Raw genomic sequence first — 112,433 nt, forward strand, 5'->3', positions numbered from 1 at the left:
AAGGTGAAGCTGACCGGGCTCGAGCAGTATCAATCCTACGCCTTCGGCTGGCTGCTGTCGCACTATCTGAACTTCAACGAAGAGCGCCGGGGGCAGCTTCCCGCCTATCTGGCGGCGCTCAACAAGGGCGAGGACAGCCTGACCGCAGCGAAACGGATCTTCGGCAACCTCGACACGCTGCAGGCCGAGCTGCGCAAATACAAGGGCCGCAACCAGTTCCCGGTGATGGTCTCGCCGCCGAACGCGGTTCCCGAGCCCGCGGTGGCGCTGCGCCAGCTGCCCCCGGCCGAGGAAGCGCTGATGCGCGAATATATCCGTTCGCAGCGCGGCGTCGACCGCAAGGAGGCAAAGGATGTCGCGCGCGACCTGTCCGGCAAGGGCGCGGCCTATCCCGACAATCTGAAAGCGCAGCTGATCGTCGCCGAGGCGCATCTGGACGCGAGGAATTTCGACGAGGCCGAAGCCGCGGCAAAGCGCGCGCTGGCGCTGGCGCCCGACAGCTCCTTCGCCAATTTCCTGATGGGTTCGATCTTCCTGGCGCGTGCCGACGAAAACAAGGACAAGGCGCTGTATGCCCAGGCACGCCCGTGGCTGGTCAAGGCGCATAAGCTCGACCAGAAGGACCCGCGGCCGATGATCGGCTATTACATGTCCTATCGCGAGGCGGGCGAGCCGATTCCCGAGGACGCGCTGGTCATCCTCGAAAGCGCGTGGGACTATGCCAAATATGACGCGCTCTATCGGCTGATCCTGGCGCGCCAGCTGCTCGACGAGAACAAGGGCGACCTCGCGCGATCGGTGCTGTCGCCGATCGCCTTCGCCGCGCACGGCACCGAAAAGGAAAACAAGATTCGCGCGACCGTCGACCTGATCGACGAGAGCAAGATCGACGAAGCCCGCGCCAAGCTGGCCGAAATCTTCAAGGAAGCCGAGGACCGGCAGAAAGGCAGGAAAGGCTAGGATCGCCGCCGTCCCGGCTTTCCTTCGTCACGGCGAGCGAAGCGAAACCGTGACGAGGCGACGCCTATGGAGCATCGTCTCCGGACGACATGAGCTTGCGGATTCCGAGCGTGACGGCGACGACCGCGAAACCGAGAACGGCAAGCAGGACCGACATCAGCAATCCCACCGCGTTCGAATGGCCGATGAGCGCCTCGTCCTCGATATCAGCCGTCCAGAAATGGCAGAAGCTAGCGGCGCTCAGCAGCCCGATGAGAAGCATCGACCATCCGGCGCCCGCGACGCCGTAACGGGCAACGAAAACCGGCGCGGCGAGGACCATTGCGAATCCCAGCACGCCCGACCAACTCAACAGCCAGTCCAGCACGGCCACCATCCCCTCCCCCACGATGTGTCCCGCCCTGAAGACGAGATTCGGCGCCTGTCCGTTCAACCTGCCAGCAGGTCCCGCGTTTCCTTTTCGTCCAGCGGATCCTGATCTTCGGGACGGACATCGCAAAATCCTACGACGCGCTCGACGCGCAAACCGTGGTCGATCGTCAGGACGAGACTCGCCCGCCAACTCAGGCCGTCTTCCAGCATCTTCAATATCGGCGTCACCTCTTCCATGACGATTGCTCTGGATGCATCGGCAATCCGTTCGGTGTCGCGAAAATAGGCGCCCCGCCTTTCGCTCTCCGGCCGTGGGACCTCTATCATCCCCGAAAACAACCCCATGCCATCTTCTTCAATGACATGTTTTCCGGACGTAACGGCGGCCTCGCCGGGCGCCCGCCAATAACCGCGCCCGCCCTCGCGCCTGAACTTGAGCGTGTGACGGTCGAACCGCTCGTTCACCATTTCGCATTGGTAATGGACGATGGGCTGGGTGAGGTTTTCCGGATCCGGAATCCACGGCGGCACCGGACTCATCAGCAGAAAATACAGCATGCCCCTCCCCTTTGTCCGCCGGATGTCCGCGCGCGCATCGCAGTCAACATGAGCGGGGGGCCAGCGCCAGTGCGCGCTCATGCGATATTTGGAGGCCCGAGCCGGAATCGAACCGGCGTATACGGATTTGCAGTCCGCTGCGTCACCACTCCGCCATCGGGCCTCAGGCGCTCAAAATGCGTGGAGAAGCGCCCCTAGCGATTTCGTCGCGCACTGGCAATCCGCTTGTTGCGCAATTTTCGGTAGCACGCCGCCGCTTCGGCCGCGACGAGGCTTGGCGCAGGGCGTCCGGACGGCTATGCGCGGCGGCAGCCGGACTTCGTTGCTGTATTATCATTGCAATACAGCGCGGCATGGGCTAGAAGCTCCCGGCGGAAACGAACGAAACAGCAGAATCGGAAACCGGCTGATGGCAACCAAATACAGCGAATTGAGCGCGGCGGCGATGCGGGCGGCGATGGTCGACAGCCAGCTTCGCACCAGCGATGTCATCGATCCCGCCATCGTCGCAGCGATGGGGGCCGTCCCGCGCGAGGCGCATGTGCCCGCGCAGTTGGCGAGCGTCGCCTATATCGACCGTGCGATCGCGCTCGGCGGCGACCGGATGCTTAACCCGCCGCTCGTCACCGGACGGATGCTCGTCGCCGCCGATATCCAGCCGGGGCAGAAGGTGCTGCTGATCGGCGGCGCGACCGGCTATGTGGCGCGGCTGCTCGCCATGCTGGGCGCCAAGGTTCATGCGGTCGAGGAATCGCCAGAGCTGATCGCGGTCGCCCGCGCCGCCGCGGCCGACACCGACATCCGCTGGATCGAGGGGCCCCTCACCGCCGGCGCGCCCGACGCCGCGCCCTTCGATCGCATCATCATCGACGGCGCGATCGAGCAGTTGCCCGACACGCTGGTCGGCCAGCTCGCACGGCGCGGCCGTCTGGTCGCAGCACGGCGCGACGGCACGGTTACGCGGCTGGTGCAGGGCATCAAGACCGACGGCACGCTGGCGCTGCGCCCATTTGCCGACATGGACGTCGCGCCGCTGCCGGGATTCGCGGCGCCCCGGGGCTTCCGCTTCTGATTCTCCCCTTCCCTCTGGTTCAGGCTGGCAACAGGATGCACGACTCCGACATGAAACCCGTTCGCCGGGGATATTGGCTTGCCGGCATCGCCGCCGGGGCGTTCCTGCTGACCGCGACGCCGGCCGCCGCCGAGACGCTGCAGGGCGCGCTCGCCAAGGCCTATGAGAACAACCCGACGCTGACCGCCGCGCGCGCCGGACAGCGGGCGAACGACGAGAATGTCCCGATCCAGCGGAGCCAGGGCCTGCCGTCGCTTGGCGCGCAGGGCGATTATAGCGAAAATCTGGTGAAGCCCGGCAACAGCTTTTCCTCACCGACGCGGCTGATCGACGCCGGCGGCCGGCTTTCTGTCCCCATCTATCAGGGCGGCGCGGTGCGCAACGCGGTGCGCGCCGCACAATATCGCGTCGAGGCCGGGCAGGCGGACCTGCGCGCGACCGAGGCGAGCGTCTTCGCGCAGGTCGTCGGCGCCTATATGGACGTGATCCGCGACACCGCGATCGTCCAGCTCAATCAAAAGAATGTGTCGGTGCTCCGCACCAATTTGCAGGCGACCAGCGACCGGTTCGAGATCGGCGACCTGACGCGCACCGACGTCGCCCAGTCGCAGGCGCGACTCGCGCTCGCCGAGGGCGACCTGCGCAGCGCCGAGGCGAATCTGATCGCCAGCCGCGAAACCTATATCCGCCTCGTCGGCGAGGCGCCGGTCGACCTCCAGCCGCCGCCGCCGCTGCCCGGCCTGCCCGCCAGCGCCGAGGACGCGGTCACGATCGCGCTGCGGGACAATCCCGACATCGACGCGGCGGACCAGCTCGTCCACGCCGCGCGCGCCGACATCGGCGTCGCGCGCGCCTCGCGCATGCCCAAGCTCGACGGCACCGTCAGCGGCAATTACACCAATTTCCTCGGCTCGGCGTCGAGCGGCGTTCCCGGCGTCGGCGTGTCGCAGAGCCAGACCAGCGCCGCCGCCGGCGTCACGCTGACGCTGCCGCTGTTCCAGGGCGGGCGGCCGTCGGCGCAGGTCCGTCAGGCGCAGGCGCGCACGAGCCAGGCGATCGAGACCTATGTCGCGACCGAGCGCGACGTGATCGCGCAGACGCGCGGCGCCTATGCCGCATGGCAGGCGAACGAGCGCGTCATCGCCGCGACCGAGCAGGCGGTCGGTGCCAACGCGCTGTCGCTGGAAGGGGTTCGCGCCGAGAACAGCGTCGGCACCCGCTCGATCCTCGACATATTGAATGCCGAGCAGGAATATCTGAACGCGCAGGTCCAGCTCGTCTCGGCGCGGCGCAACAGCTATGTCGCGGCCTTCTCGGTCCTCGCGGCGATGGGCAAGGCCGAGGCGCGCGACCTGGGGATCGAGGGCGGCCCGCTCTACGATCCGGCGGTCAATTACGAGCGCGTGCGCGGCCAGATCTGGGATTGGGCCGACGATCCCGCGCCGCAGCAGCAGGCGACCGATACGCGCGCGGTGCCCGCCGCCGATGCCGGCGTCCCGGCCGACGCCAGCAACCTGCCGCACCAATAGGGCGTTCCAGCAGGGCGAAAACGGCCGACGACCCCGAAAACGCGGCAAAACGCAAATCCGGGGCGCCGGGCGTGAAATCCGCAATCTGGGGCTTGGCAAGCCCCGCCCCGGACCTTTATGATCGTGGTTAACGCCCGCCGCGCGGGTTCACCGAAGGGGGCAAGGATGGGCGATCTGTCGCGAGAGCCGTCGATGGAAGATATCTTGTCGTCGATCCGGCGCGTCATCGCCCGTGACGAGGCGCCGGGCACGGCGCGCGCCACGCGCACCCCGGCCGACGACATCCTCGACCTGCAGGAGGAAGAAGCAGCGGTGGACGCGCCTCAGGATGCCGCGACAGCGGCGCCGGGCGGCGAGGAACTCGTGTCGGCCGCCAGCGCCGATGCCGCGCGCCAGTCGCTCGACGCGCTGACCGCCGCCGTCGCGCCCGGCACGGCCACATCGCCCGCACCGCCGACCGGCGGCCGCACGATGGAAGAGGTGGTGATCGACACGCTCCGCCCGATGCTGAAGGACTGGCTCGACGCCAACTTGCCGGCGATCGTCGAGACGATGGTCGCAAAGGAGATCAGCCGGATCACCGGCCACCGGCTCTAGGCGGTCTTCTCCGAACGCTGGGAAAGCGAAGGCGGACGCGACCTCGTCCGCCCGCTCTCAGGAGCGCTTAGCTGCGATATACCGCTCCACTTGATCTTCCAGCAGGTCAAGCGGCAATGCGCCTTCGCCCAGCACCGCCTCGTGAAATTCGCGGATATCGAAGCGGGGACCGAGTTCGCGTTCAGCGCGCGCGCGCAGTTCGGCGATCTTGAGCTGGCCGACCATGTAGCTCGTCGCCTGTCCCGGCCAGTTGAAATAGCGGTCGACCTCGCGCGCGATGTCGGTATCCGACACCGAACTGTTCGACCGGAAATATTCGATGGCCTGCTCGCGGGTCCAGCGCTTGGAATGGATGCCGGTATCGAGCACCAGCCGGATCGCGCGCCATACCTGCAGCGACAGCATCCCGAAGCGGTCATAGGGGTCCTTGTACAGCCCCATCTCGTTCGCCAGCCGCTCCGAATAGAGTCCCCAGCCTTCCATATAGGCGCCATAGCCGCCGAACCGGCGGAATTTGGGCAGTCCCGCCAGTTCCTGCTGGCGCGCGATCTGGAAATGATGCCCCGGCGCGCCTTCGTGCGCGGCGATGGCGGCAACCTGCACCTTCTGCGTCTGGTTCATGTCGATCAGGTTGACGTAATAGATGCCGGGACGCGAACCGTCGGCGGACGGCGAATTGTAGAAAGCGGTCGACGCGGTCGCCTCGCGCCACTTCTCCACCGCGCGCACCTCCAGCGCCGCCTTGGGCAGGACGGAGAAATAGCGCGGTGCCGCCGCCATCGCCGCGGCGATCACCCCGCGCGCATCGTGCAGATACGCTTCGCGGCCGGCCTCGCTGTTCGGATATTTGAACTGGGGGTCGGTGCGGATGTGGTCGAAGAACTGCTCGAGCGTGCCGTCGAAGCCGACTTCGCGCTTGATCGCCTCCATCTCCTGCCGGATCGCCGCCACCTGCGCGAGGCCCAGCCCGTGAATCTGGTCGGCGGTGAGGTCGGTGGTCGTCGAACGCTTCAGTCGGTCGGCGTAATAGGCCTCGCCATCGGGCAGGCTCCACACACCGAAATTGCCCTTCGATTGCGGCTCGATCTCGTCGAGCGCCGCGATCAGCGCGTCGTAGCCGCGTTGGAACGGCCCAGTCAGCGCGGCGCCGGCTTCCTGCAACAGCTTGTCCTTCGCCGCGGCCGGCGCGTCGAGCGCGGTCACCTTCTTGCGGAAATCCGCCATCAGCGTCGAATCGGCGCCGCCATCGAAGGGCGCGCCGGTGATGACCTTGCGCGCATCGGCGCGCGCGGGCGCGAAATTGACCTTGTTCGGCACGATTCCCGCCGCGGCCTGCTCGCGCATCGACGCCGCGACCTCGCGCATCACGCGCTCTGTATCGCGCAGGCGGGCGATATAGGCTTCGGCGTCCGCGACGCTGTCGATCTTGTGGTTGTTGATGAGCAGCACGGGAATCTGGCCCGCCGGGCTGCCATTCGTCGTGACCGGGAACCGCAGTTTGCGGAACCGGGCCGATTCGCGGCCGCGTTCGACCTCATATTCGAACAGCCGGTAGCTGACCCGGGCGCGCTCGCCGAGTTGTTCAGGCCGGAAGCGGGCGTGCAGGTCCTGAAGCTGTCGCTCGGCCAGTGCCTGTTCGCGCACCGCGGCGGCATCGGTATAATCGTCGAGCCGCTCATAGTCGGTCTTGAACCCCAGCCGCGTCTGCTCCTCGGGACTCAGCTTCACCCGCTCGTCATAGGCGCGGTCGAGAAATTCAAGCAGCGCTTCGTCCTGGGTGCCCGCCGGCGCCACCTGCGCCAGCGCGGGGGCGATCGCGGGGCCGAACGGCAGCGCGGGGAACAGCAACAGAGCAAGGGCCAGACGCATCATATTCTCCTGATCGAATGGTATCGCTTGTAACCGCGCTTCGGCCCGGCGCAATTGCCGCTCGTCGAATTTGGCGGCAGTTCCGTCGCGTGCGCTGGCTTCGTCGTTTATCATGATGGTGTAAGCGTGTAGGTCGTTCCTTCACTCTTCAACCTGACGGGAGCCGATATTGAGCGCGAGCATGGACGACCCCGGCCTGAGTTCCAGGCCGCTTCGGATCGGTGAGGTCGCGCCCGATTTTCAGGCGCGCACGACGATGGGCGAATTGCGCCTGTCCGACTATCGCGGCCGCTGGGTGCTGCTGTTCTCGCATCCGGGCGACTTCACGCCGGTGTGCACCAGCGAATTCGTCGCCCTCTCGCGCGCCGTCGATCGGTTCGATGCACTGAACTGCGCGCTCGTCGCGATATCGGTCGACAGCCTTTATGCGCATCTGGGCTGGATCCGTGCGATCCGCGACCATTTCGGCGTGACGGTCGGCTTTCCGATCGTCGAGGATCCGTCGATGGTGATCGGCCGCGCCTATGGGATGATCGCGGCGGACGCGATCGACGCGGCGACGCTGCGCGCGACTTTCTTCATCGACCCGGACGGCGTCGTCCGCGCCCGCATCTGCTATCCCGCCACCGTCGGACGGTCGGTCGAGGAACTGCTGCGCGTCGTCGCCGCGCTGCAACGGGTCGACCGCGACAATGTCGTGACGCCCGAAGGCTGGCGCCCGGGCGACGACGTGCTGCTGCCGCCCTGCCAGGACCAGGCGTCGGCGCTCAATGCGGCGGAAGGGCCCTGCTGGTTCCACCAGACGCGGGCCGACAGCGATGGAAAGGCAAGCCGGTGACGCGCTTCACGGAGACCGAACTCGGTACGATCGCGACGCTCCTGAAGGCGCTTGCGCATGACGTGCGGCTCAAGCTGGTGCACACGCTGCTCGAAAGAGGCGAAACGTCGGTGGGCGAACTGGAAGCCCTGACCGGCATCGGCCAGCCGGGCCTGTCGCAGCAGCTTGCGATTCTGCGAAAGGCGGAGCTGGTGCGGACGCGCCGCGACGCGAAGCTCGTTTTCTACAGCCTCGTCCCCGAAACGCTGCAAGGCACGGCAAAATTGCTCCGCGCCCTGTCAACCTCTCCGCACGAAGCGCCCGGGCCGGAGCAGGCGGGCGCACGATCGCGCGTGCGGAGTTCGGCAGCCAGCTTCGCCAAGATGGTTTGAGGTTTGTGGGGATTCGGATAGCGGCGGATCTTCTCGTCACCCTGAACCTGTTTGGCAATGATCCCCTTCCGACAGGTGAGCGTTCCCCGGCGAAAGCCGGGGTCCAGCTACGTGCGCCTGCCTCGCATGGACCCCGGCTTTCGCCGGGGATCACCAGCGTCCCTGTCTCAGGGGTATAAACGCCAACCTGTTTCAGAGCCTGCCCCGGACCCGATCCGGGGGTCCATGGCCTGCCCTCGACTGAAAGGCGGCGCAAAAGGGAAGGTCCGGCCATGGATGCTGAAACAAGTTCAGCATGACGAACGGATGAGGCGGCTCGCCGAAGCCCGAATCCCCAAAGGACGCAGAATCACCATGCACATGTGGGGCTTTTGTGGCTTTAAGCGACAACGACGGGACCGAAGCCTGCTCCAACGGCCTCAGTCGGGCGGCCCGAAGCGGTCGCACAGCATGTCGATCAGCTTGCGGACGCTGTCATCGGCGAGGCTGTAGTAGATGGTCGTGCCGCCGCGGCGGGTCTTGACCAGCCCGCCCTCGCGCAGCCGTCCCAGATGCTGCGACATGCTGGCCTGCGATTGTCCGCACAGCTCGACCAGCTGTCCGACCGCATATTCCCCCTCCATCAGCCGGCACAGGATCAGCAGACGCTGTTCGTGGGCGAGCAGCTTCAGCACGCTCGCGGCATGCGCGGCGTGCTGGGCGAGTTGGGCCAGGGGCGTGTCGAGCGGCATCATCTGGTCGCGGGCTTCCCGTCGTCTCGAAGAAGGATGTAGATCGCGGGAATAACCAGCACTGTCAGCAACGTCGAGGAGGCAAGGCCGAACAGCAGCGAAATCGCGAGACCCTGAAAGATCGGGTCGGTCAGGATCACCGCCGCGCCGATCATCGCCGCGAGCGCGGTGAGCAGGATCGGCTTGAACCGGATCGCCCCCGCTTCGAGCAGGACGTCGCGCAAGCCTTTGTCGGGCGTCGCGGCGTGGCGGATGAAATCGACCAGCAGGATCGAATTGCGCACGATGATGCCGGCCAGCGCGATGAAGCCGATCATCGACGTCGCCGTGAACGGCGCGCGGAACAGCATGTGGCCGATGACGATGCCGACCAGCGTCAGCGGCACCGGGGTCAGGATGACGAGCGGCAGGCGGAAGCTGCGGAACTGCGCGACGACGAGGATATAGATGCCCAGCAAGGCCACCATGAAGGCGCCGCCCATGTCGCGGAACGTGACCCAGGTGATCTCCCACTCGCCGTCCCACAGCAGCGCCGGGGCGCTTTCGTCGGCGGGCTGGCCGTTGAGGCGGATGGCGGGCTTCGTCAGCCCCTTCGCGGCCCAGTCATGGGCCTCCACCGCCCGATCGACCGCCAGCATGCCATAGATCGGCGCTTCATAGGTCCCCGCCAGTTCCGCCATCACCATGTCGGCATAGCGGCCGTCGCGCCGGAAGATGGCGGGGCTTCCCGCCTCGGCCCGCGCTTCGACCACGGCGCCCAGGTCGATGAGCTGGCCCCCCGGGGCCTGCGCGACGGGGGTGCTCGACAGCGCCTGCGTCCAGCTCCGGTCCTTCTGTTCGAGCGCGATAGTGATCGGAAGCGGCGTGCGCCCGTCGCCGCGCGGGGCATAGCCCACCGTCTGGCTGCCCATCAGCATGGCGATGCTATCGGTGACCTGCCGCTGCGACAGCCCGTAATAATCGACGCGGTCGCGCTGGATGTCGAGGCGGAGCCGGGGCCGCGGCGCGCCGAAGCTGTTGTCGACGTCGACGATGAAGGGGATGGATCGAAAGATCGCCTCCAGTTCGGTCGCCGTCTTTCGGCGCGTGGCGGCGTCCGGGCCGTAAACTTCGGCAAGCAGAGTCGCGAGCACGGGCGGCCCCGGCGGCGTTTCCACCACCTTGATCGAGGCGCTGTCCGGCAGCTTCAGCGCCTTCAACCGCTGACGCAGGTCCAGCGCGATTTCATGGCTCGACCGGCTGCGGTCGCCCTTTGGAAGCAGCGTCACCATCACGTCGCCCTGTTCGGGCTGCGCGCGCAGGAAATAATGGCGGACGAGGCCGTTGAAGTTGAACGGCGCCGATGTGCCCGCGTAAAGCTCCATCGCCATCGCCTCGGGCAGCGTGCGCGCGATCCCCGCGACGTCCTCCAGAACCCGGCCGGTGTTTTCGAGCGCCGTCCCCTCGGGCATGTCGACCACGACCTGAACCTCCGACTTGTTGTCGAAGGGGAGCAGTTTCACCGTAACCGCCTTGAAATAGAACATCGAGCAGGCGACGAGCGTCGCGACGCCGACCGCGATCAGGAAATTGCGCGCCGACCGCCGCGTGTCGATCACGCGATGCGCGACGCGGGCGTAAAGCTGCCCCAGCCTGCCGCCGCTTTCGTCATGGCCGTGGACCAGCGCCTTGCGGGCGAAGCGGATCATCAACCACGGCGCGATGACGACGGCGACGAAAAAGGAGAAGATCATCGCCGCCGAGGCGTTGACCGGGATCGGCGCCATATAGGGGCCCATCAGGCCGGAAACGAACAGCATGGGAAGCAGCGCCGCAACGACCGTCAGCGTCGCGACCACCGTCGGGTTGCCGACCTCCGCCACCGCCTCGATCGCTGCCTGGGCGCGGCTGCGACCATCATCCATCGCCCAGTGGCGCGCGATATTCTCGATCATCACGATCGCGTCGTCGACGAGGATGCCGATCGAGAAGATCAGCGCGAACAGGCTGACGCGGTTGATCGTATAGCCCATCAGGTTCGACGCGAACATGGTGAGCAGGATCGTCGTCGGAATGACCACGGCCGTCACCGCCGCCTCGCGCCAGCCGATGGCGAAGCCGATCAGCGCGACGATCGAAACGGTCGCCAGCGCCAGATGGAACAGCAGTTCGTTCGCCTTTTCGTTCGCCGTCTCGCCATAGTTGCGGGTGACGGCGACCTCGACGCCGTCGGGGATCAGCTTGCCTTTCAGGCCTTCGACGCGTTCGAGGATGGCGTCGGAGACGACAACGGCGTTGGCCCCCGCCCGCTTGGCGAAAGCGATGCTGACAGCGGGCGCGCTGTCCCACTTGCCGTCCCCGGTTCCATCGTCCGACTTCGCCCAGCGCCACGCCCGCGCCTGATCCTCACGCGGCCCCTGTGTGACGCTCGCGACGTCGCGAAGATAGACAGGAGCGCCGCCGGCGGACCGCACCGTCAGCAGCCCCACCTCTTGCGCCGACGCCAGCGTGCGGCCCGCAGTCACGCCGACCGCCTTGCCGTCCTCGCGGACGGTGCCGAGCGGAACGCTGCGGTTGGCCTGCGACGCCGCCTCGACCACGCTACCCAGCGGCACGCCATATTGGCGCAGCTTCGCGGGGTCGGGGGCGATGCGGATTTCCTCCGGACGGCCGCCGACGAGGAAGGTCAGCCCGACGTCGTCGACCTTGGCGACCTCGGTGCGCAGCTTCGCCGCCAGTTCGTAAAGGCTGCCGTCGTTCCATTGCCCCGCGGCGCCCGGCCTCGGCGACAGCGTCAGGACGACCGCGGGCACGTCGTTGATGCCGCGCACCGTCACCTTGGGATCGGGAACGCCGACGGGTTTCCGATCCCAATTGGCGCGCAGCTTCTCCTCGATGCGGATCGCGGCATCCTCGGGGTTCGACCCGACGAGGAAGCGCGCCGTCACCATCACTCCGTCGTCCTGCGCCTGCGTATAGACATGCTCGACACCGTCGACGCTCTTGACGATCGTCTCGAGCGGAATGCCGACCAGTTCGGTCGCATCGGCGGCGGAGAAGCCGGGGGCCATCACCTGGATGTCGATACGCTGATCTGCGGTTCCTCCTCGCGCGGGATGGAGAAGAGGGCGAGCAGGCCGACGGCGATCGCAGCGAGAAGGAACAGCGGCGTCAAAGGCGACGCGATCGTCGCCCTTGTCAGGCGGCCCGAGATGCCGAGGTTCATGGGCGCACGGCCTTGACGGGCTTTCCGGGAGCGAACAGCGTGTCGCCCGCCGCCACGCCGCTCAATATCTCGACCCGATCCGGATCGGTGGTGGGGGCGATCTGGACCGGGACCATGCTCAGCCGCTTGCCGCCGGTAACGAGCTGGACCTGATCCATGCCATAGCGCGTGGTGACGAAAGCACGCGGCACCACCAGCGCCCGACGCGTCCCGACCTCGACCGAGGCGCTCACGCGGCGGCCGATGAACCGGGTGTCGAGGCCGGGCAGCGTCGCATCGACGCGGACCCGCCCGCCGGTGATCGCGGGATAGACCTGCGTCACGCTGCCCTCGCGCGGCCCGGAAGGCGCGCCCGCATCGTTCGACCCCATATCGCCGACGATCACCCGAGCGCCGGGACGAACCTGCCCGGCGGCCGATTCGGGCAACATCAGGCGCAGCACCGGGGGGCCCGCGGTGACGGTCGCGATCGACATGCCCGGCGCGACGACCGAGCCCGCCGGAATATCGGCGCGAAGCACGCGACCGCTCGCGGGTGCGAGCACCGCGCCCTGCCCCGCGACGCTGGCGCTCGCGCCCTGCTGCGCGCGCGCCGCCGCGACCTGCGCATCGGCGGCGCGCGCCGCCGCCACCGCCTGATCGAGCCGCGCCTTTGCATAAACTCCGTGCCCGTAAAGGTCGCGGATGCGGGCAATATCGGCATTGGCGCGCGCGGCCTCGGCCTGGGCGGCGGCGACCTGCGCGCCATAAGCACTCGTTTCGTAACCGAGCCGCGAATCGACGATCATACCGATGCGCTGGCCCTTTTCGACCGTGTCGCCTTCGCGGACGGATAGGGTGACGAGCGTGCCGGCTATGCGCGCCAACGCCTCGGCCTGATCGCGCGTAGCAATCTCCGCGCCCACCGCCTTCATGTCGGCGATCTGGGCGTCCGCAAGGCGTAGGGTGGTACCGGCGGGAAGCGCCGCGGCCGCCGCGCCGCGCTCCGGTTCGCCGCCGCAGGCCGATAGCGCCAGAACGGCGCCCGCCAACCAATAGCCCTTGCCCATCCCGCTATATCCCTTCTCGCGGCGACATTCAGCCGCCGACCACCGGAAACCCGGCATTCCTCCACGCGGCGATGCCGCCTGCGAGATGCGTATCGATCGCGCTGCGCGCCCGCGCGCATTGATCGAGCGCCTGCCCGGAGCGCCGCCCGCCCGCGCATTGCAGCACGACCGTCCGCCCTTCGGGATCAGGGATATTACGAGGTGAAAAGCTCGACAGCGGCATGTTTACTGCGCCCGCGATATGGCCGGTCGCGAACTCGCCCGCCTCGCGCACGTCGATCAGGAGCGCCCGGCCGGCCTCCAGCATCGCGCGCAGCTCGGCGGGTCCGACCTCGCGGTGAGCGTCGCGCTTTCGCAACCCGAACATGGATTTTCCCCCTTTTGACTTGATAGTTGCATATAATATGTAAATCTTATATAGTCAACATATGGGACGGAGGGATTGCAGATGGACAAGCCGCTGATCGTGATATTGGGCGCCGGACTTGGCGGCACGCTCGCCGCATACGAGATCAGGGCGGCAGTCGGAAATCGCGCCGACGTGATGACGGTGTCCGACACGGATACATATAGTTTCGTGCCTTCCAACCCCTGGGTCGCGGTGCGCTGGCGCGAACCGGAGGCAATCCAGATCCATCTCCCGCCCGTGTTCGAAAGGAAGAAGATCGGCTTTTCCGCGGTGGGTGCCCGGCGGCTTCATGCCGAAGAGAAGCGACTCGAACTCAAGGACGGAACATCGGTCAATTACGACTATCTTGTAATCGCAACGGGTCCCGATCTCGCCTTCGACGAAATCGAGGGGCTGGGGCCGCAGGGCCATACCGTCTCGATCTGCCAGACCGCCCATGCCGCCGACGCGGCCGATGCGTTCGACGCCTTTGTCGCAAACCCCGGGCCGATCGTCGTCGGCGCGGTCCAGGGGGCTTCCTGCTACGGCCCGGCCTACGAATTCGCGCTGATCCTCGATACCGAACTCCGCCGCCGCAAGATTCGCGACAAGGTGCCGATGACCTTCGTCACCGCCGAACCCTATATCGGGCACCTCGGCCTCGACGGCGTGGGCGACACCAAGTCGCTGCTCGAAAGCGAACTGCGCGAGCGCCACATCAAATGGATCACCAATGCGCGCGTGACCGGGGTCGAGCCCGATGTCATGCATGTCGAAGAAGTGGGTGAGGACGGCGCGGTCAGGAAAACGCACGACCTGCCCTTTGGCTATTCGATGCTGCTCCCTGCCTTCCGTGGCGTCCCCGCCATCCGCGACATCGCGGGGCTGACCAATCCGCGCGGCTTCGTCATCGTCGACAGTTGCCAGCGCAACCCCGCCTTTCCCGAAATCTTCGCGCTCGGCGTCTGCGTCGCCATTCCGCCGACGGGTCCGACCCCGGTGCCGGTCGGCGTTCCCAAGACCGGCTTCATGATCGAATCGATGGTGACGGCGATCGCCGCCAACATCGCGGCAATCCTCGACGGCAAGGAACCGGCGGCCGAGGCGACGTGGAACGCCGTGTGCCTCGCCGACTTCGGCGACGGCGGCGTCGCCTTCGTCGCCCAGCCGCAGATTCCGCCGCGCAACGTCAACTGGTCGGCAAGCGGCAAATGGGTCCATCTCGCCAAGATCGGCTTCGAAAAATATTTCCTGCGCAAGATCCGCCGGGGCGAGAGCGAACCCTTCTACGAGAAGCTGGCGCTTCACGTCATGGGTATCCGCAAGTTGCGTTTCTGACTGTCCGCAAAAGAAGGAGTGCAAAGATGACCCTCGACCGTGCCGTGATGGCGTTCGCCGGATGCGTCGTGCTGATCGGCGTCGCCCTGTCGCTCACCGTGCATCCGTGGTGGATCGCGCTGACGGCCTTCGCCGGCCTCAACATGCTCCAGGCGAGCCTTACCGGCTTCTGCCCTGCCGCCCGGCTGTTCAAGGCGTTCGGCGTGCGTCCGGGGGCCGCCTTCCGGTGATGTCCGTGCGGTCGATCGCCCTCCCCACGCTGGCCGGCCTGCTCGCGAGCGTCGCCATGCCTGCGCAGGCGACGACGCTGCAAGAAGCGATCGCGGCCGCCATGACCCACGCGCCCGAGATCGAGGCTGCGCGCGCCGATGCCGACGCCGCCGACGCGCGCATTGCCGAGGCCAAGGGTCACGGCCTGCCCAGCGCGGTGCTGAGCGGGACGATCGGCCAGGGGCGGCTCGACCCACAGGGCTATTTCGGCCTTCCGGCGGCGACCGTCACTCCGCGCGCCGCGCAGCTCGTCATCGAGCAGCCGCTGTTCACGGGCGGCCGGGTCGGCGCGGGGATCGCGCAGGCGAAGGCGGGCAGCGAGGCCGCGCGCGCCGGCGAGGCGATGACCCGCAGCCGGATCGTCGTCGATACGGTCCGCGCCTATGGCGACGTACTGACGGCGCGGCACATGATCGCGCTCTACGAACAGATGGTCGGGCAGATGGAGGAAATCCAGCGTCACGCCCGGCTTCGTTTCGCTGCCGGCGAAAGCCCCAACACCGACGTCGCCCAGGCCGCCGCGCGCCTCGCCGAGGCGCAGGCGGCGCTCGAACGCGCGCGCGGCCTTGCCGTCTCGGCGGACGCGCGCTTCGCCAACCTGACCGGTCTTGCGCCGCAGAACCTGCGGCCGCTTCCGGCGAATCCGGCGATGCCCGCGTCGCTCGACGAGACCCTCGACAGTGCGCGCGCGAACAACCCCGCCCTTATTCAGGCCGAGGCGGCGCTGGAGGCCGCGCGCGCGGCGGCGCGGGGTGCACGCGCCGAACGCTTGCCCACGGTCGGAGCCTTCGCCGAAGGATCGACGCTGCGCGACCAGTTCTTCCCCGACTACCGCGCCGACGGCGCCACGGTCGGCGTGCGCGCGCGCTGGCAATTGTTCGCCGGCGGGCGCGTCGCGGCGAAGATCGCCGAATCGGACGGCGCCGTCCGGGCGGCCGACGCCCGGGTCCGCGCGGCGCGGTCCGCCGTCGACGAACAGACGATCGGCGCGTTTCAGGATGTTCGGACCGCCGAACTGGTCGAAGCCGCCGCCGCCCGGCAGCGGCTCGCCGCCGACCAGGCGCGCGAAAGCGTCCGCCACGAGGTTCGGGTGGGCATGAAACCCCAGCTCGACTGGCTCGACGCCGAGCGCGAGGCAACCGCGGCGGCGGTTGGCGAGGCCGTGGCACAGGCCGACCGTATCGTCGCCGCCTACCGCCTCCTCGCGCTGATCGGACGCTGAGACGGGTCCGGGTCGATATTCCCGACCGCAATTGACGGATATCAATTCCTAAAGCGCGCGAAGGTGCAAGAGCGCCGCCATGATACAGAACCGATCCGCATCCTCATCCCTGATCTGGCGCCATGGACTGGCGATGGTCCTGATCGGATCGGTCACGCCATGGTCGAGCGCCGCGGCACAGGGCACGTCCGCGCCATCGGCGCCCGCGGTATCGCCCGCCTCGCCCGACCCGATCACCCCCTATCTGCACGCCCGCTATCGCCTCGAAACGGTCGATCAGGCGGACATCGCCCAGTCGGCCACAGCATCCACGCTGCGGCTGCGCGCCGGGCTGCGCACCGCGGTCTGGAACGGGCTGAGCGCGTTGGTCGAGGGCGAGGCGGTCGTGCGACTCGGCCCCAGGGATTATAACGACACGGTCAACGGCCGCACCGCCTATCCGGCCGTGCCCGACCCGACCGACGTCCTGCTCAACCAGGCCTATGTGCGCTGGCAGCCGGCGCGGGAACTCGACGTCGTCGCCGGACGGCAGACCGTCAATCTCGACAACCAGCGCTGGGTCGGCAGCGTCGACTGGCGCCAGAACGACCAGACGCTCGACGCGGTGCGGGTCGGGATCGCACCCGCGGCGGGCGCGCGGATCGACTATGTGCACAGCTGGCGGGTCAACCGCGTGTTCGGGCCCGATTCGCCGCAGGGAATCTGGCGCGATTCGAACATCCACCTGTTGCGCGGCTCGGCGACGGTGCCGACCGCCGGCACGTTGACCGCCTATGGCTATTGGCTCGACCTGCCCGCCGCGCCCGCCCTGTCGTCACGCACGCTGGGCGTCCGCTTCGCGGGCGATCATGCCATGGACGGCGGCGTCAAGCTGTATATGGCCGGCGAATATGCGCATCAGCGAAGCCATGGCGCCAATCCGCGCCGCATCGGCCACGACTATTGGCTGATCGAGCCGGGCCTCGGGGTCGGGCCGGTCGTCGCGCGCGTCGGCTATGAACGGCTGGAGGGCGACGGCACGACGGCGCTTCAGACCCCGCTCGCCACGCTGCATGCGTTCAACGGCTGGACCGACCGCTTCCTGACGACGCCCGCCGACGGTCTGCGCGACCTGTATGGCGATCTGCAATGGCGTCTGGGTCCGGTGTTCACCGATGCGCCGGCGACGCTGCGTTTGCAGTGGCACGATTTCAACGCGACGCACGGCGGCCGAAACTACGGTCGCGAAGCCGGGGCGTGGCTGACCGTGCCGGTGACGCGGCGGATCACGACCTCTTTCAAGCTGTCGCATTACGATGCGCAGCGATTCGCCAGCGACACCACCAAGGCGTGGCTGTCGATCGAGGCGCGTTATTAGAGACAGGCCCAGCCGGCACGATATTCCCCTTCCCCTTCAGGGGAGCGGGCGGGGTGGGGTCCTTCGGCCTATTGCGATCCCACCCCAATTCCTTCGCACCTTGCGCGACCCGATAGTCACTGGTCGTCGATGACCATGTCGGGCCGCGCAAGGGCGGTGAGCTTCGCGCGATCGACGATCCGCACCGTCGGTCCGTTGATCAGCGCCCCATGATCGGCCAGCGCGCCGCAGGCGCGCGACAGATTTTCCGGCGCCATGCCGAGCAGCGAGGCAATCACGCGCTTTTCGGCCGGCAGGGTGAATTGGGCCGCACCGCCCTGCGCCTTGCTTTCCAGCAACAGGAAATTGGCGAGGCGTTCGAGCGTCTGCCGGACCTTCATGTCGGTGAGGGCGCGAATCACGGTGCGATAGCGCAATGCGATTTCGGTCAGCGCGCTCTGCGCGAATGCGCTGTCGCGGACGATGGCGTCGCGCAGCAGCGAGGACGGGATCATCAATATGCGCGACGCCGACAACGTCCGCGCGGACATCAGATAGCGCTGATCGGTATAGGCCGCGGCCAGGATGAAGCTCGAAACCGGCCGCACCAGCTGAACCGTGACCTCGCGTCCCGCGCTCGCGGTATAGAGTTCCACCAGCCCGTCGACGAGGATATGCAGGAAATCGGCGCGCGCGCCAACCTCGAACAGACGAAGGGCGGGCGGAAACACCTGAAGGAAGGCGGCGGCAAAGACCGAATCGCGTAATTCGGGCTGCATCGCCGCAAACATCGGCAGGGTCGCGATTTCAGGGATTTCTTCGCTGCGCATCACCCTCGGCTACGTAGATGATTGCGCAATGTCAATCATTCGATTGACTATTATCACCCTATTTTCAGCTTTCGACGAAGTCTGGATTGCGCCGCATCAGGCGGGGGCGATTTTACCGCTGATGCCGACGAAGTTTGACGCAGGTCAACGGCGCTTTTCGGCCCCGTCGGCATGGGTACGGCCACCATATGCCCGAAGGGGAAAATAAAGTGGCATCGACAGCACAGGTGCAACCGACCCGAAGCCAGCAGAACGGCGCGCTGACGCTCAGCACCGTCGCCTTCACTGTGTGTTTCGCGGTGTGGACGATCTTCGCGATCGTCGGCATCGAGATCAAGAGGGAGCTCGGCCTCAGCGAGACCCAGTTCGGCCTGCTCATCGGCACGCCGATCCTGACCGGGTCGCTGGTGCGCGTCTTTCTGGGCGTGTGGACCGACCAGTTCGGCGGCCGGATCGTCTTTCCGCTGACCATGCTGGCATCGGCGGGGGCGACCTTCCTGTTGTCGCACGCCGCAACCTATCCGCTGATGCTGCTCGCCGCGCTGGGGATGGGTGTCGCGGGCGGCGGCTTCTCGGTCGGCGTCGCCTATGTGTCCAAATGGTATCCGCCCGAAAAACAGGGGTCGGCGCTCGGTATCTTCGGAATGGGGAACGTCGGGGCGGCAGTCACCAAATTCTTCGCGCCCTGGGTGATGGTCGCGCTCGGCTGGCAGGCTGTGGCGCAGTTCTGGGCGGCGGGGCTCGCCGCGGTCGCGGTGCTGTTCTTCCTGTTCGCGAAGGACGACCCGGCGCTCGCGGCCCGGCGACGCAGCGGCACTCCGCCGCGTTCGTTCCGGGAACAGCTCGCCCCGCTCAAGAATGAGCAGATCTGGCGCTTCTCGCTCTATTACTTCTTCGTCTTCGGCGCGTTCGTCGCGCTGGCGCTGTGGCTGCCCGAATATCTGATGGGAGTCTACGGCGTCGACGTGAAGGTCGCCGGCATGCTGGCGGCCGCCTTCTCGCTGTCCGCTTCGGTCTTCCGGGCCTATGGCGGCATGCTGTCCGATCGCTTCGGCGCCCGGCGCGTCATGTACATGACCTTCGGCATGTCGCTGGTGCTGCTGTTCATGCTCTCCTATCCGGCGACCGACTATACGGTTCACGGCATCCACGGCGACATCCGCTTCTCGACTTCGATGGGGCTCGTCCCCTTCGTGGTCGTGATCTTCATCCTCGGCTTCTTCATGTCGCTCGGCAAGGCGGCGGTCTACAAGCATATCCCCGTCTATTATCCCGACCATGTCGGCTCGGTCGGCGGTCTCGTCGGCATGATCGGCGGGCTGGGCGGGTTCGTGCTGCCGATCGTCTTCGGCGCCGTCAGCGACCTGACCGGCATCTGGACGAGCTGCTTCGTCGTGCTGTTCCTGCTGGTGGCGGTCGCCTTCATCTGGATGCACACGGCGGTCCGCCAGATGGAGCGCGAAGCCGCCGAAGCGACCACCCTGCCGCCTTTCCCCGAACTGGCGAAGGTCCATGCCGAGCGCGTCAAGGCGCAGCAGGCCGTTCACGCCGCGACCGGCTCGCCGCGTGTGCTCAAGGAGTGGCAGCCCGAAGACCCCGCCTTCTGGAAGGAGGTCGGCCAGAAAGTGGCGCACCGCAACCTATGGCTTTCCGTGCCCGCGCTGCTGCTGGCGTTCGCGGTGTGGATGGTCTGGTCGGTGGTCGTGGCAAAGCTGCCGCTGATCGGTTTCAACTACACCACCGACCAGCTCTTCTGGCTCGCGGCGCTTCCCGGCCTGTCGGGCGCGACCTTCCGCATCTTCTACAGCTTCATGGTGCCGATCTTCGGCGGCCGGCTGTGGACGACGCTGAGCACGGCATCGCTGCTGATCCCCGCGTTCGGGATCGGCTATGCGGTGCAGAATCCCGCGACGCCCTATTTCATCTTCCTGGTGCTGGCGCTGCTGTGCGGGTTCGGCGGGGGCAATTTCGCTTCTTCGATGGCGAATATCGGTTTCTTCTTTCCCAAGGCGCAGAAGGGCAGCGCGCTGGCCGTCAACGCGGGCCTCGGCAATCTGGGCGTGTCGGTGATGCAGTTCGGCGTCCCGCTCGTCATTACCGCGGGGGTGTTCGGCGCGCTCGGCGGCACGCCGCAGATCGCCACCGACGGCAGCCAGCTCTGGCTCCAGAACGCGGGCTTCATCTGGGTGCCCTTCATCATCGCCTCGACGATCCTCACCTGGCTGGGGATGAACGACATCGCCGACGCGAAGGCGAGCTTCGCCGAGCAGGCGGTGATCTTCCAGCGCAAGCACAACTGGCTGATGAGCTGGCTCTATACCGGCACGTTCGGGTCGTTCATCGGCTTTTCCGCAGGCCTTCCCCTGCTCGCCAAGCATCAGTTCCCCGATATCGACGTCCTGAAGTTCGTCTTCCTCGGCCCACTCGTCGGTGCGATCAGTCGTGCGGCGACCGGCTGGATTTCCGACCGCTGGGGCGGCGCACGGGTCACCTTGTGGGTGTTCCTGCTGATGATGGCCGGCGTCGTCGGCGTGATCTATGCGCTCGAAGCCGAAAGCTGGTGGGGTTTCCTCGGCATGTTCGTGTTCATGTTCGCTGTCACCGGGGTGGGCAACGCCTCCACCTTCCAGATGATCCCCAACATCATGCGGCTGGAGGTGCCGCGCCTGATGCCGCATCTGTCCGCAGCCGACCAACTGCGGCAGGCGGAGAAGGAATCGGCGGCGATCGTCGGCTTTACCTCCGCCATCGCGGCCTATGGCGCCTTCTTCATCCCCAAGAGCTTCGGCTCCTCCATTTCGGCGACGGGGTCGCCGCTGGCGGCGCTGATCGGCTTCCTCGCCTTCTATGCGAGTTGCGCCGCGCTGACCTGGTTCGTCTACACGCGGCGCGGCGGACTGCTGTATGATATCGAGCGGGGACGCGTTCCCGCCCCCGTCGCCCCATCCACCCTCACCCAGGGAGTTTCCGCATGAGCCAGCTGCTCGACCGCCTGACCTTCTTCCGCAAGACGAAGCAAAGCTTTGCCGACGGGCACGGCGTCACCACCAATCAGAGCCGCGACTGGGAGGACGGCTATCGCAAGCGCTGGCAGCACGACAAGATCGTGCGCTCGACGCACGGCGTGAACTGCACCGGCTCCTGTTCGTGGAAGATCTACGTCAAGGGCGGGATCATCACCTGGGAAACGCAGCAGACCGACTATCCGCGCACGCGGCCCGACCTGCCCAACCACGAACCGCGCGGCTGCCCGCGCGGGGCAAGTTACAGCTGGTACATCTATTCGGCGCAGCGCCTGAAATATCCGATGGTGCGCTCGCGCCTGCTCAAGCTGTGGCGCACGGCGCGCGCGATCCGCACGCCGGTCGCCGCCTGGGCGTCGATCGTCGAGGATCCGGCGAAGCGCAAGAGCTACACCGCGATCCGCGGCCATGGCGGCTTCGTCCGGTCGACCTGGGACGAGGTGAACGAGATCATCGCCGCCGCCAACGCCTATACGGTCAAGGCCCACGGTCCCGACCGCGTCGTCGGCTTTTCGCCGATCCCGGCGATGTCGATGGTCTCCTATGCCGCGGGCGCGCGCTATCTGTCGCTGCTCGGCGGCACCTGCCTCAGCTTCTACGACTGGTACTGCGACCTGCCGCCGTCCAGCCCACAGACCTGGGGCGAGCAGACTGACGTCCCCGAAAGCGCCGACTGGTACAACGCCGGTTTCCTGATGATGTGGGGCTCCAACGTGCCGCAGACACGCACGCCCGACGCCCATTTCATGACCGAGGCGCGCTACCGCGGCACCAAGGTCGCCGTCGTCTCCCCCGATTATGCCGAGGCGACCAAGTTCGCCGACCTCTGGCTCAATCCCAAGCAGGGCACCGACGCCGCGCTGGCGATGGCGATGGGGCATGTCATCCTGCGCGAATTCCACCTCGACCGGCAGGCCGAATATTTCGAGGACTACTGCCGCAAATATTCGGACATGCCGATGCTGGTCCGGCTTGTGCCCGGCAAGGGCGGGCTGGTCCCCGAACGGCTGGTGCGCGCATCCGATTTCGCCGATGCGCTCGGCGAGGCCAACAACCCAGAATGGAAGACGGTGGCGATCGACGCCAACACCGGCCGACCGGTGGCACCGCTCGGCTCGGCGGGCTTCCGCTGGGGTGAGCAGGGCAAGTGGAACCTCGAGGAAAAGGACGGACGGGGCGCGGACACGAACCTGCGCATGACCGCGATCCTCGATAGCGATCACGACGATGTCGTCGATGTCGCCTTTCCCTATTTCGGCAACCGCGAGCATGACCATTTCAAGGGCACCGAGCATTCAGACGTGCTGCCCCGCCGCGTGCCGGTGCGCGAAATGGCGCTGAAGGACGGCAAGGCCTATGTCGCCACGGTGTTCGACCTGTTTTGCGCGAATTATGGCCTCGACCGGGGGCTGGGCGGCGGGAATGTCGCGCGCGATTATGCGGAAAACATGCCCTACACGCCCGCGTGGGCGGAGCGGATCACCGGTGTGCCCGCCGACCAGATCATCACCATCGCGCGCGAATTCGCGCACAATGCGGAGATCACCAGGGGCAAGTCGATGGTGATCCTGGGGGCCGGCCTGAACCACTGGTACCACATGGACATGAACTATCGCGGCATCATCAACATGCTGGTGATGTGCGGGTGCGTCGGCCAGTCCGGCGGCGGCTGGTCGCACTATGTCGGGCAGGAGAAGCTGCGGCCGCAGACGGGCTGGACCGCGCTCGCCTTCGCGCTCGACTGGAACCGGCCGCCGCGCCACATGAACGGCACCAGCTTCTTCTATGCCCACACCGACCAGTGGCGTTACGAGACGCTGGACGTCGGGGAGATATTGTCCCCCACCGCGCCGGAGGGCGACTGGGACGCGAGCCTGATCGACTACAACGTCCGCGCCGAGCGCATGGGCTGGCTCCCGTCCGCGCCGCAGCTCAAGACCAATTCGCTGGACGTGGGCAAGGCGGTCAGGGCGTCGGGCAAGGAGGCGAAGGATTATGTCGCCGCGGCGCTGAAATCGGGCGAGCTGGAACTGTCCTGCCTCGACCCCGACAATCCGGCCAACTGGCCGCGCAACATGTTCGTCTGGCGCTCGAACCTGCTCGGCTCGTCGGGCAAGGGGCACGAATATTTCCTGAAGCATCTGCTTGGCACCGCGCACGGCGTCCAGGGCAAGGACCTGGGCGAGGCCGGCCGGCAGAAGCCCAAGGAAGTCGTGTGGCGCGACGAGGCGCCGCAGGGCAAGCTGGACCTGCTGGTCACGCTGGATTTCCGCATGTCGACGACCTGCGTCTATTCGGACATCGTGCTGCCGACCGCGAGCTGGTATGAAAAGGACGACCTCAACACGTCCGACATGCACCCGTTCATCCATCCGCTGTCCGCCGCGGTCGACCCGGTGTGGGAATCGCGCAGCGACTGGGAAATCTACAAGGGCATCGCCAAGCGATTCTCCGAGGTCGCGCCGGAGGTGCTGGGGGTCGAGCACGACGTGGTGCTGACCCCCATCCAGCACGACAGCCCCAACGAGATCGCGCAGCCCTTCGACGTCGCTGACTGGGGCAAGGGCGAAATCGAGCCCATCCCCGGCAAGACGATGGCGACCGTCGCGCTGGTCGAGCGCGACTATCCCAATCTCCACAAGCGCTTCACGTCGCTCGGCCCGCTGATGGAGAAGCTGGGCAACGGCGGCAAGGGCATCGGCTGGAACACCGACCACGAGGTCGAGAATCTGCGGGCGCTGAACGGCGCGGTGCTCGACGAAGGCGTGTCGAAGGGCCTGCCGCGGATCGACACCGCGATCGACGCGGCCGAGGTGATCCTGATGCTCGCGCCCGAAACCAACGGCGAGGTCGCGGTGAAGGCCTGGGGCGCGCTGTCGCAGAACACCGGGCGCGACCACACCCATCTGGCGCTGCCCAAGGAAGAGGAGAAGATCCGGTTCCGCGACATCCAGGCGCAACCGCGCAAGATCATCTCCTCCCCCACCTGGTCGGGGCTGGAGAGCGAGCATGTCTGCTACAACGCCGGCTATACCAACGTCCACGAACTGATCCCGTGGCGGACGCTGACCGGGCGGCAGCAGCTGTATCAGGATCACAAGTGGATGCGCGCCTTCGGCGAAGGCTTCTGCGTCTATCGCCCGCCCATCGACACCAAGGCGGTGAAGCCGATGATCGACGAGGCGAAGGATGCGCCGCACGTCATCCTCAACTTCATCACCCCGCACCAGAAATGGGGCATCCATTCGACCTACACCGACAATCTGCTGATGCTGACGCTGTCGCGCGGCGGGCCGATCGTGTGGATGAGCGAGGTCGACGCCGCCAAGGCGGGGCTGGTCGACAACGACTGGGTGGAGGTTTTCAACAGCAACGGGGCGCTCGTCGCGCGCGTCGTCGTCTCGCAGCGCATGAAGGAGGGCACGCTGTTCATGTATCACGCGCAGGAGAAGATCGTGAACGTCCCCGGATCGCCGCTGACCGGACAGCGCGGCGGCATCCATAATTCAGTGACGCGCGCGGTCCTGAAGCCCACGCACATGATCGGCGGCTATGCCCATCTGGCCTATGGCTTCAACTATTATGGAACGGTCGGGTCCAACCGCGACGAATATGTGATCGTCCGCAAATTGCAGAAGGTCGACTGGCTCGAAGGGGCCCTCGCCGAAGGGGAGACGGTAGCATGAAGATTCGCGCCCAGATCGGCAAGGTGCTCAACCTCGACAAGTGCATCGGCTGCCACACCTGTTCGGTGACGTGCAAGAATGTGTGGACCAGCCGCGAAGGCATGGAATATGCTTGGTTCAACAACGTCGAGACCAAGCCCGGCATCGGCTATCCCAAGGACTGGGAGAATCAGAAGCGCTGGAACGGCGGTTGGGTCCGCACCGCGGGCGGTTCGATCCGCCCGCGCATGGGCGGCAAATGGCGGTTGCTGGCCAAGATTTTCGCCAACCCGGACCTGCCCGAGATCGACGATTATTACGAGCCCTTCACCTTCGACTATGCCCACCTCCAGCAGGCGGGCGAAAGCAAGGCCTTCCCCACCGCGCGGCCGCGCAGCCTGATTTCGGGCGAACGGATGGAAAAGGTGAAATGGGGCCCAAACTGGGAAGAGATACTGGGCGGCGAATTCGCGAAGCGGTCGGAGGATTACAACTTCGAGGGCGTCCAGAAGGAAATCTACGGCCAGTTCGAGAACACCTTCATGATGTATCTGCCGCGATTGTGCGAGCACTGCCTCAACCCGACGTGCGTCGCGGCCTGCCCGTCGGGCGCGATCTACAAGCGCGAGGAGGACGGTATCGTCCTGATCGACCAGGAGGCATGCCGCGGCTGGCGCATGTGCGTGTCGGGCTGTCCCTACAAGAAAATCTATTACAACTGGAAAACCGGCAAGTCGGAGAAGTGCATCTTCTGCTATCCGCGCATCGAGGCGGGGCAGCCGACGGTCTGTTCCGAAACCTGCGTCGGGCGCATCCGCTATCTGGGCGTGATGCTCTATGACGCCGACCGCATCGAAGAAGCGGCGAGCGTCGAGGACGTCGAGGACCTCTATCAGGCGCAGCTCGACATCTTCCTCGATCCCCACGATCCGGCGGTGATCGAACAGGCGCGCAAGGACGGCGTCCCCGAAGCGTGGCTGGAGGCGGCGCGCCATTCGCCCGTCTACAAGATGGCGATGGAATGGAAGGTCGCCTTCCCGCTCCATCCCGAATATCGCACGCTGCCGATGGTCTGGTACGTGCCGCCGCTGTCGCCGATCAACTCGGCGGCGACCGCGGGGCAGATTTCGGTCAACAACGGCATGCCCGACGTCCGGTCGCTGCGCATCCCGCTCAAATATCTCGCCAACCTGCTGACCGCAGGCGACGAGGAGCCGATCGCGCGCTGCCTCGAACGGATGCTCGCCATGCGCGGCTACATGCGCGCGAAGACCGTCGAGGGCGTGCGGAACGAGGGCATCGCCTCGGCCGTCGGCCTGACCGGCGCGCAGATCGAGGAGATGTACAAGGTGATGGCGCTGGCGGACTATGAGGACCGCTTCGTCATCCCGACGGGCCACCGCGAGGATGCCGAGGACATGTTCGACGAGCGCGGATCGTGCGGCTTTTCGTTCGGCAACGGCTGTTCGAGCGGGACCAGCGAGACGAACCTGTTCGGCGCCCCGGCGCGCAAGAAGCTGCAAACGCCGACGGAGGTGTTCTGATGCGCGCGCTGCACCTCTTGTCGCTGCTGCTGCAATATCCGACGCCCGAACTGCAGGCCGTCTGCGGCGAGATTCGCGAGCGGCTGGCGGCCGACGCGGACCTGCCGCCGGACACCGTTCGCCGGCTTCACCCGCTGCTGACCCGGCTGGCCGCGAGCGACATCTATGCCGCGCAGGAAGCCTATGTCGAGCTGTTCGACCGCGGCCGGGCGCACAGCCTGCACCTGTTCGAGCATGTCCACGGCGAAAGCCGCGACCGCGGCCAGGCGATGGTCGACCTGCGCGAACGCTATCTGGGCGCGGGGCTGGAGCCGACGGGGAACGAGCTGCCCGACTATCTGCCGCTCTTCCTCGATTATTGCTCGACGCTGCCGCCCGAGGCGGCGCGCGAGGCGCTGGCCGAACCGGGCGTGGTGCTGGTCGCGCTGGCGGCGCGGCTGGCCGAGCGCGAGTCGGACTATGCGCCGCTGCTCGCGCTGCTCTGCGACATCGCCGGCGTCGAGCAGGACGAGGACGCGCAGAAGGCGCTGTCGCCCGTCGACGACCCCGCCGACCTGGAGGCGCTCGACCGGCAATGGGCCGAAGAGGAAATCCGCTTCACCGCCGACGCCGCGCCCGACCCCAATGCCCCCTGCCCGCAGGTGGGCGGCATGCTGGACCGCATGCTTTCGCCCGCCCCGACGCCAGCAAGGAATTGAGCCATGGAAGCCTTTCTCAACAATCTGTTTTACGGCATCTATCCCTATATCGCGCTGGCGGTGCTGGCGATCGGCTCGATCATCCGGTTCGACCGCGAGCCCTATAGCTGGCGGTCGGGGTCGAGCCAGCTGCTGCGGCGCAGGCAGCTGATGTGGGGATCGGTGCTGTTCCATATCGGGGTGCTGTTCATCTTCTTCGGCCATCTGGTCGGCCTGCTCACGCCGATCGTGCTGTTCGATGCGCTCGGTATCAGCCACGGCGCGAAGCAGTTGCTGGCGATCGTCGCCGGCGGTGTCGCAGGGGTGATGGCGATCGTCGGCGCGACGATGCTGATCCACCGCCGCTTCTTCGATCCGCGCGTGCGCAAGGCATCGAATTTCAGCGACAATATGGTCATCCTGCTGCTGTGGATCCAGCTGGCGCTCGGCCTCGCCACCATCCCGCTGTCGGCGGGGCACCTCGACGGCAGCGAGATGGTCAAGTTCATGAACTGGGCGCAGGGCATCTTCACCTTCCGCGCGGGCGCCGCCGACTACATCGCCGACGTGCACCCGATCTTCAAGGCGCACCTGTTCCTGGGGCTGACGATCCTGCTGATCTTCCCCTTCACCCGCCTCGTCCACATGCTCTCGGCCCCCGTGCGCTATCTGTGGCGCGGCGGCTATCAGATCGTCCGGTCGCGGCGGAGCATGAGCCATGGCTGACACACTAGAACGCGCCGCGGTGCGGGTCGGCGGGGTGGAAATCCCGGCCGCCGCGATCGCCGCCGAAGCGCAGAACCACCCGGCGCAGGACGCCGACAGCGCGTGGACGGCGGCCGCCGAAGCGCTCGTCATCCGCCAGCTGCTGCTCGACGAGGCCGACCGCCAGGGCATCGTGGCCGACGAGCGCACCGACGCCGACGGCCGCACGCTGGCCGAGGAGGACGCCCGCATCGACGCGCTGCTGGCCGGCGCGGTGCGCGTCCCCCAAGCGACCAGCGTGGAGGCGCGCCGCTATTACGACCGCCACCGCGACCGCTTCGCCAGCGAGACGCTGATCGAGGCGGAGCATATCCTGCTGTCGGCGGACCCCGCCGATTCCTTCGCCTATGGGCTGGCGGTCGGCGACGCCCGGATGCTGATCCGCAAGATCGAGGCCGATCCCGCCTGCTTCGCCGCGTTGGCGCGCGAGCATTCCGCCTGCCCGTCGAAGGCGCAGGGCGGCAACCTCGGCCAGATCGGGCGCGGCCAGACGGTGCCCGCGTTCGAGCAGGCGCTGTTCGGCCTTGGCGAAGGCGAGTTGTGCCGCGAGCCCGTGCGCTCCCCCTATGGCGTGCATGTGGTGCGGGCCGGGCGGCGGATCGACGGGCAGCAGCTTCCCTTCGATGCGGTCGAGGCGACGATCCGCGACTATCTGGAGGAAGCGAGCACGCGCCGCGCCATGGCGCAATATCTGTCCATCATCGCCAGCGAAACGACGGTCGAGGGCGTCGCGCTGCCGATGGCCGACGGGCCGCTGGTGCAGTGACGATCGAGCGCATCCGCGACCGGCTGACCACGGCGCCGGACGGCGACCGCGGCCTGACCGACGCCATCGGGCGACGGTTCGAATATCTGCGCCTGTCGCTGACCGACGTCTGCAACTTTCGCTGCACCTATTGCCTGCCCGACGGCTATCGCAAGCGGCACGGGCGCCCGGCCGACCTGTCGGTGGCGGAGATGCGGCGCGCGGTCGGCGCCTTCGCCCGGCTCGGGCTGTGGAAGGTGCGGCTGACCGGCGGCGAGCCGACGCTGCGCCCCGATTTCGAGGATGCGGCGCGCGCGATCGCGGCGGTGCCCGGCATCCGCCGGATCGCGATGACCACCAACGGCTATCGGCTCGCGGACCGCGCCGCCGCGTGGCGCGACGCGGGGGTGAGCGCGATCAACATCAGCGTCGACTCGCTCGATCCGGCCCGCTTCGCCGCGATCACCGGGCACGACCGGCTGGCCGAGGTGCTGCGCGGCATCGAGGCCGCGCGCGCGGCGGGGTTCGACAGCATCAAGATCAACGCGGTGCTGATGCGCGGGGTCAACGACGACGAACTGGCGGCGATGACCGACTTCATCGCCGAGCGCGACCTGTCGCTGCGCTTCATCGAGGTGATGCGCACCAACGACAACACCGCTTTCTTCAAGGCGCGCCACCTCGCCGGCCAGACGGTGATCGACCGGCTGGAGCAGGCCGGCTGGCGGCGGCTGCCGCGCGCGGCGGGCGCCGGGCCGGCGGTCGAATATGCGCACCCCGCCTCGCGCGGCCGGATCGGCATCATCGCGCCCTATGCCCGGGACTTCTGCGCCAGCTGCAACCGCCTGCGCATTGCGTCCGACGGCAAGCTGCATCTGTGCCTGTTCGGCGACGGGGGGCTCGACCTGCGGCCGCTTTTGCAGCAGGATGCCGACGCGGAGGCGCTGATCGAACGCATCCGCGCGCTCACCGCCACCAAGGCGCCGGCGCACCGGCTGCACCAGAACAACAGCGGCGCGACGCCGCACCTCGCATCCATCGGGGGCTGACATGACGGACGGAAAGGAAGCCCGGTTGCAGATTGAACTGTGCGGACGGCTGGCCGACCCCTGCGGGCGGGTCGTCGAGATCGCCGTTCCCGATGCGGGCCTGTCGGTGACGGCGATGCTCGCCGCGCTTGAGCAAACGCATCCCGCGCTGCGGCAGCCGCTGGCGCGCGGCCGCATCCGCGCCTGCATCAACGAGGTCGTGGCGCCGCGCGACGCATGGGTCGCGCCCGGCGACCTCGTGGCGCTCTTCCCGCCGGTGTCGGGCGGATGACCGGCGAGGTCGAACTGACGCCGGACGCGATCGACCCGGCGGCGCGGCTGGCGGCATTCACGGCCTCGCTCTCCGGCGAGGGCGCGGTCGTCAGCTTTACCGGCCACGCGCGCGCCGCGGCAAAGGACGGCGCGCCGCTCGCCTCGCTGGTGCTGGAAAGCTATCGCGGCGTGACGCTCGCCTCGATGCGGGCGATCGCGGCCGACGCGCGGGCGCGCTTTCGCATCACCCGCAGCCTCGTCGTGCACCGGGCGGGGCGCATCCTGCCCGGCGAGGCGATCGTCTTCGTCGCCACCGCCGCCGCGCACCGCCGCGCCGCCTTCGAGGCCGCGGACTATCTGATGGACCGGCTGAAGACCGAAGCGGTGTTCTGGAAGCGCGAGGAGGCGCCCGAGGGAAGCCGCTGGATCGAACCCACCGACGCCGACCGTTCGGCCGTCGCGCGCTGGGAAGCCGCAACATGGGAATGACGCATGCCCGGAATTGACGACAGCCTGACCTTCCACCCGCTGCATATCGCGGTGCTGACCGTGTCGGATACGCGCACGATGGAGACCGACACCTCCGGCGCGCTGCTCGCCGGGCGGCTGACGGCGGCCGGCCACAAGCTCGCCGCGCGCGCCATCGTCACCGACGAGGTGCAGGCGATCCGCGACCGGATGGCGGCGTGGATCGCCGACCCCGGCATCGACATCATCGTCAGCACCGGCGGCACCGGCTTCACGCCGCGCGACGTGACGCCCGAGGCGGTGATGCCGCTGCTGCGCCGGGTGATGGACGGGTTCAGCGTCGTCTTCCACCAGGCGAGCATGACAACCATCGGCGTATCGACGCTGCAATCGCGCGCCTTCGCGGGCCAGGCGGACGATACCTTCATCTTCTGCGTGCCCGGTTCGACCGGCGCCTGCCGCGATGCGTGGGACCTCGTGCTCGCCGCCGAGTTCGACAGCCGCCACCGTCCCTGTTCGATCGCCGGACAGGTGCCGCGCCTCGCCGGACTGTGCGCATGAACGACCTGTCGCACATCGATGCCGCCGGGCGCGCGCGCATGGTCGACGTCGGCGACAAGCCGGTGACGACGCGCCGGGCCGAGAGCCGGGGCGAACTCCTCTGCGCGCCGGCGACGCTCGACAAGGTGCGCGCCGGCGAAACGCCCAAGGGCAGCGTCATCGCCACCGCCGAACTGGCCGGGGTCATGGCCGCCAAGCGCACCGCCGAGCTGATCCCGCTGTGCCATCCGCTCGCGCTGTCGCAGGTGCTGGTGGAGATTGCCATCGACGACAGCCTGCCCGGCTTCAGCATCCGGGCGGAGGTGCGCACCAGCGGGCAGACCGGGGTGGAGATGGAAGCGCTGACCGCCGTTTCGGTCGCCGCGCTGACCCTGTTCGACATGCTGAAGGCGGTCGACAAGACGATGACGATCGAGGCGATCCGGGTGACGGCGAAGGATGGCGGGCGATCGGGCGCGATGCGCAAGCCATGACGGGTTTCGACGACGCGGTGGCGCGCATCGCGCGCGAGGTCCGGCCGCTCGCCGCCGAGCGGGTCGATCTGGCCGAAGCGGCGGGTCGCACGCTGGCCAAGCCGCTGCACGCGCGCGCCGCCGCGCCGCGCCGGGCGGTCGCCGCGATGGACGGCTATGCGATCGTCGACGCGGGCATGCAGCCGGGGGCGCCGCTGCGCGTGATCGGCGAATCGCGTGCCGGGGCGGGGTTCGCGGGGCGCGTCGCGCCGGGCGAGGCGGTGCGCATCTTCACCGGCGCGCCGATGCCCGACGGCGCCGACCGCTGCATCATGCAGGAATATGCCGGGCGCGAAGGCGACAGCGTCATCTTCGCCGAAGGATACGGCCCCGGCTGGCACGTGCGCGCGGCGGGAAGCGATTTCGCGGCGGGGGTGCTGCTGCTCGACGCCGGCACGGAACTGACGCCGCGCGCGATGATCGCCGCCGCCGCGGCCGACACCGCGCAGGTGGCGGTGATCCGGCAGCCGCGCGTCGCGATCGTCGGCACCGGCGACGAACTGGCGCCGCCGGGCAGCGCGCTGGAGCGCGAGGATGCGATTCCCGAAAGCGTGACCTTCGGCGTCATGGCGATGGCGCAGGCACAGGGCGCGCTGGTCGTGAGCCGCGCGACGGGCGTCGACGACCTGCCGACGCTCGAGGCGCTGGCCGACCGCGCGCTCGATCAGGCCGACGTGGTGATCGTCACGGGCGGCGCATCGGTGGGCGAACGCGATTTCGCCAAACCGATGTTCGCGCCGCACGGGCTGGACCTGTTGTTCGCCAAGGTCGCGATCAAGCCCGGCAAGCCCGTGTGGCTGGGCCGGGCGCGCGGCCGATGGGTGCTGGGCCTGCCGGGCAATCCGACGTCGGCGATGGTCACGGCGCGGCTGTTCCTGGTGCCGCTGCTCGCGCAGTTGCAGGCGCGCGGCGTCGAGCGGGCGCTACGCTGGCGGACGCTTCCGCTCGCCGCCCCGCTCCCCGCGACGGGCTCGCGCGAAACCTTCGCGCGCGCGCGATGGGACGAGGCGGGCCTGACGCCGCTCGGCAATCAGGACAGCGGCGCGCAGGCGGCGCTCGCCGTCGCCGACTGCCTGATCCGCTGCCCGCCGGACCAGGCGGCGCTGGAGCCCGGCGCACCGGTCAGCGCGCTGGCGTTCTGATCCGCGCTTCGGCCGCCGCCAGTGCCGCCGCATCGTTGATGTTCGCGAAGGGATCGGGCCCGGCGGCGTCCCACGCCACTTCGGCCATCCCGACCTCTCCGGCAAAGCGCCGCAACGACTGGCCGCCGCGCGCGACATAGGCGTCGAGCGCGCCGCTGTCGGGTCGCCACAGCGCGGCGGTGGGATGCAGGCGCCCGCGGCTGACGGGAAGCGCGGCGCCGTCGCCGTCCAGCGCCGACGACAGGCGTTCAACCAGATCGTCGGGCAGGAAGGGCATGTCGCAGCCGATCATCAGCACGGCGGGGCGGCGCTGCGCGCGCGCATGATCGAACGCGCTCGCCAGCGCGCTGATCGGCCCGATATCGCGGTGACCGTCGAACAGGAGCGGACAGCCGGTGCCCCAATCGCCGTCGCCGGGCCGCACCGCCAGCGCGACCGCATCGCCGTGGCGGCGCGCCCACGCCACCGCATGGTCGATCAGCCGCAGCCCGCCGAGCATCCGCGCAGGCTTGCCGCCGCCGATGCGCGCGCCATCCCCGCCCGCCGCGATCACGATGGCGGGACGCTCAAAGGCCAAGGGACGGGACGGCGGCAAGAGGCATGGGAGCGGCGATCACCCTGCGATCCTTCCACGCCCGGTCGGAGCGGTCAACGGCGCGTGGGCCACGGTGGTGGGTTCAGTGGAATCCGTCGTCATTCCCCCATCCGTCACGCTGAACTTGTTTCAGCATCCACGGTCCGCCTTTTCGGTTTACGCGGTGCTTGTCGCGGGGTCAGATCAGGGATTCCGTCAGGCAAGTAAGGAGCTGTTCCCCGGCGAAAGCCGGGGTCCAGATGGCATAGTGCTGCGCCGCGTGGACCCCGGCTTTCGCCGGGGAACGGTTGCCTGTCGAAAAGGGATAATTGCCAAACAGGTTCAGCATGACGAGGGATAGCGGTGGCCCGCGCAAACCCGCTTCGCCGCCCGCCATATGCGAGCCGCTTGATCCATGTCACTCCGGGTGTCGCGCGGCGTGATAGGCGTGCCGCATGTTGATCGCGCCCACCCTTCCCCCGCGCCGGCGGTTCGAGCCGCTTCGGTCGCCTCCGCCCTCGCCGATACGGGTGATGATCCAGCCGATCCTGAACCGGATCGTCCGCGACGTCACGCGCACGCTTCCCGAACTGTTCGAGCGGCTCGGCCCGCATCGGCACAGCCGATTCCTGATCGACGCCCGCGACCTGCCCTTCGTGCTGCTGCTGCGGCCGGACCCCGACCGGCCGGAACTGGTCGCCTGGCCGCGCCGCGCCGAGCCGCCGCACGACACGCGCATATCGGGCCGCCTCCGCGACCTGTTGGGTCTGATCGACGCCCAGCGCGACGGCGACGCGCTCTTCTTCTCGCGCGACCTCGACATCGGCGGCGATCTGGAGGCGGTGGTGTGCCTGCGCAACGCGATCGACGATGTCGAGGGGTCGATCGCGGACCGGGTGGCCGACGCGCTGGGACCGGCCAGCCGGATCGCCTGGGCGTTGCTGCGCCGGCGCCACGCCCGGCCGAACCGCGGGGGCGGCCGATGACCGGCAGCCCGGAGCTCATCTGTCCGGCGGGAACCCCCGCGACGCTGCGCGCGGCGGTCGATGCCGGGGCGGACGCCGTCTATTGCGGCTTCCAGAATGCGACCAACGCGCGCAACTTCTCCGGCCTCAACTTCACGCCCGATGAGATGCAGGCGGCGGTCGGCTATGCCCATGCCAGGGGCGCGAAAGTGCTGCTCGCGCTCAACACCTTTCCCCCGGCGGGCCGGTTCGACCTGTGGAAGCAGGCGGCCGACGACGGGGCGGCGATGGGCATCGACGCCTTCATCGTCGCCGACATCGGGGTGGCGGCCTATCTGGCCGATCATCATCCCGGCTGCCGATTGCACCTGTCTGTGCAGGCGGCCGCCTCCAGCCCCGAGGCGATCCGTTATTATTGCGAGCGGTTCGGCGTCCGGCGCGTCGTGCTGCCCCGCATCCTGACGGTGCCCGAAATCCGCCAGCTCAAGTCCGAGATTCCGTGCGAGATAGAGACGTTCGTGTTCGGCAATCACGGCCTGATGGTCGAGGGCCGGTGCAGCCTCACCAACTATGCCGTCGGCCGCTCGACCAACATGGACGGGGTGTGTTCCCCGGCTTCGGAAGTCCACTATCAGCGGGCGGAGAACGGCGCCCTCACCGCGCAGCTGGGCTGTCACGTCATCGACCGCTTCGAGGCCGGGCAGCAGGCGGGTTATCCGACGATCTGCAAGGGGCGGTATCGCGCGCCGGTGCGCGACGATCCCTATTACGCCTTCGAGGAGCCCGTCAGCCTGAATCTGATGGACATGCTGCCCAGCCTGATCGGCGCGGGCGTCGATGCCTTCAAGATCGAGGGGCGGCAGCGGTCGCGCGCCTATGTCGGCGCGGTGGTCGGCGCCTTTCGCGCCGCGATCGACGCGGTGATGGCCGGGCAGACGCCGCCATCCGCCGACCTGATCGCGCTGACCGAGGGGCAGAAGCAGACCCACGGCGCCTTTGCGACCAAGAAATGGCGGTGACGGCGATGTCCACGGCGAAACTGACCCTCGGCCCGATCCTGTTCCACTGGGATGCGGACCGGAAGCGCGATTTCTATGCCCGGATCGCGGACGAGGCCCCGATCGACACCGTCTATCTGGGCGAGGTCGTCTGTTCGAAGCGCAGCCCCTTTTTCGACCGCCACTATCCCGAGGTGATCGAGCGGCTCGAACGCGCGGGCAAGCAGGTCGTGCTGTCGACGCTGGCGGAGGTGGTGCTGCCGCGCGAACGCCGGGCGATCACCGAATTGTGCGCGCAGACCGATTATCCGGTCGAGGTCAACAACGCCGCCGGCCTGTCCGCGGCGAGTGGTCGGCCGCACCGCATCGGGCCGATGATGAACGTCTACAACGAACGCTCGATGGCGTATCTCGCGCGCGCCGGGGCGGCGCATTTCACCCTGCCCGCGGAACTGCCGCGCGGCGCGGCCGAGGGGCTGGCGCGGACCGCCGCCGACCTCGGCGCAGCGACCGAGGTGCAGGTGTTCGGGCGCGCGTCGCTGGCGGTTTCGGCCCGCTGCTACCACGCGCGCGCGCACCGGCGCACCAAGGACGATTGCCAGTTCGTCTGCGGCGAAGACCCCGACGGCATGCCGCTGCGCACCCTCGACGGCCAGGCCATGCTGGCGATCAACGGCATCCAGACCCTGTCGCACAGCTATGTCAACCTGATCGCCGAGCTGGACGAGATGCGGGCGATGGGCATCGACCATTACCGCCTGATGCCGCACGGCGTCGACATGGTGGCGGTGGCGACGATCTTCGCCGACCGCGCCGCCGGGCGCACCGATGCCGCGCAGGCGGCCGAGCGGATCGAGGCCCTCGATATCGGGGCGCCCTTTTCCAACGGATTCTGGCACGGAATCGCCGGGCATCGCTATTGGCCGGCCCGGCTGCACGCCGCCTCGACCTGACGAAAAGGCGGCGACGGGAAAGAGCGAAAACGACCGGCGCGGAGCGTCCGGGCGGCCGCGCATCCTGCACTTGATTCATATCAATCGGACAGCGATTTGCGATTGCGAAAGCCGGCCCGTTGGGCGAGCGGCAGGGAGAAACATGCCGCGGGAAAGCCGATCATGACGAAGCGCGCGATGCTGTCGAAGGACCACCCCTGCCGCAGTTGCGACGTCAGCGCCGAGGCCCTGTGCCGCGCGCTGGATGTCGAGACGCTGGCCGATTTCCGCAACCAGGGGGGCCGGCTGCACCTGACCGCCGGGCAGACGCTGTTCCACCAGGGCGACCCCGCCGACTGCGTGTTCAGCCTGACCAGCGGCGTCGTCAAGCTTTACGCGATCCTGTCGGACGGACGCAGGCAGATCGTCGCCTTTCTGTTCCCCGGCGATTTCGTCGGCTTCGAGACGCAGCAAAGCCACGGCTTCGCGGCCGAGGCGATCGGCGACACGACCCTGTGCCGCGTCCTGAAGCGGCGGTTCGAATGGTTCGTCGATCACTATCCGGCGCTGGCCGAGGCGCGCTATCGGCGCGCGACCGCCGAACTGGCCATCGCGCAGGAAAGGATGGTGACGCTCGGCCGCCAGACCGCGGCGGAACGGCTGGCGGGCTTTCTGTCGGATATTCAGCGCCGCGCCGGATTCCGCGGCCGCGACGGGGCGAATCTGGTTCCGCTGCCGATGAGCCGGGGCGACATCGCCGACTATCTGGGGCTGACCAAGGAAACGGTGAGCCGCGAACTCACTAACCTGCGCAAGGCGCGGGTCATCCGCTCGCATTCGCTGACGCTGATCGAGATTCTCGACCCACGCGGGATCGGCGCGCTGGCCTGCGGCATCGCCGCCTGACCCCGACCGCAGGCCCCGCGTGACGCTCCGCGCGGGGCGTCAGGCCCGGCCGGTCAGCCGCATCGCGAATAGCCGCACTCGAGGCATTTGTCGCAGCCTTCGGTGCGCTGCACCGCCGCCGCGCTGCATTGCGGACAGATCGCGGGAACCGCGACCCGCGCCTTGGCCGGGGCGCCGTCGACCGGGTCGGGGCGCGGCCCCTCACGGCCGCTCAGCGCCTCCAGATGCCGCTCGAACAGGTCGCCGATCGCCGCGAGGAGGGACGGAACGTAACGGCCCCCCATCCACGCTCCGCCCCGCGGATCGAACACCGCCTTCAGTTCCTCTGCGACGAAGGCGATGTCGCCGCCGCGGCGCAGCACCGCGGATATCATCCGGGTGAGCCCCAGCGTCCATGCATAATGCTCCATATTCTTGGAATTGATGAAGATTTCGAACGGGCGCCGCGTCCCGCCGCTGTCGATGTCGTTGATCGTGACATAGACGGCATGGGCGCTGTCGGGCCATTTGATCTTGTAGGTCGTGCCATGGAGCGATTCGGGGCGCGGCTGCAATTCGGCCTCGGCCGCGGGCGCGGCGGGCGCCGCCGGGGCGACGCTCAGCACCGATCCGGTCGTGTCGTTCGGGCGATAGGTCGTCAGCCCCTTGCAGCCGAGCAGATAACCCTCCGAATAGATGTCGACGAAGGCCTCGAAATCGATGTCCTCGGGGCAGTTGACGGTCTTGGAGATCGAGCTGTCGATGAAGGGCTGCGCCGCCGCCTGCATCGCCAGATGGTCCGACGGGTCGAGCGACTGCGCGCTGACGAACAGCGCGTCGGGCGGCGCCTCGTCGCCCTTCACCTGCTTCCACACGCGATAGCCGTGATCCTCCACCGCCTCCTCGCGCGTCGAACCGTCGGCCTGGCGGACCTTGCGGCTGTAGCTGTAGGCGAAGACCGGCTCGATGCCCGACGAGACGTTGCCCGCGAGCAGCGACGTGGTGCCGGTCGGCGCGATCGAGGTGAGGCAGCCGTTGCGCAGGCCGTTTTCCGCGACCAGCGCGCGGGTCGCCTCGTCGAGCGAGCGCAGGTTCGGCCGGTCGAGGATCGCCGGATCGTAGAGCGGCAACCGTCCCTTTTCCGCCGCCAGATGCGCGCTCGCGCGATAGGCGGCCTGCTTGATGGTGCCCAGCCATCGCTGCGTCAGCGCGATCGCATCGGCCGAGCCATAAACGGTGTTGCAGAACAGCAGCGCGTCGGCGAGCCCGGTGACACCGAGGCCGATGCGGCGCTTCGCCTTCGCCTCGGCCTCCTGCTGCGGCAGCGGATAGCGCGAGATGTCGATCACATTGTCGAGGAAGCGGACCGCGGTCGCGGTCAGCGCCGACAGTTCCTCCTCGTCGAGCACCGCATGCGCCGAAAAGGGCTGCGGGACCAGCCGGGCGAGGTTGATCGAGCCGAGCAGGCAGGCGCCATAGGCCGGCAGCATCTGTTCGCCGCACGGATTGCTCGCCAGGATATCCTCGCAATAGGCGAGATTGTTCTGCTGGTTCACCCGGTCGATGAAGATGACTCCCGGTTCGGCGACGTCGTAGGTCGCCTGCATCAGCCGCCGCCACAGGTCGCGCGCGCCGACCGTGCGATGCACCGCGCCGCCGAAGGCGAGCGGCCATTCGCCGTCGCAGGCGAGCGCCTTCATGAAGGCGTCGCTGACCAGCACCGACAGGTTGAAATTGCGGAAGCGCGCCGGGTCGCGCTTGGCGTCGATGAACGCCTCTATGTCGGGATGGTCGATGCGCAGGCACCCCATCATCGCGCCGCGCCGCTGGCCCGCGGCCATGATGGTGCCGCACATCGCGTTCCAGCTGTCCATGAAGCTGAGCGGACCCGAAGCCTGTGCGCCGACGCCGCGAACCGCCGCGCCGGCGGGGCGGATGGACGAGAAGTCCATGCCGACCCCCCCGCCCTGCTGCATCGTCACCGCCGCCTCGCGCAGATGCGCGAAGATACCGTCGAGATCGTCGGGAATCGCCCCCATCACGAAACAGTTGAACAGCGTCACGTTGCGCGCCGTCCCCGCCCCCGCCAGGATACGGCCGGCGGGAATGAAACGGAAATCGGTCAGCGCCTCCAGAAACTCCCGCTCGCAGCGCGCCTGTTCGGCCGGCGCCTCGTTCGCGGCGATGGCGCGGGCAACGCGCGTCCATGTCGCCTGCACGCTGTCGTCGCCGCCGCCCTCGGTCGGTTGGAAGCGATATTTCTTGGTCCAGATTTGCTCTGCCAGTGATGTGTCGAACATGCCGCATTGGCCCCTTGGCTGTTGGAAGCGAAGAGTAGGATGTTTCGCTCCGGCCGAAATTGATCCAGCGCACTTCCGGCATAAAAAGCGCCGCTCGCGCCGCCGGCGCACCGTTTCTTATTGCGAATCGTTCGCAAATATTATATCGGGAACGGACACCCCAGCAAAGGAAGGCAAGGCCATGGCTGCGCTTCATCCGGTTACCCCGATCGCCGACCTGTCCGATTCCGAAACGACGCTCGTCCCGGCGGCGCTGCGATGCTGGCGCGCGGCGCGCGACGCCGGCGCGCCGGTTCAGCAACGCCTGCACAAATTGCTGGCGCCGGTGCGCGGCGCGATGCTCGCCCCGGCATTCGACAGCCTGCTGATGCTGTACGAACTGGCGCTCGGCAGGCGTCTCGTCGCGGGCCAGTCGGCGGCCTTGTCCGCGGACGAGCGAATGCTGCTCGGCCTGCTCGACGGGGCAGGCGATCGCGGCGCGCGGTTCGCCGATACGGGGGCCGTGGCCGCGATGCTCGACAGTGCGGTGCGCTCGACCCGCGTGCTGCTGGCACGGGCGCGCCGGGGTATCGGCGGAGCCGCCCTTCCCTGCTGATCCCGGCCTGCGCACGGCGACGCCGGGGCCGACACCCGGCACATGGCAACGCCGATTGCGATGGGCGCCATTTCGGGCCTATCATGCGGTATGTCCGGAAAACCTCCCTTCAAGATCAAGATCCAGTTCCTGTGCGGCGACGAAATCGCGATGGGTCCCGGCAAGGCCGACCTGCTCGACGCCATTCAGGACCATGGTTCGATTTCGGCGGCCGGCCGCGCGCTGGGCATGAGCTATCGGCGCACCTGGCTGCTGGTCGACGTCATGAATCGCTGCTGGAACGAGCGGCTGGTCCAGACGGTGGCGGGAGGGAGCCATAACCGAGGCGCCCGGCTGACCGATACCGGACAGCAGGTGCTTGCCGCCTATCGGGCCATACAGGCGTCGGCACGCGCCAGCATCGCAGGGCCGTCGTGCGATCGCCTGGCCGGGATGATACGATCCGAGCCGCTTCCCGCGGCATATCAGACCGAGACCTCATAATCGCTTGCCGCAAGCCGTATCGGGCCGCGCAAGCCGCGGATCGGTGCGGAACCGTTCGTCGGTCAGGCCATGCAGGAAAGCGACGAGCGCCGCGATGTCCTGATCGGCCAGGGAGACCGGATGGCGGCGGATGGCGTCCTCCAGGCTGATCGCCGTGCCGTCGTGCCACCACGGGCCGGTGATCGCGACGTTGCGCAGCGATGGCGTGCGAAAGCGCCCGCGATCCTCCTCCAGCCCCGTTTGCTCGACCAGCCCCGCGTCGGACGGGGCCGGATCGCCAAGCCGATGATAGGCGGCGTCGGTCAGGTGCGGACCCGCGTGGCACGAACTGCACCCGCTGGTCCGAAACAGGCGTTCGCCTTCGCGCTGCGGCCCGGTCAGCGCGGCGGCGTCGCCGCGGCGGAAGCGGTCGTAAGGCGCATCGGACGAAATCATCGTCCGCTGGAACGCGGCCAGCGCGGCGACGATGTTCGGAAGGGTGATTCGGGCATCGGGGAAGGCTCTGGCGAACGACCGACGATAGCAGGCATCCGCCTTCAACCGCCGGGCAAGCTCCGCCTCTTGTCCCTTCATCCCCATCTCGACGGGATTTTCGCCGAGCAGCGGGGTCAGCGCCTGGATTTCGAGGCTGGTCGCGCCGGGGTCGGCATAGGTCAGCCGCGGCAGCCAGGCGACATTGGCGAGGCCCGGCGCGTTGCGCTTGCCCGCATGGTCGCCGACGCCCGACCGCGTCGCGACGCTGTCCGCGAAGCCGTGCCGCTGCTCGTGACAGCTCGAACAGGCCAGCGTCCCGTCGCTCGACAAGTCCGCGTCATAAAAGAGCCGTCGGCCGAGTTCGACCTTGGCGGCGCTCATCGCATTGTCCGCGGGCACCGGTGGGGGATCGAACCCGGTGTCCTGCGGCCATTGCCAGCCAGGCGCGACGGCCGCGACGAGCAGCAGCGCCGCCGCGGCCCACAGCCGTCTCACGGTTGCGGCGTGACCAGCAGGGTCAGGCTGTCCGAACCGTTCGCCGCGACCTGAAGCGTATAGGTGCCGGGGGTCAGGCGATAGTCGACCATCTTGCGGACCCCCGAACAGGCCGGGCCGTGGCCGTGCGCGACCGACCGCATCGCCTTGCCGTCCAGGACCACATCAACCCACGCCGCCGACCCGAGCGCGACGCGCCAGACGCCTTCGCGGGCGACCGTGAAGCGGAACAGCCCGCCATAGCTGACCGTTCCCCCCGGCTTTTCAGGGCGGACCGGATAGGCGACCTTCGGCGTCGGCAGCAGCGTCGCGCGGACCGCGGCCCCCGGCTTCAGCGCAGCCTTTGCCGCGGTCTTCGCATTCCCCGCCGCCTTCATCGCGTCGGGCGTCCGCCAATCGGCGAGCGACGCGGGCAGCGCCGCCGGCGGCTTTCCGGCACAGGCCGGATCGGCGCCGGCCGGAGCCTGCGCCAGCGCGCTGCCGGCGGCCAGCGGGAGAGCCATTGGGAGAACAAGGGAAAATAAAAGCAGAGAAGGGCGCATCACATCTTTCCTCCGTGCGATATCACTATATATGGCCGTATATAGTGATTCGGCGAGAAAAAAAGGGGTAAATCATGCGGACCATACTCTCCCTCCTGCTGTCGGCAGGCTGCCTCGCGACCTCGCAGGCGCAGGCGCAGGACCAGAGCGCGCCGGACACCGGCGACGATCGCTTCGCCCTCGGGCAGATCGTCGTCACCGCGCCGCGCAGCGAAGGGATCGGCATCGACGGCGAAAGCCTGTCGCGCGAGGCGATCTACAAGTTCAACCGCACCGCGCTCGACGACGCGATCAACCTGATGCCCGGCGTCGTCGCGGGCAACAGCGGCGGCACGCGCAACGAACGGCTGGTGTTCGTCCGCGGTTTCGACCGGTTCCAGGTGCCGCTCTCGATCGACGGCATCCGCGTATATCTGCCCGCCGACAACCGGCTCGACTATGGCCGCTTCCTGACCACCGACATCTCGGAGGTGCAGGTGGCAAAGGGCTATGCGTCGGTGCTCGACGGGCCGGGCGCAATGGGCGGCGCGATCAACCTCGTCACGCGGCGCCCGACCAAGGCGCTCGACATCGACGTGCGCGGCATGGTCACGTTCGACAACGACGCCGATTATGCCGGCTATTCGGCGTCGGCGCTGATCGGGACGCGGCACGAGCGCTGGTATGCGCAGGCCAGCTATGCGCGCAGCTTCACCGACCATTGGGATCTGCCGGACAGCTTCACGCCGATCGTCCCGACGCTCGAGGACGGCGGCGAGCGCGATTTTTCGCGGACCCGCGACTGGCGCGCCAATGTGAAGCTGGGCTTCACGCCGAACGAAAGCGACGAATATGCGATCAGCTACACGCGGCAGGACGGATCGAAGAACGCGCCGCTGCACGTCAGCGACCTCGTCAACACGCCGCGTTTCTGGACCTGGCCGAAGTGGGAAATCGAATCCATCTATTTCCTGTCGACCACCGCGCTCGGCGACCGCGCGACGCTCAAGACGCGCGCCTATTACAACCGCTTCGATTCGATGCTGCGCTCGTTCAACGACCGGACCCAATCCACGCAGAGCCGCCCCTTCGCGTTCGACAGCCCCTATTTCGACAAGGCCTGGGGCGGGTCGGCGCAGCTCGATTTCCGGATGAGCGACGCCGACACGCTGCGGCTCGCCTTCCATTACCGTCACGACAAGCATGTCGAGGCGCAAACGAGCTTCTCGACGGCGGGCGTGCCGTCGACCGAACCGCGGCAGACGCAGACCGAAAACACCTTCTCCATCGCGCTCGAAAACGAGCTTGCCCTGACGACGGCGCTCCGCTTCACGGTCGGAGGCAGCTTCGACTGGCGCGACCTCAAGCGCGCCGAGGAGTTCGGTTCGCCGCTCGGAACCTCGGGCACCCCGGCGGTCCTCTATCAATATCCGCGCCGCGACGCCGACGCCTGGAACCTGCAGGGCCGGTTCGACTGGGACGCGGGCGACGCGTTGACGCTGCACGCCAGCCTGTCGTCGCGTGCGCGCTTCCCGACGATCTTCGAGCGCTTCAGCCAGCGGTTCAACACCGCCATCCCCAACCCCGAACTGAAGGCCGAACGCGCGACCAACGCCGAAATCGGCGGAAGCTGGACGGCCGGCGGCGTACGGGTCGACGGCGCGCTCTTCTACAGCTGGGTCGACGAAGCGATCTTCAGCGTCCTGACGCCGGGCTATCCCTGCACCGCGTCGACCACGCCGCCCGCGACACCGATTCCCGGCTGCGTGCTCACCAACCTCAGCCAGAGCCGGAACGTCGGCAGCGGCGAATATTACGGCGCCGAAGCGTCGCTGTCGGCGACGCTCGCGCCCGGCCTCGACCTCGGGGCCAATTACACGGTCATCAAGCGCGACCTGTCCTATGCCGCCAATCCGGGGTTCCGGCCGACTGGGGTGCCGACGCACAAGGGCCTGATCTATGCCGACTGGGCACCGCTGGCTGGCCTGCACGTCCAGCCGAGCGTCGAGATCGCATCGAACCGCTGGACGCTGTTCACCGCAACGCCCGCATCGCAGCCGGCGCGCTATTACCGCACGGGTTCCTATGTGAACACGGCGCTGCGCATCGACTATGCCGTTACCGAGAAGATCGAGATCGGCGTCGGCGCGCGCAACCTGTTCGACGAGGAATACAGCCTGACCGACGGCTTTCCCGAGCCGGGGCGTTCGCTCTATCTGACGCTGCGCGCCCGCTATTGATCGGGGTTTCTCTCGCGCTCCTGTTTATCGGGCGCGATGAAGAAGAGGGCGCCGAAGGGGCGGTCTGGCGTGACGTCGGCGGCGGACCATTCGAATGTCGTCGCGGCGGTCTTTCTGGCCGCCGCGGGACAGAAGGCGACCATGTTGGCGGCGGCGCCCTTGTCGACCACCAGGCGATAGTGGGCGGTCCGGCCGTGCCGTCCGGCCGGTGCGACCCAGCCGTGGGCGATCGTAAAGAGGTCGTAGGCCGGATGGCGGAAATAGGCCCGGCGCAGCGCGTCGTCGATGCAATAGGTCCGCGTCGCCGGGCCGCCGGGGGCTATCTCGGGAAATTCGGCGGAATTGATGTCGCTCCAGTAATCGGCGACCGGGACATAGCGGATCTCGACCCGCGTATCCCCCGGCTCGAAGCGCTGATCCCATTCGAAATCCGCCTGATAGCTCCAGTCCGCGGTGTCGAGCACGAGCAGGCCGTCGGCGTCGAGCATTGCCTGGGTGCGGGCCGGAAGGCGGCGCCACGGCGCTTCTTCGTCCAAATGGTAGAGCAGGGGCACGGCGGCATCGAGCAATTGCCGCGTCACGTCCCTGCCCCGATGCAGCGCACGCCCGCGGCCGGAGAGCGCCAGCGGCGCGCCGTTCACGCGCACCGACAGGTCCAGATAGTTGAGCGGACGCCGGTCGGCGGCAAGCCCGGCGACCTCGCCCTGCCCGTCGAGCCCGATGGCGTCGGGGCTGGCATCGACCGGCATGGCGGGCAGGACGAAGCGGAAATGGACGGTCCGGCGCGTCGATGCATGAAAGACATAGACAAGCCGGATCGAATCGAGCGCGACATGCATCTCCTGCCGTTCGACACGCATGTCGGCCGGCAGGTCGAAGGCGGGCCCTTCGGCGGCATAGCCGGCACCGCGTCCGCCATCCTCCGCCCCGGCCGGCGCAGCGACCGCCGCCAGCGCGATCGCACCGCCGACCGCTATCCATCGGGCATGGGGCATTCGCTTTCCTCCGCATCGATCGGCGCCACGGGCTCATCGTAGCGCCTTCGCGATCCGCCGTCGCGGACGGGGCGGAACCCGATGCGGACGCACCGGCACGGCCGCTCCCCCCCTGAGGCGGAGGCCGCGAGTGCCGTAAAATCCCATGCCGGTTCCGCATGGTCCATGACAGCCGACGATCCCGCGCCCATGGTCGGCCAACGCGAGGACAGAGTTTAGCGGGGGAATCGAGATGCATGGCAAGCCGCACCGAACGACGACGTGGTACAGCGCGGCGCTGGGAATCACGGCCTGCGCGGGCCTGACCCTCTCCGGCTGCGGCGGCGCGCCCGCCGTCCAGCTGCCCGCCGACCGGACGGAAAGCGCCTCGCTCTGCTATGGCGCCACCATGGCGCTGGCGCAGGAAAAGGTCGGCAAGGGGTCCGTCCCGCTCGACACCGCGAGCCAGGCGCTGCATTTCGCGCTGCTCGCCGGGACGGACGGCGACCTCGACGACCCGGCCAAGGTCGTCGCCAGGATCGAGCGCATCGGCACGCGCGACAAGGGATTGCAGGACAGGTTCGTCGCCGACAAGAATGCCGCAAGCTACACCGGCCCCTGCGCCACGGCGTTCCCGGAAACGCAGGCGAACGCGTTCAAGGGCCTGCCGCCCGATACCCGCGACACGCGCATCCAATGCTATGTGCTGTCGACCGTGGTGCTTCAAATCTTCGCGCAAAGCGACATCGCGCCCGATCCCCGCACCGCGACCTGGGTCAAGCTCAACGGCCAGCTCGAGCAATTGTCGAACAGCGAAGTCTATCCGGCGGAGGAGGACGACCATATCGGCGAGATTGCGATGCGCGCGCTGGCCAAAGCGGTGCGGCTGGGGCCGCCGGTCGCCGTGATGACCGCATGCGGCGACCGCTATCTGAAGGATTGAGACGCGCGAACGGGGCGCGGCCATGACCTATACGACCGTCTATGACATTGCGAGCGACAGCGTCGGCTTGCAGTTCCCGCTGATCGGGCTGGCATTCATCATTGCCGGCGCGGTGATGAAATGGGGTTTCGGCAAAGCGGGCTGGACAAGCTATCCGCTTATGGCGATCGGCGTCTTCACAGTCCTCGCGTCGGGCGCGGTGCCGTGGTGGGACCAGCGCCGCGTCACGCAGGCGGTGGCGAATGGAGAGGCCCGGCAGGTCGAAGGGCCGATCCATGATTGGCGCCTGGAACGCGTGAGCAGGAAGCGCAAGAGTTCGGACGCCCATGCTTACAGCCATTACGAATATTTTTCCGTCGGCCCCGTCGCGTTCCGCATCAATTGGGGTGCGTTGGAAGCGGGCTTCGCCAATCGCGGCAGCACCGAGGAGAAACCGGCGGTCCGGCTGACGAACGGGATGGCCGCGCGCATCCGGTATGTGCCGATCGACGGCCCCGACAAGCCGCCGCGCATCGTCCGTATCGACCTGGGCACCAGCAGCCCCGCCGATGCCGTGCGGCAAGGCGAAGGCGGCGTCGCCTTCCGCATCGTGCAGGGGCGCATCGCCGACGAAGCGAACATCCTGTCCGCCGACAGCAAGGCGCGGCTCGATGCCGTATTGACGGCCTTCGACCAGCGAAGCGGACATCCGCTGGTCATCGTCACCACGCCCTCGCTCGGCGGGATCGACATTGCCCGCTTTGCCGCGACGGTCGCCGACCGCCGCGGCATCGCGGACAGCGGCATCCTGTTGCTCGTCGCGCCGAACGAACGGCAGGCGCGGATCATGGTCGGGCGCGAGCTGTCGGACCGCCTGCCCGACGCCGCCGCGCAGCAGATCATGGACGGCGTGATCCTGCCCCGTTTCCGGCGCGGCGACATCCCCGGCGGAATCGAGGCAGGCGCGGTTGCCATCACCGGCCGGGTGACGGGCGGCGAGACGCGATGAGCCGGCTGTCGAGCCCGCCGGTGATCGTCGCCGCGCTGCTGCTGCTACTCGCGGGCGCGGGCGCGCTGGGCTGGCTGTGGCTGCGCGACGGCCTGATGACGCCCACCGCGATCGTCATCCTGTTCCTGCCGGTCGCGCTGCTGATCGGCGGCGTGACCGCGTGGGGGACCGACCGTTCGCAGATCGGCATCACGGCCTGGGCGCTCACCATGTTCGGGGCGCTCGTCCCCGCTGTTTACGTGATGCAAAGCGGCCCCGACAACTGGTTCGCGCAATGGCGGTTCATGGTGGCCTTCGGCGTCGCCTATTTCGCGATCATGGCCGTTTTCATGCTGTGGCTCGCCGCCTGGACGGCGTGGGTGCCGCCCGCGCCCGGCGCCATGCCGCTGCCCGAGCAGCGCCTGAAGCGGCGGATCGAATCGCTGGCGAATGCCGGGCTGAACCTTCACGTCGAGCGCCCGGCGGACCGGCCCGAACAATTGCTGGTGACGCGCGACTTTCGCGGCGGCAAGCGGACGATCGGGGTGCGGCTGACCTTCGTTTCCGCCGGTCATTGCGTGCGGGCGCGCGAGGTGTCGCTGGTCCGCGGCGACAAGCCGATGAACGCCGGCGAGGCGCGGATGAGCAGCAGCCTGCGCCCGCGCGACGGCACGCACCCCGACGCCGACATCATCTACGACGCCAGCCTGACGCTGACCCCGCCGAACGAAGCGATCCGGCGCCAGATTGCCCCGCGCATCGCCGACGATCGCGTCGAGATCGTGGGCGACAGCGAAGCCGCGGCGAACCCCGCCAATTTGGCGCATGTGCTGACCGAGGTGGTCCACCAGTCGGGGTGGGGATGGCAGGGCGTGTTCTTCGACTGGCAGCGGGGCTGCCGTTAGGGCGTCGGGCCGTAAATCCGCCTATCGTTCCGTTCGTGTCGAGCGAAGTCGAGACACCCATCAGCGTGGCGCAAGGCCGACAAGTGTCTCGACTTCGCTCGACACGAACGGGAAATGGATGGCATTCAACCCGCGCCGCGCAGATCCGACGGGGTCATGCCGAAGCGGCGGCGGAAGGTGCGGTTGAAGTAGGACAGGTCGCCGAAACCGCAGGCATAGGCGACCGCCGCGATCGTCCGTGGCGCCTGCCCCGGATGCAGCAGCAGGCGATGGGCGCGGTCGAGCCGTTCGCCCAGCACATGCGCCGAAAAGCTGCTTCCCTCATCCTGGAACAGGCGGCGGACATAGCGCGGGCTGATCCCGGCGCGCGTGGCCACACCTACGATGTCGAGACGCGGATCGCACGAGCGCACCGCGATGTCGGCCTTGATCGCCCGCAGTCGTGCGGCCTTGACGCCGGGCCGTTCCGGCGCGCCATCTTCGGCTGCCGTGGCGGCGACCGCGCCGATGAGGTCGCGGATATGCCCGGCCGTGAGCGCCGCCGCCACGCCCGACGCCGCGTCGGCGCGCAGGCGCAGCATGTCGACATAGGCGTGGAGCAGCCCCAGCAGATCGCTTTGCCGCGGGACGACCCGCATCGCCAGATCGTCCGCCCCCGACAGAAGCGCGCGCAGGTCGTCCTGCGCCACCGCGATGTTGGTGAAACGGCATCGCTTCCGACACTGGATGGTACTGACCTCTCCGCCGCGCACGAAGATCGAGTCGCCGACCGCCAGCACATGCTCGCGCCCGCGCTGGCGCAGTTCCAGCGGCGCATCGGCGGTGATCAGATAGAGCATCTCGACCGGATCGGCGGCAATCAGGCGGTGCGTCCGCGAGACCTGCACCGGCGATGCGGAAACCGAGGCATAGGCGGCTCCCGGCAGCGCGCACAATGTCCCTTCGGCGTGAAACGGCACGTTCCGGGCCGGTTCTATGTCGAGCCGGACCATCGCCTGCCCGAATAGCTCGCGCCACATCGGCAGCCGCTCGCGCTCCGGCACCGAGGCGGTGGACAGTATCTGGGAAAAACCGGCCGCGTCCATGTCCCCCTCCCGTCCGGCGCACCGTATCGCCGAAGTGCCGTCTGGTCCACCTCGCGTTCCTTCTGGTCCGAGACAGGCTTTCGCTGTCCATGGCATCACGGTGGGACAGGGAGACTCCGATGCACGAACATCCATTGCCCGATCCGACGCCCGCCGCCCCCTCGCGGGCGCCCGGACGCTGATGCGGGAACGGGTGCGTCGACAGCGACCCGTCGGCGTATCTGCTGGCCGGACAGGGGGACACTGCCGATCGGCTTCCCTCCACCCCGGTTCGGCCGCTCCCGTCGGGCCTGTCCGTGCCTTGTGCGGCACGGGCAGGCCCCTGATCCGAACAGGCTGGAGACAGATGCCATGACCCGCAAAGGGCGAACAAAGGCCGGATTTCCCAGATCGCCGACGCGGCGGTATCGGCGTATCCTGCTCGCCTCCGTGCTGGCTCTCGCGGCCACGCCCGCCGCGGCGCAGGACGGGCGGCCGCGCTGGTATGGCGTCGATCATGGCGCCCAGCAGGCGCGGCTCGTCTTTGGCGTGCCCGACGGCGGCATGACGTTGCTGAACTTCATCTGCGACAAGGGCGTTCCGGAGGTGTCGGCCTACATCACCCACCCGCCGGTGCGCCTCGCGGCCGGGACGAGCGTGCCGGTCCGCCTGAGCGACGGCAGCGCGACGCTGACCTTTCCCGCCACGGTTCAGCCGCCGGAGGCGGACGGCCTGCTGCGCCTGCGGGGGCAGGTGCCGCTCGACGCATCGTTCGAAGCGATACTGGCGGCGGACGACCGGATGTCGGTCAGCGTCGCCGGATCGTCGGCGCGCTATCCGCTGGACGGCGTCGCGGCGGCGGCGCGGCCGCTGATCGCACTGTGCGGCACCGCCGCGCGGGCGGCACCCGCCGCCGACCTGAAGGTCGCGGTCACGAACAGGAGCCGGCGCCGCCTCGAACAACTCGCGCTGCGCGCACCCGACGGCATCGAAAGCGATTCGGACGCCTTCGGCTATGACGGGCTGGCCCCGGGGCGCACGCGGACCTTCACCATCCCCGGCGGCGCGGGCGTCTGCACCTATGAAATCTCCGTCCTGTTCGAGGAAAAGGAAGAGGATTGCTGCAGCGACCCCATGCCCATCGCCCAGCAGAATCTGTGCGACGACCCGCGAATCATCGTCCATGACTGAGCGCGAGGCATCGTCATTGCGAGGAGCCGAAGGCGACGAAGCAATCTCCAGCTATCGTTCTGCCTCACCGATAGCTGGAGATTGCTTCGCTCCGCTCGCAATGACGTGGGAAAGCGGCCCCAAGCCTTTCCTCCGCCTCGGCGGCCTGTTTCTTTGCGCGCTGGCGCTGGGCGGCGTGGCCCCCTCGACCGCACAGCCGGCGCCGTCCGCCACCGTTCCAGCGAGCTTCGATTGCGGCAAGGCGACGCGCGCGGTCGATCGCTTCATCTGCGCCAACGCCGCGCTGCGCTGGCAGGACCTGGCGCTGTCGCGCAGCTATCGCGCCGTGCTGGCGAAACTGGCCGGCCCGGCGCGCGCGGCGCTGGTGGCGGAGCAGCGCGACTGGGTGGGCGAGCGCGACCGCCGCTGCGCCGCCGACCGCAGCTTCGCCGAGTTGAACGATGCCGCGTCGTGGGTCCACGACCAGGCCTATGACTGCATGACGGTCGTTTATCTCGGCCGCCGCCAGGAACTGGGCGACCGCGCCGCCGCGCCGATCGCGACGCGCGTGATCGGCGAGATCGACCTTGCTCCCCTCGCCCGCGCGCGGCCCGAACTGGCCGAGAACGGGCGCGTGCCGATCGCGGGGATGCGGCTGTCGCCCGACGGCAGCCATGTCGCGATCCTGCTGCCCAGTCAGGAACTCGACGGCCCCGACCAGTTGTGGCTCTATCGCGTGGCCGACCGCAAGCTGGTGCCCGTGACGCCGCCTCCCGACACGCGCGCGAAACATCCCGCCGACGCCGTGGCCCTGCTCACCGGCTTCGCCTGGCGCGGCGGGACGCTGTTCGCCATCGCCTCGCTGTGGGGTGACGGCAGCGACGGCCTCGACGGCCCACAGGCTTATTACGCCGCGACGGTCGCGGGCGGCCGACGCCTGCGCGACAAGCCGGCCGAAGCGGACAATCTGTGGGAATCGGTGACGGGCGGCCTCGTGTACCGCGAGGACGAATTTTCCGACGACCTCGACGCCGTGGACTCGCTGCGCGGCAATGCCGGCTGGCTGGTCTGGACGGCGGATCGCGGTCACGGCACCGTCGACCTCCATATCCGCACGCGCAAGCCGCCTGGCGCGCCTTATCTCGTCGCGTGGGGCGGTTGGGAACTGGCGTCCTTCCTGTTCGACGATGCACGCTCGCGCCTGATCTATCCCGCCGATATCGGGATCGCGCGGTTCGACATGGCGACGCGCACCGAGCGCCGCATCACGGGCACCTGGCGCGGCGACCTGCCCTATGCCGTGTCCGCCGATCAGGGCACGCTGCTGTGGGCAACGCGCAACGCCTGCGGCGACGAACATGAGGCCGACCCGAACGCGCCCGAACGCTTCTGCCTCGCCGCGATGACGGGCGGGGCTATATGAGCGATTCGGCCATATTCACCATCGGTATGTTCCTGCTGGGACCGGCGATCATCGTGATATTTTCGCTGTCGGCGAAGCTCGCGCTCCGGCGCCGCCCCGGTCCGGCGGCGAAGCTGGGGTGCGCCCTGCTGGTGCTGCTGGGCGTGGCGGCTTTTTGCGGGATCATGGTGGCGAGCGCGGGCGGCGCGATCCACCCGCCGCTGGTCGAGCGCGCCGCGCCCTATGCCTGCGACGGAACGGTCGAGCGGCTTTCGCAAAACTATTCCTACAAGCCGGGGCAGCAGGGCGTATCGCACACCATCTATTGCATCGCGCCCGACGGCACCCGGCGCGACATCACGCTACGCGCGATTGGCGCAGCCAGCATCTATTACGGCCTTTATGCCTTTGGCGGCCTGATCCTGCTCGGACTGCTGCTCGCGCTGTTCAGACCCCGCCGGACCGACAGCGAGATTGCCGACGCCAACGCCTTGGCGAGCGCCCTGCGCGACAAGATGGCCGAGCGACTGCGCACCGACGCCGATATCATGCGCCGCCCCGCCGCACCGTCCGACGCGGGCGGGGGCAGCGTCGAGGACCGGTTGCGGCACCTGCAATCGCTGCGCGACGGCGGCCTGATCAGCGAAGAGGAGTATCAAGCCAAGCGCGCCGAGATATTGGGGGGCCTGTGATACGCCGCCGGGTCCTCCTGTGTCTTGCGGTCCTGCTCCCGGCCGCCGTCGCGGGCTGCGCGAGCCGCGAGCGGGAGGCGCGCGAGACCTTCGCCGAACGCTTCACCTGCCCGATCGAACGGGTGACGGCGACGAAAGTCGATGGCGCACGCCGCAGCGAGGTGCACCAGCGTGCGACCCCCATTCCGGATCCGCCCGCCGAAATCCGCGCCGACCCCGCGCGGCTCGCCCAGTGGACCGAAAGCCACCGGGTCTCGCCCGGCTTCGACTGGTATTATGAGGGGTATCGCGCCGCCGGATGCGGGCACAGGGCCGAATATCTCTGCACCTGTCCCATCGAGGCCCCGATCGCGAAACAGGCCGCCTGCACGTGCGAGGCGCCGTCCGTCCCGCTGTTGCCGGATGGAATGCAAGGAGAGCGGGAATGATGCGCGCGCTGATCGGACCGGGGATCGTCGCCGCGATCTTCGGCCTGATCTTCCTGCTCGCCGGGCTGGAGGATTTTCGCAAGACGCATCGCTCGCGCCTGTTCCGGCCGCTCGACATCCTCCCCGCCGCGGCGGGCTGGGGCTTCCTCGCCATGATGTTCGCGGTCGCGGGCGGCGCCGTCTATCCGCCGATCGTGTCGACGGTCGCCGAACCCATCGTCTGCCCGGGCGGCCTCGACACGCTGTCGCGCGAATACAGCTACAAGCCGGGGCAGCAGGGCGTCACGCGCAACCTGCTGTGCGCGGGAGCGGATGGCGAGCCGCGCGACGTCACCATCCCCGCGATCGCCGTGGCGACATTGATCTATACCGCCGCCGGACTGCTGTTTTCGGCGTTGCGGTCGATGCTGCGCCGGCGCCGCCGCATATCCGGTGCCGATCCTGAAAGGCGAGACCATGATGTCGTTGAAAATTAATCCGCTCCCCGGCGTTCTGGCCGGCATCCTGCTCGCCTCGTCCGTTCCGGCGTCGGCGGAGGAGGAGCCTGTTGCATCCGCGGCCGTGCAGCAGGAATTCGACGCCTTTATCGCCCGATTCCGCGCCGCGCTCGCGGCCGACGATGCGACCGCGGTCGCGGGAATGACGCAGTTCCCGTTCATGCCCTATCTCGATGAGGGCGGCAGCAGCGACGCCGCCGCGTTTCGCGCCGAAAGCTATCCGCGCTTCCTGGCCGCGAAGGCGCGCCGATGCCTTGCGCGCCGGAACGCCATTCACGATCGCGAGCCCGATGGCGGCGAGACCTTCGTGATCTTCTGCGGCGATCTGGGATATTATTTCCACATGACGCAGGACGGATTCCGGTTCACCGAGGTCGGACCGAACGATTGAGGCGAGCGCGCGCCCTCGTCCGGTTCAATCGACCGCCGCGCTTCGGGGCGCGAGCAGGGCCGCAAGGAACCGCCGGTCGGACCAGTCGCTCTTGCGGCCGGCGAGCAGCGCGGCGACGTCGAGGCGGGCCTGGCGGACGATGGTCAATCCCAGCGAGGGGATGACGTACAGCCGCTGGTCGCCGGCACCCGCGGCAACGACGAGGTCGGCGGGAAGCCCGGCGGCGGGATCGGTGATGTCGGTCGAGCGGGTGACCGGGTCGTCGGACGGCGTCGCGCGCGGGAGCCACCAGGTGAGGCCATAGGCCGGATTGGCCTCGCTCCCCTCGAACAGCTCGGCAAAAGCCGCCGCGTCGACGAGCGGCTTGCCGTCGACCTTGCCGCCCATGCGGACGAACTCGCCGATTTTCGCCCACTCGGCGGCGGCAAGGACGAGGCCCTGCGGCATCAGCGGATGTCCGTCGGGCCCGTTTCTCCACTCGCCGACCGTCACGCCGAGCGGCGCCAGCAGCCGCCGCTCGACATAGCGCCGCGGATCGGCGTCGCGCCCCGCGGCCGCCAGCTTGCGCCGCATCACCTCGCCAAAGATCTGCAACGGCGCCGGGCCATATTGGAAGCGGGTGCCGGGCGCCGCGGTCAGCGCGACCCGCAGCGAATCGGCATAGCCCTGCGGGCGGCCGATCGCCGACGGCTGGCCGCTGGTCATGGCGAGCAGCTGGCGCAGCGTGATCGCCGCCTTGCCGGGATCGTCCCGCCATTCGGCGATCGTGTCGGACGCCCGTTCGTCGAGCGCGAGCAGCCCATCTTGCACCGCCGCCGCCGCCATCAGGCCGACGAGGCTCTTGGTGCCGGACCAGAGTTCGTGGGGCCGGGCGGTGTCCTGCGACGCGCAGACGACCTCGCCATGCCGCAGGACGAGGACGGCGAGCCCCTTGTGCCCATCCGAATAGGCGATCGCCGCGGCGCAGCCGGGCCGCGCGTCTTCGGCCGCAGGCACGGGAGCGGCGGGCGCGCTTCCGGCCGCCACGGGAGTCGCCGTCGCGGCGACGGTCAGAAGAAGAAGACGCCCGATCATGGCCTGCCCTTTCCACATGCGCTGGGTTGTGTTCGCGTTTATTATCGATAATAAGTGCGACTGCAATCGAAGATTGTCCTGTCGGGCGCGCAAGCTAGGATGGGGCGTTCAACAGAAACGATCAGGGATCATGGCCGTCACGACGAGCGACGAGGACAATGCACCGACGCAGGACCGCGTCATCGCGCGGCTGCTGATCGACGACATCGTCGCGTGGCGCATTCCGCCGGGCTCATGGCTCCGCGAGCGCGAGATCGCGGCCCGCTTCGGGGTCAGCCATGCCCCCGTCCGCGAGGCGTTCCGCCATGTCGCGAGCATCGGCCTGATCAAGGTCGTGCCCTGGCGCGGCGCGTTCGCGATCGACGTCGACGATCATGGCGCGGACGAGATTTACGAGTTGTGGAAGGCGCTGTTCGGCGTCGTCTGCCGTCTCGCCTGCACGGCGATGAGCGACCGCGACGGGCGCGAGCTCATGCACCGGCTCGTCGAATATAAGGACGTGACCGAGCGGACGACGAACTCGGCCGAGCATCTGCGGGTGTCGAACCGGATCGGCCGTTTCATCGCCAAGCGCTCCAACGCGCCGCTGGCGCTCGAACTGCTCGACCGACTGGCGCTGCTCGCCCGGTGGCAGCACAATGTCTACACCGACGAGTTCGTCGCGGCGCATGGCGAGGGAGAGGTCGGCCGGCGCTCGGCGGTGCTCTACGAACAGCTCTGCCGCCATATCGTCGCCCGCGAGCCCGACGATGCCGACCGGGTGGCGCGCGACCTGATCGCGACGTCGCAGCAGAATTTCGCCGAGGCGCTCGCGGAATACAAGGCGCGGCGCGGCAAGCCGAAAACGGGCCGCCGCCGGGCGCGATCGTGAAGCGCGACGGGACCGACCGCCGCACGCTGCTGAAGGCGGGGTTCGCGGCGCCGATCGCATGGCAGGCGCCGCCCGCCATGGCGGCTTCGCCCGATGGCGCGCTGTTCGACCCCGACACCTTGTTCGCGGACGTTCGGATCTATGCCGAAGCGGGCAACAAGCAGTCGGGCGGCGCGGGCGATCGCTGGACCGCGGACTGGACCGCGAACCGGCTTGGCGCGGCGGGCTTCGCGGTCGAGCGGCAGGCGTTCGAGGTGCCGTGGTTCGAGGCATCGCTCTGCACGCTGACGATCGGCGACCTTGCGATTCCGTCGACCGCGCAGCCGCTCGCGGTCCCCACGCCGCCGGACGGCCTGTCCGCGCCGTTGCGGCTGGCTGAGACGGCGGGGCGCCTCGACGGCGCGATCGCGCTCGTCCGGCTGCCGCACCGTCGCTGGTCCAGCCTCCTCGAACCGGCGGCCCGGGCGCCGATCGCCGACGCGATCGCGCGCGGAGCCGCCGCCGTCATCCTCGTCACGACCGGCCCGACGGGCGAGGCGCTGCTGCTCAATGCACCCGCCGACAAGCCGCTCGCGGACAGGCCGATCGTCCTGCTGGCGCCGAAGCGCGCGGCACCCGCGATCGAGGCCGCGCGGCACGGGGGCCAGGCGACGCTGCGGTTGACCGGGCACGGCGGCCGCCGGATCGCCGAGAATATCGTCGGACGGCGCCGGGTATCGGCGGGGCGCTGGATCATCGTGTCGACGCCGCGATCGGGCTGGACCGACTGCGCCGGCGAGCGCGGGCCGGGGATCGCGATCTGGCTCGCACTCGCCCGGTGGGCGCCGCGCGCCTTCCCGCGGCACAATCTGCTCTTCGTCTGCAACAGCGGCCATGAATATGAGAATCTGGGGGCCGCGCACCTGGTCGAGGCGATCGCGCCGCCACCGGGCGAGAGCGATTTCTGGCTGCATCTGGGCGCCAACGCCGCGACGCGCGACTGGCAGGAAATCCCGGGCCGCCTGCTGCCGCTGCCGAGTGCGGACAGCCATCGCTTCCTGATGACGTCGCCCGATCTGGTCGAACCCGCGCGGCGGATCTTCAAGGGGCAGCCGGGGATCGAAATGGCCTATCCCTCCGGCGAGGGCGCGGCGGGGGAACTGGCCGAGGTCGTCCGGGCGGGCTACCCCCGCCACGCCGGAATCTTCGGCGCCCACCGCCACCACCATGCCGCGACCGACGATTTGTCGACCGTCGCGGCCGAACCGCTTGCCGCTACGGCGCGCGGCTTTCGCGATCTTCTGACCGCAGCCATTCCCGCCGACCGCTGACCGCCGCCGCCGGCATCGCGATGTTTCCGGCTTGACTCGCGCTTGCCGATTGCACAAAATTATCGATAATAATTGCACAACGCCTTTGGGAGGGATTCATGAAACGCAAGACGCATCTTCTTTTCTGCGCGACCGCGGCCTGGACCGCGATGGCCGGCCCATCCTTCGCGCAGGACGTCGCGCCCCCGGCCGACGCGGCGTCCGAGGCGGGCGACGACGGCGCCATCGTCGTCACCGCGCGGCGCCGCGAAGAACGATTGTCGGACGTTCCGACCGCGGCTTCGGTGATCGACGCCGCCGCGCTGACCGATCGCGGCGGCGCGCAGACGAGCGGCGAACTGCTCGCCGATCAGCCGAGCATCCGCTTCAACAACCTCAGTTCGTCGGTGACCTCGGAAATATCGATCCGCGCCTCCTCGACCGCGCGCGCGACCAACGGCGACCCCAGCGTCGGCCTCTATCGCAACGGGTCCTATATTGGCGGCGGCGCCGTCGGCGGGCGCAATTTCAGCCGCCTCGACATGCTCGACATCGGCCGGGTCGAGGTGCTGCGCGGCACGCAGGGGGCGCTCTATGGCCGCAACGCCGTCGGCGGCGCGATCAACATCATCTCGGCCGAGCCCGGATTCGACCTCTCCGGCTGGGCGAGTGCCCGCTACGGCTTCGAGACCAACAGCTTCCAGATGCAGGGCGCGGTCAACGTCCCGCTCGGCGAGGGCGCAGCGGTGCGCATCAGCGGCGACCTGGTCCAGCAGGACAAGGGCTTCTTCTACAACCCCGACAATGATGTCTATTTCGACCGGCAGAAGGGGCACGGCCTGCGCGGCCAGCTTCGCCTCGCGCGCGGCCCCGTCGACATCGTCCTGCTCGCCGAAACGCAGCGGCTGACGACCCCCGCGATCCATTATCAGATCTTCATTCCGGCCGGCACGCCGGGCTTTCCCGGCGGCTATATCCAGGATCGCTTCCGCTATCCCTGGAGCACCGCGCCGCGCGCCAGCCAGGACGTCGACGGGCTGCAGGCGATCGTGCGCGTCGACCTTGGCGGCGCCCGGCTCAACGCGACGACCTTCTTCCGCAAGCGGCACAGCGAATATGATCTCGACAACGACGGCGTCAGCGCCGCGGAACTGGCGCGCGCCCGCGCTGCCGGGCAGGTCGGGCCGGCGACGCCGATCGATCCGGGCAGCGCCTCCTATGTCGTCGACACGACCGACATGCTGTCGCAGGATCTGCACGTCACCGGCGGCAGCGATCGCCTGACCTGGCTGTTCGGTGTCGAGGCGATGCTGCTCGACAGCGACTTCTCGGTGACGACGACCCGCACGCCGACGCTCGCCAATCCGTCGCCCGGCAACGTCGCACCCGCGCGGCTCCATTTCGAAAGCTATGCCGCCTATGGCTCGCTCGGCCTCGATCTCACCGACAGGCTCAACCTGACCGGCGAGCTGCGCTATACCCGCGACAGCCGCAGCATCAGTGCCCGGCTCTACGATCTGGGAACCGGGCTTCCGACCGGCGGACCGACCCGCGTCATCGACGACAGCATCGAAGCCGACAACCTCTCCTACAATGCGACGCTGTCCTACAAGCTCGCGCCCCGCATCCTCGCCTATGCCAAGGTCGGGAGCAGCTATCGCGCCGGCGGGTTCAACACCCGCCTGTCCGACCCGCGCGCGCCGAGCCCGGTCGAAGTGCTGTTCGGCAACGAGAACAGCACGAGCTATGAGGTCGGGATCAAGGGCCAGCCCGCCCGCCGCGGCTATTTCGCGATCGCGGGCTATTACACCGATCTTCGCGACCTGATCGCGCAGGTCGACGACGGCTGCGCCCTGACCAATCCGACCTGCCCGGTGGCCGCGGTCAGCTATCTGACCAATGCCGGCAATGCGAAGAGCTGGGGCATCGAGGCCGAATACAGCCAGGGATTCGACATCGGCGCGGGAAGCGGGCGCCTCGCGCTCAGCGGGTCGCGTCAGGGCGGCGAGGTCAAGAGCGGACGCTACGCGGGTCTCGACCTGGCGCAGGTGCCCGACTGGCTGGCGTCGGCGAACCTCAATCTGCGCTACCCGGTCGCGCGCGACGTGACCCTCACCGGCAACATCCTGGTGAGCGCGCAGTGGGGCGGCAAACAGGAACTGACGCCGACCTCGGTCGACCTCGACGACTATCGGCTCGTCAACCTGCGCTTCGGCGTCGAATTCGGCGGGTTCGGCATCGCCGCCTTCGCCAACAACGTCTTCGACAAGGTCTATTATGTCGCGCAGGCGCCGACGATCAACCGCTACAGCCAGCCGCGCGTCGTCGGTCTCGAAGCCCGGTACAGCTTCTGAAAAGCGGGCCGATGCCGGCCTGCACGGGCAGGCGCGGCATCGGCCCAAGGTTTCCCCAGTGGTGGGGCGGAGAAGACCGGGACGCGATCGGTGGCGGCTATTCGAGCAACGGGAGCAATTCGTCGGTCAGATAGCCGAAGCGGCGCATCTGCTGATGATGGGCGGTCACGACCGCGCGAACCTGACGCGGGGTCAGCCTGTCCCGCCACTGATCCGCCCGCCCCTCGCGAAAGAAGCGTTCGGCGCTGTCGGGCTTTTCGCTGAACCCCGCCTCATCCTCCTGCTGCTTCAGCGCGGCGAAGGACGACCGCTCCATGGCGGTGGCGAGTTGTTCGGGCGAGGGCGAAAGCAGCAGGTGGCGGGCGAGCGCCCCGAACGCCGCAGCCGGATCGGCCAGCATGTCCTCGTAGCGCATGACATGGATCGCACGATGCGGCGCGCGCGTCCAGCTTTCGACATGCTGGCTCCACGACCCGTAGATCTCATAGACACTCTTGTCCGAAACGCCGGTTTCCTTGTTGCGCAGCGCCATCTCCCCGATCGCATAGTCGATGTCGCTGCCCAGGTGATGCGCATAGGATATGGCGACGTCGAGCGGGTTGCGCACGATATAGATAGCGCCCGACGTCACCGCGAAGTTGATCGCGGGCACGCCGCGGTCGGACACCAGCGCATGATGGGTCTTGACCATCGCCAGCCCCTCGGTGCGTTCGGCGATCTCGGCCTGAACCGCCGGGCGGATGCGCGCGATCTCGGCGCGGTCGGCTTCGGTGACCGGCTTGCCCAGATGGCGCTCGTAGGGTTTGGCCGCGATGTCCCACAGCGTATATTCGGTCATCCGGTTGATGCTCTGCGGCGCGCCCGCGTCGTCGTCCTGCATGATCTTCAGCAGGTTGTTGAGGAACGCCCGCGTCCAGGTGTTGCCCGACTTGGGGTAGGAGGCGATCCACAGGATGCCGCTGGGCGCCGCCGCCGTCCCGGGCGCCTCCTCGCGGTCGCGGCGCTCGCCCCGCTCAATCGAGGCGGGCATGACGGAACCAGCCGACGCGGACCTGTTCGCCGCGCGGCGTATAGCCGATCAGCGTCAGGTCGATGCCATAGATCGGCCAGATCGGCTCGCGCTGCTTCTCGCGCAACTCCCCCGATTGCAGGATCGCGACCATGCCCAGCAGATTTTCCTGCACATGGTCGGCCGCCCAGGCTTCGAGCACCGTGCGGGTGTGCCCGATGATCCGCGCCGCGACATCCTTGCGCCGCGCGGCGGGCGACACGGCGCACCGCAGATGGGCGAACCGCCCCTTGAGCGGCGGAAAATCACCCAGCCGCGCCGTCGAGACCCCCGCCAGCCGCCCACCGAGATAGGCGACGACGCACAGTTCGGCGGCGCGTTCCTCCGCGACATCGTCGGGCATGCCGATCTCGCGCCAGAAGCTCTTGGCGTCGGCGACGCAACGGGGATCGTCGCGCCGCCATGCCCGGACTATTTCCAACGGTTCCATATCGGCCACCTTATGTCCCGGTCGACGTGCACGACAAGGGAAAGGATTGGCGGCACAGCACGATCAGAAACCGATGCCGAACTTCACATAGGCGCCCCGGATCGTCCGGTCGAAGGATTGCGCCTTGTCGATCCCGCCGTCGATGGCGTCGAAGAAGCGTTCCCAGCGATAGCCCGCGGCGACCTTCACCCCGCCGACGCGATAGGACAGGCCCATGCTGGCGCCGAGGTTCGGCACGGTGACCCGGCGCGACCGGCTGCGGTCGATCGTTTCGTCGTAGAGCAAATCCTCCAGTTGCGGCGGATATACGATGTTCGGTTCAAAGTGATAATAGGTGGCGTCGCGTTCCTCGCGGCTGGCCATGGCCTGCTTCCCGAACAGCAGGCCGCCGTTGATCCGCCAGTCGAGGGCGAGACTGCCGTCCTGTTCGTTGCCCACCAGCCGCTTCGACGCTTCCCATGACAGCGAGGGGCCAAAGCCTTCGAATTTGCGCGTCGAGGCGAGCGAGGCATTGTACAGTTCGTGATGGGTCGTCGGATATTTGATTTCCGAATAAGCGGCGCGATAGCGGTCGGGGATGCCGACCATGTCGATGTCGGTGGCGGATCGGAACTGGGCGTAGGTCATACCCAGGCCAATAACCGACGTGCCGCCCTCTCCCATCAGGCCCAGGCCGACATCCTTGCCCACCATGAAATCGACGATGCTGTGATCTTCATATTGCCCGACCTCGATGGTGCCGAAATTCTCGCCGCCGCTGAAATAGCGCGGAGGGTCAGTGGGCAGGATGCCTTCAACATAACCTCCCTTCGCCTGTTCGGAACTGATGCCTTTATGTTGCGCGTCGAACCTCCTGCCGCGATACGCTCCCCAGACGCGCCAGCCGTCGGGCATGTTGAAGGTGATCCTGGCATCGCGGACATGGCTGATACCCAGGCCCGCCCGCTGCGTCGCCGTCGCGGTATCGGCAAAGGGCAAGCTGTCGAGATAGTCGTCGAAAAAATCCTGCTTATACAGTGCGTTTTTGGCCGTCATGCTGTTCGCACCCATGCCGAATTCAAGTTCGACCGGATAGGGCTCGCCCGGCTTCCGGCGGCGCCAGCCGCTTCCCCAAGGCAGCGAGCCTTCGCCGAAGCTCTTGGATACTCGCAAGCCGTAAAGGCGCGGCTCGGTCAGGAAGACGTTGGTGGTCAGGCCCGAATCGTCACTGTTCAGGAACGATCCGGTCAGCGCCGTCTTGTTGAACACATTCTTGACGTAAGCCATGATCCGCCAGCTATCGGCGATGTCGAGGATCGCCGCGACATTGACCGTCGAATAGCCGCGCAGACGGTCATAGGGATTGCTGTTGAACACCCGCGCCCAGCTTTTCGACTGATAGTGATAGTCGCCATGCAGCGTCAGGGCCCAGTCGGTGGCGAGCGGGATCGTGTAATCCGCCGTCACCGTCGCCGTATAATGGGGTGCGTTAGGCAGTTCGTTGCCACTTAGATCCTTGGAAAACCCCTTGCCGCCGTTGGGCGCGGACGCGGGATCGAAACCAATATAGCCGACATATGCCGGATCGACCGGCACCGGGCCATTGCTGCCCTTCTTCACGGTCGGATTGGCGACATAGGGAAGACCCGTCATCGGGTCGACTCCGCCATAATAAGCGTCGATGCACATGCCGTTAAAGCTGCCCCCCTGACCTTGCGGCAGGTTGATCTTGCCTCCTGCGGCAACGACATAGGTCGGCAGGATGCAGTTGGACGGAATGGTCGGGAACGGACGAACGACCACCCAGTCGGGATTGCCGGCGGTCCGATCCATCAGGTCGACGGCGCTCGATCCATTGGCGAGTCGGGTGTTTTGATACCCGCCTTTGAAACCCAATCGCAGACGGTCGGTCGGCCGCAAGTCCGCCTCGATCTCCAGACCCCATATTTTCGAATCGAAATTGGAATTCACGGCCGCCCGGTTGACGATCTCCGACGTCTGGTAATCCTTATAATCGTAATAGAATGCTCCCAGATTCAGTGTCAGCGCCCCGTTGAACAACGTATTCTTGGTGCCTATTTCAAAGGCGTTGACATATTCTGCCTTGAAGGTTTCGGGCGCGCCCTGAAGTTCCGCGATGATCGACGGGTCGAACTGGCCGTATGTGGCAAGAGCTATCGGCGGCGGATTGGCGCCGCCTGCCTTGTAGCCGCGCGCGAAGGACGCATAGAGCAAGGTGTGATCTGTGAAGCCCGTTTCCGGCTGCCAGTCGATCGCGATACGCCCCGTCGGTTCGCTCCATTTCTGGGAAACGACCTTCGCCGTCGGATATTCGCCAGTCGCGAAACCTGCGAGCAGCCAGCTTGGAATCTGAGGCGCATCCTTTTTATCGACCGTAAAGCGCAGGCCGCCGGTCAATTTCAGATTGTCCGTAATATTGTAATAGGCCTCACCGAATGCGGCATAGGAATGCAACGTGTAAGGATTGCGGCTGAGGAAATAATTTCGGCCTTCACCATTCAGGCTGCCGATCGGATTGGGATCGATATAGATACAGTTGGTGATAGTATATTGCCCCCCCGGATCGGGCGGGGCCCCGGTGGGACTTTGACACTCGCTGTTGTCCGAGACGCCCGGGATATAGACGTTGCCCTCGGCATATTGGTCCCATTGCAGGGCAGCGAACATGCTGAGGCTGTTGACGAAGACATAATAGCGATCTTCGGTCTTGTAGCGCAGATAGTTGGCGCCGAGGCTGAAATTGAACGGTCCGTCGAAATCCGACGACAGGCGAAGCTCCTGGCTGAACTGCTTGGACTCAGCGGTCGACAGATCGCCCAGCAGCAGCCGATCCGAGCAGCCGAGTTGCGGATCGCAGAACACGCCGTTCGCATCGAGCACGCCGGGACGCTTTGGCCTGACAATTCTTGCCGTGGGATCAAATGCCCCGGATTTGGTGGTGAAACGGTTATAATCCTGCGTCGAGAACAGCGAATCGGTGCTGTAGGCAGTTTCCGAACTCAGGGTCAGCGTATCGCTGAGGTCCACATTGAGTTGCAGCTCGAAGATATCGGTTTTCGCCCGATATTCGGGCTCGATCGACGATTCGATGACACGCAGATCCCGCGACTGGAATGCACTGGCATAGGGATCGACGTCCTTGAATACCGGATTTCCGAGATTGCCGGTGGGTCCATAAAATGGCAGCGCGAAACCGTTCGGCGTCTGGAACGCCTCGTCCGAATAGAGCGACACCGGCAGGCAGCCCTGGCTGAGATAGGTGCGGGCCCCGAAATAACCGCCCAAATCCTGGTTGACTGAAACGCCGCCAACTTCGCTCAGCCCCGGATCCTTCTTGCACAATTGCTTGCCGCTGCGCAGCCGGTCGTCATGTTCCTGAAAATGCTCATAGACGAAATCGGCGCGCAGCCACGACGTCGGCTCGAGGCGCAGCGAGGCACGCAGCGACCACAGGTCACGCCCGTCAATCTGCTTCCCCGTCATCTGGTTCGTCGTGTAGCCGTCGCGCTTGGTCAGCGCGCCCGCGAGGCGGAAGGCGACCTTGTCGTCGACCAGCGGGACGTTGATCATCCCCTCGACCCGGCGGTTCTTGTAATTGCCGACATCGACCGACGCGAAGGCGTCGGGGTGATATTCCGGCTTGGCGGAGATCAGGTTGACGACACCCGCCGTGGCGTTGCGGCCATAGAGCGTGCCCTGCGGGCCGCGCAAAATCTCGATCCGCTCGACGTCATAGAATTCCTGCTCGAAGAAGCGGTTGCGGACGAACGGCGTGTTGTTGAACGCGATCGCCACCGCCGGATCGGTCGTCGCCGACACCGCCTGCGTGCCGATGCCGCGAATCTGGATCGTGTAGCCGGTGAAATTGGTCTTGCTGAAGGTGATGTTCGGCGCCTGGCTGATCAGGTCGGGGCCGCCCGCGACCTGCCGCGTCGTCAGATCCTCCTGGCTGAGCGCCGTCATCGCGATCGGCACCTCCTGGATCGATTCCTGGCGCTTTTGCGCCGTGACCACGATGATGTCGTCGCGATAGGTGCCGGCGTCGGTCTCCGACGTTTCGGCGGGCGCCGCCTTCGGGACGACCGAATAGGTCTGCGGCCCCGTGCGCTGCGCGACCAGCCCGGTCCCGTCCAGCAGGACGGCCAGCGCGCGGTCGGCGGTCATGTCGCCCCGCACCGCGTTGGTCTTCTTGTTCTGCGTATAGCGCCGGGCGGCGACGATCTGGATATCCGCCTGCCGGCCCAGCTCCGCGATCCCCGTTGCCGCCGCCTGCGCCGGAACGTCGAAAGTCTTGCTCTGCGCCTGCGCCGGGCTCGCCGTCGCGACGCAGACGATCGCGGTCGAAGCCATCAGCGCGGCGCGGCCGATTCCAATCCCCATCATGTCCCTCCCTTGTCGGGCGCTTCCCTGCGCCCCTGCCCCACAAGAGACCCCGGCCCGGATTTTCCTTTTCCGGCGCGCCGATTCTTCAAAGACCGGGCCGGCCGATGCGGATCTGCGCGGGATCGGACAGGTCGACGGGCACCCCCAGGCTGACCTCGACCGCCTGCGCGAACCCTTCGGGATCGTCGGTGCGGAACACGCCGTCGAACCGCTCCGCCGCGACGACGGGATCGGCGACGACCAGCTGGCGGCGGTTGTAACGGTTGAACTCGGCCACCGCGCTGTCGAGCCGGTCGCCGGCGAGATCGACCTTGCCGTTGCGCCATGCAAGCGCACGGTCGATCGCGGACGGTGCGGCCGGGGCCTGTTCGATCGCGGCATCGTCCGCGACGAAACCGCGCGACCCGGCCTTCAATCGGACGCGATGGCCCTCCGCGCCCTCGGCCCAGACCTCGACCACGCCTTCGGTGACGAGCACGTCGGCGCCGCCCGCGCGGCGGCGCACCGAAAAGGCCGTGCCGACCGCGCGGATGCGCGCGCGGCCCGCCGCGACGACGAAGGGGCGCCGCTTGTCGCGCGCGACCTGGAACCAGGCTTCGCCCCGCTCGATCCGCACGTTGCGCGCCGCGTCATCGAGACTGACGTCGATGGCGCTGGCGGTGTTGATCGCGGCGATCGATCCGTCGGCCAGCGGCACGCGCCGGATTTCGCCCACCGCGGTCGCATAGCTGGTGCCGCCGAACAGCAGCACGCCCCCGCCGACCGCCGCGGCGACCGCCGCGCCGCCGCCCGCCAGCACGCGCCGCCGGCTCCATCCCGCCCGGACGCCCGCATCCTCGCGCACCGCCGATTGCGCCGGGAACGGCCGGTCGAGCGTCATCCAGGCGGCCTGAGCGCGCAGCAACGCGCCGGCATGCCTGGGATCGCGCGCCAGCCAGCGTTCGAGGTCCCGCTCCTGCGCATCGGACCAGTCGTCGCCGTCCATCCGCGCGACATAGCGCGCGGCATCGGCATCGATGTCGCTGGCTCGCCGCCCGGTCATCGCGGCCGCTCCCCGCCCTCGAAAGCGGCGAGGCGCGCCGCGCTCAGCGCTTCGCCGTCGCGCCACGCGCGCTGGACCGCCCGCACGCCCTGATAAATCTCATTCTCGACGATGCTTTCGCTGATGCCGAGCGCGGCCGCGATCTCGCGCTGCGACCAGCCTTCCAGCTTGCGCATCCGGACGATCCGGCGGCGGCGTTCGGGCAAGGCGTCGATCAGCGCCAGCAGGCGCCGATAGTCGATCCGGCTTCCCGCCTCGCGCTCGGGCGACGGGCGCATGTCGTCCTGAAAGGCGTCGATCTCGGCGATCGCCTCGATCGGCACGACCCGGGCGCGCCGCAGACGGCGGACGAGAAGATTGCGGGCGATCGAGAAGAAATAGGCATCGGGGCGATCGATATGATCGACGCTCTCCAAGGCCGCCAGCCGCGAATAGGATTCCTGGATCAATTCGTCGATATCCTCCTGGGACGCGCGCGTGCGGGCCAGCCACGCGCGCACGGCCGCTTCGTGGGGAATGACGTGCTCGGTCACCCACGCGGCCATGCGGCGTCGCCGCTCGAACTTCACGCCCTTGGTCGTGGGCTTTTCTCCCTCTCCCCGGGATTCTATCGTCTTGAGACCATAAGAGCCACGAGCGCGAATTTTCCTTTCGCGACCGGCGAAAATTGTCGGCGCGGACCTTCACGAAGGTGCGACGGCCACAGCAGCAAGGGCCGTGACGATCGCATACCACAGCGCGCAGCACGGCGCCGCATCGGGCGCCGGTTCGATTCTGATCTGTCGGAAAACTGGAGCGGGCGAAGGGATTCGAACCCTCGACCCCAACCTTGGCAAGGTTGTGCTCTACCCCTGAGCTACGCCCGCTCTGGCGGCTGGCGACCGGGTGGTGCCAGCGGGTGAGGCGCGCGATTAGCATCGGCTCGGAGAGTCGGCAAGCCCTGTTTGCGCTTTTTCGCGCAAGGGTTGGCAAGCCGCCTTCAATTCCCACATAAGCGGATCGACACAGTCCGGCCCGGCGCTGCAACAGCCGCGCCGGGCCCGGCAGAACGACACAAGCAGGAGCAATCATCCGTGGCCACGCTCGGTCTCAATGCGCAGGACAAGGAAGCCGTCGAAGCCTTCCGCCGCGACGTCGTCGATCCCTCGATGAGCAAGCTCGTCATCCTCGATTTCTGGGCCGAATGGTGCGGGCCGTGCAAGCAGCTCGCCCCCGTGCTCGAAAAGGTCGCCGCCGACTATGCCGACAAGGGCGTCGTGCTGGCGAAGGTCGACGTCGACGCGAACCGCTTCATCGCCAGCCAGTTCCAGGTCCAGTCGATCCCCACCGTCTATGCGATCTTCCAGGGCCAGCCGGTCGCCAACCTGACCAATGCGCGCAGCGAGAGCCAGCTCAAGGCGATGCTCGACCAGCTCCTCGCGCAGCTTCCGATCGAAAGCGAGGCGGGCGCCCGCGCGGTCGAGATCGCGCCGCTGCTCGAAATGGGCGAAGCCGTGCTTGCCGAAGGCGACGGCCAGCGCGCCGTCGGCATCTTCGGCCAGATCGTCGAGATCGCGCCCGACAACGCCGCCGCGCACGGCGGGCTGATCCGCGCCATGCTGCTCGCGGGCGACCGCGAGGGCGCGCAGGGCGTGCTCGACGCGCTGCCCGCCGAAATCGCCGGCGATCCCGCGATCGCGCAGGCGCGCAGCGCGCTGGCGCTCGCCGCCGATGCGCCCGACACGGGCGAACTCGGGGCGCGCGAAGCCGCGGTCGCCGCCGACCCCGCCGACCATCAGGCGCGCTTCGACCTCGCAGTGGCGCAGATCGGCGCCGGACAGCGCGACGCGGCCGCCGACAATCTGCTCCACATCATCGCCGCCGACCGCGAATGGAACGACGGCGCGGCGCGCGCGAAGCTGCTGTCGCTGTTCGAGGCGGTCGGGCTCGAAGACGCCTGGGTCGCGGCGCAGCGCCGCCGCCTGTCGCTGATCCTCTTCGGTTAGGCCGGGCATGGACGAAACCGCGCCCCTCACCATCCAGCGGATCGCGATCTTTCCGCTGCCCGGTGCGGTGCTGTTCCCGGGGCTGCACCTGCCGCTCCACATCTTCGAGCCGCGCTACAAGGCGATGGTGCAGGAGGTGCTGGCGCGCGACCGGCAGATCGGGATGATCCAGCCGCGCCAGATCCCGGGCGAGGAGGATCGCGAACCCCCCGCGCTCTACGACATCGGCTGCGTCGGCCGCATCGTCGATGTCGAAGCGCTCGACGAGGGGCGCTTCAACCTCGTCCTCGAGGGCGTCGCGCGCTTTCGCATCCGCCGCGAGCTCGACGTCACCACCCCCTTTCGCCAGGTCGAGGCCGAGATCGAAGCCGAAGGCGAGGAGGAGGCGGTGCTGTCCAGCGTCGAACGCGCCAGCCTCGAGCGTGAGGCGAAGCGCTTCGCGCAGCGCCAGGGCTATGTCGTCGACTGGGATTCGGTCAGCCAGCTCGACGATGCGACGCTGGTCAACGGCATCGCGCAGGTCGCCCCCTTCGACGCCGCGGCGAAGCAGGCGCTGCTCGAGGTGACGCCGGTCGGCGCGCGCGCCGAACTGGTCATCCAGTTCATGCAATTCTTCGGCCGCTTCGACAGCGACGACGGCCGCGCGACGCTGCAATAAAGTGTTTTCAAGTCAGGCGGAACCGCCTGACGACTCGGAAAACGCAAAAAAAACAATCTGGAGTGACGGTTTTGATTGAATCAAAACCGGCACTCTAGCGGCTCAGCCCGCCGCCGCGTGGCGCGCGATGTCGGCGAGCGCGCGGCGCACGATGTGGCGGTCGCTTTCGCAAAGCCGCGGCCCCGCCTCGACAGGCAGGAGATGACGGCGGACGAGCGCCTCCTCGGCGGCGAGGCGGGCGTCGGTCCGGTGCGAGCCCCGCGCACCGGGCGCCAGCCGCCGCCGCGCGGACCACGCCGCGACGAGGCGGTCGGCGGCGGCATTGGCGAGGCGGTCGGCTGCCGCCCGTTCGGTCGCCGCTTCGGCCTGCGGGTCGGCGAGCCAGCCGTCGGCCCCCTCCCCCGCCAGTGCATCGAGCGAGAGCGGGACGCCCGCTCGTGCCGACCCGCCGCGCTGGCCTCCGCGCAGTCGCTGGCGCAGCGCCTGCAACTCGGCGCGGATCGGCCACGCCATATAGGTGGCGAAGCGCGCGCGCCGCGGATCGTAGCGCCCGATGGCGCAGTGCAGCGCGATCGCGCACGCCTGTTCGGCATCCTCGGCGACGTCGGAAAGGCCATGGGCGCGGATGAAATAGCGGATGCGCGGCGCCGCAAGCGTCATCAACCGGGCAAAGGCGCGGTCGACCCCGGCGCGGGTCTGCGGTCCGGGCGCGGCCTCCCCCTCGGTGCGCGCCGCGATCAGCGCCTCCGCCGCCCGTTCGATCGCCTCGCTCTTCGCCGACATGCGCCCCTCCCGGTAACGACTGCGTTACGGCGGGATAGGACATCATGCTGAATCACGGCCTGCCGCGCGGCTAGGGGACAATACGTAGAACCGGGTGACCCGGTCATGTCGAGCGAAGTCATCCTGTCCGGCTTCCGCCCGGACTAGGGTCAGGACCCTAGATCTCCGCCCCCGCGAGCAGGCGCGGCAGGTCGCCCGCCTCGCCGCGCGCCTCGTCCATGAAGAAGCGCTTGAGCAGCGGCATGCGCTGCACCGCGCCCAGCCCCGCGCGGCGGACGAGCGAGGCGGGGCGGCCGGGGATACCGAACAGACGGGTCAGCCCGTCGGTCGCGAGGCTGACCATCAGATTGTCGAGACCGCGCCAGCGCTGGTAGCGCGCGAGCAGCGCCGCATCGCCGAGGTCGAGCCCGATCCGCGCACCCTCGACCAGCACCTCGGTCAGCGCCGCAACGTCGCGCAGCCCCAGGTTGAGCCCCTGTCCCGCGATCGGGTGGATGCCGTGCGCGGCGTCGCCGACCAGCGCGATGCGGTCGGCGACGATCCGCGCGCTGTGGTGGAAGCCGAGCGGATAGGTCATGCGCGGCGCGACCAGTTCCATGTCGCCGAGGATGCCGCCGGCGCGCTTGCCCAGCTCGGCGAGGAAGCCGCGATCACCCAGTTTCGCGAAGGCGGGGCCGTCCTTTTCGGACACGGTCCACACGAAGGCCGAGCGATGGCGGCCCTGCTCGTCGTCGACGAGCGGCAGAAGCGCGAACGGACCCGAGGGAAAGAATATCTCGTGCGCGACCCGGTCGTGCGGTTTCGAGTGCGCGACCGCGCCGATCATCGCGTGATGATGATAGGACCAATTGGCGATGGTGAAGCCCGCCGCGTCGCGCGTCGGCGAGCGGCGTCCCTCGGCGACGATCAGCAGCGGCGCCGTCAGCCGCGTGCCGTCGGCGAGCGTCAGCGTCACGCCGTGCGCGTCGACCGCGCGGTCGACGACCTTCGCCGGCATGAACAGCCGCACCAGCGGCGCATCGGCGAGCGCCGCCGCGAGCGCGAGGCGAAGCTGGCGATTCTCGACCATCGTGCCGAGCGCGGGGGCGTCCTCGGCGGCGACGAAATCGAGTTCGCCCGCCTGCCCGCCGTCGCTGACCTTGATCGCGCGGATCGGGCAGCCGTGCGCCGCCAGCCGGTCGGCGACGCCGATCACCCCGAACATCTGCCACACCGCGCTCGCGATCGCCGAGGCGCGCCCGTCGAAGCCCGGCGCGATCGTCGCGACCGGGTCGGCGGGATCGACGATCTGCGACGACAGGCCGTGATGGGCGAGGGCGAGGGCAAGGGCCTGGCCGACGAGGCCGCCGCCCGAGATCAGGACATCGCTGCGCAGGGGTTCGCTCATGTCTTTGCCCTAGACCGCAACGGCGCGATTGGGAAGCGGGCGCACACGAAGATCGCCTTTCGCGCCCCGAAGGCCGACGATGGGTTCGGTCTGAACAGCACAAACTCTGGGTAGCAGGGGACACATTCGATAAGCTGGTGCCGACCGAAGGCGTCATCTGATCTTTCGTCACCCGGAACTTGTCTGGCAATCATTCCTTTTCGACAAGTCACTGTTCCCCGGCGAAAGCCGGGGTCCATGCGGGGCGGCGCCATGCCATCTGGACCCCGGCTTTCGCCGGGGAACGGCTCCTTACTTGCCTGAAGGACATATGTGCCAACTCGTTTCAGGGAGGTGAAGGACAAGTCCCCACCCCAAAGCAGCCGGTTCGAAGATCGCGGGATTTGTCCATCCAGAGCCCGCAGATATCCGCCGCGCGCCCGGCGACAGTCCCCGATTCCGCGCCACGCCGCACCGCGCGCCGATTTTTCGCTGTCCTGCATGATCCGCGCGGCATAGCGTTCCCGATGCGGTCCGCCATTCGCTCGATCCGTGCCGCGACCCCGCGCACCTCGCCGTGGGCTGCTTGACGGCGAGTCCGGCGCATGCGCATATCGCCGGAATTCACTCTGATGGGGACCGAAACCAGCATGGCCAGCCGCAAGCCCGTCGCCGCAAAGGCCGATTGGCGCACCCTTTTCAAGCAGAGCATCGCGCGATCGCTGGTGATCGCCGCCGCCGCGGCGCTCGCGCTGTTCACCCTGTTCCTCGCGCTCGCCCTCCTCACCTACGACAGCACCGATGCGGCGCTCAACACCGCCGCGGGTGGCCACGCCGCCAACTGGATGGGCAGCACCGGCGCCTGGTTCGCCGACCTCGGCCTGTCGGTCGGCGGCGCGCCGATCGCGCTGCTCGTCCCGCTGTTCGGGCTGATCGCGTGGCGGCTGTGGATCGGCGAGCCGCAGCCCTATTGGCCGCGCCAGCTCGCCTATGGCTTCGCGGGCGTGCTGCTCGTCGGGCTGGGGATCGAGCTGTGGGCGCCCGCTTCGGGCGCGGCGCTTCCCGCCGGCTGGGGCGGGCTGCTCGCACTGATCGTCGGCGGCGCCGTCGCGCCGCTGTTCGATCAGGCGGGCGAGCCGGCGGCGGCGCTGATCCGCTTCGGCACCATCCTGCTGCTCGTCCTGCTCGGCCTGTGGCTCGCGTGGCGTGCGCTGCGGCTCGAAAAGGGTTGGCACCAGCGCTTCCGCCTGCCCGCGCCTGAGGGCGCCCGCGTCCTCGAACCTGCGCGGCTGAAGGAGCCCGAGGCGAAGGCACCGAACCTCGTCGAGCGCGTCATCCGCCCGCGTCCGCGCGCCGAACCGAGCGACCGCGCGCCGCCCGAGATCGCCGATCCCGCGCAGCGCTCGGCGCCGTCGAAGCCCAAGCCCAAGCCGCAGACCGAGCTGTTCACCCATTACCAGCTCCCCTCGCTCGACCTGCTCGCCCCGGCGCCCGAAGGCCCGACCGGCCAGGTCGACAAGGCGGGGCTCGAACGCAATGCGCGCCTGCTCGAATCGGTGCTCGAGGATTTTCAGGTCAAGGGCGTGATCACCGCGGTCCGCCCCGGCCCCGTCGTCACCATGTACGAGCTGGAGCCGGCGCCGGGCACCAAGGCGAGCCGCGTGTCGAACCTTGCCGACGACATCGCGCGCAACATGTCGGCGCTGTCGGCGCGCATCGCGCCGATCCCCGGGCGAACCGTGATCGGCATCGAACTGCCCAACGCGCACCGCGAATCGGTCGTGCTGTCGGAGATGATCGGCAGCGCGCTGTTTCAGGAGCAGACGGGATCGCTGCCGATCATCCTCGGCAAGAACATCAGCGGCGACCCGGTGATCGCCGACCTCGCGCCGATGCCGCACCTGCTGATCGCCGGCACCACCGGCTCGGGCAAGTCGGTCGGGCTGAACGCGATGATCCTGTCGCTGCTCTATCGGCTCGGCCCCGATCAGGTGAAGCTGATCATGATCGACCCGAAGATGCTGGAACTCAGCGTCTATGACGGCATCCCGCACCTGCTCGCGCCCGTCGTCACCGAGCCCAAGAAGGCGATCCGCGCGCTCAAATGGGCGGTCGAGCAGATGGAGGACCGCTATCGGATGATGTCGTCGCTGTCGGTCCGCAACCTCGCGGGCTACAACGACAAGGTCCGCGCCGCGCTCGCCAAGGGCAAGTCGCTCGGGCGCCGCGTCCAGACCGGCTACGATCCCGACACCGGCCAGCCGGTCTATGAGGAGGAGACGCTCGACTATCAGCCGCTGCCGCAGATCGTCGTGGTGGTGGACGAACTCGCCGACCTGATGATGACCGCGGGCAAGGAGGTCGAGTTCCTGATCCAGCGCCTCGCGCAAAAGGCGCGCGCGGCGGGCATCCACCTGATCCTCGCGACGCAGCGTCCGTCGGTCGACGTCATCACCGGCGTCATCAAGGCGAACCTGCCGACGCGCATCAGCTTCAACGTCACCTCGAAGATCGACAGCCGCACCATCCTGGGCGAGGGCGGCGCCGAGCAATTGCTTGGCAAGGGCGACATGCTCTACGTCCCCGGCGGCAAGCAGATCACCCGCATCCACGGCCCCTTCGTCTCCGACGACGAGGTGCGCGCGGTCGCCGATCACTGGCGCGGCCAGGGTGCGCCCGACTATGTCGAGAGCGTCACCGAGGAGCCCGAGGACGGCGGCTTCGCGATGGAGGGCGCCCCGGCGGGCGGCGACAGCGCCGAGGACCGCATGTATGCGAAGGCGTGCCAGATCGTCGCCGAGAGCCAGAAGGCCTCGACGAGCTGGCTGCAACGGCAATTGCGCATCGGCTACAACAGCGCGGCGCGGCTGATCGAGCGGATGGAGGAGGAAGGGCTGGTGAGCCCGCCCAACCATGTCGGGCGGCGCGACGTGCTGACCGATCAATATGGCCAGCCGCGATAGCGGAACACGGAACCGAAGCGCCCGCCCGCGATTTGAACGAATACCCCCGCGTCATTGCGAGGAGCCGCAGGCGACGAAGCAATCTCCAGCGATCGGCAAGGCCGGACGACGGCAGGAGATTGCTTCGTCGCTACGCTCCTCGCAATGACGGCTGGAAGGCTGGACGCGGGGTTCAGGGCCGGTTCAAGGCCTTGCGTCCAGATAACGACCCGATTCACAGACCGATTCCACAATGACGAGAGCCCGATGACCGAACAGACCTTCCGCCGCCGCCTGACCCGCCTTGCCGCCTGGACGCTCGCGCCCGCGGCGGTCGTCGGCCTTGCCGCCGGCGCCCCGGCGATTGCGCAGGCGTCGAGCACGCTGGCGGCGGTGCAGGCGCACCTCAAGTCGACCAGCTCGATGACCGCCGATTTCGTGCAGACCGACCGCAACGGCCAGCGGCTGTCCGGCGCGCTGACCCTCAAGCGCCCCGGCAAGATCCGCTTCCAGTATCAGAAGGGCGTGCCGATGCTGATCGTCGGCGACGGCAGCGCGCTGACGATGATCGATTACGAGGTGAAGCAGGTACAGCGCTGGCCGGTGAAGAATTCGCCGCTCGGCGCGCTGCTCGACCCCGACCGCGACCTGTCGAAATATGCGAAGGTGCTGCCGACCGACAGCAGCGACGTGCTGAGCGTCGAGGTCCACGATCCGAAGCGCCCCGAATATGGCACGATCACGATGGTGTTCATCCGTGACGCGGCGGCGCCGGCGGGGCTGCGCCTGCGCGGCTGGGTCGCGCTCGATTCGCAGAACAACCGCACCCGCATCGACCTCAGCAACCAGAAGTTCAACGTCGCGGTGGCCGATTCGGCCTTCCGCTGGACCGACCCGCGCCCGAAGAAGCGCGGCGGCCGCTGACGCGCACTCTTTCCGGTCCATCCCGCCCCCATCTGCCCATCGTCGCGCGGCACCGGCCCGCTTTCCCCACGGGAAGGCGGGCCGATGTTCGACGAGCGGCGTTCTGGCGCCGACGAACGGAAGGCACAGGCTGGCAGGGCGCCGTTTCGTTCAGCTTGGCGACAGGGAAAAGCGGCTATTCCAACCCTCGAAGGCGCCAACACGGCTCCCGGTTTTGGGTTTCCCCCTGTTGCCCCATCCGGATGGCCCGGCACCTTCTTTCAAGAGCGTGACGAACGCTGACCTTGAGCCCCCGTCCCACCGCCCCTGGGACGGGGGTTTATGTTTTTCCGGGCCATGGCTCTCGCTCTTCTTCGGGCTGCCCGGCATTGCGAACCGCATCCGCCCCCGATAGAGCCGCCGCATGACAAGCATCGCCTCCTGGAACATCAACAGCGTCCGCGCCCGCATCGGCATCGTCGAGAAGCTGCTGCACGAAGAGGCGCCCGATGTCCTCTGCCTTCAGGAAACCAAGGTCGAATGCGGCCTCTTCCCCGCCGACATGTTCCACCGGCTCGGCTACACCCACATCGTCACCAACGGCCAGCGCATGCACCACGGCGTCGCGATCGTCAGCCGGCTGCCGCTGACCGACGTGCGCAAATATGACTGGCAGGCGAATGGCGAGGCACGGCACGTCGGCGTGACGCTGCCGTCGGGCGTGCGGGTCGACAATGTCTACATTCCCGCGGGCGGCGACATTCCCGACCGGACGCTCAACCCCAAGTTCGGGCAAAAGCTCGACTTCCTCGGCCGCATGACCGACTGGGCGGGCGCGCTCGACCAGCCGACCGTGCTCACCGGCGATTTCAACGTCGCGCCGCTCGAAAGCGACGTGTGGAACCACAAGGCGCTGCTCGACGTGGTCAGCCACACCCCGATCGAGGTCGAGACGCTGGCGCGGCTGCAGGCGGCGTCGGACTGGGTCGATCTCGGCCGCCGCTTCATCGCCGCCCCGACCCCGCTCTACACCTGGTGGAGCTACCGCGCGAAGGACTGGGCGGCGTCGAACCGCGGCCGCCGGCTCGACCATATGTGGGTGACGCCCGACCTCGGCGACCGCGCGCAGGCGCACCGCGTCGTCCAGCCGGCGCGAAGCTGGGAGCGGCCGTCGGACCATATTCCGCTGATCACGGAGTTCGCCTTTTGAGCGACGCCGCCGCCGCGGGCGCGCGCCGCGCCGCGCGCGCGATCGACGCGCTGCGCCGCGGCTGGCCGCTGCGCGTCGGCGCCGCCGACGGGGCGCTCGACCTGCTCGCGGTCGAAAGCGCTTCCGATGCGGCGCTCGCCGAATTCGGCGGTGCCGACATGCTGCTGTCGGGCGAGCGCGCGGTGACGCTCAAGCTCACCAACCAGCGCGCGGCCGCGACGCCGGGGCCGGTGCGGCTCGCCGGCGCGGGCAACAGCGTCGCCGCCGCGCTCGCCGTCGCCGATCCCGCGCTCGACCTCGCGCACCCGCTCAAGGGGCCGTTCCGCACCGTCGCCACCGGCGGCGAAGCGGCCGCCGCCGCGGCGATGACGATGGCGCGCCACGCCGGCCTGCTTCCCGCCTTCTTCGTGCGTCCGGCCGCCGGCGGCGTCGAGGCCGAATGCACCGACGGCGACGTCGCCGCGCTGCTCGACCCCGCGCGTCTCGCGATCGCCGCGCGCGCGCGCCTGCCCGTCGCGGCGAGCGAGACCGCCGAGATCGTTGCCTTCCGCAGCCCCGAGGAGGCGTCGGACCATGTCGCGCTCGTCATCGGCCGGCGCGACGCCAACCCGCCGGTCGTCCGCCTGCACAGCGAATGCCTGACCGGCGACGTGCTCGGCAGCCTCAAATGCGATTGCGGGCCGCAGCTTCACGCCGCGCTCCACGCGATGGCCGACGCGCCGTGGGGGGTGCTGCTCTACCTCAGGCAGGAAGGGCGCGGCATCGGCCTCGTCAACAAGCTGCGCGCCTATGCGTTGCAGGATCAGGGCTACGACACGGTCGACGCCAACCTGCGGCTCGGCTTCCCGGTCGAGGCGCGCGACTTCGCGATCGCCGGGCGGATGCTCGACCTGTTGGGAATCGCGCGCATCCGACTGATGACCAACAATCCCGAAAAGGTCGCGCGGCTGGAAAAGGAAGGCGTCGAGGTGGTCGAACGCATCCCGCTTGCGCTCCCGACCAATCCGCACAACGAACATTATCTCGCGACCAAGCGCGACCGGACGGGGCATCAACTATAAGCGTCATCCCGGCGAATGCCGGGATCGCTGACGGTGGATCACGACGACAGCGGCCCCAGCTTTCACCGGGGCGACGCCGTCCTCAATGCACGAACCGCGCCACGACGTCGCGATAGCTGCGGCTGACCTTCACCTGCGCGCCCGACCCCAGGATCAGGAAGCATTCGCCGTTGGTATGCGGCCTGACCTGCTTGACCTGGCTGAGGTTGACGATCGTCGAGCGATGCACGCGCTGGAAATTCCGCGGGTCGAGCCGCTTTTCCAGATCCTTCATCGTCTCGCGCAGGATCAGGCTGTTGTCGGCGGTATAGATGCACATGTAATCGCCCGCGGCATCGATCCGCTCGATGCTGTCGACGTCGACGCGGAAAATCTGGCCGCGATCCTTGATGTTGATCATCTTTTCATAGCGGTCGGCGGCGGGCGCTTCGGCCGCCGTCTCGCCCTCGAATTCCTCCACCGCTTCGGGCGCGACCTCGGCGAGCACGGTCTTCAGCCGTTCGACCTCGGCGGCGCCGCGCTTTTCGGTCAGCCGCTGGCGGACGCGGTCGAGCGCGTCGGCGAGCCGTTCGGGTTCGACCGGCTTGACCAGATAGTCGACCGCCTGCGCCTCGAAGGCGCGGATCGCATGGTCCGAATAGGCGGTGACGAACACCACCAGCGGCGGTTCGACCTCCATCAGCCCCTGGATCACCGAAAAGCCGTCGAACCCCGGCATCTGGATGTCGAGGAAGACGAGGTCGGGCTTGTGGGTCTTGATCTTTCGGATGGCCTCGCGGCCGTTCAGGGCGGTGTCGACAACCTCGACATCCGGGTGCGCTTCGAGCCTGAGTTGCAGGCCCTGGGTCGCCAGTTTTTCATCATCCACCAGGATGGTTCTGATCGTCATGTCGCTTCGGTTCCAATCCTTGCCTGTCCGTCGGGCTGAAACGGAAACTCGATCGTCACCGTGAAACCGCCGTCATCGCCCGACTGCGCATCGAACCTGTGCTGGTCGCCGAACGCCTGGGCCAGCCGGTCCCTGATGTTCGCTAAACCCACGCCCGTCGATTCCGTTGCAATGCCCGTCGTGGGGTTCGCGCCGTCGGCTGACAATCCCGCGCCGGTGTCGGACACGGTAATCCGAACCTTTTGACCGGCAAGCTGTGCGGAAATGGTGATATCGGCGCCCTCTTCCTGCGGCGTCACCGCATATTTGATCGCATTCTCGATCAGCGGCTGGAGCAGCAGCGAGGGCAATCGCGCCCGCGCGACGCCGGGATCGATGTGGAAATGCGGGCGCAGCCGGTCCTCGAAGCGCATCTTCTCGATATCGAGATAGAGCTTCAGCGTCTCGATCTCCTGCGCCAGCGTCACCTGCGCCGTCGGTTCGTTGGCGAGCGTGTAGCGCAGGAAGGCCGACAGGCGCGACAGCATCGCATTCGCCGGTTCGGACTGCTTGAGCAGCACCAGCGTCGAAATGCTGTTCAACGTGTTGAACAGGAAATGCGGATTGAGCTGATAGCGCAGCATCGCGAGCTGCGCCGACGCCGCCTGCGCCTCCAGCCGCAGCACGCGGTCGCTCTGCTCCTCGAGCTGGAGGAAATAGTTGATCGCGAAATAAAGCGCCGACCAGGCGGCCAGCGTCGTCGCGTCGATATAGATGGCGACCAGCAGCAGGCCGGTGAAGCTCGTGTCGCTGTCGGGTTTCAGTATCTGGAGGAACCAGGCGTCGATGAAGGCCCAGATCGCGGTCGCGATCGCCAGCACCCCGAAGCACGCCCCCCACACCAGGATGGTGCGGCGATTGATCAGCGCGCGATAGCAGACCGACAGCAGCAGCGTCAGCGAAAAGCCCGTGACCGCCGAAACGACGACGAGGACGAGGAAATCGAAGGTCTGCCCGCCCGCGAACCCCGACATCGCGCGCAGCCCGAACCAGGCGAGCCAGCCCAGGATCTGGAGGTTCCAGAAGGCGCGAATCTTGTTGCCGAAAAAGGGCCCCGGCGAGGTCAGTCCGAACAGCGGCATGAGAGAGGCGGCGTCCGGACGATCAGCGGGCGGCGCGTGCGCGGCTCATTCGGCCGCGACCGGATCGACGCGCGCGTCGGCCCGCACCCGCGCCTGGCCGAGCGGCTGCAGTTCGGACCGATGCTTCCACAGCAGCTCCTTGTACCCCAGCGGCCTGCCGTCGTGCGCGGTGATCGTCACCGGGCCGATCGGCTGTTCGTCGCGCACGTCGACGAGCACCGGGGTCGAAGGCACGCCGGCGCCCCATTTCTCGCCCCATTGCCGCAGCGCGATCATCGCGGGCAGCAGTTCCAGCCCCTTTTCGGTAAGCTCGTAGCGGACCTTGCGGCGATCCTCGGCCATCACCTCGCGCGCCATGATGCCATGGTCGACCAGCCGCGACAGCCGGTTCGACAATATGTTGCGCGCGATGTTCAGCTCGTGCTGGAATTCCTCGAAATGATGCACGCCGTTGAAGGCGGCGCGCAGGATCATGAACGACCATCTCTCGCCCATCGCCTCGAGCGCCAGCGGCAACGCGCACTGCCCCCCGACCAGATCGTTCAACGGTTCGCGCAGCTTTTCCATGGACCCAGCACTTTTTCCCATGACTCGGCACTAACGCATTATCCGTGCCAACGCCAAAAGTTTATGGCGCGCGCCGCCGCCCGGCCGATACCCCGTTCGAACGCCGCGACGCATTTTCGCATTGCAATTGACGGCGCTTGCACGACATTGACGGCAATGCTCAGGCAATATGAACTTGTCGAACGCGTGCGCGCCTACGATCCCGACGTCGACGAGGCGCTGCTCAACCGCGCCTATGTCTTCACCGTCCAGAAGCACGGCAGCCAGAAGCGCGCGTCGGGCGATCCCTATTTCAGCCATCCGGTCGAGGTCGCGGGCATATTGACCGACCTGCATCTCGACAGCGAGACGATCGTCACCGCGCTGCTCCACGACACGCTCGAGGATACGCTGACCACCCCCGAAGAGATCGAGCGGCTGTTCGGTCCCGACGTGACGCGCCTGGTCGACGGCGTCACCAAGCTCAGCAAGATCGAGGCGCAGACCGAGAATGAGCGCGCGGCCGAGAATCTGCGCAAGTTCCTGCTCGCCATGTCGGATGATATCCGCGTGCTGCTGGTCAAGCTGGCCGACCGGCTGCACAATATGCGCACGCTGCATTTCATCCAGAAACCCGAGAAGCGCCGCCGCATCGCCCGGGAGACGATGGACATCTATGCCCCGCTCGCCGAGCGGATCGGCATGTACGAATATATGCGCGAGATGCAGCTTCTCGCTTTCCGCGAGCTGGAGCCGGAGGCCTATGCGACGATCACCGGCCGCCTCGCCAAGCTGACCGCCGGCGGCAAGGACAAGGTCGCCGCGATCAGCCGCGAATTCAAGGAGCTGCTCGCGAAGAACGGCATAGAGGCCGACGTGTCGGGGCGCGAGAAGCATCCCTATTCGATCTGGCGCAAGATGCAGGAACGCCACGTCAGCTTCGAACAGGTGACCGATATCATCGCCTTTCGCGTCATCACCCCGACCGACGCCGACTGCTATGCCGCGCTCGGCCTCTTCCACCGCAAGTGGAAAATGGTCCCCGGCCGCTTCAAAGACTATATCTCGACGCCGAAGCGCAACGGCTACAAGTCGCTGCACACGACGATCATGCACCAGCAGAACATGCGGATCGAAATCCAGATCCGCAGCCGCGAAATGCACCAGCAGTCCGAATATGGCCTTGCGGCGCACTGGGCCTACAAGCAGGGCGGCAGCGGCCCCGACGGGCAGGCGGGCTGGATTCGCGACCTGCTCGAAATCCTCGAACAGACGCACGATCCGGACGAGTTCCTCGAAAACACCCGCATCGCCATGTATCAGGACCGCATCTTCGCCTTCACGCCGAAGGGCAGCCTGTTCCAGCTTCCCAAGGGCGCGACGCCGGTCGATTTCGCCTATGCGGTCCACACCGGGCTCGGCGACCGGACGGTGGGGGCCAAGGTCAACGGCCGCCTCGTCCCGCTGCGCACCCAGCTCGTCAACGGCGACACGGTCGAAATCCTGACGTCGGACAAGCAGACGCCGCAGCCCGCGTGGCTGGGCTTCGCCGTCACCGGCAAGGCGCGTGCGGCGATCCGCCGCCATGTGCGGTCGAAGGAGCGCGTCGAGCTCGCGGCGCTGGGGCGCAAGATCTACGAGGAGATCGTCCAGCGCCTGCCCGGCCGCATCGGCGACAAGGCGCGCGCCGCCGCGGTCGAGCGGCTGAAGCTCGACGACGACACCGCGCTCTATGTCGCGATCGGCAAGCGCCAGCTATCGGACAATGCCGTCATGGAGGCGCTGGTACCCGGCATCACCGCCGAGATGAAGACCAAGCCCGGCAAGCTGCGGCAGGGCGCCGCCGTGTCGATCGCGGGGCTGACGCCGGGGGTCGCCTACAAGCTCGCCGCCTGCTGCCATCCGGTTCCCGGCGACCGCATCGTCGGCCTTGCGCGGCCCGGCGAGGGGATCGAGGTGCATGTCATCGACTGCCCCAGCCTCGCCGACGGGATCGACGCCGACTGGATCGACCTGCGCTGGCAGGAGAATAGCGAGGGCGGCAACGCGCGGCTGTGCGTCGTCATCATGAACGAGCCGGGGACGCTCGCCGAAATGTCGGGCATCCTCGCCGCCAATTCGGCGAACATCACCAATCTGCGGCTGTCGAACCGCGAGGGCGGCTTTCACACCTATGACGTCGTCGTCGAGGTGCGCGACGTCCATCATGTGATGCGCATCCTGTCGGCGCTGCGCGCCTCGGACACGGTGGTGCAGGCGGAGCGGCTTTAGCAGCGCGATCATATTGGATGAACCACGCCGTGTCCCCGCGCAGGCGGGGACCCAGAGCGACATGGCGCCGACCTTGGCTCTTCGAAGCTCCGGGCTCCCGCCTTCGGGGGAGCACGTGGCCTTGCAAGCCAAGACGATCAGACTCTAACGGGGCCGCCCTCAGCCCGAATCGTCATTGCGGGCGAAGCGAAGCAATCTCCAGCCATCGTCCGGCCCCGCCGGAACCGGAGATTGCCGCGCTCGCACCACGAAGAAGAGGGGCGCCCCCGGGGCTCAATAGCCCTCGGTCGCCTTGAGGAACCAGATGCGCTGCTGCGTCTCGTCGGCCCAGCCGTCGACAAGCCCGCTGGTCGCGATGTCGCCATCGGCCTCCGCCGCGTCCTTGGCTTCGTGGAGCCGTTCGAGCAGCGTCTCATTGTCCTTGGCGAGGGTGCGGACCATCGTGTCGGCGTCGACCCCGGCCTTGTCGTCGTCCTTGATCGACTGGTGCCGCCCGATATCGCCGATCGAACGGAGCGTCGTGGCGCCATTCTTGCGTACCCGCTCCGCGATCAGGTCGGTGGTCGCCAGGATCTGGGCCGCCTGTTCGTCGAACAGCAGGTGCAGGCTGCGGAAATGCGGGCCCTGGACGTGCCAGTGATAATTCTTGGTCTTGAGATAGAGGGCAAAGCTGTCGGCGAGCAGCGCATTGAGCGCGTCGGCGATCGCGGGCTGGTTCTTCTGGGGCATATATCGTCCTTTCGTTTGCTTTTCCTTCATATAGCCGAAGCCGGTCAAAAGTTCCCATGGAACCTCTCGGCCGCTGTCATCGAAAAATTCGATGACCGACGGAAAAACGGGCGAAACCTACAAGCCGAAGGCGGTCATCGCCGCGCGCACGCCCCACAGCAGCAGGATCGCGGCGGCGCCCCAGCGGATGACCGATGCGGCGCGATGCGCGGTGAGCCCGGGACCGAAAGCCAGCACGGGCAACAGCGCCAGCACCCAGCCGATGAAGCCGCCCGCAGCGGCCCAGACGCCCGCGCCGCTCGTCGCCGCGAGCGCGCCGATCAGGACGTGGCTGCGATCGCCGAACTGGACCAGCAACAGCTGCGCCGCCAGCAGCGGCGCCGGCAGTTCCGCCTCGCGCTCCGCCGGAGATGCCGCCGCGCCGCGCCAGACGAGCGCGCCCGCTGCGGTCAGCAGGGCAAGGGCCAGCAGCAGCGCGACGACGCCCTGTCCGATCATGCGGTTGGCGATGCTCCCCGCGACCGCGGCGATCAGCGCGTTGGCGCCGAAGGCTCCGAAAGCGATGGCGACGGTGCGGCGCCGGTCGGCGCGCAGGGCCAGCAGGTCCGACAGGAAACGCCCCGCGCGCCCGTCGGCATTGGCGAGCGCCACCGCGACGAGGGCGAGCATGATGGCATCCATGACAGGCGATGTGCGGCGTCAGCGGCGCGGCGTCAATGCCCGAGCCGGGTCGCCACCGAGGCGAGCCACGCCTCCTGCGCCGCGGCGGGAAGCGGTCCCGGCGGCGCGCCGGCGGCGTCGCTCATCGCGTCGAGATAGGTGCGGATCGCGGCCTGGAAGCCGCCCGCCGCCACCGCCGATTCGAGCCGGCTCGCCAGCGTTTCGACCATCGCGAAACCATGGTCGCGCGCAAGGCGCCGGATATCGTCGACGCCTTCGACGAACTGCGACAGCGCGCAATGCGGCAGCGCGTCGGCGAGCGCGCCGATCTGGCCGGTGATCCGGCGCTGGATGTGATGAACCGGGTCGCTATGGCCGTGCATGACGCATCCCCTCCCCCTCGGGCGGATCATGCGCGCTTTTGGTTAACAGGTGATTGAGGCGGCAGCCCCGCAAGACGGGTCAGCGGTGTCCCATGGCGCTGCCGAGCGCCAGCTTGCAGCTGTACATGTCGCGGTCGGCGGCGGCCAGTATGTCCGATTCGGTCATCCCGGTCCGCAGCATCGCGACCCCGAAACAGGCCGACAGGGTGATCGCATGCCCATCGTAGACGGCGGGCGTCGCCGCCAGCACATGCTGCAGCCGTTCGACCTGCGCGCGCGCGCCGGCCTCGCTCGACTGGTCGAGGATCAGCCCGAACTCGTCGCCGCCGATCCGCGCCGCGACGTCGGTCGATCGGATCGATTCCTGCATCCGCTTCGCCACCTCGAGCAGCGCGAAATCGCCCGCGGCGTGGCCGAGGCTGTCGTTGATCCGCTTGAGCTGGTTGAGGTCGGCGAAGACGATCGCCGCGCTCTCCGCATGGCGCTCGAAGCGGGCGATGCGCTGGTGGATCGCGGTCAGGAAATAGCGGCGGTTGAACAGCGGGGTCAGCGTGTCGCGTTCCGACACGCGTTCGAGTTCGGCGACGGCGATCTTCAAGATGCGGTTCTCGCGGCGCAGCGCGTCGCGTTCGCGACGCATGTCGCGGAGCTGATCTTCGATGGAGTCGACGGATATGACGCCGGTCCGGTCGACCGCGATCCGTGCCCCCCCCATGCTGTCCATCCATCGTCCCCGAAGCGAACCCCCGCCCCCGGCCGGGTGCCGGCGGGCTGCGTGGAACGACGATAGCCGCCAATTGATACCAATCGGTAAACGGGATCCCAAGCCGGCGTTGCTCCCGCCTTCCCGACCCGCTAGGGGGACCGGACGGCGGTGAATCGCCGCGGCAGGGAGATTGGGGTGATGGGCGAAGCGGCGCCGGACACCGGCATCAGCGTCGGCGTGATCATGGGCAGCCAGTCGGACTGGCCGACCATGGCGCATGCCGTGCAGGTTCTCGATGAACTGGGGATTGCGCACGAGGTGCGGATCGTCTCCGCGCACCGCACCCCCGACCGGCTCGTCGCCTATGCTCGCGAAGCGGCGGACCGCGGGTTGAAGGCAATCATCGCCGGCGCGGGCGGCGCCGCGCACCTGCCCGGCATGATCGCATCGATGACGCGCGTCCCGGTGCTCGGCGTCCCCGTCCAGTCGGCGGCGCTGAACGGCATGGACAGCCTGCTGTCGATCGTCCAGATGCCCGGCGGGGTGCCGGTGGCGACCTTCGCGATCGGCAAGGCGGGCGCGACCAACGCCGGCCTGTTCGCCGCAGCGCTGCTCGCGAACGCCGACGCCGGCCTTGCGCAAAAGCTCGACGCCTGGCGCGCCGCACAGACCGGGGGCGTCGCCCCGGTTCCGGTGCGCGAGGGCTGATCGCGGATGCTGCCGCCCGGATCGACCATCGGCATATTGGGCGGCGGCCAGCTCGGCCGCATGCTCGCCGCCGCCGCCGCCCAGCTCGGCTATCGCACCCATGTCTATGCCCCCGACCGCGAAAGCGTCGCGGCGGAGGTCGCGGCGATGCATACGCGCGCGGCGTGGGACGACGAGCAACGGCTGGCCGCCTTCGCCGCCGCCTGCGACGTCGTGACCTTCGAGTTCGAGAATGTTCCCGTCGACACGGTGCGCTTCCTGTCGGGGCATGTCGCGGTGCGCCCCGGCGCGAAAAGCCTGGAGGTCGCGCAGGACCGGCTCGCCGAAAAGGCGTTCGTCGCCGGTCTCGGCGGCCGCACCGCGCCCTTCGCCGCGGTGCCCGACCGCGCCGCGCTCGACGCCGCGCTCGCGGCGATCGGCACGCCCGCGATCCTCAAGACGGTGCGCATGGGCTATGACGGCAAGGGGCAGGCGCGGATCGCCTCGCCCGACCCGGCCGATGCCGACGCGGCGTGGCAGGCGATCGGCGCGCGCGCCGCGATCCTCGAAGGCTTCGTCGCCTTCGCGCACGAATTCTCGGCGATCCTGGTGCGCGGCCTCGACGGCGAGACGCGCGTCTGGGACAGCCCGCTCAACGTGCACGAAGCCGGCATCCTGCGCGCCTCGACGCTGCCGCCGCCGCCGATCGTCCTCGACCAGCAGGCGGAGGCGCGCGCGTTGCTGGCGCAGGTCGCCGACGCGCTCGATTATGTCGGAGTGCTCGCCGGCGAATTCTTCGCGACCGACGCCGGGCCGCTGTTCAACGAGATGGCGCCGCGCGTCCACAACAGCGGCCACTGGACGATCGAGGGCGCGGTGGCGAGCCAGTTCGAAAATCATGTCCGCGCCGTCGCCGGCCTGCCGCTCGGCAGCACCGCCGTGCCGCGGCTGCCGGTGACGATGCACAACCTGATCGGCGCCGACATCGACCGCGTCCCCGACCTGCTCGCCGACGGCGCCGCACACGTCCACCATTATGGCAAGACCGAGGTGCGTCCGGGGCGCAAGCTCGGCCATGTCACGTGGGTCGGTCCGGGGGTCGGTCCGGAGGCCGTGCCCCGATGAAGCGTCCCGACATCACGCTGATCCTCGCCCGCGCCGCCAACGGCGTCATCGGCGCGGACGGAAAGATGCCGTGGCACCTGCCCGCCGACCTGCGCCGCTTCAAGCAGCTCACCATGGGCCGCCCGATGATCATGGGGCGCAAGACCTTCGACAGCCTGCCCGCGGTGCTCGACGGACGGCGCCACATCGTCCTCACCCGCGATCCCGACTGGCACGAGGAGGGCGCCGAGCCCGCCGGATCGGTCGAAGAGGCGCTGCGCCTCGCCAACGCGCCGCAGGCGATGGTGATCGGCGGCGCCGACATCTATCGCCTGTTCCTGCCGCTCGCGACGCGCATCGAGTTGACCGAGGTGGCGCTCGAACCTGCGGGCGACGCGACCATCGCCTATCCCGACGCCCGCGAATGGCAGGAAATCGCGCGCGAGGATCACCCGGGCGAAGCCGGACGGCCGGCCTACAGCTTCGTCACCTTCACCCGCAGGACCGGATAGGGGAGAAGAAGAATGCGCCGCTGGCTGATCGGACTTCTCGCGCTGCTGCTAGTCGCGGCGGCGGCCTTCTTCCTCTTCGCGCCGGGCATGATCGAGCGCGGCACGAACAAGATCGACGGCAAGCCGCTGCTTCAGGTCGGCGAGCATGCGAAGGCGCTGCACAAGACGCTGACGATCGTCGACCTGCACAGCGACAGCCTGCTGTGGAGCCGCGATTTCCTGAAGCCGGCGGATCGCGGCCACATGGACCTGCCGCGCCTCGCAGAGGGGAATGTCGCGCTCCAGATCCTGTCGAGTACGACCAAGGCGCCCAAGGGGCAGAATTACGACGCCAACGGCGACGACACCGACATCGTCACCAGTCTCGTCATCGCGCAGCTTCAACCGGTGCGGACGTGGAACTCGCTGCTCGAACGCTCGCTGTGGCATGCCGAGAAACTGCACCGTGCCGTCGCCGCGTCGCAGGGCCGGCTGATGGCGGTCGCGACGCAGCCGCAGCTCGACGCGCTGCTCGCGGCGCGGCGCACCAAGGCGCCGCCGCCGGTCGGCGCGATGCTCAGCGTCGAGGGGCTCCACGATCTCGAAGGCGATATCGACAATCTGGACAAGCTCTACACCGCCGGAATCCGCATGGCGGGGATCACCCATTTCTTCGACAATATCTTCGCCGGGTCGATGCACGGCCTGAAAAAGGGCGGGCTGACCCCGCTCGGCCGACAGGTCGTGCAGCGGATGGAAGCGAAGGGGATGATCGTCGACATCGCGCATTGCAGCCACGCCTGCGTCGCCGACATATTGACGATGGCGCGCCGCCCCGTCGTCTCCAGCCACGGCGGGGTGCAGGCGACGTGCGGGGTCAACCGCAACCTTTCCGACGACGAGATTCGCGGGGTCGCCGCGACCGGCGGCGTGATCGGTATCGGCTATTGGGACGCCGCGGTCTGCGACACCTCGCCCACGAGCATCGCGAAGGCGATGAAGCATGTCCGCGACCTCGTCGGCATCGACCATGTCGCGCTCGGCAGCGACTATGACGGCGCGACGACGGTGCGCTTCGACACGTCGAAGCTGGTGCAGGTGACGCAGGCGCTGATCGACGCGGGCTTCACCGACGACGAAATCCGCGCCGCGATGGGCGGCAACGCGATCCGCGTCATCCGCGCGGGGCTCGCGCCGATGGCCGCCGCGAAATGACCCCGCCTTCTCAGTCCATTCGTGCTGAGCTTGTCGAAGCACTGCTCTTTCCTTCACCGTGGCAAGAAAGAGCGGCCCTTCGACACGCTCAGGGCAAACGGAGAGAGGAAAGCGCGTGATCCGCCTCGACGGCCACGACCGCATCGCCGCCGCCCTGCGCGGCGGCGTCATCGCGCTCGGCAATTTCGACGGCTTCCACGCCGGGCACCAGGCGGTGGTCGGCCGCGCCGTCCATCATGCGAAGGACGACGGCCGTCCCGCGATCGTCGCGACCTTCGATCCGCACCCGGTGCGCTTCTTCAAGCCCGACGCGCCGCCCTTCCGCCTGACCACGCTCGACCAGCGGCAGGAGCTGTTCGCCGCCGCGGGTGCCGACGCGATGCTCGTCCTCCCCTTCGACGCCGGGCTGGCGAACACCAGCGCACAGGATTTCATCACCGAACTGCTGCTCGATCGCTACGGCGCCGCCGGGGTGGTGACCGGGGCCGATTTCGTCTTCGGCAAGGGGCGCGGCGGCAATGTCGTGACGCTCGCCGACCACGCCCGCCGCCTCGGCTTCTTCACCGAGATGGTAGCGCCGGTCGACGACGCCGCCGAAGCCGTCTCGTCGAGCCGCATCCGCGATGCGCTGCGCGCCGGCGACTGCGCCACCGCCGCGCGGCTGCTCACCCGCCCCTTCACCGTGCGCGGCATCGTCCAGCACGGCGACAAGAACGGCCGCCTGCTGGGTTTCCCGACCGCGAACATCGACATGGGCAGCTATTTGCGCCCGCGCTACGGCATCTATGCCGTCACCGGCACGCTGTCCGATGGCCGCGTGCTGAAAGGCGCCGCCAACCTCGGCATCCGCCCCAGCTTCGACCCGCCCAGGGAACTGCTCGAACCGCATTTCTTCGATTTCTCGGGCGACCTCTACGGCCAGCCGATCGACGTCGCCTTCCACGCCTTCCTCCGCCCGGAGGCGAAATTCGACACGATGGACGCGTTGATGGCCCAGATCGCGGCGGACTGCGATCAGGCGAAAATCTTGCTGACGGGCGTATAAAAGGATTCGCGCAGAGGCGCAGAGAGCGCAGAGAGAGTTTGGTTCACGCGGAGACGCGGAGGCGCGGAGAGAAAGAGCCCGGCCGACAGGCCCCTCATCTTACCGCTTCCGCATCATGGCGCGGGGGAAGAAGGAGAAAGCCGCTTCGCGGCGATCATGACCTCTCCGCGTCTCCGCGTGAATCTTCTTCCTTCTCTGCGCTCTCTGCGCCTCTGCGCGAATCTTTTCCAAAAGCAGCCGCTCGCCCTTCTTTGCGCGCCCGCAAAACTGCGCTAAGCGCCCGGGCCATGACCGACGCTCCTGACTATCGCGACACCGTCTTCCTGCCCAAGACCGACTTCCCGATGAAGGCCGGCCTGCCACAGAAGGAGCCGGCAATTCTCGCCAAATGGCTCGAAGGCAATCTCGAGGGGCAGATTCGCGAAAGCCGCAAGGGCCGCGACCAGTTCATCCTCCACGACGGCCCGCCCTATGCCAATGGCGACATGCACATCGGTCATGCGCTCAACCATATCCTCAAGGACATGGTCGTCCGCACCCAGACGCTGAAGGGCAAGGATGCGCCCTACGTTCCCGGCTGGGACTGCCACGGCCTGCCGATCGAGTGGAAGGTCGAGGAACAGTATCGCAAGAAGAAGCTCAACAAGGACGAGGTTCCGGTCGAGGAATTCCGCGCCGAATGCCGCGCCTATGCGCAGCATTGGGTCGACACCCAGCGCGAGCAGCTCAAGCGCCTCGGCATCGGCGGCGACTGGGATCACCCCTATCTGACGATGGATTACGAGGCCGAGGCGACCATCGTCCGCGAGCTGCTCAAATTCGCCGCCAACGACATGCTCTATCGCGGTGCGAAGCCGGTGATGTGGTCCCCGGTCGAAAAGACCGCTCTCGCCGAGGCCGAGATCGAATATGAGGATATCGTCTCGACCCAGATCGACGTGGCGTTCGAAGTAACCAAAGGCAATGGGAAGATCTTTCCCGGTCAGAAGCTGCTGATCTGGACGACCACCCCGTGGACGATCCCGGTCAACCAGGCCGTCGCCTACAATCCCGAGCTGCAATATATCCTCATCGATTATGGATGGACCGACGACGCCGGCCATATCCAGCGGGTCGAATATCTCGTGGCGCGCGATCTTGCGGCGTCGGTCATGCAGCGCCTCGGCGATCTTGACGGAACCGGCGGCAAGTGGAACGTCGGCGCGGGCCTCTACAGCGGTGCCGATTTCGAAGGCATCGAGCTGCGCCATCCGATGCACCATCTCGGCGGCTTTTTCGCGCGGCCCCGTCCCCTGCTCACGGGCGATTTCGTCACCGCCGACAGCGGCACCGGCTTCGTTCACATGGCGCCAGACCATGGCGAGGACGATTTCGACCTGTGCAAGGCGAACGGCATCGAACCGCAATTCGCGGTCGAGGGCGACGGCAAGTATCGCGCCGACTGGGCATGGCTCGGCGGCCAGGGCAGCGTCATCAATCCGAAGTTCAACGCCCCCGACGGCCCGATCTGCTCCGACCTGCGCGAGGCGGGCGCGCTGCTCGCCGCGAGCGCCGACTACCGGCACAGCTATCCGCACAGCTGGCGCTCGAAGGCGAAGGTCATCTATCGCTGCACCCCGCAATGGTTCGTGCCGATGGACAAGGTGATGGCCCACATCTCGCCCAAGTCCCCCGGCGAAAAGCGCTGGGAAAATGAGGGCGGCGCGATCAACCCGGCCGAGGAAGGGCGGTGCGCCGCGCCGACGCTGCGGCAGGCGGCGATGCAGGCGATCGAGGATACGCGCTTCGTCCCCGCCAAGGGCCGCAACCGCATCGGCAGCATGGTCGAAACCCGCCCCGACTGGGTGCTGTCGCGCCAGCGCGCATGGGGCGTGCCGATCACGCTGTTCGTCGACCGCAAGACCGGCCAGTATCTGAACGATCCGCTGGTGAACGACCGCATCGTCGCGGCGATCCGCGAATTGGGCGTCGATGCGTGGAGCGATGCGCGCGCGCAGGAGTATCTCGGCCCCGATCGCGATGCCGCCGATTACGAACGCATCACCGATATCCTCGACGTCTGGTTCGATTCGGGATCGACCCACGCCTTCGTGCTCGAAAGCGGCCGCTGGCCCGCGCTCGTCCGCCACGACGGTTCGCCCTTCCCCGCCGACCTCTATCTGGAGGGGTCGGACCAGCATCGCGGCTGGTTCCAGTCGTCGCTGCTCGAAAGCTGCGGCACGCGCGGCCACGCCCCCTATCGTGCGGTGCTGACGCACGGCTTCACCATGGATGCCAAGGGCATGAAGATGTCCAAGTCGCTCGGCAACACGATCAGCCCGATCGACCTGATGCGCGACTATGGCGCCGACATTCTGCGCCTGTGGGCGCTGTCGGTCGATTTCACCGAGGATCACCGCATCGGCAAGGAGATCCTCACCGGGGTCGCCGACCAGTATCGCAAGCTGCGCAATACGTTCCGCTACCTGCTCGGCGCGCTCGACGGGTTCAGCGAGGCGGAGCGCGTCACCGACGTCGCGGCGATGCCCGAGCTCGAACGCTACATGCTGTCGCTGCTCGCCGAACTCGATGCGAAGCTGGCGCAGGCGGTCGATGATTTCGACTTCAACAGCTACACGCGCAGCCTCGCCGATTTCTGCAACGAGGATCTGTCGGCCTTCTATTTCGACATCCGCAAGGACGTCCTCTACTGCGACCTCGGCCCCGCCGCGCCGCTCGGCACCGACACCCGCCGCGCCTATCGCAGCGTGCTCGACACGCTGTTCCACGCGCTCGTCCGCTACGCCGCGCCGGTGCTGGTGTTCACCAGCGAAGAGGTGTGGGGCACGCGCTATCCCGACGCGGGCAGCGTGCATCTGCTCGAATGGCCCGCGCTTCCCGTCCTGCCGCAGAGCGACGCGATGCGCGCGAAATGGGCGGCGATCCGCGAGACCCGGGCGCTCGTCACCGAACGGATCGAGCCGCTACGCCGCGACAAGGTCGTCCGGTCCAGCCTCGAAGCCGAGCTGTGGCTGCCCGACGATCCGGGCGACGTCGATTATGAGGAAATCTTCATCACCTCGACCGTCCACCGGGGCGAATGGGATGTGAAGCGCACCGAAAACCACAAATGCGGCCGCTGCTGGCGCCACCTGCCGGAGGTCGCACAGGACGGCGGCTTGTGCAATCGCTGCGAGACGGTATTGGACGGGGGATGACCGGCAAACGCTCCCCCTATCTGCGCTTCGGCCTGCTCGTCGCCGCGACGGCCTTTCTGCTCGACCAGGTCAGCAAGTGGGTCGTCATCGGCCCGCTGTCGCTCGAGGCGAAGCGCGTCATCGGCGTGCTGCCGATCTTCAACCTGACCTGGGCGGAGAATTGCGGCATCTCGCTGTCGATGTTCTCCGACTGCAACGACACGACGCGCTGGACATTGGTCGCCGTCACCGCGTTCGTCGCCGCCGCGGTCGCCTTCTGGATGACGCGCGAGCAGGCGAAGGGCGACGTCGTCGCGCTCGCGCTGATCCTCGGCGGCGCGCTCGGCAACATCGTCGACCGGGTCCGCCACGGCTTCGTCGTCGATTTCGCCGACCTGCATTTCGGGGATTTCCGGCCGTTCCTGATCTTCAACGTCGCCGATGCCTGCATCACCATCGGCGTGCTTTTGCTGGTTGCGCGCGCGCTGCTCTTGCGCGAAAAGGCGCCTTCGGCCGCCGACCGTTCGGCGAACGGCACGGCCGCGGATTAAACGGGGCGCATCAGGAGAGTTTTTTACGTGAACCGGACCACCGTCATCCTCGCCGCCTCGCTTCTCGCGACGACGCTTTCGGCCTGCGGGTCGAACAGCCTGTTCAGCCGCGACCGGCCCGACGAATTCGCGGTGTCGCGCCAGGCGCCGCTCGTCGTGCCGCCCGATTTCGCGCTGACTCCGCCCGCGCCCGGCGCCGCGCGTCCCGGCAACGAAACCACCGCGGAACAGACGCTGCGTGCGCTGTTCGGCGGCGATTCGCCGCGCAGCGCGACCGAATCGGCGATCATCGGCAGCGCCGACGGCCCGCGCGCCGACGCCGGCATCCGCAGCCAGATCGGCAGCCCCGATACGCAGGTGGTCGACAAGGGCCTCGTCACCCGCGACATCATCGCCGCCCCCGAAGGCGACGGCCGCGACGCCAGCGCCGCCATTCCTGGGGCGTAGCCGCAGTCTTCACACCGTTGGATTGCAGAATTGGCAACTTTGCTATACATGTATAGCAAAGGAGCTTCGCCATGCTGGCCATCCGCCTCGACAAGGAATTGGAAGAACGGCTCGCCGCCGCCGCCAGGCGGTCGGGCCGGACCAAAACCGCCCTCGCGCGCAAGGCGATCGAGGAATATATCGAGGACCTCGAAGATATCGCGCTTCTCGAAGAAGCGTTGAATCAGCCCGACGCAGGCAAGACCGTTTCGATCGAACAGATGCGACGCGAGCTTGGCCTGGACGCTTGAGTTCGACGCGGCGGCTCGGCGGCAACTCCGCAAGCTGCCGCGCAGCGCCGGCGAGCGCATCCTTGTCGGGCTGGAGCAGGTCGCCGCACTCGAAAACCCGCGCCAGCGCGGCAAGGCGCTGGTCGGCGAACGCACCGGCTATTGGCGCTATCGCATCGGCGATTATCGCGTGATCGCAAAGATAGAGGACGGCCGAATGGTGATCCTCGTCGTGGCGATCGGCCATCGGCGCGAGATTTATCGACGCGCTTGAGATGGAAAGCGGGCCGGACTAAGCCCGCGCGCCCGCTTCCTCCACGCCCGCGCTGTTGTGGCGCAGCGCCTTCAGCACCGTATCGACGATCTGCGGCGCGTTGAGTCCCGCCGCGTCATATTGCGCGTGCGGCGCGTCCTGGTCCTGAAAGCTGTCGGGCAGCCGCATCGTGCGCAGCTTCAGGCCCGCGTCGATCAGCCCGGCGTCGCTCGCCAGCGTCAGCACATGCGCGCCCAGCCCGCCGATGCTGCCTTCCTCGATCGTCACGCAGACCTCGTGATTCGCCAGCGTGCGGCGGATCAACTCCTCGTCGAGCGGCTTGGCGAAGCGCAGGTCGATCACGCTGGTCGACAGCCCGCGCGCCTCCAGCGTGTCGGCGGCCTTCAGCGCCTCGGCGAGCCGGGTGCCGAGCGACAGGATCGCAACCGTCTTGCCGCTGCGCACGACGCGCCCCTTGCCGATCGCCAGCTTCTCCGGCACCGCGGGCAGCGGCACCCCGATGCCGTTGCCGCGCGGATAGCGGAAAGCGATCGGGCCGTCGTCATATTCGGCCGCCGTATAGGTCATGTGGACAAGTTCGGCCTCGTCGGCCGCCGCCATCACCACCATGTTGGGCAGCGTCGCCAGATAGGTGACGTCGAAGCTGCCCGCGTGCGTCGACCCGTCGGCGCCGACCAGACCGGCGCGGTCGATCGCGAAGCGCACCGGCAGGTTCTGGATCGCGACGTCGTGCACGACCTGGTCATAGGCGCGCTGGAGGAAGGTCGAATAGATCGCCGCGAACGGCCGCATCCCCTGCGCCGCCAGACCCGCCGCAAAGGTCACCGCATGCTGTTCGGCGATGCCGACGTCGAAGGCGCGGTCCGGGTGCGCGCGCGCGAATTTGTCGACCCCGGTGCCCGACGGCATCGCGGCGGTGATCGCGACGATGCGCGGATCGCTGTCGGCCAGCTTCGCCAGCGTCTCGCCGAACACATTCTGATAGGCGGGAGGCCCCGGCGGCGCCTTCGCCTGCTCGCCGGTGATGACGTCGAATTTCTGCACGCCGTGATATTTGTCGGCCGCCGCCTCGGCGGGGGCATAGCCCTTGCCCTTCTGCGTCACCGCGTGGATCAGCACCGGGCCATGGTCGCTGTCGCGGACATTCTCCAGCACCGGGATCAGATGCTCCAGATTATGCCCGTCGATCGGCCCGACATAGTAGAAGCCCAGTTCCTCGAACAGCGTCCCGCCCATCGCCAGCCCGCGCGCGAACTCGTCGGTCTTGCGCGCCGCCTTGTGCAGCGGCTGCGGCAGCCGGCGCGCGAAGCGCCGCGCGACCTCGCGCAGTTCCAGGAACGGCCGCGACGACACCAGCCGCGCCAGATAGGCCGACAGCCCGCCGACCGGCGGCGCGATCGACATGTCGTTGTCGTTGAGGATGACGATCAGCCGGTTGCCCGCCTGCTTGGCATTGTTCATCGCCTCATAGGCCATGCCCGCCGACATCGACCCGTCGCCGATCACCGCGATCGCGCGGCCGGGCTCGTCCTTCAGTTTGTTCGCGATCGCAAAGCCCAGCGCGGCGCTGATCGAGGTCGAGCTATGCGCGGCCCCGAACGGATCATATTCGCTCTCGCTGCGCTTGGTGAAGCCCGAAAGCCCGCCGCCCTGGCGCAGCGTACGGATGCGATCCCGGCGCCCGGTGACGATCTTGTGCGGATAGCATTGGTGCCCGACGTCCCACACGATCTTGTCGCGCGGCGTGTCGAACACATAGTGGAGCGCGACGGTCAGTTCGACGACGCCCAGCCCGCTGCCCAGATGCCCCCCGGTCGCGCCGACGGCGCTGATCGTCTCGGCGCGCAGTTCGTCGGCGAACTGGCGGAGTTGTTCGGGCTTCAGCTTGCGGAGGTCGGCGGGGACATCCACCGTGTCGAGCAGCGGCGTATGCGGACGGTCGGTCATTTGCCGCCTCATACCGCCAAGCACCGAAACTGTCGAACGAAAAGCCGGTCCCGCCCTCCTCTAAAGAGGCGGAGCCTTTTCGTCGCTCTCCGCGTCCGCGCCGCGCTTGACCGCGTCGATCTGCGCATAGAGGCCGCGCACCATCAGGTCGGTGAACACCAGCATCACGCCGACCATTCCGGCGAACAGCGCGACCGCGACGGCGGGAAACGGCCCGACCGCCTCCAGCCCCGCGCGCCGCATCGCCAGCGCGAGCAGCGCCGCCGCCGCCATCAGCGCATAGCCGGCAAGGCGCGGCGCCCGGCTCATGCCGCACCGGCGCCGCGGACGCGGCATGGAAAAGCGAAGGCGCGACGATCGGACATGCCGCCATGGTGGAACGAAAAGCCCACCATCGCAAGGCGAAGCCTTGGCAGCGGGCGGGGCGGCTTGCACCTGCTCTGGACTGCCGCGCGGCTTCGCCGCTCGCAAGGACGTCCGATGCACGCGGATGCGGGGATCGGCGGCCCGATTCCAGTCACCGCTACCCCATTGCATTGCGGCGTCAATGACTTACACATTGCGCCGAGAGGGGCACCACGACAGGAAGATAAACCGTCCATGGTCGCGCCCGCCCTTCGCTTGCTTTGCCTGCCGTTCCTCGCCCTCCTCGCCGCCGCGATCGGGACGACGTCGCCCGCCGCCGCGGACGAAGCCGCGCTGCCCTATGAGCTGCCGCCCGCCGACCGCAGCCTGAGCGGCGGGCGCGAACTCGGGCCCGCCGACCAACCCGCCCCCGCCCACTATGCGCAGGATCGCGGCGACATCGACGACTCGATCCTGCTGCCCGCCGCGCGCGACCGCGACGAGGACGACGATCGCCGATGGGCGCGCGACCATTTCGCTGTCGCCGCCGGAGTGATCAGCGTGCCGAGCTACAACGGCTCCGACGAGCGCGCCGTCCTGCCCGCCTTCTATCTGCGCGGGCGCGTCAGCGGCTTCGCCTTTTCGACCCGCGGCACCAATTTCCAGGTCGACCTGATCCGGCAGAAGCGCGGCCAGCGCACCGACTTCAAGTTCGGCCCGATCATCGGCCTGCGCAGCGACCGCACCGGCCGCATCAAGGACGCGCAGGTCGAGGCGCTCGGCGAACGCAAGCTGGCGGTCGAGGCGGGATTGGCGATGGGCGTCACCCGCCAGGGCGTCTTCACCAGCCGCTACGACCAGCTCGGCGTCCGCGTCGTCGGGCTCGCCGATGTTTCGGGACGGCACGGAAGCTGGTTCGTCTCGCCGACGATCGACTATGGCACCCCACTGTCGAAGCGCGCCTATGTCGGCGTCTCGGCGTCGTTGAACATCTATGGCAAGGGCTTCGGCCGCTATTATTACGACGTCGATCCGCTCGGCAGCGCCGCGAGCGGCCTGCCCGTCTACGACCGCGCCGGGCGCAAGGCGACCGCGGGCAAATATACGATCGGCCTCGCCGGCGCCTGGGCGCTGTCGGGCGATCTGCGGAAGGGATTCGTGCTGCTCGGCGGCGCGCAATACGGCCGCATGACCGGCCGTTTCGCCGCTTCGCCGATCGTCCGCGACGCCGGCAGCGCCGACCAGTGGGTCGGAGGCGTCGGCATCGCCTATCAATTCTAGGACGGATCGACATTCAGAAGATGGCGAGCCGGAGTCGAAGACGACCACAGGTCAAAATGGTGGGTTTTCGGGACCCGGAGCGCAGCGTGCTGACGGCACGTGAGCAGCGGAAGCGCGAAAAGCCGCCATTTGCAGGCCGCCAGAGCTGAATGTCGATCCGTCCTAGGGGAAAGACCCGACCCGAACCCGTTCGTGTCGAGCGAAGTCGAGACACCCATCAGTGTGGCGCCAGGCTGTGATGACTCTTTTCCGTCACCCTGAACTTGTTTGGCAATTATCCCCTTCCGACAGGTGAGCGTTCCCCGGCGAAAGCCGGGGTCCAGCTACGTGCGCCTGCCTCGCATGGACCCCGGCTTTCGCCGGGGATCACCAGCGTCCCTGTCTCAAGGGTATAAACACCAACTTGTTTCAGAGCCTGCCCCGGACCCGATCCGGGGGTCCATGGTCTGCCCTCCAATAAAAAGGCGACGCAAAAAGGAAGGCCCGGCCATGGATGCTGAAACGAGTTCAGCATGACGAAGGAACGGGTCAGCCTACGGAAGGCTGAACCTCACCCCGGCTTTGACCTCGATCAATGCAGAGACGTGACTCGCACGACAGATTAGGGCATAAACCCTAGCCAGATAATATGGGAGCGGAACAGACCATGACGACAGCGATCGGGGCGGCGTCGGCCGCCGCCACCTCCACCCCCGGCACGGCCGCCGAACCGACTCACGTCGACGTGCTGATCGTCGGCGCGGGCATTTCGGGCATCGGATCGGCCTGGCACCTGCAACAGCAATGCCCGGGCAAAAGCTACGCGATCCTCGAGATGAAGGAGACGTTCGGCGGCACGTGGGAGACGCATAAATATCCCGGCGTGCGGTCCGATTCGGACCTTTACACCTTCGGCTACCGCTTCAAGCCGTGGGTCGGCGCGCCGATCGCCAGCGGTGCCGAGATCCTCAAATATCTGGGCGAGGTGATCGAGGAAAACGGCATCGGCGATCATATCCGCTACGGCCACCGCATCACCGCCTGCCGCTGGTCGAGCGACGAGAATCGCTGGACGGTCGAGGCGGTGCGCAAGGCGGACGGCGTCGCCGTCACATTCACCGCCGATTTCCTGTGGATGTGCCAGGGATATTACGACCATGAAAAGCCCTATGTTCCCGACTGGCCGGGCCTGTCGGACTATAAGGGCCGGTTCGTCCACGCCCAGCTGTGGGACCCGGACACCGATTATGCGGGCAAGCGCATCCTCGTCATCGGGTCGGGCGCGACCGCCGCGACCGTCGTTCCCGCCTTCGCCGAAAAGGCCGCGCATGTGACGATGCTCCAGCGCTCGCCGACCTATTTCTTCTGTTCCGAGAACAAGAACGAGCTCGCCGACCGGCTGCGCGAGGTCGGGATCGACGAACCGACGATCCACCGCGTCGTGCGCGCGCAGATCATGTACGATCAGGACCAGCTCACCCGCCGCGCCCAGACCGAACCCGATGCCGTGTTCGAGGATCTGAAAGAGCTGATCCGCCTTTTTTCGGGCAACCCGGACTTCCAGTTCGAACCGCACTTCACCCCGCGCTATCGCGTATGGCAGCAGCGGCTGGCCTTCTGCCCCGAAGGTGACATCTTCCGCGCGGCGACCGAGGGCAAGCTGACCGTCGTCACCGACACCATCGACCGCTTCACCGAAACGGGCGTCCGCACGTCGGACGGAACCGAGATCAAGGCCGACATCATCGTCGCCGCGACCGGCTTCAACCTGTCGGTGATGGGCGGCATTCCCTTCAGCGTCGACGGGCGGACGGTCGATTGGGGGGAGACCGTGACCTATCGCGGCATGATGATGACGGGGGTGCCCAATCTGGCGTGGGTGATGGGCTATTTCCGCGCGAGCTGGACGCTGCGCGTCGACATGATGGGCGACTTCGTCTGCAACCTGCTGGGTCACATGGATGACATCGGCGCAAAGAAGGTCGAGGTCGCGCTGCGTCCCGAGGATCAGGGCATGGACATCCTGCCGTGGATCGAGGAGGATAATTTCAACCCCGGCTATCTGATGCGCGGCCTGTCGGAAATGCCGAAGCGCGGCGACAAATCCGAATGGCGCCACAACCAGGATTATTGGGCCGAAAAGGACGCCTTCCCGCACATCGACCTGACGGACCCCGCCTTCGTCTACGACGGCCAGCGGGCGACGAAGCGCGAGGCGGTGGCGGCGGAGTAACCCGGAACCGCCGATGGACAGCGCGCGACCGCGCGGCTAAGGTGGCGGCATCCCCGGGGAGCCTGGCGCGCAAACGCAGGTTGAGAGCGGAATAGACCGCGACCCGTCGAACCTGATCCCGGTAACTCGGGCGGAGGGAGGGTTGGCGTTCCGCGCGGAATCCCAGGCCTTGCTCCGTAGCAATGGAGCGACTGCCATGGCCGACATCGATTCCCGCCTCGACAAGACGACCGCCGCCAGCATCGGCGTCACCACCGGCCCGATCCGCGGCAGCCGCAAGGTCCATGTCGCGTGTCCCACCGGCAGCGGCATCCGGGTCGCGATGCGCGAGATCGACCTCGACCCGCACAGCGGCGAACCCAGCGTCCGCGTCTACGACACCAGCGGCCCCTACACCGACCCGAACGCCCGCATCGACATCGCACAGGGCCTTCCCGAACTGCGCAGCGCCTGGATTCGCGCCCGCGGCGACGTCGAGGAGGTGGCGCAGCGCGAGGTGCGGCCGGAGGACAACGGCCAGCTCGGCCCCGACCGCAGCGGCGGCGTCCCCGCCTTCCCCAACGTCCGCAAGACCGTGCTGCGCGCCAGGCCGGGCGCGAACGTCAGCCAGATGCACTATGCCCGCCGCGGTATCGTCACGCCCGAGATGGAATATGTCGCGACGCGGGAGAATCTCGGTCGCGAGCGACTCGCCGAATATGTCCGCGACGGGCAGGACTGGGGCGCCAGCATCCCCGATTATGTCACGCCCGAATTCGTCCGCGAAGAGGTCGCGCGCGGCCGCGCGATCATCCCCAGCAACATCAACCACCCCGAAAGCGAGCCGATGGCGATCGGCCGCAACTTCCTCGTCAAGATCAACGCCAATATCGGCAACAGCGCGGTCGCGAGCGACGTCGCGACCGAGGTCGACAAGATGGTCTGGTCGATCCGCTGGGGCGCCGACACCGTCATGGACCTGTCGACGGGGCGCAACATCCACGACACGCGCGAATGGATCATCCGCAACTCGCCCGTCCCGATCGGCACCGTCCCCATCTATCAGGCGCTGGAGAAGGTCGGCGGCATCGCCGAGGAGCTGACGTGGGAGATTTTCCGCGACACGCTGATCGAGCAGGCCGAGCAGGGCGTCGACTATTTCACCATCCACGCGGGCGTCCGCCTGCCCTACGTCCCGCTCGCCGCGAAGCGCGTCACCGGCATCGTCAGCCGCGGCGGCAGCATCATGGCGAAATGGTGCCTCGCGCATCACAGGGAAAGCTTCCTCTACGACCATTTCGACGAGATCACCGAGATCATGAAGGCCTATGACATCGCCTACAGCCTCGGCGACGGCCTGCGCCCCGGCAGCATCGCCGACGCGAACGACGAGGCGCAGTTCGCCGAGCTTTACACGCTGGGCGAACTGACCAAGCGCGCGTGGGACCAGGATGTGCAGGTGATGATCGAGGGCCCGGGCCACGTCCCGATGCACAAGATCAAGGAGAATATGGACAAGCAGCTAGAGGCGTGCGGCGAGGCGCCCTTCTACACGCTCGGGCCGCTGACCACCGACATCGCGCCGGGCTACGACCATATCACCAGCGGCATCGGCGCCGCGATGATCGGCTGGTACGGCACCGCGATGCTCTGTTACGTCACGCCCAAGGAGCATCTCGGCCTGCCCGACCGCGACGATGTGAAGGTCGGCGTCGTCACCTACAAGCTCGCCGCCCACGCCGCCGACCTCGCCAAGGGCCACCCCGCCGCCAAGGTCCGCGACGACGCGCTGTCGAAGGCGCGCTTCGAATTCCGCTGGCGCGACCAGTTCAACCTGAGCCTCGACCCCGACACGGCCGAGCAATACCACGACCAGACCCTCCCGGCCGAGGGCGCCAAGACCGCCCATTTCTGCAGCATGTGCGGGCCGAAATTCTGCTCGATGAAGATCAGCCAGGAAGTGCGCGAATTCGCAAAGCTGCAAAATCAGGACAGCGCGGGTTTCCTTGCGGCGGAGGAAGCCGAAAAGGGCATGGCGCAGATGAGCGAAGTCTATGAAGAAACGGGGCGCGAACTGTATATGGGCGCGGGCGGCCGCGAGCATGATTAAGGCATCTCCAGACCCAATCACATGCTCTCTAACTTCTCGGTTAATCAGGCATTTCGAAATCTTCGATTTCCTGCACTCTGAGAGCCGCGCTCGGCGCTACCAAGCTTCGGAAATTGTGTCCAAGCTCTCGAAGACGGCCTTCGATTTGTGGAAGTAAAATTTTACCAAGAGAGTAGTGGAAGCTGACCCTATCACCAATAATATTGTCAATATTCGCCCTGCCTTGAAAGTTCCTTAGAATTTTGAACTTCAAATCCTCTCTCTTTCTCGTCATTTTTGAAGATAGCTTCGCTTGATTTTCGTCAATAACCCCTTCAACTATCGCAAAAGCCTCGTCTTCATCGATTTCGCAGATTTCCGCGACATGATCCGGTCCACAGAAAAAGTGCTCAATATCTGTAAGTGTAGATATGAACATCTTGCACCTGTCGGGAAGTACATTTTCATACCTCTTAAGCGCCCAAATTCTCTCATCTGGAGTCATTCCATCTCCATCTCTGTAAATGAAAACCTTTGACTCCTCGTTCATGCTTAAAAAATACTCCACAACTATCTTAGTTGCCTCAAGGTTATCTACTCCGTTAAACGAAACAAACTTACACTTCTCCATATCCCAACCGTTAGACTGAAGCAGGATTTCAAGTTTTTTCGTCTTTTCGTCTTCGGCAAATACAAGGACCTTGGGTTCATCGTTTCTTAGCTCCTCAAATCGATCAAGAGCACCGAGTTCCAAAAGAAGCCCCACGTCAGCGTCCAAATCTTCGACCAAACTTCCATCGCTTAGCCAATAAACGGAGCCTAACGGGTTGTTTTTTATGGAGTCAAATACGTGACGGGAATGGCTAGCGAGAATGATTTGCGTCCCCGCGGTTTCAGATAACGAAAACAAAAGCTCTACGAGTAGCTTCTGATTGCCGGGATGAAGATGAGCATCGGGCTCGTCTAACAGTAGTAATTTTGGCTCATAGAGAATCACGTAAGCAGCAAGCTGCAAAGCCTGCAAACAGCCGGTTCCAGCCATTTCTAGCGGCGTCCAAGTACCCCCCAACCTAACCTTAGAAGAGATGAATTGATTCACATTTTCGTCGAATTTCGTTTCGACCGCAAAATTCGGGAATATGTTTCTCATTAAAGTACGAAGCGCCTGCATTTGAAGCGGCTCTTTTTCCAGTCTGTGCAGTACGTTTCGAAGAAAAAGATTCGCATCCCCTTGCGCAATGCCAGTTTGGACGATCGAGTTTGCTCTCCGCTCCTCGGCCAACGGAATTCCAGCAAGCCCCGGAACGTATACGGAGAACGGCGCCCTGACGTCAGATGCAGCGCGAAAAAATGGGGAGCCCTTAGGAAAATTTAGCGATACGTTTGCGTTTTTTCCTCGATAAAGAGATAAACGAAAATCTTGAAGGTCTCCGTCTTCGTCGAAATACTCAAAGTCAAACTTGGGACCATAGTCCTGCGTCATTGGAAACCAATGATTTATTTCCATAATTTCTTGAGTTGGTAAAAAAGTAAATTGATTTACCCCTAAAGTACTGGCAGGCATATTGGCGCTCTTACCGTGCATTTTTGCAGATCTAAGAGCACTAATAGTGAAATGTATTCCTTGGATAAATGAAGATTTTCCTGCATTATTTCCTCCAACCAAGAGATTCATGTCGTCTAGATCGAGCGTGACATCTTCTATATTTTTAAAGGAACGAATTCTTATTTTGCTTATCTTCATTGCGCCTTGCCTCCCCTACAGCTATCGAGAATGATCGTTTCTTTTCGCATTTTCAAGGCCAACAGAATGCGTCTTAACCTACTCTCATGTGCAAAAGACGGCACAGCGCAGAGGAGCGAATAGACAGACCATTTGTCCTGAAAGCTGTAATAACTCGCGCCGGCAATGCCCTTACGCCCCACACCATGCTACACTCCCACCCATGCGCGCCCGGAACCCCCTCTACGTCATGGCGAAGCCGCCGCCGGAGGTGCAGGCGCAGATCGCCGCGTTGCCGCGCAACGATCCTTCGCGCGGCCCCCACCTTCTCCATGTCACGCTCATCTCGCTCTACGACCTGCATTATGCGCCGCCCGACTGGCTGCCCGCGACCGTCGCCGCGCTGGACAGCTTCGTCGCACCGCCCTTCCCGCTCCGCTTCGACCGGATCGAGAACCGCAAGGCGGTGACGCTGCGGACGCGCGATCCGCTGGCCGGGGCGCGGGCGTTCCAGAAGGCGCTGGTCAACCATATGCTGGCCGCGAAGGCGCCGATCATGGACGGCACCACGCCCGAACCGCACGTCACGATCAACTATCGCGGCGACCGGCTGGGCGCGCAGACGATCGCGCCGATCGGCTGGACGGTCGACGAGATCATCCTGACCGAAAGCATCGTCGGCAAGACCACCCATGTCGAACGCGGCCGCTGGCCGCTCCGCTCCGACGCGGGCTGACGCGCGGCGGTTCGGCGGAGGCGCAGGCCTTGCCCGCACCATTGTCGTCGCGGGCCAGTCGCGGGGCCCGCTTTCCTTCGTTCGCCGGCGCGGGCCGGACCCCTACCCCTCGACCTCCGCGGTCGCGGCGCGCTCGATCGCCGCACGCCAGTGCGGCCGCACCGCCAGGCCGAACAGTTCGACGAGCGCGGCTTCGATCGCATCGGCGGTCAGATAGCGCCGCTCGCTCGACCCGTCGGCGTGGCGGATCGTCAGCCGGTTGTCGCGCAGCGCATAGCGCGCGCGGGCGGTGGTGCGCGCGGCGATCAGCTGGTGGCGGAAATGCGAATCGGGGTGGGTCGATGTGTACCAGTTGGCGACCTCGTAATCGATCGCGGGCGCGGGCGCGTCGTCGATGTCGTAGAGCGGCGCCCAGTCGTCGCCGATCGCGATCGACACCTCCCATATACCGCTGCCCGCGTCGCCGCGCGCGACGCGATAGCTTTCGTGCGCGGTCGGCTGCGGCGCCGCGCCGTCCATCGCCAGCGGCGCGGGCGGCACCGCCGACCCGAAACCGACATCGGCCAGCCAGGCGCGCCCGTCGACGCGGACGCGCACCACCATATGGCTGCGCGGCGCGGGCGGCGCGGCCGGGTCGCGCAGCCAGCGCACGCGGCCGAGCAGGCCCTCGGCCTCGAAGCCGATCGCGCGCAGCACGCGCAGGAACAGGCCGTTTTGCTCGAAGCAATAGCCGCCGCGCCCGCCTTCGATCAGCTTCGCGGCCACCGCTTCGGCGCCGATGTCGACATTGCCCTCGACCAGCGCGTCGATCGCTTCGAACGGAATCGCCGCGATATGCGCGGCGTGCAGCGCGCGCAGCACCGCCAGCGTCGGCTCGGCCGGCCCGTCGTAGTCGATGCGGGCGAAATAGCGCGGCAACAGGTCGCCGCCCGGCGCCGGGCGCGCGGCGGCGGGACCGTCGGAGGCTTCGAATGTCGGGCGGTACAGCATGGCAGATCTCCGTCTCGCGAATCGTCTGCCCCCCTGATGCAAGCTCAACCGCGCTTGAGGTCAAGCGATAAGGGCGCGGGGCGAAAAACGGCCGCCGCCGGAACTTCGGGCCGCTCCCGCGTGTCTATCAGGCAGAAAGTCCGCCGTCCCGCGGCCCACCTGCAAAGGAATGTCCCATGAACAAGCTTCTGCTCGCCCCGCTCGTCGCCGCGACCGCGCTCGCCGGCGGCTGCGCCTCGACCGGCTATGGCTATGACGACGGACCGCGCCGCGGCGGCGGCTGGTATGCCGACGACCATTATCGCGACGGCGATTACCGCGAGCGCCGCCTCGGCAAGGGCGACCGCATCTATCGCGGGCGCGACGGGCGCTATTATTGCAAGCGCTCCGACGGCACGACCGGGCTGATCATCGGCGGCATCGCCGGCGGCGCGCTGGGCAACGTCATCGCGCCGGGCGATTCGAAGACGCTCGGCACCGTGCTCGGCGCGATCGGCGGCGCGGTCGCGGGCCGTGCGATCGACAAGGGCGGCAACGACGACGTGCGCTGCCGCTAGGACGGATCGACATTCAGCTCTGGCGGCCTGCAAATGGCGGCTTTGCGAGCTTCCGGTGCTCACGTGCCATCAGCACGCTGCGCTCCGGGTCTCGCAAATCCACCATTTCGGCTCGCCATCCTCTGAATGTCGATCCGTCCTAGGGCGCTGCGGCCGGCGGAAAAGAGTATCGGCGGCGGCCGGGCCGTGGCATGATCGCCCGCGAAAGGGGACCTGCCATGACGCTAATCCGCCGCCTGCCAGTCTTTCCCGCGCTCGCCGGAGCCGCCTTGCTCGCGCTCGCCGCCTGCGGCTCGGGCGACGATGCCGCTCCACCGCCCCCCATCGATGCGCAAGGCGTTGACGCGCAGGCCGCTGCCGATCAGCCGGCGGCGCCGTCGGAAGCTGCGGCAGTGCCCGCGCCGACCGACGCGGCGCCTGCCGCGAAAGCCGGCGACGCGAAGAACCTCGCCGCCTATGTCGGCAAATATCCGTTCGACAAGGTCGATGGCGTCGCGTGGGACGATCATCCCGCGGTCAAGGCGGGGCTCGCCGCGACGGTGAAGGACGCGAAGGTGCTGAAGGCCATCCAGACGCTGGAAGGTCCGGCGGCGCCGATCGAGATGCACGACGGCAAGGTCATGGCCTGGGCGTGCCAGCAACATAATTGCGGACCGCACCAATGGGCGGTGCTGGTCGATCCCGCGACCGGCGCGACCGACGTCTGCTATTATGACGAAGCGGCGTCGGCGAGCGATGCGCGCTGGTTCCTCGCCGGCGGCAAGGAGGAAAGGCGCAAGGGCAACTGCCAGTTCGGCGCCGGCTGAACCGCGGCGCTCACCCGCCTTCGAGGCTGTGGTCGAGTGTGATCTCGCAGTTCAGCAGTTTCGAAATCGGGCAATTGGCCTTGGCATCGGCCGCGATCGCGGCAAAGGCGTCGGCGTCGATCCCGGGCACCTTCGCGGTCAGGGTCAGCGCCGATTTCGTCACCGCGAAGCCATCGCCGTCCTTGCCCAGCGTGACGTCGGCGCGCGTGTCGAGCTGGCCGTCGCTATGGCCGGCGCGCGCCAGCGCAAAGGACAGCGCCATGGTGAAGCAGGCGGCATGCGCCGCGGCGATCAGTTCCTCGGGGTTGGTGCCCGGCCCGTCCTCGAAGCGCGAGGCGAAACCGTAGGGCGCGCCATCGAGCGTGCCGCGCTTGGTCCAGATATGGCCCTTGCCGTCCTTGCCCAGCCCTTCGTAGCGGGCGCTTGCGCTGTTCACCGTCATGCTTCTTCTCCTTCATCGACACAGCAGTGCAACGGCGCCGGGGCAGCCGGGGTTCCCGCGCAGTCGGGCGGGCACGGCGATTCGCATCGCATCGGCGCGGCGCCACGCCTTTTCATGGAAGAAGAAGGCGACGGCGTTGATGCACGGCTCGATCAGTGCGATTCCGCCCGCCACCCGGACCGATCCCGTCAGCGCATAGGCAACGCCGAAGCCGATCGCTAGGTGCAGCGACAAATAGGTCAGCGTCTTCATCAGGTCGGTCGGCATCGGCGCGTCTCCAGCGGGGCAAGGGCATGGGGTAGACCCGATGCACGGCGCCGCGCCAACGCACGCTTTCGCTCACTCTGATCGATTCGTCCGCGCGATGCGGCGGTCAGCCGGCGGCGACCTCCGCCGTCTCGGGCAGGCGCCAGTCGATAGTGCCGCGGCCGTGCTCCGCCAGAAAGGCGTTCGCCTGGCTGAACGGCCGCGATCCGAAAAAGCCGTTCGACGCCGACAGCGGCGACGGGTGCGGCGCGCGCAGGATCAGATGCGGCGTGCCCGGTCCCAGCCCCGGCACGTTCGCGGCCTTGCGCTGCGCATGGCTGCCCCACAGGATGAAGACCTTGGGTGCGGGGTCGGCGGCGACCGCGGCGACCGCGGCGTCGGTGAAACGCTCCCACCCCTTGCCCTGGTGCGAGGCGGCCTGCCCCGCCTCGACGGTCAGGCAATTGTTGAGCAGCAGCACACCCTGTTCGGCCCAGTGTTTCAGATAGCCGTGGCGCGCCGGCGGGATGCCGAGGTCGCTCTGCATCTCCTTGTAGATGTTGACGAGGCTCGGCGGCACGCGGACCCCCGGCTGGACCGAGAAGCACAGGCCATGCGCCTGCCCGGGGCCGTGATAGGGGTCCTGCCCCAGGATGACGACGCGCACGTCCTGCGGCGGCGTCGCGTCAAGCGCCGCGAACCAGTCGCGCGGCCTTGGATAGACGCGCTTTCCCTTCGCCCGCTGGTCGGCGAGGAACTGCTTGAGCGCGCCCATATAGGGCTGATCGAACTCGCCGCCGATCCGTGCGAGCCAGTCGGGATGAAGCTTGACGTCCGCCATGCGCGCCGTTCGACCAGAGCCGGCGCCGCTTGTCCAGCATGCTTCGCCCGCCGCGGGCATAAAAAGGGCGGCGGGATCGCTCCCGCCGCCCGATGCTTCCGTGGCGGCGCGTGTCAGAAGCGGCCGCTGGCGCGCAGGAACACCCGGCGGCCGAGATAATCATATTGCGAACCGAACACCGGCGCCTGGCCGAGGGCCGAAACGCTGGTGTAGATCGTCGACGCCCGCGGCGGGGCGGTGTCGAAGATGTTCGCCACGCCGACCGTGATCTCGAAACGGTCGGCGACATCGCGCGTCACCGACATCGAATGATAGAAGGTCGGCGCCAGCCGCGTGTCGGGGCAGAAGGTGCCGCCGGGGCGGAAGATCGAGGTACGGCATGCGCTGCCCTGCTCGTCGAGCAGGTCCTGCTGGTTCGATGTGCCGCCGATCACGTCGAGACCGTAGAAGAGCGTCCACGGCCCCTTTTCCCACGCGAGGTTGAAATCGCCGACCCATTTCGGATCGCCGGCCTCGCCATTGTCGTCGATCACGAAGCCGTCGAACAGCGCGACCTTGTCCTCGATCTGCCACGTCATCTGCGCACGGAACGCCAGCGAGCCGAGGTTGCCGAGGTCCTGGTCGAGCAGCAGCGTCACGTCGATGCCGCGGTTGCGCTGGCGGTTGATGTTCACATAGGTGTCGCGCACATCGGTGATATTATGCTCCTCGGGGCCCGACGGCGCGCGCGTGATCAGGTCGCAGAGCGGATCGTCGAGCCCGAACTCGGAATTGTAGCAGCCGCTGATGATGCTCGCGGCGCCAAGCGTCGTGATCTCGTCCTTCACCTTGATGTCGAAATAATCGACCGCGAGGCTGGTCTTGAGGCCGCTCCACAGCACGCCCGACAGGTCGGGCGTCAGGACGACGCTCGCCGTCTTGGCGGTCGAGGTTTCGGGCTTGAGCTGCCCGATGCCACCGCCCGACACCACGGTCGCCGATCCCGTCGCGCCGGTGAAATTGGCTGGAACGCCCGCCGCGATGCAATTGTCGTAGACTCGCTGGCTCATCGTACCCGCGGCAAGCTTGGTCGCGGCGTTGAGGCAGATGTCGATATCCTGCTGATCGCGGAAGCCCGTCTGGTTCTCGAGGAACAGTTCGAACAGCGCGGGCGCGCGGAACGAGGTGCCCCAGGTGCCGCGGAAGCGCAGCCAGTCGGTGACCTCCCAGTCGAGCCCGGCTTTCCACGTCGCGTCGCTGAAGCTGTCCTTCACCCCGTCGCGGCGCGTGGCGTCGACGCTGGTATAGCGGCCGGCGCCCGACAGCGTCAGGCGCTGGATCAACGGCGTGTCGTGGATCAGCGGAATCTGGAGTTCGCCGAAGACTTCCTTGCTGACCGTCTTGCCGGCGGTGATCCCCGACGAGGTGCGCAGCGCGGCATTGCCCGCCAGCGTCACCTCGCCCGGCGTATCGTTGATCTTGTCCTGCCGGATTTGCGCGCCGAATGCCGCGCCGACCTTGCCCGCGGGCAGTTCGAACAGGTCGCCGGCGACGGTGGCTTCGGCCGATGTCTGGGTGAACAGCGTGCGGCCGGTTTCCTTGCCGAACAGGAAGGCGCGTTCCTGCGGCGTGAAATCGCCGTTCAGGACCCTGGGATCGGTGAAGTCGATGTCGATGCACGGCACGCCGCGGATCGCCGTCGTCAGCCCGACGCACGACCGGGTGCGAAAGGTCTGCGAATCGAGCGAATCCTGATAGACGACATCCTGCGTATATTTGGCGTCCGACCGGCTGTACTGGCCGTAGACGTCCCAGTTCCAGCCCGATAGCAAGCCGCCGAAGTCACCGCGCAGACCCAGCACGCCGCGATAATAGTCGACGTCGGTGCTGAAGTCCGATTTGGTCAGAACCAGCGGGCGGAGCAGGAAAGCCCCGGTAAATTCGGTGTTGAAAGGATCGCCGAGGTCGCCGGGCGTGCAGTTATACACCGACGGGTCGCAGAACAGCAGGGTGATGGGAACCGGCAGGGCCCCGGTTCGGGTCGAATCGCCCGTGAACTGGAACACACTGACCTGCTGAAAACTGTTGTTGTAGGACTTGCGGTTGTTGAACAGCAGTTCGGTGTAGATTTCGACATTATCGGTCAGTTCGTAGGACGCGTCGAGATAACCGGTGAGACGCGTGACCTTCGAGAACACGTCCGACATCTGCTCGAGCGGCAGATACTGATTCGTCGCGCCGGTCGACGGACCGTCGAAGTTCAGCCCAAAGAAATCGGTCGGGGCGGATATACCGAACGCCCCGTAATCGTTGAACGAAATGCCGACCTGGCCGAATTGCGATCCATATTGGCCGATGAACAGTTGCTGGCCGTTGGGGGCCAGCAGCGTCGGCTGGAACCCCACAAGGTCGCCGTCGTCGTTGACGATCGGATCGCCGCTGAAATCATTGTTGGTCAGGATCAGGTTGCCGATGATGCCGTTGCACGCCGGCTTGCCGGTGCGGAAATCGACGATGTCGGCGCGCGTTCCGTCCTCGCGCGTCAGATATTCCTCCTGACAGCCCAGGAACTTGCGGTCGTTCCGGCGCAGATTCTGCTGCTGGTAATAATCGACCGTCGCCAGCACATGGCCGCGGTCGAAGCGCTTGCCCCAGGTGACGTTGAAATCATAGGTTTCGCCGCCGCCGTGCACCGGAACCGAGGTGAAGCCGCCGACCTCGAAGCCGTCGGTGTCGGTCTTGGTCAGGATGTTGACGACGCCCGCGACCGCGTCGGAGCCGTAGATGGAGGAGGCGCCGGTCTTCAGCACCTCGACCTGCTTGACGACCGACAGCGGCAGCACGTTGAGGTCGAACGACGACACCGCACCGCGGACGCCCGCCGGGCCGGCGCGGCGACCGTTGAGCAACACCAGCGTGCGCTCGGCACCGAGACCGCGCAGCGAGACGGTCTGCGCGTCGGCACCGCCGTTGGTGACGAAGCTGTTCGAAATCGCCGAGGTGATCTGGATCGAGCCCGCCGCGACCGGCGACGACTGGAGGATGTCGGCAAGCTGGTTCTGGCCCTGCTTCTGCCCCAGGTCGGGGTTGATGATCTGGATCGGGTCGGGACTGTTGAATTCGCTCTTGCGGATGCGCGAGCCCGTGACGATGATGGCCCCGTCGTCGCTGCTGACGCTGTCCGGCCTCGCGACGGTCGTGTTGACGCGCTCGGCGCAGGCATCGCGCTCGGCCTGCGTGTCATAGGCCGAGCAATCCTCCGCCTGCTGCGCCTGTGCCGGCGCGGCCGACATGGTGATCGCGATCAGCGATGCCGTTGCGGTCAGGATCGCCGACGTCCTTGTTCCAATTTTCATACTGCATCCCCGGTTGTCTGAATCGCATGCGCGATCCCGTGTTTTGCCCCACGACTTCGGTATAAATGCCTAACGCGAATTGACTATCCGTTTCGCCGGAAAAAAAGTGGCAGCTGTGGCAGAAATGCGACACCTGCTTCCCATCGCCCGCCGGGCCGCCTTGCTGTGTCGCGACGGCGCCGCTAACGGTCGCATCATGAGCAGCGGAACGACAAGCCTGACACCCGACACGCCGCCGATCGGCGCCGCGCTGTCGCGTCTGGAGGCGACCGTGCGCGAGCGGCTCGATTCGGGAACCGCCGCCTCCTCCTATGTCGCCAGCCTCGCCGCCAAAGGTCCGGCGAAGATCGCGCAAAAGCTGGGGGAAGAGGCGGTCGAGACCGTCATCGCGGCGCTGGCCGAAGACCGGACGGCGCTGGCCGGAGAGGCGACCGACCTCGTCTTTCACCTGACGGTTCTGCTCGCCGAGCGGGGCCTCGGCTGGGATGCGATCGCCGCCGAGCTCGACCGGCGCGACGGCGTCTCGGGCCACGCCGAAAAAGCCGCCCGACAATCATAGGAGCCCCCGACATGGCGATCGACGCGACGCTGCCCTACGACGACGGTAACATCTTCGCCCGCATCCTGCGCGGCGAACTGCCCGCGAAGACCGTCTACGAGGACGAGCATGCACTCGCCTTTCACGACATCAACCCGCAGGCTCCGACGCATATCCTGGTGATTCCCAAGGGCGCCTATGTCAGCTGGGACGATTTCTCGGCGCGCGCGAGCGACGCCGAAATCGCGGGCTTCGTTCGCGCGGTGGGAAAGATCGCGCGCGACCTCGGCCTCGTCGAACCCGGCTATCGCCTGCTCGCCAATGTCGGTCCCGACAGCGGGCAGGAGGTGCCGCACCTGCACGTCCACCTGTTCGGCGGACATGGGCTCGGCCCGATGCTCGTCCGCTAGGGCCTGTGGGGATTCGGGCGCTTGCGGACGCATAGGGGCGTGTCCCCGCGAAGGCGGGGACCCAGTGCGGTGGGACGCAAACCCTGATTTCCTCCACTCTGGGCTCCCGCCTTCGCGGGAGAACCTGGTTTTGTTTTGC

103 protein-coding genes, 2 tRNA genes, 1 pseudogene and 1 riboswitch (1 of these 107 running past the window's edge) are annotated in these 112,433 nt (G+C 67.4%); of the genes and pseudogenes, 66 read left to right on the plus strand and 40 right to left on the minus strand.

Annotated elements, in window-relative coordinates:
• Window positions 1-960, plus strand: the 3' portion of a protein-coding gene (locus tag SGRAN_RS19225) for a tetratricopeptide repeat protein (RefSeq protein WP_067186230.1). It extends 636 nt beyond the left edge of the window; only the last 960 of its 1,596 coding nucleotides appear in the window; its start codon lies off the left edge, out of view; the stop codon is at window positions 958-960.
• Window positions 961-1,024: 64 nt separating this feature from the next.
• Here SGRAN_RS19225 and SGRAN_RS19230 read toward each other — a convergent pair whose 3' ends face one another.
• The 3 genes from SGRAN_RS19230 to SGRAN_RS19240 form a co-directional block, all read right to left on the minus strand.
• Window positions 1,025-1,333 (minus strand): hypothetical protein, encoded by a 309-nt coding sequence (locus SGRAN_RS19230; RefSeq protein WP_172709680.1) that lies wholly within the window; start codon window positions 1,331-1,333, stop codon window positions 1,025-1,027.
• Between the two features lie 56 nt (window positions 1,334-1,389).
• Window positions 1,390-1,890, minus strand: coding sequence for a hypothetical protein (locus SGRAN_RS19235; protein ID WP_067186234.1), 501 nt, complete (start codon window positions 1,888-1,890; stop codon window positions 1,390-1,392).
• An 89-nt stretch (window positions 1,891-1,979) separates the two neighbouring features.
• Window positions 1,980-2,053 (minus strand) — tRNA-Cys (locus SGRAN_RS19240).
• A gap of 246 nt (window positions 2,054-2,299) precedes the next feature.
• On the opposite strand from SGRAN_RS19240, the gene SGRAN_RS19245 reads away from it, so the two are divergent.
• The 3 genes from SGRAN_RS19245 to SGRAN_RS19255 all read left to right on the plus strand — a co-directional run bounded on the left by SGRAN_RS19245 (window position 2,300) and on the right by SGRAN_RS19255 (window position 5,088).
• A complete protein-coding gene (locus SGRAN_RS19245; protein WP_067186235.1) occupies window positions 2,300-2,962 on the plus strand; it encodes a protein-L-isoaspartate O-methyltransferase family protein in 663 nt (220 codons plus the stop codon).
• Window positions 2,963-2,997: 35 nt separating this feature from the next.
• Window positions 2,998-4,491 carry a TolC family outer membrane protein gene (locus tag SGRAN_RS19250; protein WP_067186237.1) on the plus strand — a complete coding sequence of 498 codons (1,494 nt, stop codon included), beginning with the start codon at window positions 2,998-3,000 and terminating at the stop codon, window positions 4,489-4,491.
• Between the two features lie 165 nt (window positions 4,492-4,656).
• Window positions 4,657-5,088, plus strand: a complete 432-nt coding sequence (locus SGRAN_RS19255; protein ID WP_067186239.1) for a DUF2497 domain-containing protein — start codon at window positions 4,657-4,659, stop codon at window positions 5,086-5,088.
• A gap of 57 nt (window positions 5,089-5,145) precedes the next feature.
• Here SGRAN_RS19255 and SGRAN_RS19260 read toward each other — a convergent pair whose 3' ends face one another.
• On the minus strand, window positions 5,146-6,960 hold the full coding sequence (locus SGRAN_RS19260) for a DUF885 domain-containing protein (protein WP_067187187.1): 1,815 nt from the start codon (window positions 6,958-6,960) through the stop codon (window positions 5,146-5,148).
• A gap of 178 nt (window positions 6,961-7,138) precedes the next feature.
• On the opposite strand from SGRAN_RS19260, the gene SGRAN_RS19265 reads away from it, so the two are divergent.
• Window positions 7,139-7,795: a peroxiredoxin gene (locus SGRAN_RS19265; RefSeq protein ID WP_067186241.1), complete on the plus strand. Its 657-nt coding sequence runs from the start codon at window positions 7,139-7,141 to the stop codon at window positions 7,793-7,795.
• A complete protein-coding gene (locus SGRAN_RS19270) occupies window positions 7,792-8,166 on the plus strand; it encodes an ArsR/SmtB family transcription factor (protein ID WP_067186242.1) in 375 nt (124 codons plus the stop codon). Before SGRAN_RS19265 ends, SGRAN_RS19270 begins: the two co-directional genes overlap by 4 nt.
• Before the next feature lie 419 nt (window positions 8,167-8,585).
• Here SGRAN_RS19270 and SGRAN_RS19275 read toward each other — a convergent pair whose 3' ends face one another.
• From SGRAN_RS19275 to SGRAN_RS19290, 4 genes and pseudogenes are all read right to left on the minus strand, one after another.
• Window positions 8,586-8,900, minus strand: coding sequence for an ArsR/SmtB family transcription factor (locus tag SGRAN_RS19275; protein ID WP_067186244.1), 315 nt, complete (start codon window positions 8,898-8,900; stop codon window positions 8,586-8,588).
• A pseudogene (locus SGRAN_RS19280) lies at window positions 8,897-12,102 on the minus strand (efflux RND transporter permease subunit). Before SGRAN_RS19280 ends, SGRAN_RS19275 begins: the two are co-directional and overlap by 4 nt.
• The gene (locus tag SGRAN_RS19285; RefSeq protein WP_067186246.1) at window positions 12,099-13,151 is read right to left on the minus strand and encodes an efflux RND transporter periplasmic adaptor subunit; all 1,053 of its coding nucleotides are present in this window, start codon (window positions 13,149-13,151) and stop codon (window positions 12,099-12,101) included. Before SGRAN_RS19285 ends, SGRAN_RS19280 begins: the two are co-directional and overlap by 4 nt.
• Window positions 13,152-13,179: 28 nt before the next feature.
• A complete protein-coding gene (locus SGRAN_RS19290) occupies window positions 13,180-13,518 on the minus strand; it encodes a rhodanese-like domain-containing protein (RefSeq protein ID WP_067111338.1) in 339 nt (112 codons plus the stop codon).
• Between the two features lie 81 nt (window positions 13,519-13,599).
• On the opposite strand from SGRAN_RS19290, the gene SGRAN_RS19295 reads away from it, so the two are divergent.
• The 4 genes from SGRAN_RS19295 to SGRAN_RS19310 all read left to right on the plus strand — a co-directional run bounded on the left by SGRAN_RS19295 (window position 13,600) and on the right by SGRAN_RS19310 (window position 17,726).
• On the plus strand, window positions 13,600-14,877 hold the full coding sequence (locus SGRAN_RS19295) for an NAD(P)/FAD-dependent oxidoreductase (protein ID WP_067111341.1): 1,278 nt from the start codon (window positions 13,600-13,602) through the stop codon (window positions 14,875-14,877).
• A 26-nt stretch (window positions 14,878-14,903) separates the two neighbouring features.
• Window positions 14,904-15,107 (plus strand): YgaP family membrane protein, encoded by a 204-nt coding sequence (locus SGRAN_RS19300; RefSeq protein ID WP_067111344.1) that lies wholly within the window; start codon window positions 14,904-14,906, stop codon window positions 15,105-15,107.
• Window positions 15,107-16,369, plus strand: a complete 1,263-nt coding sequence (locus SGRAN_RS19305) for a TolC family protein (RefSeq protein WP_234002682.1) — start codon at window positions 15,107-15,109, stop codon at window positions 16,367-16,369. Before SGRAN_RS19300 ends, SGRAN_RS19305 begins: the two co-directional genes overlap by 1 nt.
• Before the next feature lie 79 nt (window positions 16,370-16,448).
• The gene (locus tag SGRAN_RS19310; RefSeq protein ID WP_148650927.1) at window positions 16,449-17,726 is read left to right on the plus strand and encodes an alginate export family protein; all 1,278 of its coding nucleotides are present in this window, start codon (window positions 16,449-16,451) and stop codon (window positions 17,724-17,726) included.
• A 116-nt stretch (window positions 17,727-17,842) separates the two neighbouring features.
• Here the strand turns inward: SGRAN_RS19310 and SGRAN_RS19315 are convergent, their stop codons facing one another.
• Window positions 17,843-18,535, minus strand: coding sequence for a helix-turn-helix domain-containing protein (locus SGRAN_RS19315; protein WP_067111353.1), 693 nt, complete (start codon window positions 18,533-18,535; stop codon window positions 17,843-17,845).
• Between the two features lie 209 nt (window positions 18,536-18,744).
• On the opposite strand from SGRAN_RS19315, the gene SGRAN_RS19320 reads away from it, so the two are divergent.
• The 12 genes from SGRAN_RS19320 to SGRAN_RS19375 are packed head-to-tail and all read left to right on the plus strand — an operon-like array spanning window position 18,745 to window position 32,938.
• Window positions 18,745-21,510 carry a nitrate/nitrite transporter gene (locus SGRAN_RS19320; RefSeq protein WP_199775019.1) on the plus strand — a complete coding sequence of 922 codons (2,766 nt, stop codon included), beginning with the start codon at window positions 18,745-18,747 and terminating at the stop codon, window positions 21,508-21,510.
• On the plus strand, window positions 21,507-25,244 hold the full coding sequence (locus tag SGRAN_RS19325; protein WP_067186251.1) for a nitrate reductase subunit alpha: 3,738 nt from the start codon (window positions 21,507-21,509) through the stop codon (window positions 25,242-25,244). Before SGRAN_RS19320 ends, SGRAN_RS19325 begins: the two co-directional genes overlap by 4 nt.
• The gene (gene narH, locus SGRAN_RS19330; protein WP_067111361.1) at window positions 25,241-26,767 is read left to right on the plus strand and encodes a nitrate reductase subunit beta; all 1,527 of its coding nucleotides are present in this window, start codon (window positions 25,241-25,243) and stop codon (window positions 26,765-26,767) included. Before SGRAN_RS19325 ends, narH begins: the two co-directional genes overlap by 4 nt.
• Window positions 26,767-27,465, plus strand: a complete 699-nt coding sequence (gene narJ / locus SGRAN_RS19335) for a nitrate reductase molybdenum cofactor assembly chaperone (protein WP_067186253.1) — start codon at window positions 26,767-26,769, stop codon at window positions 27,463-27,465. Before narH ends, narJ begins: the two co-directional genes overlap by 1 nt.
• Before the next feature lie 3 nt (window positions 27,466-27,468).
• Entirely contained in the window at window positions 27,469-28,170 is a 702-nt protein-coding gene (narI, locus tag SGRAN_RS19340) for a respiratory nitrate reductase subunit gamma (RefSeq protein WP_067186255.1), read from the plus strand.
• Window positions 28,163-28,975: a peptidylprolyl isomerase gene (locus tag SGRAN_RS19345; RefSeq protein ID WP_067186257.1), complete on the plus strand. Its 813-nt coding sequence runs from the start codon at window positions 28,163-28,165 to the stop codon at window positions 28,973-28,975. The genes narI and SGRAN_RS19345 overlap by 8 nt, the downstream gene beginning before the upstream one ends.
• Complete coding sequence (gene moaA, locus SGRAN_RS19350; protein ID WP_234002497.1) at window positions 28,972-30,003, plus strand: GTP 3',8-cyclase MoaA; 1,032 nt, start codon at window positions 28,972-28,974, stop codon at window positions 30,001-30,003. Before SGRAN_RS19345 ends, moaA begins: the two co-directional genes overlap by 4 nt.
• A 1-nt stretch (window position 30,004) precedes the next feature.
• Window positions 30,005-30,274, plus strand: a complete 270-nt coding sequence (locus SGRAN_RS19355; protein ID WP_076077125.1) for a MoaD/ThiS family protein — start codon at window positions 30,005-30,007, stop codon at window positions 30,272-30,274.
• Window positions 30,271-30,744: a molybdenum cofactor biosynthesis protein MoaE gene (locus tag SGRAN_RS19360; RefSeq protein ID WP_067186259.1), complete on the plus strand. Its 474-nt coding sequence runs from the start codon at window positions 30,271-30,273 to the stop codon at window positions 30,742-30,744. Before SGRAN_RS19355 ends, SGRAN_RS19360 begins: the two co-directional genes overlap by 4 nt.
• A gap of 3 nt (window positions 30,745-30,747) precedes the next feature.
• Window positions 30,748-31,284, plus strand: coding sequence for a molybdenum cofactor biosynthesis protein B (gene moaB, locus SGRAN_RS19365; RefSeq protein WP_067186261.1), 537 nt, complete (start codon window positions 30,748-30,750; stop codon window positions 31,282-31,284).
• The gene (moaC, locus tag SGRAN_RS19370; protein ID WP_082797251.1) at window positions 31,281-31,757 is read left to right on the plus strand and encodes a cyclic pyranopterin monophosphate synthase MoaC; all 477 of its coding nucleotides are present in this window, start codon (window positions 31,281-31,283) and stop codon (window positions 31,755-31,757) included. The genes moaB and moaC overlap by 4 nt, the downstream gene beginning before the upstream one ends.
• Window positions 31,754-32,938: a molybdopterin molybdotransferase MoeA gene (locus SGRAN_RS19375; RefSeq protein WP_067186262.1), complete on the plus strand. Its 1,185-nt coding sequence runs from the start codon at window positions 31,754-31,756 to the stop codon at window positions 32,936-32,938. The genes moaC and SGRAN_RS19375 overlap by 4 nt, the downstream gene beginning before the upstream one ends.
• On the opposite strand, the gene mobA is transcribed toward SGRAN_RS19375, so the two are convergent.
• A complete protein-coding gene (mobA, locus tag SGRAN_RS19380; RefSeq protein WP_067186264.1) occupies window positions 32,919-33,515 on the minus strand; it encodes a molybdenum cofactor guanylyltransferase in 597 nt (198 codons plus the stop codon). The two genes, SGRAN_RS19375 and mobA, sit on opposite strands and share 20 nt — an antisense overlap.
• A gap of 196 nt (window positions 33,516-33,711) precedes the next feature.
• Window positions 33,712-33,909, minus strand: coding sequence for a hypothetical protein (locus SGRAN_RS19385; RefSeq protein WP_067186266.1), 198 nt, complete (start codon window positions 33,907-33,909; stop codon window positions 33,712-33,714).
• A gap of 58 nt (window positions 33,910-33,967) precedes the next feature.
• Here SGRAN_RS19385 and ubiT point away from each other — a divergent pair, with 58 nt between their 5' ends.
• The 4 genes from ubiT (at window position 33,968) to SGRAN_RS19405 (ending at window position 37,313) form a co-directional block, all read left to right on the plus strand.
• Window positions 33,968-34,498, plus strand: a complete 531-nt coding sequence (gene ubiT / locus SGRAN_RS19390; RefSeq protein WP_082737365.1) for a ubiquinone anaerobic biosynthesis accessory factor UbiT — start codon at window positions 33,968-33,970, stop codon at window positions 34,496-34,498.
• Window positions 34,495-35,496, plus strand: coding sequence for a ubiquinone anaerobic biosynthesis protein UbiU (gene ubiU, locus SGRAN_RS19395; RefSeq protein WP_067186268.1), 1,002 nt, complete (start codon window positions 34,495-34,497; stop codon window positions 35,494-35,496). Before ubiT ends, ubiU begins: the two co-directional genes overlap by 4 nt.
• A gap of 5 nt (window positions 35,497-35,501) precedes the next feature.
• A complete protein-coding gene (gene ubiV, locus SGRAN_RS19400) occupies window positions 35,502-36,428 on the plus strand; it encodes a ubiquinone anaerobic biosynthesis protein UbiV (RefSeq protein WP_237234036.1) in 927 nt (308 codons plus the stop codon).
• A 162-nt stretch (window positions 36,429-36,590) separates the two neighbouring features.
• Complete coding sequence (locus tag SGRAN_RS19405; protein WP_067186272.1) at window positions 36,591-37,313, plus strand: cyclic nucleotide-binding domain-containing protein; 723 nt, start codon at window positions 36,591-36,593, stop codon at window positions 37,311-37,313.
• A gap of 53 nt (window positions 37,314-37,366) precedes the next feature.
• On the opposite strand, the gene SGRAN_RS19410 is transcribed toward SGRAN_RS19405, so the two are convergent.
• Window positions 37,367-39,592 (minus strand): adenosylcobalamin-dependent ribonucleoside-diphosphate reductase, encoded by a 2,226-nt coding sequence (locus SGRAN_RS19410; RefSeq protein ID WP_067186273.1) that lies wholly within the window; start codon window positions 39,590-39,592, stop codon window positions 37,367-37,369.
• 181 nt (window positions 39,593-39,773) lie between these two features.
• On the opposite strand from SGRAN_RS19410, the gene SGRAN_RS19415 reads away from it, so the two are divergent.
• The gene (locus SGRAN_RS19415) at window positions 39,774-40,187 is read left to right on the plus strand and encodes a hypothetical protein (RefSeq protein ID WP_067186275.1); all 414 of its coding nucleotides are present in this window, start codon (window positions 39,774-39,776) and stop codon (window positions 40,185-40,187) included.
• Window positions 40,188-40,277: 90 nt separating this feature from the next.
• A complete protein-coding gene (locus SGRAN_RS19420; protein WP_067186277.1) occupies window positions 40,278-40,670 on the plus strand; it encodes a LysR family transcriptional regulator in 393 nt (130 codons plus the stop codon).
• Here SGRAN_RS19420 and SGRAN_RS19425 read toward each other — a convergent pair.
• Together SGRAN_RS19425 and SGRAN_RS19430 are read right to left on the minus strand one after the other, a co-directional pair.
• Window positions 40,665-41,639, minus strand: a complete 975-nt coding sequence (locus SGRAN_RS19425) for a cytochrome-c peroxidase (RefSeq protein WP_067186279.1) — start codon at window positions 41,637-41,639, stop codon at window positions 40,665-40,667. The two genes, SGRAN_RS19420 and SGRAN_RS19425, sit on opposite strands and share 6 nt — an antisense overlap.
• The gene (locus SGRAN_RS19430; protein WP_210434176.1) at window positions 41,636-42,142 is read right to left on the minus strand and encodes a hypothetical protein; all 507 of its coding nucleotides are present in this window, start codon (window positions 42,140-42,142) and stop codon (window positions 41,636-41,638) included. Before SGRAN_RS19430 ends, SGRAN_RS19425 begins: the two co-directional genes overlap by 4 nt.
• Before the next feature lie 113 nt (window positions 42,143-42,255).
• Here SGRAN_RS19430 and SGRAN_RS19435 point away from each other — a divergent pair, with 113 nt between their 5' ends.
• Complete coding sequence (locus SGRAN_RS19435; RefSeq protein ID WP_237233580.1) at window positions 42,256-44,400, plus strand: TonB-dependent receptor plug domain-containing protein; 2,145 nt, start codon at window positions 42,256-42,258, stop codon at window positions 44,398-44,400.
• On the opposite strand, the gene SGRAN_RS19440 is transcribed toward SGRAN_RS19435, so the two are convergent.
• Window positions 44,394-45,395 carry a DUF4424 family protein gene (locus SGRAN_RS19440; RefSeq protein WP_082737366.1) on the minus strand — a complete coding sequence of 334 codons (1,002 nt, stop codon included), beginning with the start codon at window positions 45,393-45,395 and terminating at the stop codon, window positions 44,394-44,396. The genes SGRAN_RS19435 and SGRAN_RS19440 overlap by 7 nt on opposite strands.
• A gap of 232 nt (window positions 45,396-45,627) precedes the next feature.
• Between SGRAN_RS19440 and SGRAN_RS19450 the strand changes: the two genes are divergently transcribed.
• Genes SGRAN_RS19450 through SGRAN_RS19460 form a run of 3 tightly spaced genes read left to right on the plus strand, consistent with a single transcriptional unit; the run spans window position 45,628 to window position 48,189 of the window.
• Window positions 45,628-46,317, plus strand: coding sequence for a hypothetical protein (locus tag SGRAN_RS19450; RefSeq protein ID WP_067186288.1), 690 nt, complete (start codon window positions 45,628-45,630; stop codon window positions 46,315-46,317).
• A gap of 22 nt (window positions 46,318-46,339) precedes the next feature.
• Window positions 46,340-47,305 carry a TPM domain-containing protein gene (locus SGRAN_RS19455; protein WP_067186290.1) on the plus strand — a complete coding sequence of 322 codons (966 nt, stop codon included), beginning with the start codon at window positions 46,340-46,342 and terminating at the stop codon, window positions 47,303-47,305.
• Window positions 47,302-48,189 carry a hypothetical protein gene (locus tag SGRAN_RS19460; protein WP_067186292.1) on the plus strand — a complete coding sequence of 296 codons (888 nt, stop codon included), beginning with the start codon at window positions 47,302-47,304 and terminating at the stop codon, window positions 48,187-48,189. The genes SGRAN_RS19455 and SGRAN_RS19460 overlap by 4 nt, the downstream gene beginning before the upstream one ends.
• Before the next feature lie 125 nt (window positions 48,190-48,314).
• On the opposite strand, the gene SGRAN_RS22720 is transcribed toward SGRAN_RS19460, so the two are convergent.
• Entirely contained in the window at window positions 48,315-49,274 is a 960-nt protein-coding gene (locus SGRAN_RS22720; RefSeq protein ID WP_067186294.1) for a helix-turn-helix transcriptional regulator, read from the minus strand.
• A gap of 351 nt (window positions 49,275-49,625) precedes the next feature.
• Here SGRAN_RS22720 and SGRAN_RS22725 point away from each other — a divergent pair, with 351 nt between their 5' ends.
• From SGRAN_RS22725 to SGRAN_RS19495, 6 genes are all read left to right on the plus strand, one after another.
• A complete protein-coding gene (locus SGRAN_RS22725) occupies window positions 49,626-50,444 on the plus strand; it encodes a hypothetical protein (protein WP_067186295.1) in 819 nt (272 codons plus the stop codon).
• A 100-nt stretch (window positions 50,445-50,544) separates the two neighbouring features.
• On the plus strand, window positions 50,545-51,846 hold the full coding sequence (locus SGRAN_RS19475; protein ID WP_067186297.1) for a lysozyme inhibitor LprI family protein: 1,302 nt from the start codon (window positions 50,545-50,547) through the stop codon (window positions 51,844-51,846).
• Window positions 51,843-52,517: an SHOCT domain-containing protein gene (locus tag SGRAN_RS19480; RefSeq protein ID WP_067186299.1), complete on the plus strand. Its 675-nt coding sequence runs from the start codon at window positions 51,843-51,845 to the stop codon at window positions 52,515-52,517. Before SGRAN_RS19475 ends, SGRAN_RS19480 begins: the two co-directional genes overlap by 4 nt.
• Window positions 52,514-52,945, plus strand: a complete 432-nt coding sequence (locus SGRAN_RS19485) for a hypothetical protein (RefSeq protein ID WP_067186301.1) — start codon at window positions 52,514-52,516, stop codon at window positions 52,943-52,945. Before SGRAN_RS19480 ends, SGRAN_RS19485 begins: the two co-directional genes overlap by 4 nt.
• Window positions 52,942-53,421: a hypothetical protein gene (locus SGRAN_RS19490; RefSeq protein WP_067186303.1), complete on the plus strand. Its 480-nt coding sequence runs from the start codon at window positions 52,942-52,944 to the stop codon at window positions 53,419-53,421. The genes SGRAN_RS19485 and SGRAN_RS19490 overlap by 4 nt, the downstream gene beginning before the upstream one ends.
• A complete protein-coding gene (locus SGRAN_RS19495) occupies window positions 53,402-53,833 on the plus strand; it encodes a hypothetical protein (RefSeq protein WP_067186305.1) in 432 nt (143 codons plus the stop codon). The genes SGRAN_RS19490 and SGRAN_RS19495 overlap by 20 nt, the downstream gene beginning before the upstream one ends.
• A gap of 24 nt (window positions 53,834-53,857) precedes the next feature.
• On the opposite strand, the gene SGRAN_RS19500 is transcribed toward SGRAN_RS19495, so the two are convergent.
• Window positions 53,858-54,907, minus strand: coding sequence for a serine hydrolase domain-containing protein (locus SGRAN_RS19500; RefSeq protein WP_067186307.1), 1,050 nt, complete (start codon window positions 54,905-54,907; stop codon window positions 53,858-53,860).
• Window positions 54,908-55,037: 130 nt separating this feature from the next.
• On the opposite strand from SGRAN_RS19500, the gene SGRAN_RS19505 reads away from it, so the two are divergent.
• From SGRAN_RS19505 to SGRAN_RS19515, 3 genes are all read left to right on the plus strand, one after another.
• Entirely contained in the window at window positions 55,038-55,778 is a 741-nt protein-coding gene (locus SGRAN_RS19505; protein ID WP_067108136.1) for a GntR family transcriptional regulator, read from the plus strand.
• Complete coding sequence (locus SGRAN_RS19510; protein ID WP_067186309.1) at window positions 55,775-57,088, plus strand: zinc-binding metallopeptidase family protein; 1,314 nt, start codon at window positions 55,775-55,777, stop codon at window positions 57,086-57,088. The genes SGRAN_RS19505 and SGRAN_RS19510 overlap by 4 nt, the downstream gene beginning before the upstream one ends.
• 98 nt (window positions 57,089-57,186) lie before the next feature.
• The gene (locus SGRAN_RS19515) at window positions 57,187-59,421 is read left to right on the plus strand and encodes a TonB-dependent receptor (RefSeq protein WP_067186311.1); all 2,235 of its coding nucleotides are present in this window, start codon (window positions 57,187-57,189) and stop codon (window positions 59,419-59,421) included.
• 97 nt (window positions 59,422-59,518) lie between these two features.
• Here SGRAN_RS19515 and SGRAN_RS19520 read toward each other — a convergent pair whose 3' ends face one another.
• The 6 genes from SGRAN_RS19520 to SGRAN_RS19545 form a co-directional block, all read right to left on the minus strand.
• Window positions 59,519-60,451 carry a sulfotransferase domain-containing protein gene (locus SGRAN_RS19520; protein WP_067186313.1) on the minus strand — a complete coding sequence of 311 codons (933 nt, stop codon included), beginning with the start codon at window positions 60,449-60,451 and terminating at the stop codon, window positions 59,519-59,521.
• Window positions 60,435-60,920, minus strand: coding sequence for a GNAT family N-acetyltransferase (locus tag SGRAN_RS19525; RefSeq protein ID WP_148650930.1), 486 nt, complete (start codon window positions 60,918-60,920; stop codon window positions 60,435-60,437). Before SGRAN_RS19525 ends, SGRAN_RS19520 begins: the two co-directional genes overlap by 17 nt.
• A 63-nt stretch (window positions 60,921-60,983) precedes the next feature.
• Window positions 60,984-65,303, minus strand: coding sequence for a TonB-dependent receptor domain-containing protein (locus SGRAN_RS19530; protein ID WP_082737370.1), 4,320 nt, complete (start codon window positions 65,301-65,303; stop codon window positions 60,984-60,986).
• 85 nt (window positions 65,304-65,388) lie between these two features.
• Window positions 65,389-66,345, minus strand: coding sequence for a FecR family protein (locus SGRAN_RS19535; protein WP_067186319.1), 957 nt, complete (start codon window positions 66,343-66,345; stop codon window positions 65,389-65,391).
• Window positions 66,342-66,890 carry an RNA polymerase sigma factor gene (locus SGRAN_RS19540; RefSeq protein ID WP_067186320.1) on the minus strand — a complete coding sequence of 183 codons (549 nt, stop codon included), beginning with the start codon at window positions 66,888-66,890 and terminating at the stop codon, window positions 66,342-66,344. Before SGRAN_RS19540 ends, SGRAN_RS19535 begins: the two co-directional genes overlap by 4 nt.
• A 246-nt stretch (window positions 66,891-67,136) precedes the next feature.
• Window positions 67,137-67,211, minus strand: a tRNA-Gly gene (locus SGRAN_RS19545).
• Window positions 67,212-67,418: 207 nt separating this feature from the next.
• Between SGRAN_RS19545 and SGRAN_RS19550 the strand changes: the two genes are divergently transcribed.
• Together SGRAN_RS19550 and SGRAN_RS19555 are read left to right on the plus strand one after the other, a co-directional pair.
• A complete protein-coding gene (locus SGRAN_RS19550) occupies window positions 67,419-68,330 on the plus strand; it encodes a tetratricopeptide repeat protein (protein WP_067186321.1) in 912 nt (303 codons plus the stop codon).
• A 7-nt stretch (window positions 68,331-68,337) separates the two neighbouring features.
• A complete protein-coding gene (locus SGRAN_RS19555; protein ID WP_067113306.1) occupies window positions 68,338-68,988 on the plus strand; it encodes an LON peptidase substrate-binding domain-containing protein in 651 nt (216 codons plus the stop codon).
• Between the two features lie 102 nt (window positions 68,989-69,090).
• On the opposite strand, the gene SGRAN_RS19560 is transcribed toward SGRAN_RS19555, so the two are convergent.
• Both SGRAN_RS19560 and SGRAN_RS19565 read right to left on the minus strand, forming a co-directional pair.
• A complete protein-coding gene (locus SGRAN_RS19560) occupies window positions 69,091-69,771 on the minus strand; it encodes an RNA polymerase subunit sigma-70 (protein ID WP_067186322.1) in 681 nt (226 codons plus the stop codon).
• A gap of 157 nt (window positions 69,772-69,928) precedes the next feature.
• Complete coding sequence (locus SGRAN_RS19565) at window positions 69,929-71,158, minus strand: UbiH/UbiF/VisC/COQ6 family ubiquinone biosynthesis hydroxylase (RefSeq protein ID WP_067186324.1); 1,230 nt, start codon at window positions 71,156-71,158, stop codon at window positions 69,929-69,931.
• 629 nt (window positions 71,159-71,787) lie between these two features.
• On the opposite strand from SGRAN_RS19565, the gene SGRAN_RS19570 reads away from it, so the two are divergent.
• The 4 genes from SGRAN_RS19570 to ribA all read left to right on the plus strand — a co-directional run bounded on the left by SGRAN_RS19570 (window position 71,788) and on the right by ribA (window position 77,253).
• Complete coding sequence (locus tag SGRAN_RS19570) at window positions 71,788-74,100, plus strand: FtsK/SpoIIIE family DNA translocase (protein ID WP_067113321.1); 2,313 nt, start codon at window positions 71,788-71,790, stop codon at window positions 74,098-74,100.
• A 246-nt stretch (window positions 74,101-74,346) separates the two neighbouring features.
• A complete protein-coding gene (locus SGRAN_RS19575; protein ID WP_067186326.1) occupies window positions 74,347-75,003 on the plus strand; it encodes a LolA family protein in 657 nt (218 codons plus the stop codon).
• A 403-nt stretch (window positions 75,004-75,406) separates the two neighbouring features.
• Window positions 75,407-76,192: an exodeoxyribonuclease III gene (locus SGRAN_RS19580; protein WP_067186328.1), complete on the plus strand. Its 786-nt coding sequence runs from the start codon at window positions 75,407-75,409 to the stop codon at window positions 76,190-76,192.
• Entirely contained in the window at window positions 76,189-77,253 is a 1,065-nt protein-coding gene (gene ribA, locus SGRAN_RS19585) for a GTP cyclohydrolase II (protein WP_067186330.1), read from the plus strand. The genes SGRAN_RS19580 and ribA overlap by 4 nt, the downstream gene beginning before the upstream one ends.
• Window positions 77,254-77,335: 82 nt before the next feature.
• Here the strand turns inward: ribA and SGRAN_RS19590 are convergent, their stop codons facing one another.
• The 3 genes from SGRAN_RS19590 to SGRAN_RS19600 are packed head-to-tail and all read right to left on the minus strand — an operon-like array spanning window position 77,336 to window position 79,830.
• Window positions 77,336-78,142, minus strand: a complete 807-nt coding sequence (locus tag SGRAN_RS19590; RefSeq protein ID WP_067111386.1) for a LytR/AlgR family response regulator transcription factor — start codon at window positions 78,140-78,142, stop codon at window positions 77,336-77,338.
• Window positions 78,139-79,263 (minus strand): sensor histidine kinase, encoded by a 1,125-nt coding sequence (locus SGRAN_RS19595; RefSeq protein WP_067186332.1) that lies wholly within the window; start codon window positions 79,261-79,263, stop codon window positions 78,139-78,141. The genes SGRAN_RS19590 and SGRAN_RS19595 overlap by 4 nt, the downstream gene beginning before the upstream one ends.
• A 45-nt stretch (window positions 79,264-79,308) precedes the next feature.
• On the minus strand, window positions 79,309-79,830 hold the full coding sequence (locus tag SGRAN_RS19600) for a winged helix-turn-helix transcriptional regulator (RefSeq protein ID WP_067111391.1): 522 nt from the start codon (window positions 79,828-79,830) through the stop codon (window positions 79,309-79,311).
• A 156-nt stretch (window positions 79,831-79,986) separates the two neighbouring features.
• Here SGRAN_RS19600 and SGRAN_RS19605 point away from each other — a divergent pair, with 156 nt between their 5' ends.
• Window positions 79,987-82,080, plus strand: coding sequence for a RelA/SpoT family protein (locus tag SGRAN_RS19605; RefSeq protein ID WP_067186334.1), 2,094 nt, complete (start codon window positions 79,987-79,989; stop codon window positions 82,078-82,080).
• A gap of 273 nt (window positions 82,081-82,353) precedes the next feature.
• Here SGRAN_RS19605 and SGRAN_RS19610 read toward each other — a convergent pair whose 3' ends face one another.
• From SGRAN_RS19610 to SGRAN_RS19625, 4 genes are all read right to left on the minus strand, one after another.
• Window positions 82,354-82,809, minus strand: a complete 456-nt coding sequence (locus SGRAN_RS19610) for a Dps family protein (RefSeq protein ID WP_082737484.1) — start codon at window positions 82,807-82,809, stop codon at window positions 82,354-82,356.
• A gap of 117 nt (window positions 82,810-82,926) precedes the next feature.
• Complete coding sequence (locus SGRAN_RS19615; protein WP_237233586.1) at window positions 82,927-83,478, minus strand: hypothetical protein; 552 nt, start codon at window positions 83,476-83,478, stop codon at window positions 82,927-82,929.
• A 44-nt stretch (window positions 83,479-83,522) separates the two neighbouring features.
• Complete coding sequence (locus SGRAN_RS19620; protein ID WP_067186337.1) at window positions 83,523-83,852, minus strand: hypothetical protein; 330 nt, start codon at window positions 83,850-83,852, stop codon at window positions 83,523-83,525.
• A gap of 79 nt (window positions 83,853-83,931) precedes the next feature.
• A complete protein-coding gene (locus SGRAN_RS19625) occupies window positions 83,932-84,576 on the minus strand; it encodes a GGDEF domain-containing protein (RefSeq protein WP_067111400.1) in 645 nt (214 codons plus the stop codon).
• 180 nt (window positions 84,577-84,756) lie between these two features.
• On the opposite strand from SGRAN_RS19625, the gene purE reads away from it, so the two are divergent.
• From purE to SGRAN_RS19675, 10 genes are all read left to right on the plus strand, one after another.
• On the plus strand, window positions 84,757-85,266 hold the full coding sequence (gene purE, locus SGRAN_RS19630) for a 5-(carboxyamino)imidazole ribonucleotide mutase (protein ID WP_067186339.1): 510 nt from the start codon (window positions 84,757-84,759) through the stop codon (window positions 85,264-85,266).
• A gap of 6 nt (window positions 85,267-85,272) precedes the next feature.
• A complete protein-coding gene (locus tag SGRAN_RS19635; RefSeq protein WP_067186341.1) occupies window positions 85,273-86,370 on the plus strand; it encodes a 5-(carboxyamino)imidazole ribonucleotide synthase in 1,098 nt (365 codons plus the stop codon).
• Window positions 86,367-86,861 (plus strand): dihydrofolate reductase, encoded by a 495-nt coding sequence (locus tag SGRAN_RS19640; RefSeq protein WP_067186343.1) that lies wholly within the window; start codon window positions 86,367-86,369, stop codon window positions 86,859-86,861. The genes SGRAN_RS19635 and SGRAN_RS19640 overlap by 4 nt, the downstream gene beginning before the upstream one ends.
• 12 nt (window positions 86,862-86,873) lie before the next feature.
• Window positions 86,874-88,055 (plus strand): dipeptidase, encoded by a 1,182-nt coding sequence (locus SGRAN_RS19645; protein ID WP_067186345.1) that lies wholly within the window; start codon window positions 86,874-86,876, stop codon window positions 88,053-88,055.
• Window positions 88,056-88,170: 115 nt separating this feature from the next.
• Entirely contained in the window at window positions 88,171-89,100 is a 930-nt protein-coding gene (locus SGRAN_RS19650) for a bifunctional riboflavin kinase/FAD synthetase (protein WP_067186347.1), read from the plus strand.
• 287 nt (window positions 89,101-89,387) lie between these two features.
• A complete protein-coding gene (gene ileS / locus SGRAN_RS19655) occupies window positions 89,388-92,297 on the plus strand; it encodes an isoleucine--tRNA ligase (protein WP_067186348.1) in 2,910 nt (969 codons plus the stop codon).
• Window positions 92,294-92,827, plus strand: a complete 534-nt coding sequence (lspA, locus tag SGRAN_RS19660) for a signal peptidase II (RefSeq protein WP_067186350.1) — start codon at window positions 92,294-92,296, stop codon at window positions 92,825-92,827. The genes ileS and lspA overlap by 4 nt, the downstream gene beginning before the upstream one ends.
• Window positions 92,828-92,854: 27 nt before the next feature.
• Window positions 92,855-93,274: a DUF3035 domain-containing protein gene (locus SGRAN_RS19665; protein WP_067111427.1), complete on the plus strand. Its 420-nt coding sequence runs from the start codon at window positions 92,855-92,857 to the stop codon at window positions 93,272-93,274.
• Window positions 93,275-93,345: 71 nt separating this feature from the next.
• Window positions 93,346-93,564: a type II toxin-antitoxin system RelB family antitoxin gene (gene relB, locus SGRAN_RS19670; RefSeq protein ID WP_067111430.1), complete on the plus strand. Its 219-nt coding sequence runs from the start codon at window positions 93,346-93,348 to the stop codon at window positions 93,562-93,564.
• Complete coding sequence (locus tag SGRAN_RS19675; protein WP_067111433.1) at window positions 93,548-93,817, plus strand: type II toxin-antitoxin system RelE family toxin; 270 nt, start codon at window positions 93,548-93,550, stop codon at window positions 93,815-93,817. Before relB ends, SGRAN_RS19675 begins: the two co-directional genes overlap by 17 nt.
• Window positions 93,818-93,835: 18 nt before the next feature.
• Here SGRAN_RS19675 and dxs read toward each other — a convergent pair whose 3' ends face one another.
• On the minus strand, window positions 93,836-95,764 hold the full coding sequence (gene dxs, locus SGRAN_RS19680) for a 1-deoxy-D-xylulose-5-phosphate synthase (protein WP_067186352.1): 1,929 nt from the start codon (window positions 95,762-95,764) through the stop codon (window positions 93,836-93,838).
• A 60-nt stretch (window positions 95,765-95,824) separates the two neighbouring features.
• The gene (locus SGRAN_RS22405) at window positions 95,825-96,073 is read right to left on the minus strand and encodes a hypothetical protein (RefSeq protein WP_148650931.1); all 249 of its coding nucleotides are present in this window, start codon (window positions 96,071-96,073) and stop codon (window positions 95,825-95,827) included.
• Between the two features lie 291 nt (window positions 96,074-96,364).
• Here SGRAN_RS22405 and SGRAN_RS21945 point away from each other — a divergent pair, with 291 nt between their 5' ends.
• The 3 genes from SGRAN_RS21945 to thiC all read left to right on the plus strand — a co-directional run bounded on the left by SGRAN_RS21945 (window position 96,365) and on the right by thiC (window position 101,691).
• A complete protein-coding gene (locus tag SGRAN_RS21945) occupies window positions 96,365-97,390 on the plus strand; it encodes a MipA/OmpV family protein (RefSeq protein WP_067186356.1) in 1,026 nt (341 codons plus the stop codon).
• A 646-nt stretch (window positions 97,391-98,036) separates the two neighbouring features.
• Complete coding sequence (locus SGRAN_RS19695) at window positions 98,037-99,602, plus strand: flavin-containing monooxygenase (RefSeq protein ID WP_067187191.1); 1,566 nt, start codon at window positions 98,037-98,039, stop codon at window positions 99,600-99,602.
• Between the two features lie 44 nt (window positions 99,603-99,646).
• Window positions 99,647-99,758: riboswitch (TPP riboswitch) on the plus strand.
• A 40-nt stretch (window positions 99,759-99,798) separates the two neighbouring features.
• Entirely contained in the window at window positions 99,799-101,691 is a 1,893-nt protein-coding gene (gene thiC, locus SGRAN_RS19700; RefSeq protein ID WP_067107320.1) for a phosphomethylpyrimidine synthase ThiC, read from the plus strand.
• Between the two features lie 40 nt (window positions 101,692-101,731).
• Here thiC and SGRAN_RS19705 read toward each other — a convergent pair whose 3' ends face one another.
• Window positions 101,732-103,414 carry an ATP-dependent nuclease gene (locus SGRAN_RS19705; protein ID WP_082737372.1) on the minus strand — a complete coding sequence of 561 codons (1,683 nt, stop codon included), beginning with the start codon at window positions 103,412-103,414 and terminating at the stop codon, window positions 101,732-101,734.
• A 202-nt stretch (window positions 103,415-103,616) separates the two neighbouring features.
• On the opposite strand from SGRAN_RS19705, the gene SGRAN_RS19710 reads away from it, so the two are divergent.
• Window positions 103,617-104,129: a 2'-5' RNA ligase family protein gene (locus tag SGRAN_RS19710; RefSeq protein ID WP_067186357.1), complete on the plus strand. Its 513-nt coding sequence runs from the start codon at window positions 103,617-103,619 to the stop codon at window positions 104,127-104,129.
• 102 nt (window positions 104,130-104,231) lie between these two features.
• On the opposite strand, the gene SGRAN_RS19715 is transcribed toward SGRAN_RS19710, so the two are convergent.
• Entirely contained in the window at window positions 104,232-105,119 is an 888-nt protein-coding gene (locus tag SGRAN_RS19715; RefSeq protein ID WP_082737373.1) for an arylamine N-acetyltransferase family protein, read from the minus strand.
• Between the two features lie 176 nt (window positions 105,120-105,295).
• Here SGRAN_RS19715 and SGRAN_RS19720 point away from each other — a divergent pair, with 176 nt between their 5' ends.
• Complete coding sequence (locus tag SGRAN_RS19720; protein WP_067107313.1) at window positions 105,296-105,676, plus strand: glycine zipper 2TM domain-containing protein; 381 nt, start codon at window positions 105,296-105,298, stop codon at window positions 105,674-105,676.
• A 218-nt stretch (window positions 105,677-105,894) separates the two neighbouring features.
• Window positions 105,895-106,482 carry a hypothetical protein gene (locus SGRAN_RS19725; RefSeq protein ID WP_067107310.1) on the plus strand — a complete coding sequence of 196 codons (588 nt, stop codon included), beginning with the start codon at window positions 105,895-105,897 and terminating at the stop codon, window positions 106,480-106,482.
• A 10-nt stretch (window positions 106,483-106,492) separates the two neighbouring features.
• On the opposite strand, the gene SGRAN_RS19730 is transcribed toward SGRAN_RS19725, so the two are convergent.
• The 4 genes from SGRAN_RS19730 to SGRAN_RS19745 all read right to left on the minus strand — a co-directional run bounded on the left by SGRAN_RS19730 (window position 106,493) and on the right by SGRAN_RS19745 (window position 111,346).
• Window positions 106,493-106,924, minus strand: a complete 432-nt coding sequence (locus tag SGRAN_RS19730; RefSeq protein WP_067107307.1) for an OsmC family protein — start codon at window positions 106,922-106,924, stop codon at window positions 106,493-106,495.
• Window positions 106,925-106,936: 12 nt separating this feature from the next.
• A complete protein-coding gene (locus SGRAN_RS19735) occupies window positions 106,937-107,191 on the minus strand; it encodes a DUF2061 domain-containing protein (protein ID WP_067107304.1) in 255 nt (84 codons plus the stop codon).
• Window positions 107,192-107,297: 106 nt separating this feature from the next.
• Window positions 107,298-108,011, minus strand: a complete 714-nt coding sequence (gene ung / locus SGRAN_RS19740) for a uracil-DNA glycosylase (RefSeq protein WP_067107301.1) — start codon at window positions 108,009-108,011, stop codon at window positions 107,298-107,300.
• Between the two features lie 113 nt (window positions 108,012-108,124).
• Complete coding sequence (locus SGRAN_RS19745) at window positions 108,125-111,346, minus strand: TonB-dependent receptor domain-containing protein (protein WP_067186359.1); 3,222 nt, start codon at window positions 111,344-111,346, stop codon at window positions 108,125-108,127.
• A gap of 196 nt (window positions 111,347-111,542) precedes the next feature.
• Here SGRAN_RS19745 and SGRAN_RS19750 point away from each other — a divergent pair, with 196 nt between their 5' ends.
• Together SGRAN_RS19750 and SGRAN_RS19755 are read left to right on the plus strand one after the other, a co-directional pair.
• Window positions 111,543-111,905, plus strand: a complete 363-nt coding sequence (locus SGRAN_RS19750) for a phosphoribosyl-ATP diphosphatase (RefSeq protein WP_067107332.1) — start codon at window positions 111,543-111,545, stop codon at window positions 111,903-111,905.
• 11 nt (window positions 111,906-111,916) lie between these two features.
• Window positions 111,917-112,294, plus strand: a complete 378-nt coding sequence (locus SGRAN_RS19755) for a histidine triad nucleotide-binding protein (protein WP_067107293.1) — start codon at window positions 111,917-111,919, stop codon at window positions 112,292-112,294.
• Window positions 112,295-112,433 lie beyond the last annotated feature (139 nt).

The organism is Sphingopyxis granuli, assembly GCF_001559015.1.
In the GTDB taxonomy this organism is placed as follows: domain Bacteria; phylum Pseudomonadota; class Alphaproteobacteria; order Sphingomonadales; family Sphingomonadaceae; genus Sphingopyxis; species Sphingopyxis granuli.

Excerpts from the sequence above, each read along its gene's own strand:
- moaB (WP_067186261.1), top strand. The coding sequence starts at position 30,748 with ATGCCCGGAATTGACGACAGCCTGACCTTCCACCCGCTGCATATCGCG.
- purE (WP_067186339.1), top strand. The coding sequence starts at position 84,757 with ATGGGCGAAGCGGCGCCGGACACCGGCATCAGCGTCGGCGTGATCATG.
- SGRAN_RS19620 (WP_067186337.1), bottom strand. The coding sequence starts at position 83,852 with ATGCACGGCCATAGCGACCCGGTTCATCACATCCAGCGCCGGATCACC.
- SGRAN_RS19515 (WP_067186311.1), top strand. The coding sequence starts at position 57,187 with ATGAAACGCAAGACGCATCTTCTTTTCTGCGCGACCGCGGCCTGGACC.
- SGRAN_RS19635 (WP_067186341.1), top strand. The coding sequence starts at position 85,273 with ATGCTGCCGCCCGGATCGACCATCGGCATATTGGGCGGCGGCCAGCTC.
- SGRAN_RS19440 (WP_082737366.1), bottom strand. The coding sequence starts at position 45,395 with ATGCCCCATGCCCGATGGATAGCGGTCGGCGGTGCGATCGCGCTGGCG.
- SGRAN_RS19290 (WP_067111338.1), bottom strand. The coding sequence starts at position 13,518 with ATGTTCGGGTTGCGAAAGCGCGACGCTCACCGCGAGGTCGGACCCGCC.
- SGRAN_RS19405 (WP_067186272.1), top strand. The coding sequence starts at position 36,591 with ATGACGAAGCGCGCGATGCTGTCGAAGGACCACCCCTGCCGCAGTTGC.
- SGRAN_RS19625 (WP_067111400.1), bottom strand. The coding sequence starts at position 84,576 with ATGGACAGCATGGGGGGGGCACGGATCGCGGTCGACCGGACCGGCGTC.
- SGRAN_RS19590 (WP_067111386.1), bottom strand. The coding sequence starts at position 78,142 with ATGACGATCAGAACCATCCTGGTGGATGATGAAAAACTGGCGACCCAG.
- SGRAN_RS19565 (WP_067186324.1), bottom strand. The coding sequence starts at position 71,158 with ATGAGCGAACCCCTGCGCAGCGATGTCCTGATCTCGGGCGGCGGCCTC.
- SGRAN_RS19435 (WP_237233580.1), top strand. The coding sequence starts at position 42,256 with ATGCGGACCATACTCTCCCTCCTGCTGTCGGCAGGCTGCCTCGCGACC.
- SGRAN_RS19420 (WP_067186277.1), top strand. The coding sequence starts at position 40,278 with ATGTCCGGAAAACCTCCCTTCAAGATCAAGATCCAGTTCCTGTGCGGC.
- SGRAN_RS19265 (WP_067186241.1), top strand. The coding sequence starts at position 7,139 with ATGGACGACCCCGGCCTGAGTTCCAGGCCGCTTCGGATCGGTGAGGTC.
- SGRAN_RS19375 (WP_067186262.1), top strand. The coding sequence starts at position 31,754 with ATGACGGGTTTCGACGACGCGGTGGCGCGCATCGCGCGCGAGGTCCGG.
- moaC (WP_082797251.1), top strand. The coding sequence starts at position 31,281 with ATGAACGACCTGTCGCACATCGATGCCGCCGGGCGCGCGCGCATGGTC.
- SGRAN_RS19355 (WP_076077125.1), top strand. The coding sequence starts at position 30,005 with ATGACGGACGGAAAGGAAGCCCGGTTGCAGATTGAACTGTGCGGACGG.
- SGRAN_RS19745 (WP_067186359.1), bottom strand. The coding sequence starts at position 111,346 with ATGAAAATTGGAACAAGGACGTCGGCGATCCTGACCGCAACGGCATCG.
- SGRAN_RS19455 (WP_067186290.1), top strand. The coding sequence starts at position 46,340 with ATGACCTATACGACCGTCTATGACATTGCGAGCGACAGCGTCGGCTTG.
- SGRAN_RS19520 (WP_067186313.1), bottom strand. The coding sequence starts at position 60,451 with ATGCCCGCCTCGATTGAGCGGGGCGAGCGCCGCGACCGCGAGGAGGCG.
- SGRAN_RS19305 (WP_234002682.1), top strand. The coding sequence starts at position 15,107 with ATGTCCGTGCGGTCGATCGCCCTCCCCACGCTGGCCGGCCTGCTCGCG.
- SGRAN_RS19615 (WP_237233586.1), bottom strand. The coding sequence starts at position 83,478 with ATGCTCGCCCTCGTCGCGGTGGCGCTCGCCAATGCCGACGGGCGCGCG.
- SGRAN_RS19310 (WP_148650927.1), top strand. The coding sequence starts at position 16,449 with ATGATACAGAACCGATCCGCATCCTCATCCCTGATCTGGCGCCATGGA.
- ubiU (WP_067186268.1), top strand. The coding sequence starts at position 34,495 with ATGACCGGCAGCCCGGAGCTCATCTGTCCGGCGGGAACCCCCGCGACG.
- SGRAN_RS21945 (WP_067186356.1), top strand. The coding sequence starts at position 96,365 with ATGGTCGCGCCCGCCCTTCGCTTGCTTTGCCTGCCGTTCCTCGCCCTC.
- SGRAN_RS19475 (WP_067186297.1), top strand. The coding sequence starts at position 50,545 with ATGACGTGGGAAAGCGGCCCCAAGCCTTTCCTCCGCCTCGGCGGCCTG.
- SGRAN_RS19725 (WP_067107310.1), top strand. The coding sequence starts at position 105,895 with ATGACGCTAATCCGCCGCCTGCCAGTCTTTCCCGCGCTCGCCGGAGCC.
- SGRAN_RS19430 (WP_210434176.1), bottom strand. The coding sequence starts at position 42,142 with ATGGCTCTCCCGCTGGCCGCCGGCAGCGCGCTGGCGCAGGCTCCGGCC.
- SGRAN_RS19705 (WP_082737372.1), bottom strand. The coding sequence starts at position 103,414 with ATGAAGATAAGCAAAATAAGAATTCGTTCCTTTAAAAATATAGAAGAT.
- SGRAN_RS19600 (WP_067111391.1), bottom strand. The coding sequence starts at position 79,830 with ATGGAAAAGCTGCGCGAACCGTTGAACGATCTGGTCGGGGGGCAGTGC.
- SGRAN_RS19460 (WP_067186292.1), top strand. The coding sequence starts at position 47,302 with ATGAGCCGGCTGTCGAGCCCGCCGGTGATCGTCGCCGCGCTGCTGCTG.
- SGRAN_RS19490 (WP_067186303.1), top strand. The coding sequence starts at position 52,942 with ATGATGCGCGCGCTGATCGGACCGGGGATCGTCGCCGCGATCTTCGGC.
- ubiV (WP_237234036.1), top strand. The coding sequence starts at position 35,502 with ATGTCCACGGCGAAACTGACCCTCGGCCCGATCCTGTTCCACTGGGAT.
- SGRAN_RS19235 (WP_067186234.1), bottom strand. The coding sequence starts at position 1,890 with ATGCTGTATTTTCTGCTGATGAGTCCGGTGCCGCCGTGGATTCCGGAT.
- SGRAN_RS22405 (WP_148650931.1), bottom strand. The coding sequence starts at position 96,073 with ATGAGCCGGGCGCCGCGCCTTGCCGGCTATGCGCTGATGGCGGCGGCG.
- SGRAN_RS19450 (WP_067186288.1), top strand. The coding sequence starts at position 45,628 with ATGCATGGCAAGCCGCACCGAACGACGACGTGGTACAGCGCGGCGCTG.
- SGRAN_RS19325 (WP_067186251.1), top strand. The coding sequence starts at position 21,507 with ATGAGCCAGCTGCTCGACCGCCTGACCTTCTTCCGCAAGACGAAGCAA.
- SGRAN_RS19720 (WP_067107313.1), top strand. The coding sequence starts at position 105,296 with ATGAACAAGCTTCTGCTCGCCCCGCTCGTCGCCGCGACCGCGCTCGCC.
- SGRAN_RS19285 (WP_067186246.1), bottom strand. The coding sequence starts at position 13,151 with ATGGGCAAGGGCTATTGGTTGGCGGGCGCCGTTCTGGCGCTATCGGCC.
- SGRAN_RS19410 (WP_067186273.1), bottom strand. The coding sequence starts at position 39,592 with ATGTTCGACACATCACTGGCAGAGCAAATCTGGACCAAGAAATATCGC.
- SGRAN_RS19525 (WP_148650930.1), bottom strand. The coding sequence starts at position 60,920 with ATGGAACCGTTGGAAATAGTCCGGGCATGGCGGCGCGACGATCCCCGT.
- SGRAN_RS19715 (WP_082737373.1), bottom strand. The coding sequence starts at position 105,119 with ATGCTGTACCGCCCGACATTCGAAGCCTCCGACGGTCCCGCCGCCGCG.
- SGRAN_RS19275 (WP_067186244.1), bottom strand. The coding sequence starts at position 8,900 with ATGATGCCGCTCGACACGCCCCTGGCCCAACTCGCCCAGCACGCCGCG.
- SGRAN_RS19755 (WP_067107293.1), top strand. The coding sequence starts at position 111,917 with ATGGCGATCGACGCGACGCTGCCCTACGACGACGGTAACATCTTCGCC.
- SGRAN_RS19730 (WP_067107307.1), bottom strand. The coding sequence starts at position 106,924 with ATGACGGTGAACAGCGCAAGCGCCCGCTACGAAGGGCTGGGCAAGGAC.
- SGRAN_RS19250 (WP_067186237.1), top strand. The coding sequence starts at position 2,998 with ATGCACGACTCCGACATGAAACCCGTTCGCCGGGGATATTGGCTTGCC.
- SGRAN_RS19415 (WP_067186275.1), top strand. The coding sequence starts at position 39,774 with ATGGCTGCGCTTCATCCGGTTACCCCGATCGCCGACCTGTCCGATTCC.
- ubiT (WP_082737365.1), top strand. The coding sequence starts at position 33,968 with ATGTTGATCGCGCCCACCCTTCCCCCGCGCCGGCGGTTCGAGCCGCTT.
- SGRAN_RS19605 (WP_067186334.1), top strand. The coding sequence starts at position 79,987 with ATGCTCAGGCAATATGAACTTGTCGAACGCGTGCGCGCCTACGATCCC.
- thiC (WP_067107320.1), top strand. The coding sequence starts at position 99,799 with ATGGCCGACATCGATTCCCGCCTCGACAAGACGACCGCCGCCAGCATC.
- SGRAN_RS19495 (WP_067186305.1), top strand. The coding sequence starts at position 53,402 with ATGATGTCGTTGAAAATTAATCCGCTCCCCGGCGTTCTGGCCGGCATC.
- SGRAN_RS19575 (WP_067186326.1), top strand. The coding sequence starts at position 74,347 with ATGACCGAACAGACCTTCCGCCGCCGCCTGACCCGCCTTGCCGCCTGG.
- SGRAN_RS19500 (WP_067186307.1), bottom strand. The coding sequence starts at position 54,907 with ATGATCGGGCGTCTTCTTCTTCTGACCGTCGCCGCGACGGCGACTCCC.
- SGRAN_RS19385 (WP_067186266.1), bottom strand. The coding sequence starts at position 33,909 with ATGGCGGGCGGCGAAGCGGGTTTGCGCGGGCCACCGCTATCCCTCGTC.
- narH (WP_067111361.1), top strand. The coding sequence starts at position 25,241 with ATGAAGATTCGCGCCCAGATCGGCAAGGTGCTCAACCTCGACAAGTGC.
- SGRAN_RS19315 (WP_067111353.1), bottom strand. The coding sequence starts at position 18,535 with ATGCGCAGCGAAGAAATCCCTGAAATCGCGACCCTGCCGATGTTTGCG.
- SGRAN_RS19300 (WP_067111344.1), top strand. The coding sequence starts at position 14,904 with ATGACCCTCGACCGTGCCGTGATGGCGTTCGCCGGATGCGTCGTGCTG.
- SGRAN_RS19540 (WP_067186320.1), bottom strand. The coding sequence starts at position 66,890 with ATGGCCGCGTGGGTGACCGAGCACGTCATTCCCCACGAAGCGGCCGTG.
- SGRAN_RS19580 (WP_067186328.1), top strand. The coding sequence starts at position 75,407 with ATGACAAGCATCGCCTCCTGGAACATCAACAGCGTCCGCGCCCGCATC.
- SGRAN_RS19245 (WP_067186235.1), top strand. The coding sequence starts at position 2,300 with ATGGCAACCAAATACAGCGAATTGAGCGCGGCGGCGATGCGGGCGGCG.
- SGRAN_RS19360 (WP_067186259.1), top strand. The coding sequence starts at position 30,271 with ATGACCGGCGAGGTCGAACTGACGCCGGACGCGATCGACCCGGCGGCG.
- SGRAN_RS19695 (WP_067187191.1), top strand. The coding sequence starts at position 98,037 with ATGACGACAGCGATCGGGGCGGCGTCGGCCGCCGCCACCTCCACCCCC.
- ung (WP_067107301.1), bottom strand. The coding sequence starts at position 108,011 with ATGGCGGACGTCAAGCTTCATCCCGACTGGCTCGCACGGATCGGCGGC.
- SGRAN_RS19345 (WP_067186257.1), top strand. The coding sequence starts at position 28,163 with ATGGCTGACACACTAGAACGCGCCGCGGTGCGGGTCGGCGGGGTGGAA.
- SGRAN_RS19260 (WP_067187187.1), bottom strand. The coding sequence starts at position 6,960 with ATGATGCGTCTGGCCCTTGCTCTGTTGCTGTTCCCCGCGCTGCCGTTC.
- SGRAN_RS22725 (WP_067186295.1), top strand. The coding sequence starts at position 49,626 with ATGACCCGCAAAGGGCGAACAAAGGCCGGATTTCCCAGATCGCCGACG.
- SGRAN_RS19535 (WP_067186319.1), bottom strand. The coding sequence starts at position 66,345 with ATGACCGGGCGGCGAGCCAGCGACATCGATGCCGATGCCGCGCGCTAT.
- SGRAN_RS19710 (WP_067186357.1), top strand. The coding sequence starts at position 103,617 with ATGCGCGCCCGGAACCCCCTCTACGTCATGGCGAAGCCGCCGCCGGAG.
- SGRAN_RS19595 (WP_067186332.1), bottom strand. The coding sequence starts at position 79,263 with ATGCCGCTGTTCGGACTGACCTCGCCGGGGCCCTTTTTCGGCAACAAG.
- SGRAN_RS19255 (WP_067186239.1), top strand. The coding sequence starts at position 4,657 with ATGGGCGATCTGTCGCGAGAGCCGTCGATGGAAGATATCTTGTCGTCG.
- relB (WP_067111430.1), top strand. The coding sequence starts at position 93,346 with ATGCTGGCCATCCGCCTCGACAAGGAATTGGAAGAACGGCTCGCCGCC.
- SGRAN_RS19610 (WP_082737484.1), bottom strand. The coding sequence starts at position 82,809 with ATGCCCCAGAAGAACCAGCCCGCGATCGCCGACGCGCTCAATGCGCTG.
- lspA (WP_067186350.1), top strand. The coding sequence starts at position 92,294 with ATGACCGGCAAACGCTCCCCCTATCTGCGCTTCGGCCTGCTCGTCGCC.
- SGRAN_RS19640 (WP_067186343.1), top strand. The coding sequence starts at position 86,367 with ATGAAGCGTCCCGACATCACGCTGATCCTCGCCCGCGCCGCCAACGGC.
- SGRAN_RS22720 (WP_067186294.1), bottom strand. The coding sequence starts at position 49,274 with ATGGACGCGGCCGGTTTTTCCCAGATACTGTCCACCGCCTCGGTGCCG.
- SGRAN_RS19555 (WP_067113306.1), top strand. The coding sequence starts at position 68,338 with ATGGACGAAACCGCGCCCCTCACCATCCAGCGGATCGCGATCTTTCCG.
- SGRAN_RS19750 (WP_067107332.1), top strand. The coding sequence starts at position 111,543 with ATGAGCAGCGGAACGACAAGCCTGACACCCGACACGCCGCCGATCGGC.
- narJ (WP_067186253.1), top strand. The coding sequence starts at position 26,767 with ATGCGCGCGCTGCACCTCTTGTCGCTGCTGCTGCAATATCCGACGCCC.
- SGRAN_RS19295 (WP_067111341.1), top strand. The coding sequence starts at position 13,600 with ATGGACAAGCCGCTGATCGTGATATTGGGCGCCGGACTTGGCGGCACG.
- SGRAN_RS19645 (WP_067186345.1), top strand. The coding sequence starts at position 86,874 with ATGCGCCGCTGGCTGATCGGACTTCTCGCGCTGCTGCTAGTCGCGGCG.
- SGRAN_RS19505 (WP_067108136.1), top strand. The coding sequence starts at position 55,038 with ATGGCCGTCACGACGAGCGACGAGGACAATGCACCGACGCAGGACCGC.
- SGRAN_RS19560 (WP_067186322.1), bottom strand. The coding sequence starts at position 69,771 with ATGTCGGCGAAGAGCGAGGCGATCGAACGGGCGGCGGAGGCGCTGATC.
- SGRAN_RS19530 (WP_082737370.1), bottom strand. The coding sequence starts at position 65,303 with ATGATGGGGATTGGAATCGGCCGCGCCGCGCTGATGGCTTCGACCGCG.
- narI (WP_067186255.1), top strand. The coding sequence starts at position 27,469 with ATGGAAGCCTTTCTCAACAATCTGTTTTACGGCATCTATCCCTATATC.
- ileS (WP_067186348.1), top strand. The coding sequence starts at position 89,388 with ATGACCGACGCTCCTGACTATCGCGACACCGTCTTCCTGCCCAAGACC.
- SGRAN_RS19735 (WP_067107304.1), bottom strand. The coding sequence starts at position 107,191 with ATGCCGACCGACCTGATGAAGACGCTGACCTATTTGTCGCTGCACCTA.
- SGRAN_RS19480 (WP_067186299.1), top strand. The coding sequence starts at position 51,843 with ATGAGCGATTCGGCCATATTCACCATCGGTATGTTCCTGCTGGGACCG.
- SGRAN_RS19570 (WP_067113321.1), top strand. The coding sequence starts at position 71,788 with ATGGCCAGCCGCAAGCCCGTCGCCGCAAAGGCCGATTGGCGCACCCTT.
- dxs (WP_067186352.1), bottom strand. The coding sequence starts at position 95,764 with ATGACCGACCGTCCGCATACGCCGCTGCTCGACACGGTGGATGTCCCC.